The following is a 109,657-nucleotide window of genomic DNA, read 5'->3' as shown; positions in this document are numbered from 1 at the left end:
TCCGGTCTGGCTGACGGTTTCCGTCCAGCTGTTACCCGATTCACGATAAACGGTTCCCCGTGCGGACTGAAATTGCATATTTCCGCCGGAGGTTAGTGTGATATTACCATCCGATGTCAGGGTACTGCCGTTAGCCTGAATACCGCCGTTTGACGCCAGAGTGATGTACTTCACACCCTGAAGACGGGTCGGGACATTCAACTCATCCCGGTTGTTGTCATTGCCGCTGTCCGTCACACCATAGCCGTAGGCTCCCAGCCAGATAAGTCTCCCTGCCTGGAGGGTCGCCGTTTTCCCGGCCGAAATATCTGCTCCCTGCAGGCCGATATCCGCCGCTGAACTGATCAGCAGGTTACCTCCGGCTTTCAGATGGCTGCGTAACTCGGGTATCCGGTTGGCCGGGAAAAAGACGCTGTAACGGTCGCTAAAACTCCGCATATTCAGGTCCGTATTTGCGGCTGATGTAAGACTGATATTGCCCCCGGCATCAAGATTTGCGCCATTGAGGTTCAGATGCTTGCCGCTGAGCGTAATATCCCCGGAAGCACGCAGCGGCTCTCCGGGCAGCATCCGGTTAAACAGTTCCTGTTTGCGGACCTGGGTCAGGAGGACGCCTGGCTGTTCATGGCCCAGCATCGCTTCATTTTTATCCAGGGTGATATCACCATTCGCAACCAGAGAAATATTCTGACTCTGAACCGGAAGGCGCGTATTTCTCAGCAGAATATTCCCACCCGCAGAAATTGACAGATCACGACTGGCTTCAATACTCCCTAGCCAACGCACACCATCTGCATGGAAATAGTTTGGTTGTTCACTAGTATGCGAATTCACGTCGCCATTGCGGCTGACGAGAGTGATATTCTGACCCTTAAGCTCACTTTGCCAGGACTCCACCATTCCACCCGCCACTACAGAAAGATCCTTCCCGGCCGTTAATAGTGCCAGTGCGATCTTTATACCTTTTTCTGACTGAAGGGTGATATCTCCGGCGGCTTTCATCACATCGGTGGTGATAATTTGTCCTGCATGTAAGAAAATGTTTTTCGCCGTAATGGTATCCGGGCGTGACATCACTCCGGAATGCTGCACACTGGTATCATAGGGTTCATTACTTTCGATACGATCAGAAAAGTCAGCCACAAAATTTCCGCCAGCAATGACTTTACTGGCTAAATGACTTTGCGGGCTCCAGCTATATCCTTTTTCACTACTATCAAGATAGCTCATCGGAGGATATGGCCAGCCCAGCTTATCATATTGCTTATAGGCTTCAGTATCCGGAATGAATTTATTGAATCGTTCTTTGATCCCTACAGGATGGCTTCTGGAAACAAACGTTTTCCCCGTCAGGATGATGTCACCCTTGGCTTTAAGGATACTGGCATCGCTCAGTAACAAATCAGCATTAATGAAGCTGTTTTTACCTGAGTCAATAATTGCCTCAGGCGTACTCATTTTAACAAAGGTACGAGTACGTTCATCTGGTATCCATCGATCGATATTGCGGGTGACGTATGTGCATTCTTCAACCGAATCGCAAGGCAACATCCATTTTTCTCGCTTCGCATAATCCTCCTGATAAAGGTCTTGTCGGTTTTTTATATCACCATTTTTATGCGCATTAAAAAGCACGCCATAAATTCTCATGCCTTCATTATCTACTGCTTCAGACTGAGTCACTATGGTTAAAACATCGCGCACATTGCTGAGTTTATTGGTTCGTATCACCAGGTCGCCGCTATTGGTTTGGATCCTGGCAGAGCGGTTCTCCACCAGAGTCGCTTTGTTGCCCTGGGCATCCTTCTGTATCCACAGATTGTTGTTGCTGTGCAGCGCCGCCCGCTCGCCGGTGTTACGCACCGTGGAGGCAAAAACCCGCATATCCCCGTGGGCGGTGGTATTGCTGCGGTTGTCCACGGTGGTGGCCGCCAGTGTCATATCACGCTCCGCACGCACGCTGCTGCCCGCAGGTGTGACGATCTCCTGCCCGCTGACATTGAGGTCTGTTTGCGCTTTAACGTTGCTGAGGGTTATTTTTCCGGCGGTCGTCAGGGAAATATCCCGCTGAGTAGAGGTAATACTATTCAGGTTGACCCCGACACCGTTCTCAGTGGCAACCAGGCGGATTTTTCCGGCATACATCCCGCCCAACGCCTTAGTATCGACAGCAAGCTGAGGCTTTGCTCCCTCGCCAGCAATGGGTTTTACCGAGCCATCCTTGAAGCTGACTCTGTTTGCCCCCTGGGTTAGCGTAAGCATTTTAGCGTTAATTTTACCGTTCAGCTCAGTTGCCCGGCTGATAATATCAACATACTCCGCGCTGTTTCCGTCAAAGCCGTTGCTGCCGATAATCACCGAGCCTTTCTTAACGGCTAATGCATCCAGAGCCCCTTGTTTATCAAACTGCGGCTTGCCGGTGGTCAGGGTAACCGAAGGCGTATTGATAAACCCGCATCCGTTACAGATGATACCGTTCGGGTTGGCTATCATTACGCCAGCTTTATTGCCAAAAACTTCCAGTTTACCTTTTAACTCCGAACGATTACCGCTGGTTACCTCGTTGATGATAAGTTCGGCCGGTTTGCCTTTTAATCTGGCGTTACCGTTGTCAATGGTGACGCCAAGCTGGGTTTTTCCGCCCTGGGTGGCGTTATTTAATACGGCGCCTTGTGTTCCAACATTAAAATCCTGGTAGGCGTTATGCGATATACCTGCTGCGTTGGGTGTAGCAATGTTCACAACCGGTACATTTCCGGTTTTAACTACGACCTGGGTGTTACCATTAGCGGCGCTGATACCTGCCGCAACAGCAGGATGTAAAGGCTGAACGGCTGTGAGGTATATCAACAACCAGCTGGCCCCACGAGCCAGCGGATGAGTTAGTTTTTCCATATCTGAACATCCTGTATTATGGGGCAGCAAAAGCCCTGCTGTGTGCCGGCAGTTAAAGAGAAACCGTGGCCTGCCAGTAAACCACGTGTTTATCCGGACGAATGGAACCCGGCCAGGACAACGGGACACCCACCGCTAGTGACTGGGACAGCCATGCGTTTGACAATTCAAAGCCAAATGAGGCTCCAGTAAGCGTGCCACCTTCTGTTATTCCTCTCTGGCTAATGACATGTCCAATGTCTACCGCACCAGTCGCTGACAGTCTTCCTCCTGTAACAGGAAGCGTCAGCAACTGGCCGGTCAGCTCATTTCGCCAGTATCCACCCCGGTTTCCGGAGAGATACTGCTCTTTAAAACCTCTCACCGAATATTGCCCCCCGACTGACAGACGCTCACTGGCATAGAGGTTGTCCGGCGTAGTCTGTCCGTATGCCGAGGTAAGCCAGTAGGTAGAGCTGGTCAGCGGGTAAAACCAGCTTGTGCTGGCACTGAAACGCCGGAATTCACTGCGCGGCAGGTCGGGGTGAGCAGGATCATCCCGTGTTGCTCCGGCGAGAGAGAGACCTTGAGAAATGGAAGGACCGAAAGTCAGATAACCGCCGCCGATACTCCTGCTATAGCTCAGCCCGGCGGTCACGCTGCTCAGAGTCGGGCTGCTGACGTCAAGGCGTACACCGCCCAATCGGTTTTCGGTTTCCCTACGGGACAGGGCAATATCGAACACAAGACGTTGTTTGCCGTCACGCAGTAATGTACGACTGGCACCCAATCGGTGTGACTGTACGGTACCTTTATACCGCCAGCGCAGCGGAGATTCACCGAGAGAAAGTGTCTGATAAAAATCAGACCAGCCATACTGCGCGCTGAACAACCAGTATCCATAAGGAATCGAAACGCTCCCCTGCATATTACGGCTACGTCTGTCATGGTGAAACTCACTATCCCTTCCAGCTGCCAGTGTCCATTGGTCTGCCAGCCCCAGCGGATTGTCTGCCGTCAGGTGGGCATTCATCTGCCCACTACCGGTGCTTTTCTGCCCGCTGTTATCTGCGCTCACATCCAGACTGACGGGAAAACGCTGACTGGCCGGCACCAATGCAACCCGGGAAAAACCTTCACGGCTTCCCGGCAAAATATCGACGGTCAGAGCACGTGAGCTCATACGGTTCAGTTGTTCCAGCCCCTGTTCGATATCACGGAGATTCAGTACTTGCCCTTCAGCCTGAGGGAAAGCCATTTTCAGAGCCTTTTCCTGATGACCATCCAGAGTAACGGTCTCCACCCGCCCTTCCGTCACGGCAATGACCAGGCTCCCTCCGGAAATATCCTGTTCTGGCAGCCATGCTCGTGAAGTGATGAATCCCCGGGAAAGATAGTCCTGAGTGACATCCCGCACCCGCAGCTGGATATTCTTAAGGGTCATACACCCCTCTGCCGGAATTGCCGTTAGTTTTCGCTGTGCAGAGCGCGGGAGCACCGTGACATTTTCCAGTCGGATATGCCGGAGTTCAAGACACGGTCCGGTTGCTTCAGGAGAGGCGGCTTTCGGGAGTGAGGGGGCAGGTGTGGTATAGCGGAGCATGTCGCGCTGCTGTTGCGTCTGTTCCAGCAATGCCTTCTGTTTCTGCTCAACAATATTCTGGTCAGCTGGACTCAGTGGTGCTGCCGGGAGACCTGCTGATATCAGCCCCGTCAGCAGAAGCCCGTACCTGGGAGAGGGCATATACAACATCAAAAACTCCGTTTTTTGAATTGTTATGAAATCTAATGTAACGATTTGTAATTAAATATCCATTAAAATTTTATTTTTGAATAAAAATTATTATTACCGGAGTATGCTGTCAGGCGGCATAAAAGGCGGACACTGGATGAAAACAAGGCTCAGAACTCAGTCCGCCGGGACCCGGTGTAGCCGGCTACCATTTTGATAGATTCAGCCTTATCCACCCCCTCCCTGGAAAGCCATACCCGCTCAAAACGTCTCAGACGCTTCTGTACGCAGTCGGGGAATATCTCCGCGTTAGCGCCGTTCAGGCGCTTATGAGCGTGTACCCCCTGAACTCACGGCAGCACCCCTTACAGCGATGAAGAAGAGTAGTTACAACACCTATCATTGAAAGCGATGGTGTTTCCCGGCCTTCGCCCGCGGGCAGCAGAAAAGCTGCGCGGTGAGCATCAGTACTGCCGGTTCGTCTCCGCCTTTGTCAAAACCAGCCCCTTCGCGCTGAATGAACCCTATTACGGCAACAGCGCCTCGCTGAAGCTGCTGACGCCGACGCAGGATTCCCGGGATATTATCGCCGCGGCGACAAGCTGCCTGGACGGCATCTGGAAAGCGGGGCACCGCTATCAGAAGGCCGGGGTGATGCTCGGCGATTTCTACAGCCAGGGCGTCGCCCAGCTGAACCTGTTCGACGAGCTTGCCCCGCGGCAGAACAGCGCCAGGCTGATGCAGGTGCTCGACCAGCTGAATGCGAAAAACGGCAGGGGGGTGCTCTATTTTGCCGGCCAGGGGATCCAGCAGCAGTGGCAGATGAAGCGAGAGATGCTATCGCCGCGCTACACCACGCGATACGGCGACCTGCTCCGCGTCAGATAACGCGCTTTATCCCTGCACCGCGTCCGGAAAAACTGCCGCCAGCCAGTCAATAAAGACGCGGAGCCGGGGCGGGACGTGCCGGTGCCGGGCATAGACGACGTGAAAAGGATAGGGGGCCGGGCGCCAGGCGGCGAGGATCTCCACCAGTTTGCCGCTTGCCAGCGCCGGTCTTAGCGAATAGGTAAAGGTCTGCACAATGCCTAAGCCCGCCTCGACGGCGGCAATATGCGCGTTGCTCTCATTGATGCCGAGATGGGGCTCTGTCTTGAGCTCGGTACTGACGCCGTGACGCGTAAAGCGAAACGGAAACGCTCTGCCGCTGGCCGGCGACAGATAGCTGATGAGCTGGTGACCATGATGGAGTTCATCCGGCGAGGCGGGCGTGCCGCAGCGCTGAAGATAGCCCGGGGTGGCGCAGGTAACCAGCGTCGCCTCGCCGATTTTACGGGCGATCAGCGTCGAGTCTTCCATCGGCCCGCCGCGGATGGCGCAGTCAATATTGCCGCTGATGAGGTCCGCGGGTTTATCGGCCACCTGCAAATCAATACGGATATCCGGCCAGGAGGTCATAAAGTCCGCCAGCAGCGGGATCAGCACATCGCGCGCGGTCGACCCGCCGATGGCGATCCGCAGATGGCCCTTCGGCTTATTGTGGGCGGTATTGAAGGAGGCGTCGATCTCTTCCAGGTCTTCCAGCAGGCAGCGAGCTTTTTCATAGTACTCCCGTCCTTCCGGCGTTACGGTAATACGCCGGGTGGTGCGCTGCAGGAGGGAAACCCCCAGGTGCGCTTCCAGTTGCTTGATGGTTTTGCTGAGGGTGGCGTTGGGCATATCCAGCGAGTCCGCGGCGCGGGTAAAGCTGCCGGCTTCGACAACGCGGGTGAAGGCTTTGAGGGCTGAAAACCGGTCCATTATGGGCGTGATCCTGGTTATTGGACGTCATTATCCACGGAGGGGAAAAGTGTTTTTCAGATTAGGCCATTTTTCCGCCTCTGTGAGGCGATTACAGTGCTTTCCATACCCGGCGGGACGCTTTCGCGAGCCTGGCCTGTTTATACTCTAACCAAGGAAATGCACCATGAGCAAAAAACTTGCGGATAAAGTGGCGTTAGTGACCGGCGGCAGCACCGGGATTGGCCTGGCGTCGGCGAAAGCGCTGGCGGAGCAGGGCGCGAAGGTGTATATCACCGGCCGCCGACAGGAGGAGCTGGATGCGGCGGTAAGATTCATCGGGCCCGCCGCCCGCGGGATCCGCGCCGACGCCGCCGTGTTAAGCGACCTTGACGCGGTATTTGCGACCATTGCCGACGAGTCCGGCCGCCTGGATGTGCTGTTCGCCAATGCTGGCGGCGGGGATATGCTGCCGCTGAGCGCCATCACCGAAGCGCACGTCGAGCGGATTTTCGCCACCAACGTGCGCGGGGTGGTGTTCACCGTGCAGAAAGCGCTGCCGCTGCTCACCGACGGCGCCTCGGTGATTTTGACCGGCTCTACGGCGGCGGTCAAAGGGACGGCTAACTTCAGCATCTATAGCGCGAGTAAAGCTGCGGTACGCAGCCTGGCGCGCTCCTGGGCGCTGGAGGTGAACGATCGCGGGATCCGCATCAATGTCGTCAGCCCGGGTCCGGTGCGTACCCCGGGTCTGGGCGGGCTGGTGGCGGAGGCGGACCGTCAGGGCCTGTTCGATGCTCTGGCCGCCAGCGTACCGCTCGGACGGCTGGGCGAGCCGGAGGAGATTGGTCGGACGGTGGTGTTTTTAGCGTCGGATGAGTCGAGCTTTATTAACGCCGCAGAGATCTATGTCGACGGTGGAATGGCGCAAATCTAAGCACAGTCTGTCGCCAGGCGAGCCGCCCTGGCGGAGACCGGGGCGGCTCGTGGTTTTGGCGAGCGTTGACGCACCGTCCGGGAGCAGCTTATTGCGTGCCCAGCTGTTTCATCAGCGTCAGGTTATCTTCAATATGCCAGTTGGCGGCAATTTTACCGCCGCTGATCTGATAGATATCGGTGGCGATAAAATCGATATTTTGTCCTTTACCCTGCCGGGTGCCGAAGGTCCCGGTAAAGTGGCCATGAAAATGTAAGTGTGAGACCACCCGGTCACCGGCCACGATCATTTGTTCGACATCACAGCGTAAATCCGGCACCGCCTGGCGAAATGCTCTGGAGGCGAGGATCGCTCCTTCCGGCCCCTGTTGGCGCCCTTCCGGGGGCGTTTTATCGATAAAATTCCCCGCCAGCGCCGCCCTGGCCAGCGCGTCATCGCCGGTATTCCAGAACGTGGCGTATTGCCTGGCGACATATTCATTGGCGGCGCGTGTGGCAGCGGGAAGGCTGCTATCAACGATGAGCTGGGCTGGCTTCAGCAGATCCTGCGGGGCTGAAAACGCGGAGCCGGACATTCCGGCAAGCAGCAGCGCGGTGGCGCAGCGACGGCGCGTGAGGCCGCGCCTGGCCAGCGTGCGGGCAACAGCGACACCACGCCCAGCAGGTAACATTTTGTCGATCAATTTCACTCTTTATGCTCCGTATAGAAGGGATAGTCGGTATAGCCCGCCGCCGTTCCGCCAAACAGCGTGCCGGGATCGCTGACGGTCGCCAGCGGCCAGCGGTGCTGAAGCCGCTGCGGCAGGTCGGGATTGGCAATAAACGGCCGGCCGAAAGCCACCAGGTCGGCGAGACCGGCGCCAAGAATGCGCTCCGCCTTCTGCTGATCGTAATTCCCGGCCACGATCAGCGTGCCGCTGAAGGTTGCGCGCAGCGTGTCGCGGAAGTGCAGGGGAACGGCTGGGGCATCGTCCCAGTCCGCCTCCGCCAGGTGGATAAAGGCGATACCCTGCTGTTCGCACCAGGCCGCCAGGGCAAGGATGGCGTCGATCACCTGCGGGTCATTCATCCCGCGCTGGGTAATGAAGGGGGAAAGGCGGATGCCCGTCCGCTCTCGGCCGATAGCGTCGCCGATGGCGGTCAGCACCTCCTGGGCAAAACGGATCCGGTTGTTCAGGCTACCGCCGTACTCATCGGTGCGCTGGTTGGCGGTACGCCGCAGGAACTGGTCGATCAGATAGCCATTGCCGCCGTGCACCTCCACGCCGTCAAACCCCGCCGCGATCGCATTGCGCGCCGCCTGGCGGTAATCGGCGACAATACGCTGGATATCCGACCGGGAGAGCGCCCGCGGCGGTGGGCAGTCCACCATCTGCCCCCGGCCCTGCTCATCCACCACCCAGACCTGGGCGTCCGGCGCCAGCGCCGAGGGGGCCACGGGTTGACCATCCGCATGAAAACGGGCGTGCGACATGCGTCCCACGTGCCAGAGCTGAGAAAAAATAACGCCGCCGGCCTGGTGTACGGCCCGGGTCGTCAACTGCCAGCCGGCAATCTGGTCTGCGGAATGCAGGCCGGGCGTCCAGGAGTACCCCTGTCCTTCAGGAGAGATTTGCGTCGCTTCCGTGACGATCAATCCGGCGCTGGCGCGCTGGCGGTAATACTCCGCCATCAGCGCGGAGGGGATATTTCCCGGCTGCAGGGCGCGCGCCCGGGTCATGGGGGCCATGACGATGCGGTTTTTCAGCGGCAGCGTACCGATGCGATGACGATCAAAAAGTGAGAGCGTATTCATAATGATGTCCCTTGCGAGTGGAATGGAAATCACTTTACAGTCGGGATCTGATTTTGATAATTAGACGAAAAACAGATTCACTTTTCGGGAAATGCGAAAAATGGGCAAACTGGAAGATATGGCGCTGCTGGTGGCCGTCGCCGAGGCGGGGGGACTCTCCGCCGCCGGCAGACGGTTGTCGCTCTCGCCGGCCACCATGACTGCACGTCTGAAGGCGATGGAAGAGCGTTATCAGACCCGCCTGTTCCATCGTTCCACGCGGGCTATCACCCTGACCAACGCGGGGGAAGATTTTTATCATGCCGCGCGGCGCGTGCTGGAGGAGGCGCGCCACGCCGAGTCGTTGCTGACGCAAAAAGAGGGGGTCCTGAGCGGCGATATTCGCCTTTCTGCCCCCTCCGACTTTGGCCGACAATACCTTAGCCCGGCCATCGTCGACTTTACCAGCCGTCACCCGGAAGTGACCTTTTCCGTCTACTTAGGCGAGCGCGTGGAGGATCTGGTCGCCAACCGGCTGGATATGAGCATTCGCGTCGGTAACCTGCCGGACAGTAGCCTGGCCATCCGCCACATTCGTCCTAACCATCGGGTGCTGGTGGCCTCGACGGCTTACCTTGCCGCCCGTGGAACGCCTGCTTCGCCCGAGGCGCTGCATCATCATCGCTGCCTGGCGCTGGAGCGGCACGGCGTGGTGATGAACGAGTGGCGCTTTGAGGAGGCGGGAAAAGAGCAGGTCATCCGGGTGACGCCGGCGATGGTCTGCGACGATGGGGCACTGCTGCGGCAGTGGGCGCTCAGCGGGGCGGGGATCGCCGGTAAATCATGGTGGGATGTGAAGAGGGATGTCGAGGAGGGGCGGCTTCAGGTGCTGTTTGCCGACCGCTTCACCGGTTTCAGCCGGTTAGACCGCAAGGAGGTTGGGCTGCAGTTTGTCTTTCCCCAGCGAAAGCTGCAGCCCCCTCAAGTATCGGCGTTTATGGCGTTTTTTATCGACTGGCTGGAAGAGTCATCCCCCTCCAGCGCGAGGCGAAAGTGAGCAGAACATGACCTCAGCGCATCTGGCTGAGGATAATACGATCGAAAAGACGGTCACCCAGCCAGACACGCATCCGGATAAGCAATTTGGCATACTTACCGACGGCATAACGGGGGCGTGGATTTGAGGCATTCACCGCGACCAGGACCACCTCGGCGATCGTCTGCGGGTCGCTGCCGGTGCCATGGCCGTACGTTTTTTGGATCGACAGGGCGACCCCTTTTACCAACTGACCATACGGTCCTGTGGCCGAACGTTTGACAATACTTTCACTGGCCGCATCGCCGAAGCCGGTTTCAATCACTCCAGGTTCGATGATAACCACCTTGATGCCGAAGTCGGCAACTTCCAGCCGCAGGCAGTCTGACCACCCCTCAAGTGCATGTTTGGTGGCGTGGTACCATGCGCCGAGGACGCTATACATCTTCCCGCCCATGGAAGAGATATTGACAATATATCCGCGACGGCGGGCGCGCATCGCGGGAAGCAGTAGTTGCGTGAGATGTGCCGCGCCGAAGAGATTGACCTCAAACTGGTAGCGAGCCTCATCGATGCCGATCTCTTCGACCGGGCCATACAGGCCAAAACCGGCATTATTGACCAGTACATCGACCCCTCCGGTCTGAGACAGAATGGTGTTCACGACCGCCAGCCGATCGTCCTGCCGTGAGAGATCCATCTGCAGGCATTGGGCCCCTAGCGAAGCCAGATCTTCCATTTTCCCGAGCTGCCGGGCAGCAACGTAAACCTGGTAACCCTCCTGGATAAGACGACGGGCAATGGCTTTCCCCATCCCTGACGATGCGCCGGTGACCAGCGCGGTTTTATTTTCCTGAATAAACATAAGCACCTCGGCAAGTAGACTGCGCTGAGTGTGCCTGCTGTCAGGCGCGGTGTCGCTGGCACGGTGCGCCACAATACTGGCAAAGCGCGCCATGACGCGCGCTTAGTTGAGGCGCATCATGTCTCTGAGGTTTTCTGGCGTCTGGCCGGTCCACGCCATAAAAGCCCGGTAGAAGGAATTTGGATCTTCAAAACCGAGCAGAAAGGCGATTTCATAGCCGGAAAGCGTGGTATTGAGAAGATAGTGGCGAGCCAGCGCTTCGCGACAAGCGTGAACAAGGGCGCGATAATTCTCTCCCTCCTGCTCCAGCCTGCGCTGCAGGGTGCGTTTGCTCATTCCCAGACGTTGCGCCGTATTGTCGATAGAGGCGTCGTTGCCCGGCAGAAGCTCCAGCAGGACTGCATGAACACGTTCAGCCGTTGAGGCCTGATCGCTAAGCTGGCTGAGACGACGCTTCAACTCCGGCTCAAAGACCTGCCACATACCCTCGTTCACCGTCAAAAAGGGCCGCAGGGCATCAGCGGCGGCAAAGCTGATGGTCGCCCGCTTTCCACGCTGTATGGTCGTGCCGAAGAAGGCCGAAAAGTGGTGGGTCTGCTGGCGGGTGAGGGGCTGTGAGAGCGTTACTTTCACGGCCTGAACCGGTTCGCGGGTGGCCAGTCGGTTCAGACGAAGTAAAAATGCCAGCTCTGCCACTTCCAGAGAGGCAGGGATTTCTGTTGCTCCCAGCCAGCGCGGAGACACTGTCAGCGTGCCGTTCTGCACGACCGTCGTCTCCAGCACCATGGGGGCAATAAGCAGTTTATACCTGGCCAGCCGCTGGACCGCCTGCATCATGTGGGTACTACACAAGGCGGCGAACAGCGGGGGATCAAACACTTCCGCAGAGACCCTTTCTACAAAGGGCAAAGGAAAGGCCTGATCGTCGCTTTCTTTTTCCAGCACGCGCCAGAAACGCAGATACTCATCGGTAGTCAGACCGCGATTGATGTCTGAAAAGGTGTCGTCCGGCAAACCGGCCTGGCGGAGAAGATGTTCAGGCTCCATCCCTGCGTCTTTGAGCAGCGCTCGCCAACGGAGATTGAGAGAAAAAGTGCGGTTGCGTGCCATGGTGAGATTTCCAGCAGTGAACAGGGCTTTGATGTGCAACGCCCCCTGATAAGAGCATACCTTTTCCCACCCGCCAGTGACATTCCTCTTGTGCCATATTTGAAGTAAAGCACGCCAGCAATGAGAAGTGGGAACGGATGTGACCCGCGGGGTCGTTAGCCACCTATAGAGTCTTGATCTCAAATATGATTAGATAGCTTTCACTTAAAACCAGTCAGTGGCTGCCATGAATCTCAGGGAAAAAATCATTAATGAATTCGGCGGGTTGTCGCCCGAGCTGCAACGCGCCGCCGAGTTCTCACTGCAAAATGCCAGTCAGCTGGTGGTGTTATCCATGCGCGCCTTCGCGGCGGAAGCCGGGGTAAAACCGGCGACGCTGCTGCGTCTGGCGCAGCGGCTGGGTTACCGCGGCTGGAGCGAGCTGAAAAGCGATTTCATTGACGACCTGGGGCTGCGCAATGATACATACGTATCAAAAGCGGAAAAAATGATGGCCCGCGGCACGCAAACGCAGCTGTATAAAGAGGTATTTCAGGCGCATCAGGCGAACCTGACCTTTACGCAAAACGAAAATGCCCAGCAGATGGAGCAGGCTGTGACCTTGCTCGACAGCGCGGAGAATGTCTATATCTGCGGATTCCGCGCCAGCTTTCCGATCGCGTGGTCGCTGTTCTATGTCTATCGACTGTTCAACCGCCAGGTATCGTTAATCGATGGCCTGGCCAGCAATATCGAAGTCTTTACCCGCGAACTGACCAACCGGGACTGCGTCTTACTCACCAGCTTTGCGCCCTATTCACGCGAATCACTGGATGTTTTACGGGCAGCCCGGCAGGCCGGGGCGAAGATCCTCGCCATTACCGACTCGCCGGTTTCCCCCTTAGCGCAGGCGGCAGACTGCACGCTGCTGTTCTCCATCGACAGTCCGTCATTTTTCCCTTCCGTGGTCTCCGGCATGGGGCTGGCGGAGTGTCTGCTGGCGATGCTGGTGGTGCGCCACGGCCGGGAGGCGGTGAGTAAAATTGAAAGTGCCGAACGCTATCTCATTGAGTCTGGCGCCTACGTGATCCCCGGTAAGTCCTGATAAATGATTCAAATGTATCAGTTATAAGTATAATGGATGCATTTATATCTTTAATTCGTTGACGTGATCCAAATGGATCCTGCAAGATACGCTCAATTAATGTAGCGGATTCAGGAGCAGAACCCAGTATGAGTCATGTCATTCACCGCAGCCTGCATAGCACGCCGATGGTGGCCTCACGTGCGCAAGGGGCCTATATCTTTGATGCCCAGGGAAAACCGTATCTTGATGCCTGTGGCGGGGCGGCGGTTTCCTGCCTCGGACACGCGCATCCTGATGTGCTGGCGGCGATGCACCGCCAGATCGATCGGCTGGCCTATGCGCATACCAGCTTTTTCACCAGCGATGCCGTCGAGCAGCTTGCCGAACATCTCACCCGCACGGCGCCCGGCGAGCTTAACTACGCCTACTTTGTCTCGGGCGGTTCTGAGGCGGTAGAGACGGCGCTGAAGATGGCGCGGCAGTACTTTGTGGAGATCGGCCAGCCATCGCGCACCCGCTTTATCGCCCGTAAACAGAGCTATCATGGCAATACGCTGGGCGCGCTGGCGGTGGGGGGGAACGAATGGCGCCGTCGCCAGTTTGCCCCCTTATTAATGGATGTTATCCGCGTCTCCGCCTGCAATGAGTACCGCGATCGCCGGGCTGACGAGACCCAGCAACAGTATACCGAACGTCTGCTCAATGAGCTGGAGCAAGCCATCCTTGAGGCCGGCCCGGAAACGATCATCGGTTTCTGTGCGGAAACCGTGGTGGGAGCGACGACGGGAGCCACGCCGCCGACGCCGGGCTATCTGCAAGGGGTCCGCCGCCTGTGCGACAAATACGGCATCCTGTACATCGCGGATGAGGTGATGTGCGGTATGGGGCGGACCGGGACGCTGCATGCGTTTGAACAGGACGACGTGGTGCCCGATTTAGTGACCATCGCCAAGGGACTCGGCGGAGGCTATCAGCCGATTGGGGCGGTACTGGCGAGTGAGACCATCGTCTCCGCGCTGAAGGCGGGCAGCGGGTTGTTCCAGCACGGTCACACTTACATTTGTCATGCCACCGCCGCGTCGGCAGCCCTGGCGGTGCAGCAGGTGATCGCGCGCGATAATTTACTGGACGCCGTCAAACAGCAGGGCGCCTATCTGCACAAGGCGCTGCGCGAGGTGCTGGGGGAGTTACCGCATGTCGGTGATACGCGCGGACGCGGCCTGTTTGCGGGGGTCGAACTGGTGCGCGATAAAGACGACAAAACGCCATTCGATCCTGCCCTGAAGCTGCACGCCGCGATCAAAGCAAACTGTATGGCGCGCGGACTGATGGTCTATCCCATGGGCGGCACGATCGATGGCCAGTCTGGCGACCACATCCTGATTGCACCGCCGTTTATCATCACCCCGGCGCAGCTCGATTTTGTGGTCGATACCCTGAACAGCGTGATCCGCGAAGAGACGGGGAAATTATGATCAATCGTTTACCGCCCCTGGCGGAACAGGAATGGGACGATCGGCAGCGTCAGTTAGCGGAAGAGATCATCAACGGACCGCGCGGCGCCTTACTGCCGCCTTTTGAGCCGCTGTTGCGTAGTCCCGAGCTGATGGCCCATGCCCAGCGTATGGGGGAGTACCTGCGCTATCGCAGCGCGCTGGGCCAGCGTCTTTCTGAACTGGCGATTTTGCTGACCGCGCGGCACTGGTCGCAGCCGGTAGAGTGGGCGATCCATGCGCCGATAGCCCGCGAGAAAGGGATCTCTGCCGCGGCGGTGCAGGCGATTAAGGAAAGGCGCCGGCCCGCGGATCTGCGGCCCGATGAGCAGGCGATCTATGACTTCTGTCAGCAGCTGCATCAACAGCAAAAGGTCAGCGATGAGACCTGGCAACAAGCCATTGAGTTATGGGGCGAGAAGGGCGTGGTGGACCTGATTGGAATAAACGGTTATTACAGTTTTCTCTCCATGGTGATGAACAGCGCGCAAACGCCAGTACCGGATACCTCTGACTCTCTGTTTTCTGAATAAGTTATCGATTTAATTCGGGCGCATAAAACTGCGCCCGGTATATCAGCTCTTATTATTAATTCTTCCGGCGAGATATTTCGCAGGATGACGTTCGTTGTAGGCTATTTCACTGACGCTGAGGGTAATTATGAGTGGATTATTTAAGAAATTAAAGCTGACGCTGGCATTAGTTATTTGTTCAGCCAGTTTTGTGACAGCAGCAGAAGATAAAATAACGGTGGGTGTCGATACTGCCTTTGTTCCATTTGAATTTAAACAAGGCGATAAATATGTCGGCTTTGATATCGATCTGTGGGACGCGATTGCGAAGAAAATGCATATCAGCTACGAATTAAGGCCAATGGATTTCGGCGGCCTGATCCCCGGTCTGCAGTCGCGTAATCTGGATGTGGCGATGGCGGGAATAACGATTACCGATGCGCGCAAGCAGGTCGTGGACTTCAGCGAAGGATATTATAATGCCGACCTGCTCATGGCCGTGAAAAGTACCGACAACTCCATTGTTAAATTCAGCGATTTGACCGGGAAAAAAGTCGGCCTTAAGCAGGGGACAGCGGCAGCCGGCTTTATGAAAAGCAAATATAAAGCGAATTATATCGAGTTCCCGAATATCGATAACGCCTACCTTGACCTGCAGGCCGGTAATCTCGATGCCGTGGTTCATGATTCACCGAATGTCCTTTACTACGTGAAGACGGCGGGTAACGGCAAGGTCAAATCCACCGGTGAGACGGACAGCATTCTGCCACAGCAGTATGGCTTTGCGATGCAGAAAAACAGCAGCCTGACGCCAAAAGTCAACCAGGCCCTGCAGGCCCTGCGCGCCGATGGCACCTACGACAAGATTTACGTAAAGTGGTTTGCTAAACAGCCGAAATAACCCTGCCAGGTCGGAGCGATCCGACCTCATATTTTCTTTACGGGTAGAAGCATGAATTTTGACAGTCGCTATATTTGGGATGCATTGCCGCTGCTGATGCAAGGTTTGCAGCTGACGCTGATTATTTCGTTATCAGGCTTGTTAGGTGGATTAATCATTGGCTTGCTGGCCGGGACCTGCCGCGCATTAGGCGGAACAATATCCAAAACGGTATCGCTGGTGTTTGTGGAAGTCATCCGCGGGACGCCAATTATGGTACAGGTGATGTTTATCTACTTCGCCCTGCCGATGGTGTTGCCAGTACGTATTGACCCGGTTCCCGCCGCCATTATCACCATTGTGATTAACTCCGGGGCTTATATAGCGGAGATCACCCGGGGGGCGATTCTGTCGATTAATAAAGGATTTAAAGAAGCCAGCCTGGCGATGGGATTATCGCCGCGCAGCACCCTGTGGCATGTCATTATGCCGCTGGCTTTTCGGCGGATGATCCCGGCATTAGGCAATCAGTGGATTATCAGTATAAAAGATACCTCGCTGTTTATTGTCATTGGCGTGGCAGAATTAACCCGTCAGGGACAAGAGATTATTGCCGGCAATTTTCGGGCGCTGGAGGTGTGGACGGCGGTGGCGATGATTTATCTGTTTTTGACATTGTGCCTGAGCTTCCTGCTGAAACAACTTGAGAAAAGGATCCATATTTTATGAGCATGGTTGAATTTAGCGCGGTGGCGAAAAACTTCGGCGCCACTCAGGTGCTGCACGATATCAATTTAAAGATTGAAGCGGGCGAGGTAGTGGTGATCATTGGCCCTTCCGGTTCGGGAAAATCGACCCTGCTGCGCTGCATTAACAAGCTGGAGGCGATCTCTTCGGGAACGCTGCTGGTGGCGGGCATGCACATTACGGATCCGCACGCGAATGAGTGTGATATTCGCCGCGAAGCCGGTATGGTGTTTCAACAGTTTCATTTATTCCCGCATCTGACCGCCCTTGAGAATGTTATGTTCGGTCCGCTTCGCGTGCGCAAGCAGAGCAAGGCCGCAGCGCGGGAGCAGGCGCTGGCGTTGCTGGACCGCGTGGGGCTGCGTGAACGCGCCAACCACTATCCGGCAGAGCTCTCGGGCGGTCAGCAGCAGCGCGTGGCGATAGCGCGCGCCCTGGCGGTGAAACCCAAAATGATGTTATTTGATGAGCCAACATCCGCCCTCGATCCCGAACTGCGGCATGAGGTGTTAAAGGTCATGCGATCCCTGGCCGAAGAGGGCATGACGATGGTGATTGTGACCCATGAGATTGGCTTTGCCAGAGAGGTGGCTTCCCGGTTGATCTTTATTGATGGCGGCACTATCGCCGAAGATGGTTCTCCTGAGGCGCTGCTCACGGCCAGCAGCAATCCGCGACTGCAAGAGTTTTTGCAACACGTATCCTGAACATAAGTGAATGATGACAATATGAAAACAATCGCAATCCGTGGTTCCGCCTATGCGGTCGGTCAGCAGCTTGGCGCGTTTGGTCGTGAGGCCTGGCAGACTAAAATCAGGCAAACGGCGCTGTGGCAAACCGTAACCGCCCTGAAAACGGCGGAACAGACCCAGCGCATGCGCGCAGCCGTGCAGGCGCAGTTCCCGCTGATTTGGCAGGAGCTGGAGGGCATGGCGGAGGGGCTGCAGGCGCCGGTGGATGAGGTGTTCGCCTGGAACTGTCGCGGCGATCTGGTACGTTCGACGTCAGATGGCTGCACCACCCTGGCGGGGAGAAGCCCGGAGGGGGCGTTGATCATTGCGCACAATGAAGACGGCTTCCCGCAGCTGCGTGAAGAGTGCGCCATCGTCAGCGTAACCCCGGAGGTGGGCCTCGCCTTCACCAGCTTTGCCTATCCTGGCTCCCTGTGCGGGCATACCTTCGCGGTGAATGAGAAGGGGATAGTCAATACGGTCAACAATATTCGCGCCGTGCATCGTCCGGATGGAATGCCGCGCCAGATTGTGGCCCGCGCATCGCTGAACGCCGCCACCTTAGAGGAAGCCGTCACTCTGCTGAGCGCCACGCCGCGCGCGGGCGCGTTTCACCACACCCTGGGCCAGATGGGCGATAGCCGTCTGTTTAGCGTGGAAGCCACTGGCTCCGGCAGCTCGGTGCTCGAGTTGTCCGCCACCGGCGGGCATGCCAACCATCTGATCCATCCCCAGCTTGCGGTCATTGAACAGATCGTGACCGGGAGCTCCGGTTCGCGCCAGCGGCGCCTGGACGCGTGGCTGGCGACGAACCCGCCGCTGGATGGCGTGACAGCGAAAGCGATGCTCTCCGACCAGCAGGATCCGCTGTTACCGATTTACCGGCTGTCTCCCGACGATCCGGATGAGGAAAATACGCTGGCGACGGCTATTTTTACCTTGAGCGCGACCCGCATCGTGTGGCAAGTCTTCACTCTGGACCGTGAAAACGCGGTTTTACAGGGCAGCCTTTAGCGGGCCGAGGGCGCTTTCAGCAGGGCGATCAGCAGCGTACTGCCCACCATGATCCCCGCCGCCAGCCACACCATTCCCGACAGGCCAGCTGAGGCGATCAGCTGGCCGCCGACAAGCGCCCCGGTGCCGATGGCGGCATTAAAAATGGCCACGTAAATGGCTGACGCCGGCTGGGCGACCGCGCCCGCGCTGCGCAGCAGCCAGGTCTGTAAGCCGACAAACACAATCGCGATGCCGGCGCCCCACAGGGCTAACAGTAGCCCGCTAAAACAGAACGGCAGTGGCGCAAGACGGGCGGCGCCAAGGATCGCCAGCGCGCCCCCGCTCAGCAGCAGCGCAGCGAAAATCAGCCCCTTCAGATGACGATCGATAAGCTTACCGGCGATAACGTTACCCAGCAGCCCGGAAACTCCTGACAGTAGCAGCAGGCCGGAGAGGGCGGTCGCCGGGACTCCCTGCAGATTTATCAGCAGCGGTTCAATGTAGGTGAAGGCGGCAAAGTGAGCGGTAATGATGCAGGCCGTGGCGCCATACAGGCCACCGAGCAGCGGATTGCGGAAAATATCGCGATAAACACGCAGCCTGACGGAGGCAGGGGCGGCCAGCGGGGGCAGCGTTGAGCACAGCGCCGCAGCGGCGGCCAGTGACAGCAAGGCCATCGCCATAAACGCGTGTCGCCACCCCGCCAGGGTGGCGATAAAGCTCGCCAGGGGTACCCCCACTACGCTTGCCGCCGACACGCCGCCAAAAATGATCGCCGTGGCCAGCCCCAGCCGGTGCGGCGGCACCAGCTGCGCGGCGACGATGCCAATTAAGGCCCAGAAGGCGCCATGCGCCAGGGCGCCAATCATGCGGGCGCTCATCAGGGCGAACATCGAATAAGACCGGGTTGCGGCGAGGCAGGAAAGCGCCAGGATCAGCATCAGCCCGACCAGCAGCGCCTTGCGGGAAATACGCGCCGGCATCGCGCCGGAAAGCAGAGCCGCCAGGGCGCCCACCCAGCCATAGGCGGTGACGGCGAGGCCCATGCCGGATTCCGTCTGGTGAAAATCCGCCGCCAGGGCGCTGAGCATGCCCACCGGCGCCAGTTCGCTGGTGACGATCGAAAAGGCGCAGATCCCGAGCGCAACGAGGGCTATCCAGACGCGCGCCGGCGCCGGGTGGAGGGGTAAAGCAATCTCTTTCATATCAGGCGTATCCTTAGGAAAGGTGCGTTCCGCGCGGTGCGCGGACGTTCAGGTGAGGAGCGAGCAGGCGACCGGATGGCCTGGTTGTCTCCGCGAGTGGCGTGCAGTATCATCCCTGCGAAACTGATAAAAAAGAGCGGAAAACGGAGAGTCGTTTTCCGTAAATGGAAAATAGATGACCGCAGAATTTAACTGGGATGATGCGCGCATATTCCTCGCCATCGCCCGGGCGGGAACGCTGAGCGGCGCCGCCGACAAGATGAACATGGGGATTGCCACGGTCTCCCGCCGGCTGGATCGGCTGGAGCAGGCGTTGAACGTTCCGCTCTTCAGCCGCCATCAGAGCGGCTATCGCCTGACCGACGATGGCGAAGCCCTGCTCGCGCGGGCTGAGGCGCTGGAATACGCAGGCCTGGCGTTCGGCGAAGCGGCGCAACTGCAGGGGCATGTCGCCGGGGTTGTCCGCCTGGCCACCGCGGACAACCTGGCCACGCATTTTATTCTGCCCTCCCTGAAAGGGCTCCTGGACCAATATCCCGAGCTGCGGGTGGAGGTGCTGAGCGGCGTGCAGCCGGTGAACCTGCACCGTCGGGATGCCGATCTGGCGATCCGCATGGTCAAGCCTGAGGCCGGGCATCTGACGTTAAAGCGTCTGGGGACGGTGGGGTTTGGCGTCTATGGCGCCGCCGGCTATCTGGCCGGCGCGGACGGCCTGTCGCTGAGCGAGGCGGACTTTGTGGGGTGGCCGGAAACTCACCAGCACCTGCCGGCCGCCCAATGGATCACGCGCACCCTGCGCGGCCGGCCGTGTAAAGTCGAAGCCAATACGCTCGTGGCCCAGGTTTCCGCGGTATCCGCGGGCCTCGGCCTGGGCATCCTGCCGCACTTTATGGCGCGGGCCAGCGGCCTGCAGTGCCTGCAGCCGGAGATCGGCGCGGATCAGACCCTCTGGCTGGTGATGCATTCCGACCTGGCCGGGTCAAGACGCGTGCGGGTTCTCGCCGACCATCTCATCGCTCTCTTTGCGGATCATCAAGAGCGGCTGGCGATGCCCTGAAGGGACGCGGCTTGGGCGTGTATCGATAAGACCCCCCGGGGCTGACGAGCCACGATTTTTTCCGCGCCCGCTAACAGTCATACTCACCGCGCAATATTCGGCCCAATGCTGCGCCGCAGCCGAAAATACTGCAGAGTGAGGGGATATCCTCGTCCGGCAAAATAATTTTGCGTTGTTGCCAGCACCGCCTTGTTGCGCTCCCCCAAAAATGCCTGTCGATGTTAGGGTGAGAGGTTGATTACCACAGGAGAACGCAAATGATTGTCAGGACCTGGCACGGCTGTGTGCCATTGCAACATGCCGAGGGGTTTGCAAAGCACCTTGAGCTGACCGGCGTGGAACACGCCCGGGGTATCTCCGGCAACAGGGGCGCGCTGGTGCGCCGGGAAAACCAGGGCGAATGGGCGCATTTCTTTCTCGCCACCTACTGGCAGGATCTCGCGGCGGTCAAAGCCTTCGCAGGCGAAGACTATCACGTCGCGGTCACCTATCCGGACGACGAAGTATTCGAACTGCTCTCCGACCCCTACGTGTTTCAGCATGAGGTTGAGGCCGTGTCGCCGCTGTAGGCTGCGTGTCGGGCAGGCGGAAGTTAGGCCAACCACAGACGGTTGCTGGCCGCGTGAGATCGACCTCTATCTTGCATGGGCAGCCAGCCACCGTTGGGCGAACGTGGAATGACAGGAACACTTAGCGTTTGAGTGCGGCAACAATGGCGGCTTCCATTTTCTCCGGCGTCGTGAACGGCGCAAAACGCGTGAGGGGAGTGCCGTCGCGACCGATGAGGAACTTGGTGAAATTCCACTTGATCCGTTTGCCGAGCACGCCGGGCAACGCTTGTTTCAAATAACGAAACAGCGGGTGCGCGGCAGGGCCGTTGACGTCCACTTTCTCAAACATCGGGAAGCTCACGCCGTAGTTAACGTGACAGGTCTGCTCGATTTCATCCGCACCGCCGGGTTCCTGCTTGCCAAACTGGTTGCAGGGGAACCCAAGCACAACCAGCCCCTGAGCCGCGTACTTTTTGTAGAGCGCTTCAAGGCCAGCATATTGCGGCGTGAAGCCACAATGGCTGGCCGTATTCACCACCAGAACCACCTTGCCAGCATAGTCAGCCATGGAGAGGGGCTGTCCGCGCAGTCGGGTAGCCGTCAATTGATAAAAAGGGGTCATAGCAGGCTCCTGAGAGTAGAAACAGTTCAATGCTGACGATCGCGCGAATGTTTGAAGCAGATTAGGCAGTTATGATACACAGGGTTAGGGATTTGTACCTGTAGTGTTAAAAAAAACGCCAGATGTCATAGAAAAAATCGCGAACAGGAACGGCTGAAAATGGTGAAATATATCTTATCGCTGGTCGTAGTGGCGATGCTCGCAGGCTGTACCAGCGCGCCAAACTTGCCGCCTCGGGATACCATTGTGGCGATGAAACCCACAGAGTCCGGTATTGTCGCCAGCTCAGCGAAATACAGTTACCGCTTTGTCCGTGACGGTGTGCCTGAGGAATATCAGCGTTATAAGACCTTTTATGAGCGCTTTCACCAACAGGCTTCCGGCGTGCGGGTTAACTTTGTCGTGGAACAACATGAGGTGACGGCGGAATATCTGGTGGTGATGGATCAGCGCAAACTGGATGCCGGGCAGCATAGCGAGCTGGTGAATCAGTATCATGCGGTGCAGATTGATAACGATCGCCTCGGGGTGTTGTTTAAAGCGACAGGATTTTGGACGGCATCGGACGCGTCAGATCTGGCCGCCGCCTACCCGTTAGCGCACCCCGTTGTGGTATCAATCAATGATAAGACCAAAACGATTAGCTCGCTTGGCGCCGTCGCCATGGCCCCGTTGTTTCCGTTTTACATGATGTATGGCTGTGCCATCGGGCCTTGTGTCTGAGGAAAATAGCCAGCAAGTCACTCGACTCACTGGCTGAGTATTTCACTACGCTTCACTTTTAGACGATTGTTTGTGAAACAGTTCGCGGAATACCGGGTAGATATCCTCCTGGTCGCGGATATGCTGCATGGCGAAATTATCAAAGGTCGCCTGCAGGTGTTCATACTCGCGCCACAGGGTCTGATGCGCCCGGCGGGTAATTTCGATATAGCTGTAATAACGCACCACCGGCAGAATTTTCTTCGCCAGCAGTTCGTGGCACAGCGGGGAGTCGTCGGCCCAGTTGTCGCCATCCGATGCCTGGGCGGCGTAGATGTTCCACTGCGCCGGGTCATAACGCGCCTGCACCACTTCATCCATCAGCTTCAGGGCGCTGGAGACGATGGTGCCGCCGGTCTCCTGAGAGTAGAAGAACTCGTGTTCATCCACCTCTTTCGCCTGAGTATGGTGGCGGATGTAGACCACATCGACGTTTTTATAGGTCCGGCTGAGGAACAAATACAGCAGGATATAAAAGCGCTTGGCCATGTCTTTGGTGGCCTGGTCCATCGAGCCTGAGACGTCCATCAGGCAGAACATTACCGCCTGGCTGGAGGGCTCCGGCCGTTTTTCGTAATTTTTGTAGCGCAAGTCAAAGGTGTCGATAAACGGCACCCGTTCAATTTTAGCCCGCAGTTCGGCAATCTCTTTGCGCAGGCGCTCCTCCTCCAGCAGCTGCACCGGTTCGCTGCGGCTGATGGTCTCCAGATCCTCCTCCAGGGCGCGCAGTTCACGGCGCTTACCGGCGGTCATCGCCGTCCGGCGGGCCAGCGAGTTCTGCAGCGAACGCACCACGCTGATGTTGGCCGGCACCCCGTTAGAGGTAAAGCCCGCGCGATGGGTTTTAAACTCGTTCAGCTGCCGGTGCTGATTTTTCTTCAGATTCGGCAGGGCGAGATCTTCGAACAGCAGATCCAGGTACTCATCTTTCGAAATCTGGAAGACAAACTCATCCTTCCCTTCGCCATCGGCGCTGGCTTGCCCCTGACCGCCGCCCCCGCCGCCGCCGCCCCCTTGCGGGCGTTCGATGCGGTCGTTTTGCACGAAATGGTCGTTGCCCGGGTGGACGCGGTTGCGCAGCCCGCCGCGACCCTGATGAAACATCGGCTCGTTGATATCGTCCGTCGGGATCGAGACGGATTCTCCGCTCTCAATATCGGTCACCGAGCGCTTGTTGATGGCCTCGGAGATCGACTGTTTAATCTGCGCCTTATAACGGCGCAAAAAGCGCTGACGATTGACGGCGCTTTTGTTTTTCCCGTTCAGGCGTCGGTCTATGAACCAGGTCATATGCCCTCCTGTACTGCATTAGCCAACTTTACTTATCATCATTCAGCTGCAGTTGGCCCGGCGGCGCACCGCCGGGCTGGACGCATCAGGACGATTTACGAACCCGCAGGTACCACTCGCACAGCAGGCGAACCTGTTTGCGGGTGTAGCCTTTCTCCATCATGCGGTCGACAAAGTCGTCGTGTTTTTTCTGCTCATCGGTTGAGGTTTTGGCGTTAAACGAAATGACCGGCAACAGCTCTTCGGTATTGGAGAACATTTTCTTCTCAATAACCGTGCGCAGTTTCTCATAGCTGGTCCAGTTCGGATTACGTCCGCTGTTGTTGGCTCTGGCGCGCAGCACAAAGTTGACGATTTCATTACGGAAGTCTTTCGGGTTGCTGATCCCGGCCGGCTTCTCAATTTTCTCCAGCTCGGCATTCAACGATTCACGGTCAAACAGCTGCCCGGTGTCCGGATCGCGATATTCCTGATCCTGGATCCAGAAGTCAGCGTAGGTGACATAGCGATCGAAAATGTTCTGCCCGTACTCGGAGTAGGATTCCAGATAAGCGGTCTGGATCTCTTTGCCGATAAACTCGGCGTATTTCGGGATCAGATAGCCTTTGAGGAACTCCAGATAGCGCTCGGCCTGCTCCTGCGGGAACTGTTCGCGCTCAATCTGCTGCTCCAGCACATAGAACAGATGCACCGGGTTGGCCGCCACTTCAACATGGTCGAAGTTAAACACCCTTGAGAGGATCTTAAAGGCAAAGCGGGTGGAGAGCCCGTTCATCCCTTCATCCACCCCGGCATAGTCGCGATACTCCTGATAGGATTTCGCTTTCGGGTCGGTATCCTTCAGGCTCTCGCCGTCATAGACCCGCATTTTCGAGTAGATGCTCGAGTTTTCCGGCTCTTTCAGGCGCGACAGAATCGAGAAGCGCGCCAGCGTTTCCAGAGTGCCCGGGGCGCATGGCGCATGCGTCAGTTCGCTGCTGTTGAGCAGTTTTTCATAGATACGGATCTCTTCGGAGATCCGCAGGCAATAAGGCACTTTGACGATATAGACGCGGTCGAGGAAGGCCTCATTGTTTTTGTTATTACGGAAGGTCACCCATTCCGATTCGTTGGAGTGGGCAAGGATGATCCCGTTAAACGGCAGGGCGGAGATCCCTTCGGTCCCGTTATAGTTACCCTCCTGGGTCGCGGTCAGCAGCGGATGCAGCACCTTGATCGGCGCTTTAAACATCTCGACGAACTCCATGATCCCCTGGTTGGCGCGGCACAGCGCACCGGAGTAGCCGTAGGCGTCTGGGTCGTTCTGCGCATAGTGTTCCAGCTTACGGATATCCACTTTACCCACCAGCGCTGAAATATCCTGGTTGTTCTCATCGCCCGGTTCGGTTTTGGCGATGGCGACCTGCTCGAGAATCGATGGCCAGACTTTGACCACGCGGAATTTCGTGATATCGCCGCCAAACTCATGCAGGCGTTTGGCCGCCCACGGCGACATAATGGTGCCGAGATAGCGGGTAGGGACGCCATACTCTTTCTGAAGGATCTGCGCATCCTCCTGCGGATTGAACAGGCACAGCGGGTGATCGTTAACCGGGCTGCGCTCGCCGTTGGCGCTCAGCACATAGATAGGCACGCGCTGCATCAGGGCTTTCAGCCGTTCAGCCAGCGATGATTTACCACCGCCCACCGGTCCCAGCAGATAGAGGATCTGTTTCTTCTCTTCCAGCCCCTGGGCGGCATGCTTGAGGTAGGAAACGATCTGCTCAATGGCGTCTTCCATACCGTAAAACTCTTCAAACGCCGGATAGCGTGCGATGACCCGGTTTGAAAAGAGACGGGATAGCCGCGGCTCGAGAGCCGTATCAACCATGACGGGTTCACCAATGGCCATCAACAGACGTTCTGCCGCATTGGCATAGGCACTGCGATCTTGCCGGCAGATGGTAAGAAACTCCTGCAGTGTGAACTCTTCGTCCTTGGCAGCTTCATAGCGCTGGCGATAGTGATCGAATATATTCATGGCATGCCGTCCTTTCGTTTTTTAGCACAGGTTGAGAGCCGTTCATATGAATAGTGGGGGCCCCCGGAAGACATAAGCTGAACATCGCTCTCCTGGTATCCAGCAACCCTTATGCCAGGTTGCGGGTGGGGTAGCGTGAATGTGCCCTGCAATTACACCTTCTAAATTTAAGCGTAGATGCATTTAGAAATCTTGCATGCCGCAGAAAATCAATTTCAATGACATATCAATAACTCATCCTGAAAAAGACGCTTTTTGATTCGCCGGGACGTGAAGCTGTCATCGGGCTGTCACCAGATGGTAAGAGAAGGGTGGGAAAGTGAACGATTTGTGTCATATCGGGTAAAGAATTTGAGGCATGAGACCTACGACGGTAAACTGCACGGGCTGATTATTTGACAACGGGAATATGGATTGTGACTAAAATCAAACTTCTGGCACTCGGCGTGCTGATTGCGACCTCCGCCAGCGCGGCGCATGCCGATGGGAAGTTCACGCTTGGGGCTGGCGTCGGCATCGTTGAGCATCCGTACAAGCAGTATGATGCGGATGTTTATCCGGTGCCGGTCATTAGTTATGAGAGCGATAACTTCTGGTTCCACGGTCTGGGCGGGGGTTACTACCTGTGGAATGACACCAACGATAAGCTGTCGATAACGGCCTACTGGTCGCCGATGTACTTCAAGCCGGGCGACAGCGATAGCGAACAAATGCGTCGCCTGGATAAACGTAAATCGACCGTGATGGCCGGTCTTTCTTATATCCACAATACGCCCTATGGCTTCCTGCGCACGACGATTGCCGGCGATACGCTGGATAACAGCAACGGCATCAACTGGGATCTCGCCTGGCTGTACCGCTACACCAACGGGAACCTGACGCTGACGCCGGGCATTGGCGTCGAGTGGAACAGCGACAATCAGAACGAATACTACTATGGCGTCTCGCAGCATGAGTCCCGTCGCAGCGGGATGCGCAGCTACGATCCGGACAGCAGCTGGAACCCGTATCTGGAGCTGGCGGCCAACTATCGCTTCCTCGGCGACTGGAGCGTATACGGTATTGCGCGCTACACGCGTCTGTCGGATGAAATCACCGATAGCCCGATGGTGGAAAAATCCTGGAGCGGTCTGATCTCAACCGGGATCACCTACACCTTCTGATTGTGCATTATTACAGTGCGCTTTATGCATCAAAACAGGGCTTCGTGCCCTGTTTTGCTTTATGGTGGTGCAGGGCGCGAAGAAGGAGACGATGGTGAAAAAAACAATATGCTTTGGCGAGCAGGCGGCAGTTCCGGCCATCGGGCTGGGAACCTGGTATATGGGCGAGAACGCGGCGCAGCGTCAGCAGGAGGTGGCTGCACTGCGCGCGGGCATCGACCATGGCCTGACGGTAATCGATACCGCGGAGATGTATGCCGACGGCGGGGCGGAGGAGGTAGTGGGCCAGGCGATCCGCGGCCTGCGCGACCGGGTGACGCTGGTCTCTAAAGTCTATCCCTGGCACGCCGGCGGAGCGGCGATGCGCCGCGCCTGTGAAAACAGTCTGCGCCGGCTGCAGACCGACTATCTGGATATGTATCTCCTGCACTGGCGGGGCGATATCCCCCTGCAGGAGACGGTCGAGGCGATGGAAAGGCTGGTGGCCGAGGGCAAAATCCGCCGTTGGGGCGTCTCCAATCTGGACACCGACGATATGCAGGCGCTGTGGCGCACGGCGGGCGGCGAACGCTGCGCCACCAACCAGGTGCTCTATCATCTCGCGTCGCGGGGCATTGAATACGATCTTCTGCCCTGGTGTCAGCAGCACACCCTGCCGGTGATGGCCTATTGTCCGCTGGCGCAAGCGGGGCGCTTACGCGATGGACTTTTTCAGCATACCGATATCATCAATATGGCTAACGCGCGGGGCGTGACGGTGGCGCAGCTGCTGCTGGCCTGGGTGATTCGTCATCCGGGAATGCTGGCGATCCCGAAAGCGGCGACTATCGAGCATGTGGTGCAGAATGCCGCCGCGCTTGATATCGTTCTCAGCCCGCAAGAGCTTGCGCAGCTGGATCGCCTCTATCCGCCGCCGCCGCGGAAAACCCGGTTGGATATGGTTTAACCCACAGCGCATCCAGGTGGAGAAGAGAAAAAGCCCCGTGATAAACGGGGCTTTTTGCGGTTAGCGTTTTTTCACGCTGATGGTTTGCGCCAGGCGAGACGGGGTCTCTTCACTGGCTTTCTGCGGCTGGGTCACGCAGCAGGTTTCGACGCAAACGAAGGTTTTATAGCCATCGTCCGGCATGTCGCCCATGCTGACGGACAGCGCCGGGCCCGGGTTCCAGGCCACCACGTTGTGCTGATGATGATGCACCACGTCGATCGTGCGGCTGAGCGCGTCGTCGTGGATCACGCTGCAGCCTTCGGCGTCGAGATAGACGCGGTCGGTACGATCCGGGAAGGTCTGCACGCCGTTGTTCAGAACGCCTTCTTCGGCGTTCTTCACTTTATCGATATAGCGCTCGCCAAGACCGCTCACTTTCACCGCCGCGATATCGCCAACGTTGAAGTAGCTGTGCAGGGCAGAGGTGGTCTCGAATTCGCCGTGGGCTTCCAGCTCGATTTCGCAGGTCTTGCCCAGCTTGAAGCGGGCATAGAGGGTGAACTCATGCGGCCACAGCTTCATGGTTTCAGCGCTGTTCTGCAGCGCAAAGGTCAACATCACGCCGCTGTCGTCTTCATCATGCCCTTCCAGGGTCCACGGCAGGTTGCGGGCAAAGCCGTGCGACGGCAGGCCCTGCTGCGCCGATGGGCCAAACCACGGCCAGCAAATCGGCACGCCGCCGCGCAGGGCGACGCCCTGTTTAAATGGGGTGTTGTTGCTCAGCCACAGGACTTCTTCTTCACCGGCGGGTTTCCAGGAGAGCAGGTGCGCCCCCTGCAGCGCCACAGAGGCTTTCACCTGCGGATGGTCGATGACAATCAGCTCCAGGTCGTCCAGCTGGCGACGGGAGATAACGGGCGAAATGGTTTCATTCACCGGGAGAGCAAAAATTTTATTTATCATTGTGCAATCCTATCTCTGCAGACAAAAAAAAGAGCGACCGAAGTCGCTCTTACAGATTACTTTTTCATCTCAACTTATTTGGAGATGTGGGCAATCAGGTCCAGAACTTTGTTGGAGTAGCCAGTTTCGTTGTCGTACCAGGAAACCAGTTTAACGAAGTTGTCGTTCAGTGCGATACCTGCTTTAGCATCGAACACGGAAGTGCAAACTTCGCCGTTGAAGTCGGTAGAAACAACGTCGTCTTCGGTGTAACCCAGAACGCCTTTCATTGCGCCTTCAGAAGCGGCTTTGATAGCTTTCTTGATTTCTTCGTAGGACGCTGCTTTTTCCAGACGAACGGTCAGGTCAACAACGGATACGTTCGGAGTCGGAACGCGGAACGCCATACCGGTCAGTTTGCCGTTCAGTTCTGGCAGTACTTTACCTACTGCTTTAGCAGCGCCGGTAGAGGACGGGATGATGTTCTGAGCTGCGCCGCGGCCGCCGCGCCAGTCTTTGTGAGACGGGCCATCAACGGTTTTCTGAGTAGCGGTGGTTGCGTGGACGGTGGTCATCAGGCCTTCAACGATACCGAAGTTGTCGTTGATGACTTTAGCCAGCGGTGCCAGGCAGTTGGTGGTGCAGGATGCGTTGGAAACGATGTCCTGGCCAGCGTAAGTGTCGAAGTTAGCGCCGCGAACGAACATCGGGGTGTTGTCTTTGGACGGGCCAGTCAGAACGACTTTTTTCGCGCCAGCGGTGATGTGTTTACGAGCGGTTTCGTCGGTCAGGAAGATACCGGTTGCTTCAGCAACAACGTCAACACCAACTTCGTCCCACTTCAGGTTAGCCGGGTCACGTTCAGCGGTAACACGGATTTTTTTACCGTTAACGACCAGATGACCGTCTTTCACTTCAACGGTGCCGTCGAAACGACCGTGAGTGGAGTCATACTTCAGCATGTAAGCCATGTACTCTGCGTCTAACAGGTCGTTGATTGCAACGATCTCGATGTCAGAACGTTTCTGAGCAGCACGGAAAACAATGCGACCGATACGGCCAAAACCGTTGATACCTACTTTGATAGTCATATATTCCACCAGCTATTTGTTAGTGAATAAAAGGTTGCCTGTAAAATTACAAAAACCTTACGCAGCGTCAAGCGGAATCGTGTCAATCATTGCGACAAATCAATCCTGAGCACACCTTGCGCGATTGATTTGCCTCACTCTCCCTTTGAGCCCAATTCCATATGGGGGCTGCGCGCGGAATTTTAAAGGGCATTTAAGATAAAAACGTGATTTAAGTCACAATTATCTGGCTGCCTGTGGGCACCGGGTAAGTTTAGAACAAAAGTGTACGCTTCATTGTTAATGTTTTGTTAGAATTGGGGCGAAAGTTGTCCATTGCAAAGCGAGATGTAAGCCCATGGCAAATAAACCCTCCCCGGAAGAGCTGAAAAACGGCTTGAGCGAAATGCAGTTTTACGTGACCCAACATCATGGCACCGAACCGCCTTTCACCGGACGGCTGCTGCACAACAAGAAAAATGGCGTGTATCACTGCCTGGTGTGCGATGCGCCGCTGTTCAACTCCCAGACCAAATACGACTCCGGCTGCGGCTGGCCGAGCTTCTACGAGCCGGTAAGCGAAGAGGCCATTCGCTATCTGGACGACAGCTCCCACGGCATGCAGCGCATTGAGATCCGCTGCGGAAATTGTGATGCCCATCTCGGTCACGTGTTTCCGGATGGCCCGCAGCCGACCGGCGAGCGCTATTGTGTCAATTCGGCGTCGCTCAGCTTCACCGATGAGCAGAACGGCGAGCAGATCAAGGGTTGAAGAAACGATTCAGCAAATTATTCCAGGTGGAGGTGAGCGGAAGATGGATATTGAGCAAATTATCGACAGCATGACCCCGGAAGTGTATCAGCGTCTGGCGACGGCGGTAGAGCTGGGAAAATGGCCGGATGGCGTGGCGCTGACGCCGGAGCAGAAGGAAAACAGCCTGCAGCTGGTGATGCTGTGGCAGGCCCGGTATAACACCGACGCCCAGCATATGACCATCGACACCCGCGGGCAGATGGTGATGAAGAGCAAACAGCAGCTGAAGGAAGATTTCGGCATCGTGCCGAAGCCGATCGCCACCGTGAAGTTGCAATAAACCGCCGGCCGGCGGGGAGACGTTCCGGCGTCGGCTGATCCGGCGCCGGACAAGGGTAGCGTCAATGACCGCGCCCGGCGGTCAGTCGCTTCGCTTACTTTTTATTCATCATTGCTTTCAGGTCGGCAAACGGGTTGTAGGTGGCCTCGCCGACGCTCTTTTGCGCATCTTCGCCCGCTACCACCGTGGAGCCATACTGATCGGCTTCGGTGTACTTGGAATGTTCGTGATCGTGACAGTAAAGGCACAACATCTCCCAGTTGCTGCCATCTTCCGGGTTATTGGAGTGGTCGTGATCGATATGATGCACCGTCAGCTCGCGCAGATTGGAGTAGACAAACTCCCGTGAGCAGCGTCCGCATACCCAGGGAAAGAGCTTGAGCGCCTTTTCGCGGTAACCCACTTCCAGACGTGCGTAATTTTTGGGGATATAGGCCATGGCCCCCTGCCTCCTGTCAAACGGTTAAGCTGCGCCAGCCCCTGGCGCAGCGGATAACAGGCATCATAACCTATCCCGGGCGGCGCGATATACCTGCATTGCCGGCGATGCTGCCTGCGTCACGCCGCCCGGCGGCGGCGATGCGGCGGAAAAGCCGCGATTAGTGTTTGATCCCCAGCGATTCCGCCAGCTGGCGGGCCAGCTGGTTCTGGTCATCGGCGCCATACTCCCAGAACATCGCTCCGGCGAGGCCTTTCGCCTTGATGTAGTCCGCTTTAATGGCCACCGAGCGCGGGTTCTCGTAGGAGAGGGCGAACAGCGGCTTGCCCTCCGCGGACTGCACCGACAGCCACGGGACTTTCGCCTCATCGTCCCAGTGCTCGGTAAAGCGTTTCTGCGGATCGTTGAGCAATTTGCCCACGATTTCATTGTATTTCACGTAGGTGTCTTTGCTCAGGTCATAGCCCAGCGAGGCAAACAGCGCGATCTGCTGTGGACCAAAATAGGGCTGGGTGACCGGGTTATTTTGCGCATCCGCTTTACTCCAGTCAATCCCCGGCTCGACCGCCCGTTTCGGCACCCGGCCATAAAAACCAATCCCGAGGTTCATCTGGCTGGGTTTAAGCCCGGCGGCCAGGTAATTGTTGACCACAAAATCGGCGCTGTATTTATCCGCCGCGGCGACCGTCGGCCAGTGGCTGGAGTCATACAGGTTCGAGTTGAAGTACTGCGTGCCGTAGGCCATGTCGTAGGTCATCAGGTTGATGTAGTCGAGCGATGACGCAATCGCTTTGACGTCCACCCAGCTTTTCGGGCTTTCGGCGTTGGCGCCCACGGCGATAGTGACCAGTTTCCTGGTACCAAACGCTGCGCGCAGCTCTTTTAACAGCGCGGTAAAGTTATCGCGATCGGCCGGTTGACTGGCAACCAGCCCCCAGGCGCCGTTGACCGGAAACTCCCAGTCGAGGTCAATCCCATCCAGACCATATTTTTCAACAATTTCCTGCGCAGACTGAATAAACACCTTCCGGGTTTCTTTGCTTGCCGCCGCGCCGGAGAAACCGCGCGCCCCCCAGCCGCCGACCGACAGCAGGACTTTGAGGTCCGGGTTCTGTTTACGCAGGGCCGGGAGCTTTTGCAGATCCGCCTGCACCTTCGGCGACAGCCAGATCTCGTGCAAATGAGCAGGATCCTTCAGGGCTGCGTTGGTCTCGTCTTTTTCATCGTTATAGATAAGGCCAAACGAGTAGTTGAGATGGGTGATCTGCCGGACGTCCAGCTTGTCGATATCCCCGCCCGGCCCGGCAGTGACGTCGCCGCCGCCGTTGAAATAGCCGACGGACATCAGCGGTTGGGCAGAGAGCGCGGAAGCGCAAAGCAGGGGCAAGGCTGCCAGCAAGGGCAAACGTTTCATAGTGGTTCCTCTTTGACTTAAAAAAATAACCGCGCCACGGAAATGGCGTGGCGAAAAAACAGCCTTGCCAGACTACCAGCAATAACCTGTTGAAACTGCGAGAGAGTTCAATTTATGGACGATAGCGAGGCGGCAGAAGAAGCCCCGGCGCGGGCGCGCCGGGGAAGGGATCAGGCGTGGGTTTCCCGCCAGTCGTCGAGGGTATAGAGCGTGGCGCCTGCGGCGGCCATCTCCATAAACGCCTGGCTGCTGTCCTGCGGCTGAAGATTCACCCCGCGGCAGCCGTCGGTGATGACGTTGACCGCGTAGCCCAGCGCCAGGGCATCCAGCACGGTGAACTTAACGCAGTAATCGGTGGCGAGGCCGAGCACGGTCAGCTCCACGATCCCCTGACCACGCAGCCAGCCGTCCAGTTCAGTTTTCTGCCGGTGACCGTTGTCAAAAAAAGCGCTGTAGCTGTCAATGACCCGGTTTTGCCCTTTGTGGAACACGGCGGCGATGGCCTGCTGCTTGAGCAGGGGATGCAGCGCCGCGCCTTCGCTGTGCTGAACGCAGTGATCCGGCCAGAAAGTTTGCGCCAGGCCATCCAGGTCGCCCACGGTGTAGGGCTCCACCTGGTGCTGGCTGGCGAAGCTGCCGTGATCCGCCGGGTGCCAGTCCTGGCTGGCGACGATGGGCTCGCCGCGCGCCAGGCTCCAGTCGATAAGCGCATTGGCCACCTCGACGGTACTGTCGCCTTCCGGAACCGCCAGCGCGCCGCCGGCGCAGAAGTCGTTCTGCAAATCAACCAGTAACAGCGCTCGATGCGCCATACGTCCTCCTTAAGCTTCGTCAGGGGTCAGTTCGCCACGCAGATTCTGCTGCATCGCCGCGCGAATGGCGTCAACGTCCAGCTGCTGGCTCAGCAGATAGTGTAGCTTGGTCAGCGTCGCTTCCACCGTCATATCGAAACCACTGATGACTCCCGCCTGGGCGAGGGCATTGCCGGTGGCATAGCCGCCCATGTTCACTTTACCGGACATACACTGCGTCAAGTTGACCACCACAATGCCGCGCTGGCTGGCTTCCGCCAGCACCTGAATAAACTCGCCATTCTGCGGCGCGTTGCCGACGCCGTAGGAGCGAAGGATCAGCGCTTTCACCGGCTGGCGCAGGAAATTACGCACCACGTCGGCGGAGATGCCAGGGTAAATCGTCACCACGCCAATCGGCTGCGGGGTGATGGGGTGCACGATAAGCTCTCCGCAGCCCTGCGGCGCCGGCGGGGTACCGAGACGGCGGATATGGATCCCGGCCTCCAGCAGCGGCGCGAGGTTTGGCGAGGCGAAGGCGTCAAAGCCGTCGGCATGGGCTTTAGTGGTACGGTTGCCGCGGAACAGCCGATTGTTGAAGAACAGCGCCACTTCGTTAATCGGATAGTTGGCGGCGACGTACAGGGCATTGAGCAGGTTGATCTGGCCGTCGGAGCGCAGCTCGGCCAGAGGGATTTGTGACCCTGTCACAATCACCGGTTTACCGAGGTTTTCCAGCATGAACGACAGCGCAGAGGCGGTAAACGCCATGGTGTCGGTACCGTGGAGGATCACAAAGCCATCATACTCCTCGTAATGGCTGCGGATATCGTCGGCGATGTGCTGCCAGTCCTCAGGGGTCATATCGGATGAATCCATCAGCGGATGGTATTCATGGATCGTGAAGTCCGGCATCTCCGGGCGATGGAACTCAGGCATCAGCGCCAGTTGACGCTGGAGATGGCCGGAAACGGGTACATAGCCGTGTTCAGAGCGCTGCATACCGATGGTCCCACCGGTGTAGGCAACGTAAATCGATTTTTTTTGCATAGCATCGCTTAGGTTGGTCGTAGACAGGCGCAGTATAAAGAGACGGAGGAAAAAATACAGTGTTGGCCGCTCGCTTTGTGGCGGCGCTGGCAGGTGCGGAAAAAAGGCTGCCCCGGGAGACGGGGCAGCCGCTGCGTATTAACGGATGTTGGCGCAGGTCAGGCAGAAGGCATAGCGGTTCTGCGGGTCGTTAAACGCCGCCAGCTTGTCGCTTTCGGCTTTCACCGTCTCGGCTGCCGCGGCCACCGGCGCAGGCAGCCAGGCCTGAATGGCGGCCGGCAGCGAGGCGCGTACCGAACCGGTCAGGCTGTCCAGCACCATCGAGAAGAAGGTGGGCTCTTCCTGATAGTAGTTGAGGTGCCAGGTTTTCAGCTTCGCCAGCTCGGCGGCCTTGGCCACCGCGTCGTCGAAGTCGCCGAGGCTGTCGACAAGACCGTTGGCTTTGGCATCTTCCCCGGTCCAGACGTGGCCCTGGGCAATCTGGTCGATTTTCTCCGGCGTGCTCTTACGCGCGTTAGCCACCAGGGTGATAAAGCGTTGATAGCCGTTCTCAATGCTCAACTGCATCAGCTGCTGCACTTCCGGCGGCAGCGCTTTGGTGCTGGAGATATCCGCCAGCGGCGACGTGGCGACGCCGTCGGTATGGACGCCAATCGACCCGAGGGTGTTTTCCACGGTGTTGATCACCCCAAAGATGCCGATGGAGCCAGTGAGGGTGCTTGGGTTCGCGACAATGTAGTCCGCCGGCGTGGAGATCCAGTAGCCGCCGGAGGCCGCCATGCCGCCCATTGAAACGACCACCGGTTTACCCGCGGCTTTGGCTGCCGCCAGCTCTTCGCGAATGATTTCCGAGGCGGTTACGCTGCCGCCCGGGCTGTTGACGCGCAGGACGATGGCCTTAATTTTCGGGTCGAGGCGCGCATCGCGAATTTGCGCAGCGGTGGTGTCGCCGCCAACGTTGCCCGGGGTCTCCTCGCCGTCCATGATGGCGCCGTTGGCGAAGATCACCGCGATGGCGGAACCCTGGTCAGACGGTGCCTTCACGTTGTAGTCGTAATAGCTGATCGCCCGGTAATTGTTATCCGCTTTGCTCCAGCCAAACTGTTTGGTCAGCGCCTTTTCCACTTCCGTGGAGGTCGCCAGCTCATCCACCAGCTTATTGTCCAGCGCATATTTCGCCGTATCGCCGCCCACCTTACGCAGGCCATCGATAATGCCCTGGGCGCCCGGGAAGAGCTGCTGGGCGGTGATCTGCCGGTTGGCGGCGATGGTGTTGAGGTAGTTCTGCCACAGTTCGCCAATCCAGCGGCTGTCCGCTTCGCGGGCGGCAGGGGACATGTCATCGCGAATGAAAGGCTCGACGGCGGATTTATAGGTGCCGACGCGGAAGACATGGGTGGAGACTTTCAGCTTATCCAGCAGCGACTTGTAGTACAGCCCGTTGGTGGCGAAGCCGTGCAGGTCCACCTCCCCCTGCGGAGAGAGCCAGATTTTGTTGGCAAAGCTCGCCAGGTAGTACTGGCCCTGGCTGTAGCTGCTGCCGACGGCATACACCGGTTTGCCGCTGTCGCGGAATTCGCGCAGCGCTTTACCGATGTACTGCATGGAGGGCTGATCGCCGCCGACGAAGTTTTTCAGATCCAGCACAATACCGGTGATATTACGGTCATCCTTCGCCTGACGGATGGTCTGCACGATATCGAACAGAGAATTCTCCTGCAGACGGTCCGAGCTGGCGCCAAACAGCTGGCGGCCAATTACGCCGAGCTTGCTGCTGGCGGACGGTTTATCCACCACCACGCCGGTAATATCCAGCAGCAGCGCGCCGCGCGCGGCATGTTCGCTGGTGGTGCTACTGAACTGGCTCCAGATGCCGATACACACCAGCACCAGCACCAGGAAGATCGCATTGAGGGCCAGTTTGCGAATAAAGTTGAGTATCCGCCACGTCCATTTAAAAAAGCTGGCAATCAGTCGCCAAAGGGTTCGCATGTATTCTCCCTAACGTTATCTAAAAATGGGCAGGCCGCAGGGGCCGCCGCGTCTGGCTATCCTAAAGAGTGAGCCGTCGGTTGTCAGCAGGAATCACCGACCGCGCTGTAACAAAATCCTTGTGCATGTTAATTTTATGAAAAATGACATCACAGGAGTTATACAGATGGATGCTCTCGACCTACTGCTTAATCGCCGCAGCGCTTCCCGCCTGGCGGAACCGGCCCCGGCCGGCGAACAGCTGGAAAACATTCTGCGCGCCGGGCTGCGCGCCCCGGATCATGGCACCCTGCAGCCGTGGCGCTTTTTCATTATCGCCGATGACGGCCGCGAACGCTTTAGTCAGCTGCTGGAAAAGGGGGCCCGGGAGGCCGGCCAGGATGAGAAGGGCATAGAGAAAGCCCGCAATGCGCCGTTTCGCGCGCCGCTGATCATTACCGTAGTGGCGCGCTGTGAAGACCACCCGAAGGTGCCGCGCTGGGAGCAGGAGATGTCCGCTGGCTGCGCGGTGATGGCGATGCAGATGGCGGCCCTGGCCCAGGGATTCAACGGCATCTGGCGCAGCGGAGCATTGACCGAGAGCCCGGTGGTGCGGGCCGGCTTCGGGTGCCGCGAGCAGGATAAAATCGTCGGCTTCCTCTATCTGGGCACGCCGCAGCTGAAAGCCTCAACCACCATTGCCCTGCCGGATACCGCGCCGTTTGTGACGCGATTCTGAGTCAGCGCGTGTTACGCCGGGTGGCGGCTGCGCCTTACCCGGCCTACATAACCATCCTTATATCAGACGGATACCCCTTAATGTAGGCCCGCGCAAGCACAGCGCCGCCGGGCGATGGCAGAAGGCTCGGAGCCGCATCTATGCCGGGCGGCGGCGTGCGCCTTACCCGGCCTGCAGGCCCAAAGGTAGCCCGGACAAGGCGCGCCAGGCGCCGCCTCCGGGAATGCAACGGCGATGACGTTACTTCTGCGTTTTGGCGAATTCGTCTTTGGCTTTCTGCAACTGCTGCTGGAAGGCCGGGTTGGTGTGCAGCGTCGCGACCACCGCGGAGCCGACGATGCGCGCCGCATCGACATCGCTCTGCCAGTGATAGCCGCAGATCACCCGGCTCTCGCCGAGCTCATAGCCGCGCTTCAAAATTTCGTTCTGCCGCTGCGGGTTGATCTCCGCCAGCACCAGGGCGGTGGCCCAGCCGATGGAGGTATGCCCGGATGGGTAAGAGCCGTTTTTCGCCAGCTTGTCCTGCTCGGTGGTGTTGCAGGTGGAGACACCGTAGAAGGCAAACGGGCGAATGCGCATATACTTCTCTTTCGCGCCGCGGGTCGCCAGATCGCCGGCGTCTTCAATCATATTGGTCAACAGCTTATGGAGCTGCGGCGCGTCCTTTTCGGTGATCGGCGAGCCAAAGGCGCTGGAGAAGGCGTTAGCCACGCCGCCCGCGCTGAGGTTGGCATCCTCTGCCGCCAGCTTCCCGCGCTCGGTGTTGCGCAGCAGGCGCCCCTGCTCATACATCGCCTGATCGTTTAAGAACGCGATACTGCCCACCGCCGGCGGCGGCGGCAACAGCGCCAGGCTGTCGATGGCCTGGGCATTGGTCAGATAGTAGAGATCGGGCTTGGTGGTGACATCGTTACCGGGGGGAACCAGCGCGAAGGCGTTAACGGAGAAGAAACTGGCCAGGCAAAGGGCAAGAACACGCTTTTTCATTAGAATTTCCTTACGTCATAATCATTCCAGAGAAGACAGTCCTGGGTTGTCACATTTCTGTCATCTTTAAGTAAAAGTGAAAATGGTCGGGAAAAAATTGCCGCGTCTCGCAAAAACGGCTTTTTGTCTGCTTAATGAGCAACCATACGCGATTTCAGACTGTCGTACTTACCACCCTGACGTTTGGGCGCTAACATAGCGGGATTGCAATGACAGGAGATGTCCATGAGCGAGCAAGCCATTCGTTTAACGCAATACAGCCACGGAGCCGGTTGTGGTTGTAAAATTTCCCCGAAAGTGCTGGAAACCATCCTGCATAGCGAGCAGGCGAAGTTTGTCGACCCGAACCTGCTTGTCGGCAACGAAACCAGCGATGATGCCGCCGTTTACGATCTTGGTAATGGCACGTCAATCGTCAGCACCACCGACTTCTTTATGCCGATTGTCGATAATCCGTTCGACTTTGGCCGCATTGCCGCCACCAACGCCATCAGCGATATTTTCGCCATGGGCGGGAAACCGATTATGGCGATTGCCATTCTCGGCTGGCCGATCAACACCCTGGCGCCGGAAATCGCCCGCGACGTGGTGGAGGGCGGGCGCTTTGCCTGCCAGCAGGCCGGGATCGCGCTGGCGGGCGGCCACTCCATTGACGCTCCTGAGCCGATCTTTGGTCTGGCGGTCACCGGCGTGGTGCCCACCGAGCGCATCAAGAAAAACAGCACCGCGCAGGCGGGCTGCAAACTGTATCTCACCAAACCGCTGGGGATCGGCGTGCTGACCACCGCGGAGAAAAAATCGCTGCTCAAGCCAGAGCATCAGGGGCTGGCGACGGAGACCATGTGCCAGATGAACCTCGCCGGCGCCGCGTTTGCCGCTATCGACGGGGTGAAGGCGATGACCGACGTCACCGGCTTTGGCCTGCTCGGCCACCTCAGCGAGGTGTGCCGCGGGGCCGGCGTGCAGGCGCAACTGCGCTATGCCGATATCCCGAAACTGCCGGGGGTGGAGGAGTATATCGCCGCCGGCGCGGTGCCGGGCGGCACCGGGCGCAACTTCGCCAGCTACGGCCATTTGATGGGCGAGATGCCGACGGAGTGGCGCGATCTGCTGTGCGACCCACAGACTTCAGGCGGTCTGCTGCTGGCGGTGACCCCGGAGGCGGAGGCGGAAGTCCAGGCCGCCGCGGCGGAGTTCGGTATTAAGCTGGCCGCCATCGGCGAACTGGTGACCGCCCGCGGCGGGCGACCGATGATCGAGATCCGTTGATTCGATGCGGTTGTTTATTGCAGAAAAACCGAGTCTCGGTCGGGCTATCGCCGATGTGTTGCCTAAACCGCACCGCAAAGGCGATGGCTATATTGAGTGCGGCAACGGGCAGGTGGTCACCTGGTGTATCGGTCACCTGCTGGAGCAGGCGCAGCCGGACGTCTATGACAGCCGCTATGCCCGCTGGAATCTCACCGACCTGCCGATTGTGCCGGAGAAATGGCAGCTGCAGCCTAAACCTTCGGTCACCAAACAGCTGAATGTGATCAAGCGCCTGCTCGGCGACGCCGAGGAGGTTATCCACGCTGGCGACCCCGACCGTGAAGGGCAACTGCTGGTGGACGAGGTCCTCGACTACCTGCAGCTGGCGCCGGAGAAGCGCCAGCAGGTGCAGCGCTGTCTGATAAACGATCTCAACCCGCAGGCGGTGGAGCGGGCGATCAACCGCCTGCGCGCCAACAGCGAGTTTGTGCCGCTTTGCGTGTCGGCGCTGGCGCGGGCGCGCGCCGACTGGCTGTACGGCATCAATATGACCCGGGCCTATACTCTGCTGGGGCGCAACGCCGGCTATCAGGGGGTGCTCTCCGTGGGGCGGGTGCAGACCCCGGTGCTCGGCCTGGTGGTGCGCCGCGATGAAGAGATTGAAAACTTCGTCGCCAAAGATTTCTTCGACGTCAAAGCGCATATCGTCACGCCGCAGGAGGAGCGCTTTGTCGCGACCTGGGTGCCGAGCGAAGCCTGCGAACCTTACCAGGATGAAGAAGGGCGCCTGCTGCATCGTCCGCTGGCCGAGCACGTGGTTAAGCGTATCGAAGGCCAGCCGGCGCTGGTGACCGGCTATAACGATAAGCGCGATTCCGAACCCGCGCCGCTGCCGTTTTCGCTGTCGGCGCTGCAGATTGAGGCGGCCAAACGTTTCGGCTTCAGCGCGCAAAACGTGCTGGATATCTGCCAGAAGCTGTATGAAACCCACAAGCTCATCACCTATCCGCGTTCGGACAGCCGCTACCTGCCGGAAGAGCATTTCGCCGGCCGCCATGCGGTGCTGAATGCGATTGCCGTCCATGCGGCGGATCTGCTGCCGCAGCCGGTGGTGGATCCGGAGATCCGCAACCGCTGCTGGGATGATAAAAAGGTCGACGCGCACCATGCGATTATCCCGACCGCCCGCAGCAGCCAGGTCAAACTCACCGATAACGAAGCGAAGGTCTACACCCTGATCGCCCGGCAGTATCTGATGCAGTTCTGCCCTGACGCGGTGTTCCGTAAATGCCAGATTGACCTTGAGATCGCCAACGGCAAATTTGTCGCTAAAGCGCGTTTTCTGGCCGAGGCGGGCTGGCGGACGCTGCTTGGCAGCAAAGAGCGCGATGAAGAGAACGACGGCACGCCGCTGCCGGTGGTGGCCAAAGGCGATGAACTGCTGTGCGAGAGGGGCGAGGTGGTGGAGCGCCAGACGCAGCCGCCGCGCCACTTTACCGACGCCACGCTGCTGTCGGCGATGACCGGGATTGCCCGCTTCGTGCAGGATAAAGATCTGAAGAAGATCCTCCGCGCCACCGACGGCCTCGGCACCGAAGCAACCCGCGCCGGGATTATCGAACTGCTGTTTAAGCGCGGTTTCCTGAGCAAAAAGGGGCGCTATATTCACTCCTCGGAGGCCGGAAGGGCGCTGATTCATTCCCTGCCGGAGATGGCCGGGCGACCGGACATGACCGCCCACTGGGAGTCGGTATTGACGCAAATCAGCGAGAAACAGTGCCGCTATCAGGATTTTATGCAGCCGCTGGTGGGGACGCTGTATCAGCTGATCGAGCAGGCGCGCAGCACGCCGGTGCGCCAGTTCCGCGGTCTGGTGGCGCCTGGCGGGGCGAAAAAATCCTTCAGTAAGAGCAAAGGCAAAGCGAAAGGCAAAAAAGCGGCAGACGATGCCGCGCCGCCGCCGCAATAACCCGCCCGGCGGCCGCGAGGATGCGCTTCCCCGCGGCCGCCGTTTCTCCCCCCGCCAGGTCAATGGTCTACACTAAACAGCCGGGAAGGGGTTGACGACCCCCTCAGAACAGGGATGCCCATTCCCCTTCCCGATGCCGTTGCTCATTTCTCTCCCAGGCGATAAGGAGGACCCGTGAAATATATCGCTATCAGCCAACCGGGCGGCCCGGAAGTATTGCAGATCCGCGAAGGTGAGATCCCCACCGTCGGGGAGCATGAGGTGCTCATCGAAGTGAAAGCGGCGGGCGTCAACCGGCCGGATATTCTGCAGCGCCAGGGGCTGTATCCCATGCCTGAGGGCGTCACCCCCGTGCCCGGCCTCGAGGTGGCGGGCGTGGTCGTGAAGGTCGGCGCGCAGGTCACAACCTTTGCCCCCGGGGATCGCGTCTGCGCGCTGACCAACGGCGGCGGGTATGCCGAATACTGCGCCGTCCCGGCAGGCCAGACGCTGCCGATCCCGGCGGGCCTCAGCTTTAGCGAAGCGGCCGCCATTCCGGAAACCTTCTTCACCGTGTGGGCGAACGTTTTCCAGCTCGGTAAGCTGCAGTCCGGCGAGAGCATTCTGATCCACGGCGGCGCCAGCGGGATTGGCACCACCGCGGTCCTGCTGTGTCACGCGCTGGGGATGAGCGTCTATGCCACCGTCGGCCAGGACGAAAAAATTGCCGCGCTGCGACCCTACGCCACGGCGATCAACTACAAAACCGAAGATTTCGCAGAGAAAATTCACCAACTGACCAACGATGAAGGGGTGGATGTCATTCTGGATATCGTGGGCGGCCCTTACTTTAACCGCAACCTGGGGCTACTGAAAAAGGATGGACGGCTGGTGATCATCGGCTTTATGGGCGGGCGAATCGCTCATGAGGTGGATATTCAGACCCTGATGCTCAAGCGGGCCACCGTCACCGGCTCCACCATGCGCGGCCGGACGGCGGCGGAGAAACAGGAGATTGCCGAGGCGCTGCGGCGCCACGTCTGGCCGCTGCTTGAGGCAGGGAAATGCAAGCCGATGATCTATGCCAGCTACCCGATGGCGGAGATTGCCGAGGCGCATGCCTGTCTGGACAGTGGTCAACATCTGGGGAAAGTGGTGATCACGATGACGTCGTGAGACGCCTCCCGGCGGGCAGCCGCCGGGAGGGCGTCAGGGGAGGTTAAATCACGCCCTGGGCCAGCATGGCATCCGCCACCTTCACGAAACCGGCGATATTGGCGCCGCGCACGTAGTTGGTCTGCTTCGCTTCACCGCCGTACTGCACGCAGGCGTGGTGGATATCCAGCATAATGTGATGCAGGCGAGCATCCACTTTTTCCGCTTTCCAGCCCATGCGCGCGGCGTTCTGCGCCATCTCCAGACCGGACGTCGCCACGCCGCCGGCGTTGGCCGCTTTGCCCGGGGCAAACAGCACGCCAGCTTCAAGGAACAGATCGGTCGCGGCGATGGTGGTCGGCATGTTGGCGCCTTCCGCCACGGCCTTCACGCCGTTGGCAATCAGCTGGCGGGCGGCATCGACGTCCAGTTCGTTCTGAGTGGCGCAAGGCAAGGCGATATCCACCGGCACTGACCATGGCTGCTGGCCTTCGAGATAGGTGAGGCCAAACTCGCGGGCGTAGTCGGCCACCCGGCCGTGGGCACGCTCTTTGATGTCGATCAGGCGGGCCAGTTTTTCTTTGGTGAAGCCCGCCTCGTCAACGACGGTGCCGTTGGAGTCGGAGGCGGTGACCACCCGCGCGCCAAGCTCCATCGCTTTCTCAATGGCGTATTGCGCGACGTTGCCGGAGCCGGAGACCGCCACGCGAGCGCCTTCGAAGCCGAGGCCGTGACGTTTGAGCATTGCTTCGGTGAAGTAGATCAGGCCGTAACCGGTGGCTTCCGGACGGATCAGGCTGCCGCCGAAGGAGAGGCCTTTACCGGTGAAGACGCAGGCGCTGTTGTTAGAGAGTTTGCGCATCATGCCGGCCATAAAGCCGACCTCGCGGCCGCCGACGCCGATATCGCCTGCCGGTACGTCGGTATCCGGGCCAAGATGGCGATAGAGCTCGGTCATCAGCGCCTGGCAGAAGCGCATCACTTCGCCATCGCTCTTGCCTTTAGGATCGAAATCGCTGCCGCCTTTCCCGCCGCCCATCGGCAGGGTGGTCAGGGCGTTTTTGAAGGTCTGCTCGAAGCCAAGGAATTTGAGAATCGACAGATTCACCGACGGATGGAAGCGCATCCCGCCCTTATACGGGCCGATGGCCGAGTTGAACTGCACGCGCCACGCGCGGTTGACCTGGACCTGATTGCGGTCGTCCACCCACACCACGCGGAACTGGATCACGCGCTCCGGTTCCACCAGACGTTCCAGCAAAGCAAGCTGACGATAGCGCGGATTTTCCTCAAGGAAAGGCCACAGGGTGGTCATGACCTCCCGGACGGCTTGAGCAAATTCGGTTTGATGAGGATCGCGCTGTTGAACGCGGGCGAGAAAGCCTTCCAGAGTGCACGTCTGATCCATAGATATAAGTTCCCCTTATGGTTGTGGTTGCGTGTATTTATTATGATTCGGTCCTTGAAAAAACCGATTTTCCGACTATAACACCGCTAATCCTTAGGCAAGCAAGGAAAAATTAAGCCGTCAGCAAAATTTATAATTGCCCGCCCGTCATAACTAAAAACGATGACGAGGCGGCGAGCGGATCAGCGGGGAGAAAGGGACGGGCGCTGGGCGATAAAGGCGTGCAGGAGGGGGATATCGGCCGGGGCGAGATCGAGGGTTAAGGCGTCGGCAGGAAGGCACCAGCGCAGCTGGCTGTGATAGTGGGCCAGCGGCACGCCCTGAAAGTTCGGTACCCACCAGGCGTGCAGATGGATCTGGCGACCGGAGACTTCCCGCTGATGGCTGGCGATATAGCATGCCGGGTGGGCGATGATGCCCATCTCCTCCCGCAGCTCCCGGGCCAGCGCCTGCGGCTGGCTTTCACCAGGCTCCACTTTGCCGCCGGCGAATTCCCACATTCCCGGCTGGTCGGCGTGGGGCGGGCGCTGCGCCAGCAGAATTTTGCCATCCTGTTCAATAATGGCGGCGACAACTTCAATCATTTTTAGCATAAGCATCAACGTTAATAAGACCAAACTGGCCTATTATCACCGCCATAGACCTTCACTGACAACCGCCAACTCTGCTGGAGACCCCCGTGCTTGATAGCCACCTGCATCCTCGCCTCAAACCTCTGCTTAACGCTGCCGCCGGCGCGCTTGACCGCCCGGGCATTTCGCCAGACGGGCTGACGCTGCTCGGTTTTGCCATCGGCGCGCTGGCTCTGCCATTTCTGGCATTAGGGTGGTATGGCGCGGCGCTGGCGGCCATTCTTCTCAACCGCCTGCTGGACGGCCTGGACGGCGCCCTGGCGCGGCGGCGCGGGCTTAGCGACGCCGGCGGTTTTCTCGATATCTCACTGGATTTTCTCTTCTATGCCCTGGTGCCGTTCGGTTTTATCCTGGCGGATCCGCAAAATAACGCGCTGGCGGGGGGCTGGCTGCTGTTTGCCTTTATCGGCACCGGCAGCAGCTTTCTCGCCTTTGCCGCGCTGGCGGCAAAGCACCAGATCGCCAATCCCGGCTATGCCCATAAATCGCTGCACTATCTCGGGGGGCTGACGGAGGGGACGGAGACTATCCTGCTGTTTGTCCTCAGCTGCCTGTTTCCGGCGCATTTTGCCTGGCTGGCGTGGCTGTTTGGCGCGCTATGCTGGCTGACGACGGCGACGCGTATCGCCAGCGGCTACCAGACCTTAAAGCGGTTGGCGTGAGCGGAAAATCGCGCGTCGCCGGCAGGGGGCGACGCGCGCGGGTGGGACGCGTTACTGACTGCTTTCCGGGCCGCGTTCTCCGCGGGCGACCGGATTGTGCGGGTTGCTGCTCCATTCGTACCAGCCGCCGTCATAGACGGCGACGTGCGGCCAGCCCATGGCCCGGGCATACATGAAGGTTTCCGAGGCCCGCCAGCCGGTCCCGCAATAGAACGCCACCTGCTGGTCAGGCAGGATGTTCCACTGGCGCCACAGGGCGGCGATATCGTCGGCGCTGCGCATGGTGCCGTCCGGGTTATGGAAGTCTTCCATGTGCGTGGAGTCGCTTCCGGCATGGCCCCAGCGGGCGCCGGCGATGTCGCCCTTCGGTTTGATATAGCTGTAGCCGCTGGTGGTGCCGATAAACTCCGGCCACGAGCGGACGCTGACCAGCGAGGCGTCCTGGCGGTGCAGCAGACCGCGGGCCTGCCCGGTATCCAGCATCAGCTGCGGCTGGCCGGGGATCGGCGCGCCAAAATCCGGCGCCGGCTGCGGCGTCGGCGGCATGCCGCGCGCCACCGGCAGACCGGCTTCGGACCAGGTCTGCCAGCCGCCGTCCAGCAGGCGCACGTCTTTGACGCCGGCGTACAGCATGATCTGCGCCACCCTCGCCGCGGCGTAGACGTCGCGACCGTAGAGGATCACCGTGGTGTCATGGCGGATGCCGTGCTTCGCCAGCATCGCCTTCAGCTGCGCATCGGACACTTTATTCCACAGCGGTTCGCTCTCCACCTCATTGGTGTCGATATAGCCCGCGCCCGGGATATGGCTCAGCAGATAGAGCTTCGGCGCTCCCCAGGCGGCCTCAAACACTTTCCAGTCGCCGGCCGGGGCGGCAGCCACGCTTTTCCCTTGCTGCAGATCGTGCAGCCACTGCGGGTAGACCAGCTGTTCAAAGTGCGGCAGCTTTTGCAGACGGTCGCCCTGGCTCAGAGCGTCGCTCAGGACGTTGAGCCGGGTGAAGCCCGCTTGTTTCAGTCGCGCCGCGACGCTGGCGTTATCCTCAGGACTGCCGTACAGCGCGATGGGGGTATCGGGCTGGAGCTGGTGCTGTTTAGCCCAGCTGTGGAGCTGCTCGTCGCTCATGGCGCCGAGCCAGCGGGCGGAAAGGTTCAGCGCCTGCGGCTCATGCCCTTCCGGGCCGTTGACGTGCTGCGGCCAGCCGTTGTAATAAGCGCTCAGGCGGGTGTCGATGGCCACGCCGTGCTGCTGTTGCAGGTGGGAGAGGGTGAGCGCTGGCATGGTTTCAGCGGCGCAGGTGGTGGTAGCAGCAAGCCCCATGAGCAGGGCGAGTGCGGTCAATTGAGAAACACGTTTCATCGAAATGCCCGACGGTAAAAAGTGGAGGGCGTATTCTCCGCTTGCCAGGCGTTGATTTCTTTGCGGTAACGCAGGTTTGCACGCTATTGCGCTTCATTGCCAGCGCTCCATCGCCAGGCACCGCCCCGTCGGCGGACAGTCCTCGCGATCGTGGGTCACCAGGATCGCCGGAATGGCCTGGCGGGCCAGTTCCTCAAATACCCAGCGGCGGAACGCGGCGCGCAGGGTAGCATCCAGGCGGCTGAAGGGCTCATCCAGCAGCAGCGCCTCGGGGCGCGCCAGCAGGGCGCGCAGCAGACTCACCCGCGCCCGCTGTCCGCCGGAGAGCGTGGCCGGGTCGCGCGCGGCGAATCCATGCAGCCCGGCGCGACTGAGCGCCTGCTCCACCGCGGCTTTACGCGCCTCGCCGCGCACGCTTTCCGGTAGCGCCAGCTGTAAATTTTGCCCGACGCTGAAATGGTCGAACAGCAACGGGTCCTGAAACAGGATGCCGATGCGCCGGCGCTCCGTCGGCAGCGTATCGCAGCGCCGATCGTTGAGCCACAGCTCGCCCTCGGCGCGGAAGTCGCCGGCCAGAGCGCCAATCATCCATGCAAACAGCGTCGATTTTCCGCTGCCGGAAGGGCCCATCAGCGTCAGCACTTCACCCGGGGCCACCGAGAAAGCGACCTCCCGCAGCAGCGGCTGACGTTTCACGCTCAGGGTCAGATGGTTTACGGTTAGCACTAGCGAAGTCCTCGTCGATAGCGGCCCGCCAGCCAGGCCAGCAGGGACGTCAGGGTAAAGCATACCGCCGGCAGCAGTAATTGCCACAGCGCCTGGGCGGCGAGCGTCTGCGCCTCGCCGCCGCTGCTGAGCGCCACCGCCTGGCTGGTAAGCGTCGGGATACGGCCTGCCCCCAGCCATAGCGTTGGCAGATACTGCGCAATGCTCACCGAGAAACCCACCGCCAGGGCGGTCAGCAGCGGGCGGGTCAGCGAGGGCAGGGTCAGCAGCCAGAAAATACGCGTGGGATCCCAGCCGAGCGTGCGGGCGATCACCGCCATCCGCGGATCGCGCTGGCGCCAGGCCGGGCGCAAAATAAACAGCATCCACGGCACCACCCACAGCAGATGGCCCCACAGGACGGTCCACCATTCGCCGTCTAGCCAGGCGTACAGCGCCAGCCGGTACTGGCCGTCGGCCAGCGGCAGGGCCGGCAGCACCAGCGGCAGCCAGACCCAGCCATCTCCCCGCGCCGGGCCGCAGGCCAGCCACAGCAGGCAGACGGCCGCGCCGAGGGCGCAGGCCGCCAGCGCCAGACCAAGGCTGTTAATCAATGCCTCGGTCTGCGGCGGCGCCGAGCGCGCCAGCCCCGCCAGCAATAGCGCGCACAGCAGGCCGCTCAGCGGCAGGGCACTCGCCAGCAGGCGGCCGGGCAGGGCGTGGGGATGGGGATGCCGAACGCCGCGCAGATCGGGCAGGCGTCGACGCTGTAGCCGCCATCCGCCCCAGGCGACCAGCGCCAGCCCGCCGAGGATCGCCAGCAGCAGCAGGCTGGCCAGCGCCCCTTTCGCCTGCTGCAGGTCATCGCCCTGGCTTAACCACTGCCACGCCAGCACGGCGAGGGTGGGCGGATTGCCGGGCCCCAGCACCAGGGCGACGTCTACCGTCGACAGGCTCCAGGCCGCGGCGGCCAGCAGCACCATGCCGAGGGCGGGCAGCAGCCCAGGCAGCACCAGCCAGCGCAGGCACTGCCAGCGGCCGTAGCCGAGGCTCTTTAGCGCTGTCGCCTGGTCGGCGAGGCGCGCCTCCCCCAACAGGCCGTAGATCACCCACAGCACAAAGGCGCTCTCTTTCAGGGCCATCGTCAGGCCAAGCCCGATGCCGTACCGGTCGACCGGCGGCGTCAAAAACGGCAGCCGCTGCCAGATCCAGCCGCCTTCGGCGAACAGCAGCAGCGCCGCCGTCGCCAGGGCAAGATGGGGCACCGCCAGCAGCAAGGGCAGGCGGGAAGCCAGTCGCCGCCAGCGGGCCGAAGGCCAGAGGGCGGCGACGATGGTCAGGGCGATCAGTAACGCGCCGCCGACGGACAGCAGCGTGGAAACAAGGGTGGCGGCCAGCGCCTGGCCCAGCTGCGGGTCGGCGAACAGCGCCCGCCAGTGGACCGGGAAGAGCGCCGGCCACACCAGCCCTGCGGCGGCGGGGAATAAGGGCAGATAGATTGCCGCCATCGTCCCCCAGGCCAGCAGAATCAGTGGGTACCGTAGCGGCGCAGCCATTCCTGCTCCAGTGCGTCAACCCACGCCGCGTGCGGCTCGGCAAGCACCGGCGGCAGATCCTGCGGCAGGGTGGCCGCCAGCGCCTGGCGCTGCTTGTCAGGTAGACGCTGCGGGTCCAGGACGCTTGGATCGCCCCAGACGGCGGCATCCGCCTTGCGCAATTGCGCCTCAGGGGAGAGCAGGAAATTGGCCACCACTTTGGCGGCGGCGACGGCGCGCGCGTTGGCCGGAATAGTCACGAAATGGACGTTGCCGAGGGTCCCTCCGGTAAAGCCGAAGCTGTAGCTGTCCGCCGGTAACTCCCCGCTGGCGGCCTTCTGCCGGGCATGGAGCGGATTAAACGTCAGCGACAGGCGGAGGGTGCCCTGGTTGAGCATGGCGTCCATCCGCGCCGGCGACGCCGGGAAATCCTTGCCCGCCCGCCACAGCGCCGGGTGCAGCGTATCGAGATAGCGCCACAGCGGGGCGGTGACCGCCGCGAAAGTCGCCGTCTGAGGCGGCTGGCGCAGGGCGGCAGGCTGGTCGGTGAGGGCGATCAGCAGTTGCTCCAGCAGGGCGGTACCGGTGAAGTCCGGTGGCCGCGGGTAGGTTACGCTGCCCGGATGGGCTCTGGCGAAGGCCAGCAGCGCCTGCGGGCTGGTGGGAGGCTGCGGGGTTTGTTCGCGGCGGGCGATAAACGTCAGCTGGGCGCTGCCCCACGGCGACTCGGCGCCCTCGGTGGCGACAGAAAAATCTTCCTGAACCGGCTTTTGCCGATCGACATAGCGCCAGTTGGGCAGCGATTCGGCCCAGCCGGTGAGCAGCAGGTTGGCCTGTTTTAGGGTGTGAAAGTTTTCGCCGTTGATCCACAGTAAATCCACCGAACCGCCGCGGCGACGGCCAGCCTGCGCCTCAGTCTGGATGCGTTTCACCGCGTCGGCGGCGTCGGCGATGGGGACAATACGCAGGTCGATCGCGTAGTGGCGTTTGACCTCCTCGCTGACCCACGCCAGATAGCGGTTAACGGCCGGGTCGCCGCCCCAGGCGTTAAACCAGACGGTCTGGCCACGGGCTTCCGTCTGGGTCTGCCGCCAGCTGTCGTCGGCATTCACCACCAGCGGCCAGAGCAGCAGCAGGTACAGACAGAGGCTGAAATCACGCAAACGGCGCATCGTTACTCCTTATTATGCGGGGAAGAGGGGGGTATCTTGCACAGCCCCTGGGCCGGGATCGCCATCGCGGCGTTGAACCGCGCTGATAAATTTTGCAGGCCAATCAGGGCGGTCAGCTCGGTGAGCGCCCGGGCGTCAAAATGCGCCGTCATCGCGCTGCGCAGGGCATCATCCACCTCCGGCGGCGTCTGACTGGCGGCTTCGGCATAGGTCAGCGCCAGACGCTCTTGCTCGCTAAACAGCGTACTGTTGCGCCAGTCGGCGACCGCCAGCAGTTTGTCGCGACCTCCGCTCCGCGCCGCGAGGGTCATGCTGGTGATATCGATGCAGAATTCGCAGTGGCACAGCTGGGCGATGCGGGCGCTGACCAGCGAGCGCAGCACCGGATCCAGCGGCGAGCGGCGGCGTTCAATATAGCCCACGAACAGCGAGACCAGGTAAAACAGCCACGGGATCCGTCCCCACCAGCGAATGGGGCTCAGCACCTGGCCGTAATGACGACGGTGCAGCCAGGCCTGCGGACGAAGGATCAGGGGGACAGTATCCAGCGGGGGTAAGCTCATGGCGACGATCTCTTATGACGTTCACGGTAAATATTTTTGGCGATGGAGATGACCACCGCCAGGGCAAAAAGCAGCGAAAGGCCAGTGGCCAGCCAGAAGGCGCCTCCGGTCAGCAGACTCCCGGCCCAGGAATAGACGATGGTCGCCGGCAGCTGTCCCACGCCGGTGGCCAGCATAAAGGGCCAGAAGCGCAGCGAAGTCAGTCCGGCGGCATAGCTGACCGGATCAAAAGGGACAAACGGCAGCAGGCGACAGACCAGGATCGTCTGCGGGCCAAAGCGGGCGAAATAGCCGTCGACGCTGCGCAGCACCGTGCGGCCGGTGAGTTTCTCCACCACCTCGCGCCCCAGCGCTCTGGCGATGCAGAAGCAGAGCCCGGCGCCGACCATGGCGCTGAACCACGACAGCGCGCCGCCCCAGAAGGCGCCGAACAGCGCGGCGTTCGCCAGGGTGATCAGGAAGGCCGGCAGCGGGGCGACGATCGCCTGGAGGATCATCAGCGCAAAAGAGACCAGCGCCGCCTGCGCCCCCCAGGCGGCGATAAAGTCTTTAACATGCTGGGGATCCAGCGACGCTAGCGCCGTCAGGCTGTGCTGCAGAAAGGCTCGCCCGCCGGGGAACCACAGCCAGGCGGCCAGAGCGGCAACGACCACCACGGCGAGGGCCAGCCGGGCGCGGCGCAGGTGACGGCGATCAGGTCGGGTCATGGCGCACCTCCTCGCCGGGCGTTGCCACACGGCGGGCGCGGGCAAACCGTTTGCCCATCTGCACCAGGGCAAACAGCAGCCCGCCGGCGAGGCTCAGCTTGAGCGCGAAGGCGAAGGTCGCCCCTTCGCGAGCCAGTTCGCTGGCCATCACCGAATAGATCACCAGGCCCGGCAGGGTGGTCACGGCGGAGATCAGGGTAAAAGGCCAGAAGGGGATCGCCGTCAGGCCGTAGGCGTAATTCTGAATGTTGTAGGGAAAGAGCGGCACCAGGCGGGTGAGGATCAGAAAATCGCTGCCGCTGCGGGCGATACCGCGCTCAATGGCCTGGAAGACCGCGGTATGGCCCACATAGCGCTGCAGCAGATCGCGCCCAAGCCAGCGGGCGATCAAAAACGATAGCGAAGAGGCGACAGTGGCGGCGGCAAACGAGAGCAGAGAGCCGGTCAGCGGGCCGAAGAGTATTCCGCCGGCGATCACCAGCAGGCTGCCGGGGATCAGGCACAGGGTGGCAATGATAAACAGCGCTGCATAGACCAGATAGCCCCAGGCGCCCTGATGGCGCAGGGTCTCCTGCAGCAGATGCAGGTGAGTCAGCAGATCGTGGAGACCGACGCGGTGGCTGATAACGGCCAGCGTGGCCGCCAGCGCGATGAGTCCCAGCCCTTTACCAATGGCCGGATGATGGCTTCTTTTTCATGAAGGGGTCTCCTGTACAGCCTGGACGCGGTGGACATTAAAAAGTGCGCGCGACAGTATCCTGTTCAGACGACGGCCACAATGGTTTACCGTCGCTTTGTTGATTTTGCTCAGGAAATTCTGCCCCCCGCGCGGCGGGAGGCAGGTCAGGACGTGGCTTACGGCCGGAAGGTGGCCCACACCGGCGCGTGGTCGGACGGTTTTTCCATCCCGCGGATCTCATAATCGATTCCGGTCTCCACGCAGCGCTGGGCCAGAGGCTGGCTGGCCAGCAGCAGGTCGATGCGCAGCCCGCGGTTATCGTCGAAGCCTTTGGAGCGGTAATCAAACCACGAGAAGTGCTCCTGATTGTCCGGGTTAGCCTGACGCCAGGTATCCACCAGGCCCCAGCCCAGCAGACGGTCCATCCATTCCCGCTCTTCCGGCAGGAAGGAACATTTGCCGGTGCGCAGCCAGCGTTTGCGGTTCTCTTCACCGATACCGATGTCGAGATCGGTAGGGCTGATGTTCATATCGCCCATGATCAGCACCGGATTCTCTTTATTGAGTTCGGTCTCCAGGTAGTTCTGCAGATTCTGATAGAACGCCGCTTTGGCCGGGAATTTGGTCTCATGATCGCGGCTTTCACCTTGCGGGAAATAACCATTAATCACCGTAACGTTACCGAACGGCGACGGGATCTCGGCCATGATGATGCGGCGCTGAGCCTCTTCGCCATCATCCGGGAAACCGCGGCGGACGGCAATCGGCGTCTCTTTGGTCAGCAGAGCGACGCCATAATGGCCTTTCTGGCCGTGATAAAAGACGTTATAGCCGAGTCTGGCGACCTCTTCGAGAGGGAACATATCGTCGTGAACTTTGGTTTCCTGCAGGCCAATCACGTCCGGCTGGTGCTTTTCGACGATGGCGGCCAGTTGGTGTGGGCGGGCGCGCAGGCCGTTGATATTAAAAGAGACGAATTTCATAGTCGCTGCCACTGTGCAAGGTGAATAGTGCAGGGATGGTAGCAGAAATTCGCCAGGCTGGCTGCCATCCGATGCGTCATTCTGCCAATCGCTGCGCATGAGCGTGCCGTGGGTGCCCCTTTTGCGGGCACGCCGCGCCAAAAAAGGGCAAATAGCTACGATAAATTTCGCAGAAGATCACAATTACAGAATTATATCTTACCTTTGCATAACTTATCTTCTTTAATCACTGTTCATCCCCCTTTATCGGATACTTATTCACTAAGCATGCATTTTATGTGAATAGCGACAGGTTGTAACTCATTGATATTGCGTTATCTCATCCGGTTTATGCATTTTTATCGCTGGCTGGCACGAACCGTGCAATCTACATTTACAGCGTAATAACTCATATTTATTAACATTATTGCTACTTTTAATTTACCGGAAGAGGTCGATATGTCTCAGTCAATTACGCGTAACCACTTTGATGAATGGATGATGCCGGTCTACGCGCCAGCGGCTTTTATTCCGGTGCGGGGCGCCGGGTCGCGGCTGTGGGATCAGCAGGGCAAAGAGTATATCGATTTTGCCGGAGGCATCGCCGTGAACGCGCTGGGGCATGCGCATCCGCGGCTGGTGCAGGCCCTCACCGATCAGGCTGGCAAGTTCTGGCATACCGGCAATGGCTATACCAATGAGCCGATCCTGCGTCTGGCCAAAATGCTTATCGATGCCACCTTCGCCGACCGGGTCTTCTTCTGTAACTCCGGGGCCGAGGCCAATGAGGCGGCGCTCAAGCTGGCGCGTAAATATGCCCACGATCGCTTTGGCAGCGAGAAAAGCGGCATTGTCGCCTTCCAGAACGCCTTCCACGGGCGGACGCTGTTCACCGTTTCGGCAGGCGGTCAGCCGGCCTACTCCCGGGATTTTGCCCCGCTGCCGCCGCAGATCCAGCATGCGGTGTTTAACGATCTCGCGTCGGCAAAGGCCTTAATCAATGACCAAACCTGCGCGGTGATCGTCGAGCCGGTGCAGGGCGAAGGCGGCGTGGTGCCGGCCAGCGTCGAGTTTTTACGCGGCCTGCGCCAGCTTTGCGACCAGCACAACGCCCTGCTGATTTTCGATGAAGTGCAGACCGGGGTCGGGCGCACCGGCGAACTGTATGCCTATATGCACTACGGCGTGACCCCCGATGTGCTGACCACCGCCAAAGCGCTGGGCGGCGGCTTCCCCATCGGCGCGCTGCTGGCGACAGAGGCCTGCGCCAGCGTGATGACCGTCGGCACCCACGGCACCACCTACGGCGGTAACCCGCTGGCGGGGGCGGTGGCCGGCGAGCTGCTGTCGATCGTCAATACCCCGGAAGTGCTCTCCGGCGTCAGACAGCGCCATCAGTGGTTTTGCGAACGCCTGCAGGCGATCAACGCCCGCTATGGTCTGTTCAAGGAGATCCGCGGCCTGGGGCTGCTGATCGGCTGCGTGCTGAACGACGCCTGGGCCGGGAAGGCGAAAACCCTCAGCAACCTGGCGGCGGAAGAGGGCGTGATGATCCTGATCGCCGGCGCCAACGTGGTGCGTTTCGCGCCGGCGCTGAACGTCAGTGAAGAAGAGGTGAACAGCGGGCTGGATCGCGTCGAGCGGGCCTGCGCGCGATTCCTGGCGGGAGTTTCATCATGATGGTTATTCGACCGGTGGAGCCGGGCGATCTGCCCGGGCTGCTGAAGCTGGCGGCGGAGACCGGCGGCGGGCTGACCTCGCTGCCGGTGGATGAAGCCACCCTCGCAGCGCGGATCGCCCGCTCACAGCAAACCTGGCGCGGCGAGCTGCCGAAAAGCGAGCAGGGCTATGTCTTTGTGCTGGAAGAGAGCGAGAGCGGCGCAGTGGTGGGCATCTGCGCGATAGAGGTGGCGGTGGGGCTCAACGATCCCTGGTACAACTACCGGGTCGGCACCCAGGTCCATGCCTCGAAGGAGCTGAACGTCTATCAGGCGCTGCCGACGCTGTTTCTCAGTAACGACCACACCGGCAGCAGCGAGCTGTGTACCCTGTTCCTCGACCCGCAGTGGCGCAAAGAGGGCAATGGCTATCTGCTGTCGAAATCGCGCTTCTTATTTATGGCCGCCTTTCGCGAGCGCTTTAATGAGAAGGTGGTTGCCGAGATGCGCGGGGTGATTGACGAGCACGGCTATTCCCCGTTCTGGGAGAGCCTGGGCAAACGCTTTTTCGCCATGGAGTTTTCCCGCGCCGACTACCTGTGCGGCACCGGACAGAAGGCTTTCATTGCCGCCCTGATGCCCAAGCACCCGCTGTATATCGATTTCCTCACCCCCGAGGCGCAGGCGGTGATCGGCAAGGTCCACCCGCAGACCGCCCCGGCCCGGACGGTGCTGGAGAAAGAGGGGTTCCGCTACCTGAACTACATCGATATTTTCGACGGCGGCCCGACCCTGGAGTGCGATATCGACCGGGTGCGGGCGATCCGCAAAAGCCGTCTGGTGACCACCGAGGCCGGCGAAACGCCGCCCGGCGACGGACCGCTGTGCCTGGTGGCGAACGAACAGTACCACCAGTTCCGCGCCCTGCTGGTGCATGCCGACCCGGATGGCGACACCCTGACCCTCAGCGCCCGCGAGCTGGATATGCTGAAGTGTCATGCCGGCGACCAGGTGCGCATGGTGCGCCTGATCCCTGAGGAGAAAACCGCATGAGTCTGTGGATTAACGGCGAGTGGCGGCCCGGCGATGGGCCGCGCTTCAGCAAACAGGATCCGGTCAACCTGAAGGTTGTCTGGCAGGGAGAGGCGGCGGACGCCGGGCAGGTCGCCGAGGCGGTGGCGGCAGCCCGCCAGGCGTTCCCGGCCTGGGCGCGGCTGCCGTTTGCCGACCGCCAGGTCATCGTCGAAAAGTTTGCCGCGCTGCTGGAGGCCAGCAAGGCGGAGCTGACGGCGATTATCGGCGCCGAGACCGGAAAGCCGCGCTGGGAGGCGGCCGGGGAAGTGACGGCGATGATCAACAAGGTGGCGATCTCGGTGAAGGCGTACCACACCCGCACCGGCGAACAGCACAGCGATCTGCCCGATGGCGCCGCGACGCTGCGTCACCGGCCGCATGGCGTACTGGCGGTCTTTGGCCCCTATAACTTTCCCGGCCATCTGCCGAACGGGCATATCGTGCCAGCGCTGCTGGCGGGCAATACCGTGGTGTTTAAACCCAGCGAACTCACCCCGCACAGTGGCGAAGCGGTGGTAAAGCTGTGGGAGCAGGCCGGCCTGCCCGCTGGGGTGCTCAACCTGCTGCAGGGCGGTCGGGAAACCGGCGAGGCGCTCAGCGGCCAGGCGGATATCGACGGGCTGCTGTTTACCGGCAGCTCGACCACCGGTTTTCATCTGCATCGCCAGCTGGCCGGACAGCCGCAGAAGATCCTCGCGCTGGAGATGGGCGGCAATAACCCGCTGATCGTCGACGATCCGCGGGACGTCGATGCCGCGGTGCATCTGACCATCCAGTCCGCCTTTATTACCGCCGGCCAGCGCTGCACCTGCGCCCGGCGTCTGCTGGTCCGGCGCGGAGAGGCGGGAGATGCTTTCCTCTCCAGGCTGGTGACGGTGAGCCAACGGCTGATCCCCGCGGCGTGGGACGCCGAGCCGCAGCCGTTTCTCGGCGGGCTTATCTCTGAACAGGCCGCGCAGAAAGTGCATCAGGCCTGGCTGCAGCGGATCGCCGCTGGCGCAGTCACCCTACTGGAGCCGCGCTTATTGCAGGCCGGGACGTCGCTGCTGACGCCGGGGATTGTCGACATGAGCGACGTGGCCCAGGTCGAGGATGAAGAGGTGTTCGGCCCGCTGCTTGGCGTCTGGCGCTACGACACTTTCGAGGAGGCGATTGCCCTGGCCAATGCCACCCGCTTCGGGCTCTCCTGCGGGTTAATTTCCCCGGAACGGGAGAAGTTCGATCGGCTGCTGCTCGAGGCGCGGGCCGGGATAGTCAACTGGAACAAACCGCTGACCGGGGCGGCGAGTACCGCGCCGTTCGGCGGCACCGGGGCCTCTGGCAATCATCGCCCCGGGGCCTGGTATGCCGCCGATTATTGCGCCTGGCCGATGGCCAGTCTCGAATCGCCGACCCTGACGCTGCCCGCCAGTCTCAATCCGGGGCTCGACTTTCGGGCCGGGGAGGCGTCATGACCGCCCGCGAAGTCAACTTTGACGGTCTGCCCGGACTGACCCATCACTACGCCGGGCTCTCCTTTGGCAATGAGGCCTCCACCCGGCACCGCTTTCGGGTGTCGAACCCGCAGCTGGCGGCAAAGCAGGGGCTAAAAAAAATGAAAGCCCTCGCCGACGCCGGCTATCCGCAGGCGGTGATCCCCCCTCAGGAGCGGCCCAACGTGCCGCTCCTGCGTCAGCTGGGCTTTAGCGGCAGCGATGAACAGGTGGTGGCTCGCGCGGCTCAGCAGGATCCGGATCTGCTGTCGGCGGTGAGTTCGGCCTCGGCGATGTGGGTGGCCAACGCCGCGACGGTCTGTCCCTCCGCCGATTCGCTGGATGGCCTGGTACACCTGACGGTGGCGAATCTGCAGGATAAATTCCACCGCGCCAGCGAAGCCCCCACCACCGGGGCGTTGCTGCAGGCGATCTTCCCGGACCGCACGCGATTTGCCATCCATCCGGCGCTGCCTGCCTCGGCATGGTTTGGCGACGAAGGGGCGGCGAACCATAACCGTCTCGGCGGGGAATATGGCGCCCCCGGCGTTCAGCTCTTTGTCTATGGCCGCCGCCGGGGAAGCGAAGAGGCGCCGCGTCGCTATCCGGCGCGGCAAACTCTTGAGGCCAGCCAGGCGGTGGCGCGCCTTAATCAGGTCAATCCCCGCCAGCTGATCTTCGCCCGCCAGCATCCGGCGGCGATCGACATGGGGGTTTTTCATAACGATGTCATCGCGGTGAGCAATCGTCAGGTCCTGTTCTGCCATGAGCAGGCCTTTGCCGACCAGAACGCGGTTTTGCAGCAGCTGGCGCAGCAGTTGCCGGGCTTCACCCCGCTGGTGGTTCCCGCCAGCCGGGTCACGGTGGAAGAGGCGGTTGCCACCTATCTGTTCAACAGCCAGCTGTTGAGCCGGGCGGACGGCAGCATGGCGCTGATCCTGCCCCAGGAAGCCCAGGCGCATCCGGGCGTGTGGAACTATCTCAATGAGCTGCTGGCCGGGGATAACCCCATCGCCGCGCTGCAGGTTTTTGATCTGCGCGAGAGTATGGCCAACGGCGGCGGTCCGGCGTGCCTGCGCCTGCGGGTAGTGTTGACGGCCGAGGAGTATCAGGCGGTCAATCCGCACGTCCTGATGAACGATACGCTGTTTGCCACCCTCAATGATTGGGTGGATCGCTACTATCGCGATCGTCTCACCCAGGCCGACCTCGCCGACCCCCAGCTGCTGCGGGAAGGGCGCGACGCGCTGGATCGGTTGACCCAGATCCTGCAGCTCGGTTCGGTTTATCCATTTCAGCAATAAGGGGGCGCGGTGGAACACTTTCTGGCATTAACCCTGGCGGGGCGTTTGCCCCATCACTTTCACGGCGAGACGGCCCATTTCCGCTGGCACTGGCTTGGGGAGGGGATCCTTGAGCTGACGCCGCATGCGCGCTGCGAGCGCGGGCTGGTGCTCTCCTGCGCCATCCATGGCAACGAAACGGCGCCGGTGGAGATTGTCGACCGGCTGGTGCAGCGGCTGGTTCGGGAGGAACTCCCCCTGCGCTGGCGGCTGCTGGTGATCGTCGGTAACCCGCCGGCGCTGCGGGCGAATAAACGCTATCTGCACAGCGATATGAACCGGATGTTTGGCGAGCGCTGGCGGCAATTCCCGGCCAGCGAGGAGACGCAGCGGGCGCAGCGGCTGGAGCAGGCGGTGGGCCGCTTCTATCGCGACCACGATGGTCCGCGCTGGCACCTCGATCTGCATACCGCGATCCGCGGGTCGCTGCATCCGCGCTTCGGGGTGCTCCCGGCCCGCGATACGCCCTGGGAGGAGGATTTTCTTCACTGGCTGGGCGGCGCCGGGCTGGAGGCGTTGGTGTTTCATCGCCAGCCAGGCGGGACCTTCACCCACTTCAGCTGCGAGCGGTTCGCGGCGCTGGCCTGTACCCTTGAGCTGGGCAAAGCGCTGCCGTTGGGGGAAAACGATCTGACGCAGTTTGCCGCCGCCGAGGGGGCTATCTCCCGGCTGCTGGTGGGGGATCTGGCCATTGCCGACGCCCCGGCGCCGTTGCGCTACCGGGTGGTGCAGCAGATCACCCGCCATAGCGATGATTTCCGTCTGCATATGGCGGATCGGACGCTGAACTTCACCCCCTTCGCCCCAGGCACGCTGCTGGCGGAGGAGGGGGAGATGCGGTATGTGGTGGGGGCAGAGCCGGAGTATGTTCTGTTTCCCAATCCGGCGGTGGCCAGGGGGCTGCGCGCTGGCCTGATGCTGGAAAAATTACCCTGAGGGCAAGCCGTCCGCCGGGCGGCCTGCTTAATTTCGCGCGTCGTTTTACATCTTCTTATTTTTTCGTGCGCCAGCGTAAATTTGCAGATTATTCCTGGTAAAATGCTTTGTTTTTAATCTCTCCTCCTTTATACTCTCCATAATTTCTCTGCAAAACAGTAGGTTATTTATTTTTTATTGCAATTCCTCGTTCAAATTCCTTATTTTCTCCATAATTGGTGAGAAACTGTTTTTTACACTTTCATTGTTTTACTCTTGCTCTGACTAATTGACGATTAACGTCGTAAAGTTAATCTCGTCAACACGGCAACGCGCCGTAAGAATAACGTAAAGTAAGGATTGAATGATGAAGAAACTCACTGCACTGTTTGTTGCCTCTACTCTGGCTCTGGGCGCGGCTAACCTGGCTCACGCCGCCGATACCACCACCGCGCCGAGCGACAGCAAGCCGATGATGATGCATCATAAAGGCGGCCCGGGTCAGCATGACATGATGTTTAAAGGCCTCAACCTGACCGATGCGCAGAAGCAGCAGATCCGCGACATCATGAAGAGCCAGCGCGAAAATATGAAGCGTCCGTCCCTTGACGAACGCCGCGCGATGCACGAGCTGATCGCCAGCGATACCTTCGACAAGGCGAAAGCGGAAGCGCAGATCGATAAGATGGAGGCGCAGCATAAAGCGATGGCGCTGTCCCGCCTGGAAACGCAGAACAAGATCTACAACATTCTGACCCCAGAGCAGAAAAAACAGTTCAATGCCAATTTTGAGAAGCATCTGACAGAACGCAACGCGCCGGCAGGTAAAATGCCTGCACCCGCTGAATAATGTAGCGTACTGAATCAAGACCGCCGGTCTTGCCCAATAATGCCATCAGGCGTTGGGCAGGGCCGGCGGTTTTTTCTTTCTGGCTTCTCAGCTAAGCGGGTGCAGCGGGTAGTTGCCGCTGAGCAGAGGTTTACAGAGAATTTTGTAACCATCCTGGTCGAATCCGGCGGGCAGGCGGGTGAGCTCAGCGGCCTGGTCGAGCGAGTCGACGGCCCCCAGCCACAGCCAGTTATGAATGACATGATACTGCGTCATATCAGGGCCGCGCTCCTCCAGCGCCACCGGTCCTGCCCAAGGCCAGCACACCAGCTGTAGCTTGCTCATCTGCGCCAGCAGACGCTGGCGGTGCGCCTCCACGCTCTCCTTTCCACAGCAGGCGCCGGCGCAGCGGCCCAGCGCGGATCGAAAGCAGGCGCGACCGCGGCTGAGCGGCTCCAGACCGAGCAGGCCATAACAGAGGCGCTGTTCGTCAGCGAGGCTCTGCAGCATCTGCAGCGCCGCCCGCCGGTTGGCGAACAGACCATAGAGATGCTGCTGATGAGAGAAATCAACCTCGCGGGCATAGACAATCTGCGGCCGGTCGTCCGCAAGCAGCCAGGCGCAGAGTTGCTTGTTACGCCGTAGCCGCTTGTTAAACAGCGGCTGCTGTTCTTTAATTAACCGCGCCTCCAGCAGCAGGGCCCCCAGCTCGCCAGCGGTGCGCTGCCAGGTAATACGCCGGGACTGACGCAGCATCGCGGCCTCTTCAGGCGTGCGCAGGTGGGAGAGCACCCGGCTGCGCAGGTTAACGCTCTTGCCGATATAGAGCGGCATCGTGTCGCTGTCGCCGTGAAATTGATAGACGCCCGGCAGCTTCGGCAGCGCCTCCAGCCACGGGCGAAGGTGTTCGGGATATTCATAGATCGCCGCCGCCTCAAACTCCAGACGCGGGGCAGATTGCTTTCTGGCCACAATAACTCCTGATACTGTCTATCTATCCAGTATAGCAGGCGGTTTTTGCGGCGAAAAGCGCAAAAAATAACCCCGGCGCGGGCCGGGGCGGGGGAGGGACTATTTTTTCCAGAAATCGTCAAAGACGGTGATGGGCGGCCGACGCTTGTGTTCGGTTTTCAGATACCAGCCTTCGATTGTTTTGGCGATGCTGGGGTCCAGCGTTTTGCCTTCAAGATAGTCGTCGATATTCTCATAGGTGACCCCCAGCGCCACTTCATCCGGCAGGGAGGGGCGATCGTCTTCCAGATCGGCGGTCGGCAGCTTCTTATACAGATGTTCCGGGCAGCCGAGATGGGCCAGCAGCTGTTTGCCCTGACGTTTGTTCAGGCGGAAGATCGGGTTGATGTCGGTGCCGCCGTCGCCATATTTAGTGAAGAAGCCGGTAATCGCTTCCGCCGCATGGTCGGTGCCGACCACCACCCCTTTGGTCATCCCGGCGATGCTGTACTGGGCTTTCATGCGCTCACGGGCTTTTTCGTTGCCGCGAACGAAGTCGCTCAGTTCGATCCCCGCTTCGCGCAGGGCCTGTTCGCTTGCCAGTACCGAGGCTTTGATATTCACCGTCAACACGCGGTCAGGCTGAATAAAGGCGATGGCATCCTGGCAGTCCTGCTCATCCGCCTGCACGCCGTAGGGTAAACGGACGGCGATAAACTGCAGGCTGCTGTCGCCAGTTTCGGCGCGCAGTTCATTGATCGCCATCTGGCACAGTTTCCCCGTGAGAGTCGAGTCCTGGCCGCCGCTGATACCCAGCACCAGCGATTTAATAAAAGGGTAAGTCTGCAGATAGGATTTCAGGAAATCGACGCTGCGGCGGATCTCGCCTGCGGCATCAATCTGCGGCTTCGCGCCCAGCGCCTGAATAATCTCTTGTTGTAGCGTCATCGCGCCCTCCGAAAGTGAATCTGTTTGGCAACCTGTTGGCTTAAAGCTACCTCTTTGCCGCTGAAACGACAAGGACCGGGGTTTTGACTGCCGGAAAAGAAGGCAATCAATGACATAGGATTTCATTATAGATGCCCGCGCGCAGGAGAAAGCGCCGGTCGTCGGCGGAGCGTCAATCCTGTTTACGCAATAACACAATCAGACATGATTTCGCTGTTCGGCTTGAAAAATAACACTATTTATTCCAAGCTTATCGTTACACAGTGGAAGAGAGGAACCAAAATGAACAAAAGCTTAGCAGGAATACTGGGCGTCACCGTCGCGTTAACCTTACTCGCGGGCTGTACCGCTTACGATCGTACCAAAGACCAGTTTACCCAGCCGGTGGTGAAAGATGTGAAGAAAGGAATGTCGCGTGAGCAGGTGATGCAGATCGCTGGCAAACCTTCAACGGAAGTGACGATGGTCCATGCCCGCGGCACCTGCCAGACCTATATCCTCGGTCAACGAGATGGTAAAGTGGAGACCTACTTTGTGGCCCTCGACGAAACGGGGCACGTGATGAACTCCGGCTACCAGACCTGCGCTGAGTATGATACGGATCCGCGCAACGCTAAGTAAGCGCCCTACTGTTGACTGAGTTGTACGTAAGCCCGACCACTGGTCGGGCTTTTTTGTGAGTCCTGATGCTTATTTAATTGCGCGAATTATTTGGATGAAAATGTGAGGGTAGTCAAAACCGGAGGTCAATGAGAGACAATTCTGTTCAACAGGGAATTATCACGACGGCTCAGGTTGCCGTATACTCAACCCATAAACAGAATTAACCGGATGTTACCAGTCTTACCGGCTCTCAGCGGTTACTGAAGGCCCTGGTCTCACACATTGAGGAAGCGTTCATGGAAAAGAAACACATTTATCTGTTCTGCTCGGCAGGCATGTCCACGTCACTGCTGGTCTCCAAAATGCGGGCGCAGGCGGAAAAATACGAAGTCCCGGTCATTATTGAAGCCTATCCTGAGACTCTCGCGGGTGAAAAGGGACCGGAAGCCGACGTTGTATTATTAGGGCCACAAATTGCGTATATGTTACCGGAAATTCAGCGCCTGCTGCCGAATAAACCGGTAGAAGTCATCGATTCTCTTCTGTATGGCAAGGTGGATGGTTTAGGGGTATTGAAAGCCGCCGTCGCGGCCATTAAGAAAGCTGCAGCACAATAATTTTAAATTTTAAAACTCGATATATTTTGACGCCTGGCGGCATCCCGTTGCCGGACGTCAAAGAATAAAGAGTTTATTTTCCCGTCAAAGAGTAATTTCATACATCATCGCCGTAATAGTTTATTGCGGCTTTTAAGGGTATTGACTATGAGTAAAGTGATCGACTCGCTTGAAAAGGTACTCCTTCCTTTTGCAGTGAAAATAGGAAAGCAGCCGCATATTAATGCGATTAAAAATGGATTCATTAAATTAATGCCGTTGACCCTCGCCGGGGCCATGTTTGTATTAATTAACAACGTTTTTCTGAGCTTCGGCGAAGGCTCTTTCTTTTATTCCATGGGCATTCGCCTGGATGCCTCCACCATTGAAACCTTAAACGGTTTTAAGGCTATCGGCGGTAACGTCTATAACGGCACCCTCGGCATTATGTCGCTGATGGCGCCATTCTTTATTGGCTCCGCGCTGGCGGAAGAGCGCAAAGTCGACCCGATGGCCGCAGGCCTGTTGGCGGTCGCGGCCTTCATGACCGTGACCCCGTATAGCGTGGGCGAAGCCTATGCCGTCGGCGCCAACTGGCTGGGCGGGCAGAACATCATCTCCGGCATGATTATCGGTCTGGTCGTCGCGGAGCTGTTCACCTTCGTGATCCGTCGCAACTGGGTGATCAGACTGCCGGACAGCGTGCCGGGGTCGGTATCGCGCTCTTTCTCCGCGCTGATCCCTGGCTTCTTGATCCTCTCCATCTTCGGCATTATCTCGTGGGCCCTGTCGAGCTACGGCAGCAACTTCCACCAGATCATCATGGACTCCATCTCTACGCCGCTGGCGGCGATGGGCAGCGTGGTCGGCTGGGCATACGTCATCTTTAACTCCCTGCTGTGGTTCTTCGGGGTGCACGGTTCGCTGGCGCTGACCGCGCTGGATAACGGCATCATGACGCCATGGGCGCTGGAAAACATCGCGCTGTACAACCAGTACGGATCGGTTGATGCGGCGATCGAAGCGGGTAAACAGTTCCACTTCTGGGCCAAGCCGATGCTCGACTCCTACATCCTGCTGGGGGGTTCCGGGGCGACGCTGGGTCTGATCATCGCCATCTTTATCGCTTCCCGTCGCGCTGACCATCGTCAGGTTGCGAAGCTGGCGCTGCCGTCAGGCATCTTCCAGATTAACGAACCGATTCTGTTTGGCCTGCCGATCATCATGAACCCGGTCATGTTCATCCCGTTCGTGCTGGTCCAGCCGATTCTGGCGGCCATTACTCTCGCGGCCTACAGCCTGGGGATTATCCCACCGGTGACCAACCTGGCGCCGTGGACCATGCCAACTGGCCTGGGGGCGTTCTTCAACAGTAACGGCAGCGTCGCCGCTCTGCTGGTCGCCCTGTTCAACCTTGGCGTCTCCACCCTGGTCTACCTGCCGTTTGTGGTGCTGTCGAATAAAGCGCAGACCGTCATCGAGCAGGAAGAGAGCGAAGAAGACATCGCCAACGCACTGAAATTCTGATACCGCGCGGTACGGGCAGCGTCCCGTACCGCCTGAGAAATGAGGGAAATATTATGTTTGATCTGGACAACATCGACGCGGTAGAGACCCCGGAAAACGACCTCGAAGAGGTGGTGATGGGGCTGATTATCAACTCCGGACAAGCCCGTAGCCTGGCCTATGCCGCGCTAAAACAGGCCAAGCAGGGAGATTTTGCCGCGGCGAAATCGATGATGGAGCAGTCGCGTCAGGCGCTGAGCGAGGCGCATCGCGTGCAGACCCAGCTTATCGAAAGCGACGAGGGCGAAGGGAAAATGAAGGTCAGCCTGGTGCTGGTGCATGCTCAGGATCACCTGATGACCTCCATGCTGGCCCGCGAGCTGGTTGCGGAATTGATTGAGCTGCACGAGAAGGTACAATAGGCCATCACGACGATGAGGCAGCCCAGGATGATGACCACCGAGATCAGTACCGCCAGAGAACAGCAGTTGTTCAACGGGAAGAACTTTCATGTGGTCATCTATAACAAAACGGAAAGCGTGAGCGGGCTCCACCAGCATGATTACTACGAATTTACCGTCGTATTAACCGGGCGCTATTACCAGGAGATCAATGGCAAACGGGTGCTGCTGGAGCGCGGGGATTTTGTCTTTATCCCGATGGGCTCGCACCACCAGAGCTTCTACGAATTTGGTGCGACGCGCATCCTTAACGTCGGCATCAGCAGGCGCTTCTTTGAGAAACACTATCTGCCGCTGCTGCCGTTTGGCCTGGTGGCGTCGCAGGTCTATGCCGTGCAGAGCGCTTTTCTCGGCTATATTGAGTCGGTCATCGCCTCACTCAATTTTCGCGAAACGGAATTTGACGAATTTATCGAGCTGGTCTCCTTTTATGTCATTAACCGTTTACGTCACTATCGCGAAGAGCCGGTTGCAGACGTCGTCCCACAATGGTTAAAAAATACCGTTGAGGCCATGCACGATAAACTGGAGTTTGGCGAGAGCGCCCTCGAGAATATGGTTCGGCTATCGGGCAAAACGCAGGAATATTTAACCCGGGCGACCCAGCGCTATTATGGTAAAACGCCGATGCAGATAATTAACGATATCCGTATCAACTTTGCCAAAAAGCAGCTGGAAATTACCAACTATTCGGTGACGGATATTGCCTATGAATCAGGGTACAGCAGCCCGAGCCTGTTTATTAAAACCTTTAAAAAGCTGACCTCGTTTACGCCGAGCAGTTATCGCAAACATTTGACCAGTATTAATTAAACCCGCGCGGTATTAGCCGCCCGGCTTACACCGTAACTAATTTAAGTTAACTGTCCGCATTTATGCGGAGAGCGGCCTGCGCCCAGGCGCAGCGCCTAAGGGAGAAAAAAATGAGCCAGAAATTAAAAGTCGTCACCATTGGCGGCGGTAGCAGCTATACCCCGGAATTACTGGAAGGTTTCCTGAAACGTTATCATGAACTGCCGGTGACAGAGCTGTGGCTGGTGGATGTGGAAGAGGGCCAGGAGAAGCTCGATATTATCCATGCGCTGTGCGAGCGGATGGTGGAAAAAGCCGGCGTGCCGATGAAGGTTTATAAAACGCTGAACCGCCGCGAGGCGCTGCAGGGCGCGGATTTCGTTACCACCCAGCTGCGGGTGGGCCAGCTGAAGGCGCGTGAAAAAGATGAGCGCATCCCGCTGAGCCACGGCTATCTTGGCCAAGAGACCAACGGGGCGGGCGGGCTGTTTAAAGGGCTGCGTACCATCCCGGTGATTTTCGACATCGTGAAAGATGTGCAGGAGATCTGCCCGGACGCATGGATCATTAACTTCACCAACCCGGCGGGCATGGTCACCGAGGCGGTCTATCGCCACACCAGTTTCAAACGCTTTATCGGCGTGTGCAACATTCCCATCGGCATGAAGATGTTCATCACCGACGTGCTGCAGCTCAGCCCGAGCGATGAGCTGAACATTGACCTGTTCGGTCTGAACCACCTGGTGTTCGTCCGCGACGTGCTGGTTAACGGCGTCTCGCGCTTCGATGAACTGCTGGACGGCGTTGCCTCCGGCCGCTTGACCGCGAACTCGGTAAAAAATATCTTCGACCTGCCGTTTAGCGAGGGGCTGATCCGCTCCCTGCGCCTGATCCCATGCTCCTATCTGCTCTATTACTTTAAGCCAAAAGAGATGCTGGCGATTGAGATGGGCGAGTACTATAAGGGCGGCGCGCGCGCCCAGGTGGTGCAGAAGGTGGAGAAGCAGCTGTTCGAGCTGTATAAAAATCCGGATCTCAAGGTCAAGCCGAAGGAGCTGGAGCAGCGCGGCGGCGCCTATTACTCCGATGCCGCTTGCGAAGTGATCAACGCTATCTATAACGACAAGCAGACTGAGCACTATGTGAATATCCCGCATCATGGCCATATCGATAATATCCCGGCGGACTGGGCGGTCGAGATGAGCTGCACCTTAGGTCGCGATGGCGCGAAGCCGACGCCGCGCATCACCCATTTCGACGAGAAGGTGCTGGGGCTTATCTACACCATCAAAGGGTTTGAAGTGGCGGCCAGCCAGGCGGCGATCAGCGGCGAGCTGAACGACGTGCTGCTGGCGCTGAACTTAAGCCCGCTGATCCATTCCGATCGTGACGCCGAGCAGCTGGCGCGGGAGATGATTCTGGCTCATGAAAAATGGCTGCCGAACTTTGCGGCGACGATCGAAAAACTGAAAGCGTAACGGGAGCGGCAAATGGAACGCGTATTGATCGTCAACGCCGACGACTTCGGCCTCAGTAAAGGGCAGAACTACGGCATTATCGAAGCCTGCCGCAACGGCGTGGTGACATCGACTACGGCGCTGGTCAACGGCGCGGCTATTGACCACGCCGCCCAGCTGAGCCGCAGTACGCCGGAGCTGGCGGTCGGGATGCACTTTGTGCTGACGCTGGGCGAACCGCTGTCGGCCATGCCGGGGTTAACCCGCGACGGCCGGCTGGGCAAATGGATCTGGCAGCAGGCGGAAGAAGATACCCTGCCGCTGGAGGAGATTGCCCATGAGCTGGCGTGTCAGTACCGTCGTTTTATCGATCTCTTCGGCCATGAGCCGACGCATCTCGACAGCCATCACCATGTGCATATGATCGCCGCGATCTATCCCATCGTCGCCGCTTTTGCCCGCGATAAAGGCATCGCGTTGCGCATCGATCGCCAGGTGGCGGCGCAGAGCGGTCTCGATCAGCAGGCGGCGCGCAGCAGCGCAGGCTTCAGCAGCGAGTTTTACGGGGAAGCCGTCTCTGAGGCGCTGTTCCTGCAGACGCTGGACGCCTCAATCGCCCGCGAGGAGCGCTCCCTGGAGGTGATGTGTCATCCGGCCTTTGTCGACCAGACCATCATGGGCAGCGCCTACTGCTACCCGCGGCTGGGCGAGCTTGATGTGCTGACCTCTGCCTCGCTGAAAGCGGCGGTGGCCGACCGGGGTTATCGCCTGGGAACCTACCGCGACGTGTAAGCCCGACGGGGGAAAGGAAAGTGAGTCAAGCCCGGCACACCGTGCCGGGCTTTTTGCTACGCCGGAATAGCGGCGATTTTTGGGCTTCTCGACCACACCCGGTGGGCCGTCATCAGGGCGAGCAGTTTATCTGCCGCCGGGGTGTCGAGAGCATCGGTAACGATGACGCCCTCTTCGCCCTGGGCCGGGACCTGGAGAACCGACGTTAACTGCCGCGCATCGCCTGCCAGCAGGATCGGCTTCAGGTGCTTATAGGCCTCCAGCAGGTAGTAGCGCGCATCGCCGCTCTGGCTCAGGGCGCTGAGGTCGCCGCCGGGCACCACCACGGCATCCACCGTCAGCGATGGGGAACCGGCGAAGGTGCCGGCGATCGGCACGGGAGAACCATCGTCGGCGATGACCTCGCCCATCCGCGAATAGAGCAGTTTACTGTGCACGCCCTGGGCCTGTAGCGCCTGCAGGAGATGGACCAGGTCCTGCGCCGAGGTACGCTCATTGAGCAGCACCGCCACCACGCGACCTTTCACATCCCCTTCGGCGTCCGCATAGAGGCTGAGGGTGGGATCTTTCTCCACGCCGTTGACCGGGGAGGGCAGAGTGAGGCTGCGCTGCTCATCGCTCAGTTCAATACCTAAATTCGCCCCGACCGCTTCCGCCAGCCGGGTATCAATATGGGCCAGGTGATCGACCACCCGCTCGCGGATCCAGGTGCGGACCACTTTGCTGAGCTCGAAGCTGAAGCCATCGATAATATGCTGCTGCTCAATCGGCGTCTGGCTCAGCCAGAACAGACGCGGCTGGGCGTAATATTCGCCGAATGAAGGGCTGCGCTGGCGGATCTTCTCACCGTCGACGCGCTCGGCAAGGGACTCGAAACCGCCGCGTTTGGCGGCTGGCGGCGTCTCGCGCGGCCAGTTGTCGTTGATCGAGTTGGGTTCGTAGTTGGCCGGGTTGGTGTCAATCTCCATCCGGTGCATACCGTCGCGCTGGAAGTTGTGATACGGGCAGGTTGGCCGGTTGATCGGGATTTCATGGAAATTCGGTCCGCCGAGGCGGCTAATCTGCGTATCGGTGTAGGAGAAGAGACGTCCCTGCAGCAGCGGATCGTTGCTGAAATCGATGCCCGGTACGATATGCCCGGGATGGAAGGCCGCCTGTTCGTTCTCGGCAAAGAAGTTGTCCGGGTTGCGGTTGAGGACCATTTTGCCGACCCGTTGCACCGGCACCAGCGCCTCAGGGATCAGCTTGGTGGGATCTAACAGGTCGAAGTCAAAATCAAATTCGTTCTCCTCGGGGATCAGCTGCAGCCCGAGCTCAAATTCCGGGTAGTCCCCGGCTTCAATGGCCTCCCACAGGTCGCGGCGATGAAAATCGGGGTCACGGCCGGTCAGCTTCTGCGCTTCATCCCACACCAGCGACGCCTTGCCGGCGACCGGTTTCCAGTGGAAGCGAACAAAGGTGGCTTTGCCCTCGGCATTGATCAGGCGGAAGGTGTGGATCCCGAAGCCTTCCATGGTGCGATAGCTGCGCGGGATGCCGCGATCGGACATCGCCCACATCACGTTGTGCAGCGTTTCCGGCTGCAGGGAAACGTAGTCCCAGAAGGTGTCGTGAGCGCTTTGTCCCTGGGGTATGGCCCAGTGGGGCTCAGGCTTCACGGCGTGGACAAAGTCGGGAAACTTCAGCGCGTCCTGAATGAAGAAGACCGGGGTGTTGTTGCCGACGAGGTCAAAAATCCCCTCGTCGGTGTAAAACTTGGTGGCGAAGCCGCGAATATCGCGAACGGTGTCCGCCGACCCCGCGCCGCCCTGCACGGTGGAGAAGCGCACAAAGACCGGGGTGATTTTATCGGCTGCCGAGAGAAAATCGGCTTTGGTCAACGCTGTCAGACTTTTGTAGGGCTGGAAGTAACCGTGGGCCGCTGAGCCGCGGGCATGTACGATACGCTCCGGAATTCGCTCATGGTCGAAGTGGGTGATCTTCTCCCGCAGAATGAAATCTTCCAGCAGCGTTGGGCCGCGGGCACCGGCGCGCAGCGAGTTCTGATCGTCGGCAATGCGCACGCCCTGGTTGGTGGTCAGCGGATAGTCTTCTCCGCCTTTGCGCTGCGGCTCCAGGGCGTCAAGTTTGCTGCTGTGGGTATCAGGCGCTTTCAGGCTGCCAGGGGCGGTCGGTTCAGCGCCAGGGGCGGTGGGTTTCGGCGTGGGGCGCCACTCCCGATCATCCGGCGCCAGCGAGTCGAGACCCGGCTGCGCTTCCTCGCTGCCGTGAACCGGTGCCTGCTGGTGGTGCGGGTTTGGGTGCTTATCAGACATTGCTCGTCTCCTGCTTTCATTGCTAAAAGTGGTCGTTGATAAACCAAAACCCTTCTAACTATAGAACATTACGCTGGCTGCGCCCGGCGAGGGGGCAGGGAGTTATCCTAAAATGCGCATCGGCGGCAGGGGGGCGACGAACGGGGGCACGATCGGCTATGATAGAGGTTTCTGTTTCCCGCTTTGCTTAGTGAATCCATTTGTTATGAAACCATTGCGCCAACAAAATCGCCCTGTCATTAGCTACGTGCCGCGCGTGGAGCCTGCGCCCCCGGAACATGCCGTGAAAATGGACCATTTTCGCGATGTCTGGATTTTGCGCGGGAAGTATGTCGCCTTTCTGCTGATGGGGGAGCATTTCCGCCGTTCACCGGCGTTCAGCGTGCCGGAGTCGGCGCAGCGCTGGGCTAACCAGGTGCGTCAGGAAGGTGAGATTGAAGCCTGAATCTGCTGCAGAAATAAAAAAACCGCTGATTATCAGCGGTTTTTTTGTGCTTACCGTTTAGCGATGCGCCAGTTCGGCCTCTTCTTCGCTATCGAAAATCGACTTGTCGGTCTGGCGCAGCCACTGGCTGGTCAGCGTCCCGGCGGTCATGGAGCCGTTAACGTTCAGCGCGGTACGCCCCATATCGATCAGGGGTTCGACGGAGATCAGCAGCGCCACGAGGGTCACCGGCAGGCCCATCGCCGGCAGGACGATCAGCGCGGCGAAGGTGGCCCCGCCGCCCACCCCGGCGACGCCCGCCGAGCTGACGGTGACGATGCCCACAAGGGTGGCAATCCACATCGGATCCAGCGGGTTGATGCCTACGGTCGGTGCGACCATCACCGCCAACATGGCTGGGTAGATACCGGCGCAGCCGTTCTGACCAATGGTGGCGCCAAAGGAGGCGGAGAAGCTGGCAATCGACTCCGGTACGCCGAGACGACGGGTCTGCGCTTCCACGTTCAGCGGAATGGAGGCGGCGCTGGAGCGGCTGGTGAAGGCGAAGGTGATCACCGGCCAGACTTTACGGAAGTACTTCAGCGGGCTGATGCCGTTAATCGCCAGCAGCAGGCCGTGAACGACAAACATGATGCCCAGCGCGATGTACGAGGCCACCACGAAGCCGCCAAGCTTGATGATATCCTGTAGATTCGACCCGGCAACCACTTTGGTCATCAGCGCCAGCACGCCGTAAGGGGTCAGCTGCATCACCAGACGAACCAGCTTCATCACCCAGCCCTGCAGGGTATCGATGGCGGTCAGTACGCGCTGGCCTTTTTCCACATCCTCTTTCAGCAGCTTCAGGGCTGCGACGCCGAGGAAGGCCGAGAAAATGACGATGCTGATGATCGAGGTCGGGTTAGCCCCGGTGAGGTCAGCAAACGGGTTCTTCGGCACGAAGGAGAGGATCAGCTGCGGAACGCTGAGATCGGCCACTTTACCCACATAGTTGCTCTGAATGGCGTTCAGACGGGCGGTCTCCGCGCTGCCCTGGACCAGCCCCTCGGCGGTGAGGCCGAATATGTTGGTCACCAGCACGCCAACCAGGGCGGCGATCAGGGTGGTGAACAGCAGAGTACCGATGCTCAGGAAACTGATTTTCCCCAGCTGCGAGGCATTGTGCAGGCGGGCCACGGCGCTAAGGATTGACGCGAAGACCAGCGGCATAACGATCATTTGCAGCAGCTGGACATAACCGTTGCCGACGATATTGAACCACTGGATGGAGTCTTTCAGCACCTGGCTGTCAGACCCATAGATCAGCTGTAGCGCCAGACCGAAGATCACGCCAATCGCCAGGCCGACCAGGACCTTCCTGGCCAGGCTCCACTGTTTATGGCGAGTTTGCCCCAGCGCAAACAGCAATACGGCGAACACGACTACGTTCGCTATTAATGGAAAGTTCATCCCCGTTCTCCTGATATTTTTATAACCTGGGCTGGTGGATAACCAGCTCTTATGACCGCAAGGTTAGCAGAAGGCGTTATCAAGGACTTATATTCAAATGGAATGGGTTATAACCAAATGGCGTTTTCTGCCGGTTTATCGCCCACTCTGGTGACTTATGAAGCGATTGAAGGTGATCTGCAGGGAATTAATCACCCCGGAAGACCAGCGTATCGCGCTGTTGTCCGCCAGCGTCTGCGGCATCCAGACGGCATAGACGAACAGCGCCATGCATAAGGCGCGCTCCAGCTGGTTGCCTTTGCGCGGCGCAAGGATCGGCAGCCGGAAGCGCCAGCGACACGGCCATAGCAGCGGCACTCCGGCGGGGGTGAGCATATCGGCGAGAATGTGGCTGAGATAGCCCAGCACCAGGCCCTGGAGGGCGTCCGCCGGGACAATCCAGCTGTCAGGCACCTTGAGGTAGAATAGCGTCAGCGCGCCAAACACCGCCAGCAGGCTGTGGGTGAAGCCGCGGTGGCCAAAGGCCCGCGCCACGGGCCTGGAGATCCAGCTCAGCCGCTGGCCAAGAAACGACTTTGGGTGGTCGATGTCAGGCAGCAGGCAGGTCAAGACCGCGGAGGGCACAATATGCCACCAGTCGCCCTGCGCCAGCACCGGCGTTAACTCTGCGTTTTTGGCAAATACTGCGCAGGCGATTGAAAAGAAGAGATGGCCTTCCGCCGTCATGATAACACACCCTAAACTGTCGATTCATACAGTATAGGGTTTTTATACAGTGCACGGAAGAGGTGACGGTGTAACTCTTTGTCACAAATTCTCAGCGCGCCAGCCATCCGCCGTCGACGGCCAGGGTATAGCCATGAATATAGTCGGCGGCGGACGAGGCGAGAAACACCGCCGGCCCCTGCAGGTCACCCGGCACCCCCCAGCGACCGGCGGGGATACGCTCAAGGATTGCCTGGTTACGCTCTTCATCTTCGCGCAGCGCCTGGGTGTTATTAGTGGCCATATACCCGGGCGCAATGGCGTTGACGTTGATACCCTGACCAGCCCATTCGTTGGCCAGCAGGCGGGTCAGGCCCAGCACGCCGCTTTTCGAGGCGGTATAAGAGGGGACGCGGATCCCGCCCTGAAACGAGAGCATCGAGGCGATGTTAATAATTTTCCCGCCTTCACCCTGGCGAATGAACTGCCTGGCGACCGCCTGGCAGAGGAAGAAAACCGCTTTCAAATTCAGATCGATGACCGCGTCCCAGTCGCTTTCCGTGAAGGTCAGGGCGTCATGGCGGCGGATAATCCCGGCGTTGTTAACCAGAATATCGACCCGGCCCATCGCTGCTACCGCCTGGTCGACCAGAACGGTCATATCATCCTGATGGCTGAGATCCGCCTGAATGGCATGAAAGCGGCGGCCCAGCGCCTCAACCTGCGCGGCCGTGTCGTGGGGAATTTTGCGGTTGATGCCGACGATATCGCATCCGGCCTGCGCCAGGCCCAGCGTCATTCCCTGTCCCAGGCCGGTATCGCAACCGGTCACGATGGCGACCTTACCCGTCAGGTCGAAGGCGTTCAGTACCATATTCACCTCTGCGTGCTGATCTTCAGGCGTACGATGACGCCACCTGTGCCCAGCATAGAGGCAGGAAAACAAAATTACAATTAAAATGAAACGCTGTTTTGATTTTATTGCCGGCGGCGTGACGGCGATCGCGTCAGCCGCCAGCGGCCTTACCCGAGCAGCGCCTCGACGGTCAGGGCCTGCAGTGACGGCAGCTTGACGTCCGCCAGCACAAAGCGCGGGTCGCGGCTGTTCTCCACTTCCGGCACCACGATAGCGCGCATGCGTGCAGCTTTGCTGGCGATCATGCCGTTGACCGAGTCCTCCAGCGCGACGCAGCGCTGTGGGTCGACCCCGAGGGCGGCGGCGCAGTTGAGATACACCTGCGGGTGCGGTTTGCTCCAGGGCAGATGCTCCGCCGAGGCGAGGGCATCAAACTGATCGCGCAGCTCGAACATATTGAGCACTTTCTCCAGCATCACCAGCGGCGAGGCTGAGGCCAGCCCAACCTTCAACCCCTGGGCTTTACACAGGGCCACCGCCTCGCGCACCCCCGGCAGCAGCGGACGTGAGGCTTCCACCAGTTCGATGGCGCGACGGATAATGCGCGCGGTGGCTTCCGCGCGGTCCACGCCGCGCCACGGCTGCTGGGCGTACCACAGATCCACCACCAGGTCGATTCGCAGACCCAGCAGGTCGGGCAGTTCATCGCGGCGGCGGGTATCCACCCCCAGGCTCTCCATGACCTCGACCTCCGCCTGATCCCAAAGCGGCTCAGAGTCAATCAGCAACCCGTCCATATCAAAAATCGCAGCCTCAATGCGGCGCTTCGCTGACATATGTCCTTCTCCTGTTGCGTAATCAGATAAACGAATCGGCATTCATGGTATATCATACCGCGCATTATTGGGCGAAATTCGCCGTGGAAGATAGACTTATACCCGACACATTCGGGTAAGCGAGGAGCGCCTGCGCCACGCAACGGGCGGCAGGCGAACCACTAACGCGTCTTTAACAAGGGGAACTCATGACGTACCAACAAGCTGGACGCATTGCGGTCATCAAACGTATTTTGGGATGGGTCATCTTTATTCCCGCCGTGCTGTCGACGCTGATTTCTGTCCTCAAATTTATGTATGAGCACAGTGAAAAGAAACCCGGCATTGATGCGGTAATGATGGATTTTGCGCACGTCATGATTGAGATGATGCGCTTTAACACGCCGTTCCTGAACTTTTTCTGGTACAACTCACCGCTGCCGGATTTCCACCACAGCCTGAACATCGGCTTCTGGATTATCTTCATTCTGGTGTTCGTCGGTATGGCGCTGCAGGCCTCCGGCGCGCGGATGGCGCGGCAGGCGAAATTTCTCCGCGAGGGGATTGAGGATCAGCTGATCCTCGAGCAGGCGAAAGGCGCGGAAGGGTTAACTCGCGAGCAGCTCGCCGAACGCATTGTGGTGCCGCGACATACGATCCTGGTGCAGTATTTCCCGCTGTACGTGCTGCCGGTGATCGTGATTGTCATCGGCTACTTCTTCTTCTCGCTGCTGGGCTTTCTCTAAGCCAGGTGCCCGGTTAGCCGGGCGCCATCTTATTCCGCCGGCAGAGGGCGTGATTTACCCTGATTATCGACGGCAACGTAGATAAACAGCGCTTCCGTCGCCTTGTAGCGCTGGCCAATCGGTTCTGAAGAGACTTTTTTCACCCACACTTCGATGTTGATGGTCACCGAGGTATTGCCGCGCTTCACGCAGCGGGCATAGCAGCACACCACGTCGCCGACGGCCACCGGGCGTAAAAAGGTCATCCCATCCACGCGCACGGTCACCACGCGACCCTGGGCGATCTCTTTGGCCATAATGGCGCCGCCGATATCCATCTGCGACATCAGCCAGCCGCCAAAAATATCCCCGTTGGCATTAGTATCCGCCGGCATTGCCAGGGTGCGTAAAACCATTTCGCCCTTCGGGGCGAGATCTGTTGTTGTCATGCTCTACTCTGTTGTGGTCAAAGACGATCAGCGGGATGCTACTATGAAAACGGCGGAGAGAGAATAGGGGATAGCGCCCGCGGAGGCGGGCGCAGGCTGCCGGGGAATTAGTGGTGGTCGTCCTGCGGCATATGGCGGTAGATGTAGATCCCGCTCAGCAAGGTAAAGACCAGCGTGAGAGCGGTTAAACCGAAGACCTTAAAGTTAACCCAGATATTCTGCGGCAACCAGAAGGCGATATAGATATTAGCCAGCCCACAGAGGATAAAAAACGCCGCCCACGCCAGGTTTAGACGCGACCAGACCTGCTGCGGCAGGGTCAGCTCTTTACCCAGCATGCGCTGGATAAGCGGCTTTTTCATTACCCACTGGCTGAACAGCAGCGCGCCGGCGAACAGCGCATAGATCACCGTCACCTTCCATTTAATAAACTCATCATTGTGGAAGAAGAGCGTTAATCCGCCGAAGACGGCCACCAGCACGAAGGTGATCAGCGCCATTTTTTCGATTTTACGGTAGCGCACCCAGCTGTAGATCAGCACGATGGCGGTCGCCACAATCAGCGCCGTGGTAGCGGCGTAGATATCGTAAAGCTTGTAGAAGGCGAAGAAGACCACCAGCGGTAAAAAATCCAGAAACTGCTTCATACATCGATCCCGTCTGTCAGGACGGACCGGGAAATTCCCCGGTCCAGGTTAAAATTAGCTACGGATAAGCATATACACGCGGAATAAATAGATCAGCAACAGGGCGGAAATCAGGTTGCTGATGGTGTTGATGACCACCGCGCCGACGTTCGGCGTCAGCACGGCAAAGCTGGAAGCGAACAGCAGCAGCAGGGTTTTCGCCACCAGCCAGCCGATAATGGCCGGCGCCACCAGCCGCAAATTGGCCCAGGCCAGACGCATGCTGCTGCGCATGGCGCTGAGGATGCCCATTTTGTCCTGCACCAGCATGATCGGCGCAAAGGCCAGCACAATGGCCAACAGGACGCCGGGCACCAGCACTAACATCATCCCCATCTGCACCAGGAAGGTGGTGAAGAGGATCAACAGCAGCAGCTTCGGCAGCACCGGCGCCGAGGCGCCGATAGCGCGCAGAGCGCTGACGCGATGACCGGCAGAGACCAGCTGGATGAGCAGCAGGACGCCGCCGGCGAGGATCGCATTGCCCACCAGACCCGAGAAGGTCGATGCCGCCGAGGCGCGCAGCAGAACCTGCTGCTGCTCCGGCGTCATATTCTGCACCAGTTCGAACAGGCCTGCGCTACCGGCGAGGTTGTCGCCTTCGCTGAGTATCGACAGCTGCTCGTCGCTGGGTGAAAAGGCATGGCCAAGTACTACCGTAATGAACGCGCACAACAGCGCAATCAGCAAAATGGTAATGAACTGATTACGAAAAAAATTCCCGGTGTCACGGTAGACGGACTTCGCCGTGATAGACATGCATTCTCCTTGAGTGTCGCAGGTGTTAACTAGCCGGCGATTGTACCGCAAATCGTTCCGTCGTAGCACTCTCTGCGCCGGTCAGGGCAGGTATATCTTTGTAAAGAGGCCGCAATGGCGGCAGGCCATAGCGCGCTCGCGCCCGGTTGCAGGCGTCGTTTTCCTCGCCATCTTCCCCGGACATGGCGAATTCGCGACATGGCGAGGGACGGTTTTCATAGATAGTGCAGTGGACGGCGTCGCCGATTTCGCCCGATAGCGCCGCGCAGCGGCCCTGGCGTTGGTTGGTGCCGCTCATGCAGCGCAGGAAAGGGGTTAGCGGCTCGGTCAGCGCGGAGGGCACCAGGCCGCCCGCATCGTCGGCTTCCGCCCAGTAGAAAGAGACACGAAAATACGCACAACAGGCACCGCACGTCATGCACGGGTTGATTTCACTCATAATTACACCTGAAAAAAACGCATCAACACAGATTGTCGGCAGTTAACTTATCCAGCCGCCTCAGCGGCGGCAAGAGGGGCAGAAATAATTTTTTTCGCGAAAAGTGAAAATTGATGTGTGAAGGATTCAGCGTATTGCGATCGGTATCAAAAATTAATCTGGATCAATAAATGTTAAATCTAAGGTTTTAGTGTGATCTAAAACAGATCAAACGTAACTCGTTATAGGTATATTTGGCCGCGCTGAAAAACCATAATGAGGAAGTGGACATGAAGAAGTTAGCAGCGGCGGCATTAATTCTAAGCACTCTTTCCACCGGCAGCGTCTGGGCGCATGAAGCGGGTGAATTTTTCATTCGCGCCGGGACCGCCACCGTCCGACCGACGGAGGGCTCTGACAATGTGTTAGGCAGCCTGGGCGGTTTCAACGTCAGTAACAACACTCAGTTGGGTTTAACCTTTACCTATATGGCGACCGATAACATCGGCGTGGAACTGCTGGCGGCAACGCCGTTCCGCCATAAGGTTGGTACCGGGCCCACCGGCACCATCGCCACCGTCCATCAGTTGCCACCCACCCTGATGGCGCAGTGGTACTTTGGCGATGCGCAAAGCAAGGTGCGCCCTTACGTGGGGGCGGGGATTAACTACACCACCTTCTTTAATGAAGACTTTAACGATAACGGCAAGGCGGCCGGGCTTTCCGATCTGAGCCTGAAGGACTCCTGGGGCGCGGCAGGGCAGGTCGGCCTCGATTACCTGATTAACCGTGACTGGCTGCTGAATATGTCGGTGTGGTACATGGATATCGATACCGATGTGAAATTCAAAGCCAACGGCGTGGACCAGAAAGTCAGCACCCGTCTGGATCCGTGGGTGTTTATGTTCTCCGCAGGCTATCGGTTCTAAATTCTTCTGCAAAACTCCTGCAAAATCCCTCTGCAAAACTGGTCATTATATGACCAGTTTTTTCCATTCTTTCCCGCGTGAATCATTGTATCGATCAGTCATTGTTTTACTGGTGTGTCCTAGCAAAATTTGAGTATCAATGCCTTGTTCACGATAAAGCCGTTCAGATAAAGATCTTTGTTCGTGAAAGCTCGGAGGCGTACCATTTTTTGACCAATCGTAATCTGCCTCATCTCTTGCCTTACTGAATGCCACTGTGAGTGTACCGGGTTTTACTTTGCCTCCTCTTTTTGCAGTCCCTTTTGCATGATGGTGATGCAACAAATACGGACTCAAAACTCTATCCCTACACAAAGAGATAACCTCTCCAAGACTCATACCTAACTGGTAGCATTTCAAATGTAGTGGAAGTGCTATCTTTGCCCCTGTTTTGCTTTGTTCGATAAGAAGATAGTTATCCTCAACATCCGAAAATTTCATATTGCATATGTCTGCAAGGCGCTGACCGGTTATGATGGCAAGAAGCATTCCACGCTGAAGAAAATAATTTTCCTTTTCTGCCGATGCATATATGATCTTCCACTCATCAAAGGTCAGACGCTGCCTGGAAATCTTCACATGAGGTTTTTTTGCTGCTTCTGCTGGATTAAAACCAACTGGTACGTCCCCGAGTTGCTGTGCCTCTTTAAAAACGTCTATGACAACTTTTCTGAATATTTGCCCCATTCTGTTATGCCCTTTTTCTTTGTACTCATCTAATATGTTGACAATGTCTTTAACGGTTATCTGATCAAGTGAACGTAATCCAAGATGTTCATCCAATACTTTAAGTGGTGAATTTTTTTGTTTTAATGTGTTGAGTTTAATTTCTCCGCGGCTATATCTTTCTTCTTGAATCTTTTTGTACCGAGTGATAAATGTTGTTACCGACGATGATCCCCCCATCCGCTCATGTACTTCGTTTTTTATTTTGAGGATATTTCTCATTTGTTGTTCTGCGAGTCGAGTGTTTGCTTCTATTGCAATCTCGGTAGCGATCTTTTCATCTGTACCTAATCCATGAAACTTACCTGTAACAGGGTGTTTATAACGCCAATATACTTTGTTCGTCCTTGAATCAAAGTACGGAGATAGCCCGGGAATATTGACGTTATGTTTGCGTGGTCTGCCCATCTTCAAGAATTCTCCTAAGTAACGGGTGATCTTGTTTTTTCATCACTGGTTTCGTTGCCATCCCGACAAAGCGGGCTGTAATTTCTACCCGCCAACTTTTCCCGACTTTTTGAGGTGGAGGGGAAATCATTCCATTCTTAGCATATTTATTTAAGGTTGATGGGCCCGGAATAGGATCCCCAAACTCATGTTCAGCCCATACAGACAGAAGAACTAATCGCGACATATTTCCTCCTAATAATGGCCCAATACAGGGCCATTTGCTGAATTTGTAAAATCAGTTTTGAGTTAGTTTCTGCAGCACTTGATTTCCTTCGATGAGGCGCTGCCAGATTGCAGAAACATACCGGGCCTGGTGAATAGCATCGGCAAGTGCGTTGTGTCGTTCGCCCTCAAACGGGATTGCTTTTTGGGGTTCGTAGTTTATGGCATGGCCGAGTTCTACCATTGTTCGAACGTCCCGATCGTTCCAGTATTCCCACGGATAATCTTCAGCAATGCAATCGTAAGAAGAACGCAGAATAGAGTTGTCGAATGACGCACCGTTACCCCATACCTGCGCCTTTTTGCTCCCACCAGCGACATTATCAGAAACAAATTCTCTGAACTGGAGTAATGCATCCAGCAACGGGATAGCATCATCATTTACGATCGCAGAGCGTGCTTCGGAGGACTGCTTAAGCCACCAGATAACAGTAGAGGGATCGATTACGGCGCCCCAGTTCACAGAGGATTCAAGGCATACGACTTTATAGAAACTTTCTCCAATAGAGCCGGTTGCCGGGTCAAAAACAACCGCACCAATAGCGACGATAGGGGCGTTATGTTTTTTACCCATGGTTTCCAGATCAACCATAACGTGAACATAATCAATTGGCTGGTCTTCCTCGTTATTATGATGACCGGATTCAATATCTACAGCATCCATTTGATGAACAACTTCATCTGTTTTTTCTTTTTGGTTAACCTTGCCCGTAACGTCAACAAGACCGTCAATGGAAAATACTCCGTCCCCAATTTTTGAAACTTCAGGTTGCCTGGTCTTGGTAAGGTCTTCGGTTACCCACTTCGGATCCGTAGGGTCGCTAATCCCTTCAACATATTCGCCGCGCTCGGAGGCCAGAACCTGATTAGCGTCTGGACGTTGCTTTTGAGCCTCTTTTACCAGTTCGGTACCAACTGCTTTAAAGTCGGAGGAGAGTGTTTCCAGTTTTGCGCTGCTATCCTCTCCGGCGATTGCTTGGTTTATTGCATCCAGAGTGACTGCTGCAGATGGAATATGCCCCGCCTTGGCAAGCGTTTCAGCGCTCGGGGTATCATGCTTATGTTCAGTCAGATTCGCGTTGATGTAGCCACGCAACCGATCTGGAAAAGGAGTTATTCCACTGGATGCTTCCCTGATTAGTGCAAAAATCGCTGCACGGGAATAATCAAGGATGCCTGGTGTGCTCCGTAATGCTGCAGACCATTCTTTAAATGGACTTTCTTTCTTCTGTACTATTTCCTTCGCGCGGCGGTGGACTGATGCCGGAAAATTATAGATATCAAAATCCATAGGCATCGTCGCAAGGGCGATCTCTATATCCAGAGTATCCAGCGAATGCTGATAATCCGGATTGCGGTCAGTTTTGTTACCGCCGCCAGCATTGGCGCCGGCATCGGTTTTGTTTATTGAGGTGATATAGTTTCCAGCAGCCCATTCCTTTGTAAGGATCCCGCGGTCAATGTGCGACGTTTCAAGCCACAATTTGGCGAACTGAATTTGCTTGCCGAGCTCATGGCGTTTCCCCACAGGAAATACGCTCTTAAATGCACTGGTAAATTTCCACAGGCCAGGCATATCATATTTTTTAAGCTCCGGAATGTTTTCTGCCGTCAGCAGCAGATTCTGCACACCGTGATTATCCGTATCCATTTCCATCGCTGAAAGGCGGTTACGATGAGGAATGCTAATGTGATACACGTGACGCTCGTCGGCCATATACTGGGCAAGCAGCTGCGTGCGGAATGACATTTCCGCCAGGTTGAAGAGTGCTTCTTCATTGTTCGAATAGTCCTCTTCATCGCTATTTGCAGGAGAGATATCGTTTTCTGGTTTACTGGAGGGCTGTGGTTCAGCAGCCGCCGGCGCAACGATTTTTTGCCATGTCAGCCCGTCTTCACCACCAAGCTCGTAGCGATCGCACCAGGTGTCATCCAGTACACCTTCTTCCGGTAAGTCATCAACGATGAGCCAATTGGTGCGGATCGGCAGCTGATGGCTGGCGCCGCGGCCAACGTTAATTTCAGCGTCTTCCAGGATGTCCAGGATTTTGCGCTCGGCGCGAGAATCGGATTTAGCAGAGAACCAGCAGAAGAGACTTTTCGCTTCGTTTGCTTTTGCCTTCGCTTTAATGAGATACGGGTAGTTGTTCATTGCGTTTGGGCTCCTTTGGATTGTAAGATACCCGGCAGCTGATGGCAGCCGCCCTGGTGGTGGTCATTGGTCAAAACTCGATTCCGGAAAGCTTTGGTCGGCTGACCGGGTACTTAACCCGCCTTGCGCGGGTTTTGTGCTTTATGGGGCTGGCGAATCGCCCCGCAGCAGCTGTGATACGCGAACGTCGTCAAGCGCTCGCAGGATAGGCTCAAAAGTTTTATGGGCTGGCAGTTTAGATACCGCAGTGATCACTTCTGTAACGGTGATGTCATCGCCACGGGGGCTATAACCACCACCTGGGCCACGCTGTGAAATTACCAGGTTACCCGCCCGCAGCTTTTTGAAGATCTGCTCAAGGTATGAAGTAGACAGCTTTGACTCTTTACTGATGGCCGTCAGTGAAACGGGCGAGCCGTCATAGAGCTTATTCAAAGTGGCGGCGGCCTGGACAGATGCCAGAACGCGTTTCATTCCAAATTCCATAATCACTTCTCCGGCCGTAACGGCCATTGGTCAAAACTCGATTCAAAAACTCACTGCAGGCTGTTGGTCGACAGCCATTTTTTGTGCATTTCGGTAGGGGAGGCACTGGCCCAGTACTTTTTGTTCATCGGCGTTGCTGTTGCAACTGGCCTCTGATGGATAAACACCGATCAGAACATCAGAGCATTCACCAGTGAGAGCACATACGCTGATGACAAGGGCAAACAGGGTATTCATGCCTCAGCCTCAGGGTTTCCTTTCTGCGCCAGTAAGTAACACAGCTGGCGTAGTCTCACCTCGAACCAGTTCAGGCGGGTCGCCTGGTTCCCGGTAGGTACTCGGGCAAAATCCTTCATAGTTATCTCCAGTTAACTCATTATTGGGATGTGGTTTTGCAATGCGGCGCCGGGTGCCTCCCGGTGACGGCAGCCAGTTAACAACTACCGCCGACAACTTTTTCCCCACAACGTGTGAATAACCGCCATGTTTACTTTTTTAACTGTGTCGCGTGCGCATAGCCGCATTCACCGCATTGCAAACCCTGGTTTTTTATTTTCACTACTTCGACGCGCTTCGTCGGTGGTGTCGTGACGCTGATCTTCACGATTGAGCTTTTTCACCCTGCAATTCACCACCACGAAGCGCGCAGGATTTCCATTACATTTCAGAAGAGGCGCAGTCTGCCGGCTTACCTGAAAGTGCCGCGGTAAACTCGCTGAAACTCAGTGCCTCTTCACCTTCAGAGAGGTTTTCAAAATAGTCTTCGTATGCTTTATCCATACTTATTTCCTTCCCTTAAGGCCGGGCAGCCGAACATTGAACCTGCTGCGATTGATATTGCTGTCATCTCATCCGGTGTTTCGTATGCCGCCGGCAGCTACTTCGTGGGCTTCCTGCCTCGATGACGTCATAGGACGGAGATAGTATTATCGATATAAACTACAGCTGTCAATTAAAACTGATGATTTAAATTTCAGAATTGGATGTGAGGTGGGGAGCAGGCACAAAAAAACCGCCCGAAGGCGGCGCTTATGAAGGGGGGGAAGGCTGTTCTAGTCTTTCTTTCGTTTCATTAAGTATTCGTTCATGAAAGCATCGAGTTCTTCCAGCCTTAACTGCATTAACCCGACGAATCGTTCTTGCTCCACCTGAGGAAGCTGATCGTAAATTTCTATGAGCTTTTTGGTCTCCGGGGTAAGGACATAGATATCTTCCGATCTTGGCGGCTGCAGCGTCTCTTCGTCTTCATCTGTCATGAAAAACCAATACAAAGGTTTTCCTGTTATATCAGGAAGTTGCTCAAGCATTTCTTTTCTGGGAAGGATTCCAGCCTGACACCAGCCATTCACTGATTGGGATGTCGCACCGATCCTCCGCCCCAGTTCTGATTGAGACATTCCTATCTCATCTAAGACTCGTTGCAGTCGAACACCAAAGTTCATCTTCATCCACCCAAACAAACACATGAGAAAGATTATACAGATTTTTTCTTCAGGCCTCATATCGAATGATTTGACACTATCGAAATAAACTGATTAAACTGTAATTCAAATTTACAGTTCTTAGTGGAGCAGCGCATGAAGCCATCACTTCAAAAAAAATTACTTGCCGTGTGTAGCCAATCGGAAATCGGACGGCGGCTTAATCGGCGAGCACAAACAGTAAATGGTTGGTTCAAACATAAAGTTCCTGGCGAGTTGGTTCTGAAAGTCAGTAAGGCATTGGAGTGGAAAGTTACTCCGCATGAACTCAGACCAGATCTCTACCCAAACCCAACGGATGGATTACCGAAGGAGTAAGCATGCAAACCATCTCTTTTAAAAATCATAACCCGGTAATGGGCCTGCAACTGAACTCAGAAAATCAGTTTTCCGGTCTACGCCGGGCTCGGATGAAGAGTAGAGCAATTTTTGCTGCCGTTCAGGAATGGGAGTCGACTTTACCTGGACGTGCACAGGACCACATCGCGCAGCTGGTGGATGATCAATGGAGAAAACAAAACGGTCGCGGAATAAACGTCAATAAACAGAATCTGTACCGCTACCTGAAAAACGAATCCGGATCAGAGAAGTACACCAGCTACGTCATACAGCTTTCAGGAGCGATCGCTGATGCGATGCCCATTGAGATTGCGCGCAAACACGGATTGAAACGTGGATTGACTGAAAGCGAGCTGGTGGCTCAAGCAATCAAAGAGTGTAGCGAAGCGCACCAGGCAAAATTGCTTGGTGCTCCGTTGCAGAAGTTAGAGCGTGAAATTCGGGAGGCAGCAATTGCACTTTTTAACATGCTTCCTGCAGATGCGGCGGGACCACTTCTGGCGAGCATCAGCGCCGTAGCGCCGCAGTTCTTCTAATCGAGTTTTGACAATGACCACCAGCACCAGCTGGCTAATAAGAGGTTTCAGATGGCCCGCATCAGAACAGTTAAACCTGAATTCTGGACAGATGAGAAGGTGGTGGAATGTTCAATTCCAGCGCGTCTCCTGTTTATCGGGTTGTTCAACTTCGCCAACGACATGGGATGCCTTGAGCGTTCGCCAAAACGGTTGAAGATGCAGATCTTCCCTGCGGATGCGCTCGATTGCGAACCACTAATACAGGAACTGATTACTCATGGATTACTCATTGAGTATTCAGTGAATGATGTCTGCTATTTACAGATTAAAGGTTTCCTTAAGCATCAAAAAATAAACAGGCCTTCAGCTTCAAAAATACCTCTTCCGCCAGAACTCACTGAGGATAAGGCAGGAGAGGAAGAAAAGAGAGTGACTAATCAAGGAGGGCTCAATGAGGACTCAGTGAATCATCAAGGAGGGCTCACTGACGGAAAAGGAAGGGAAGGGAAGGGAAAAGGATCAAACCCCACTCTCTATGCGCAGGAGAGAAATTTTCCCCAGCAACCTCAGTATCTGCCTGGAGTGGATATTCCGATAGGGAAATTCACCATGCACGACCTTTGGCTGCCGTCACAGGACTGGCCGCGGTTGGCTGCTACCTGGGGTATAGCGCTTCCCGAACCGGCATACCTGCCGACAGAGCTGGCAGAGTTCATCGCGTACTGGAAATCCGAGGGGAAAGTGTTCACTCAGATTCAATGGGAGCAGAAATTTGCCCGCAGCGTGATAAGTGCCAGAGCCAAATCTAAACCACAACCAGCAACCGGAGGTAAAGACCATGCAGGAATTCAACCAGTTAACACCGCATCCCGGGCAGTTCAGGAAATTCAGGCAGCCAGAGAACGCTGGGAAAAGCAAAACGGACTTGCTGGCGGCGGATACGGCATGGCGGCTATGGACAGTCATGGGGGAAATTTTTTCGAACCGGTGGACCCAGAAGAACGGGGCGGCGCCCTCGGATATGTGGATTGCCCAGATTGGATCGATGAGTGAAGCCCAGATTACTCAGGTCTGCAGTCAGTGCATGGAGCGCTGCGCCGCGGGTAACACATGGCCACCGGATCTGGCTGAATTCGTTGCGCTGGTTTCGGCGAGTGGAGCCAACCCATTCAACCTGACATCCGAAGCTGTGATGGCTGAATACAAGCGCTGGCGCAATGAGTCTTATCGCTTTTCGGGCAGCGACAGATATCCCTGGAAACAGGACGTGCTGTATCACATTTGCGTTGAGATGCTCAGAACGGGAGTTGAGCGAAACCTCACAGAGGGGGAACTAAAAAAACTGGCAGAAAAATTACTCACGAAGTGGACGAAGCACCTGGCTAATGGATTCTCGATCCCGCCGATTCGCCGTCAGCTTGAAGCGCCGCGACATCCGGCTGGGCCCACACCAGCACAGCTTCTGATGGAAGAGTACAAACGCCGCAAGGCGGCAGGTTTAACCAAGTAAACGAGTTTTGACCATGACCAAACAACTAAAAACCAAAGTAACTAAAGCACAGATGGTGCTTGCCATCGTTAGCAGGACGCCAGAATGCGTCCTGCAGGATGTCTGCGATGCGCTGGACTTGCAAGCCAGTACAGCAGGTAACTTGCTGCGGCAGCTCCATGCCGCGGGAAAACTCCATCGTACCCATAACGGCTGCCAGTATGTCTATCGAGTGGTTGCAGGCGTTGAGGTTCCCGATGTTGCCCTGCCGCAGGCTGCAACACCTTTATCTGAAGAGGATGTGAAAAAAGTCCAAAACGCACTGTCCCTGGCGAAGACGCTGGAAGACAAAAAGCTGTGGCGCCGGGCTGCGACTGTTTACACATCGATGCTTGGAATGACGACAACAGCAAACGAGCTCTGGTTGCTTGCCAGAATGCGCAACCGCTGCCTGCGCAACGCGGCGAGGTGCTGATTATGACTAAAAGAACCCAACTGCAGAAGGTGCGGGATGTTCGGAGGATTATTGATTTTGTCAAAGCACATGGGCGCATCACCACCGAACAGGTAGCTGAAAGTACTGGGCTTTCCATAAAAACCGCTCGGCTGGATATGCAGGTTGCGCAGAGAACCGGGGAGATCATCCGCCATGGTCGTCAGGGATTATTCCGTGACCTACGTGCAACAATCGATTTTGACCTTGCCAATTACGATAGCAGGAAAAATGCTGGGGGATCCCAATGAGCCAAACTGGCGGTGAGCTCGAAGCATCATTACTAAATTATGCCTGCAAACGGATCTTGGAATTGGAGAGCCATCTGCTGGTGGACGTGCCTGAAACTGTATGGCCGGCCGAAGTGACTATGGTCTTCTCTCAAATTAAAAACGCCGGACAACTTCCGGCGCATCACCAACGCCGACTGCAACACCATATCAACCGCATGTGGCTGGAAAAAATGCCTGTACCGTCAATTATCGTCGCGGCTGGGTCGCTGGCCTGCGCCATGGAGAAATATGCGTGAAAGATAGCGAAATCATCGTTGATAACTTTGCTGGTGGCGGTGGTGCCTCAACAGGCATCGAGCTGGCGATTGGGCGCAGTGTGGATATTGCGATTAACCATGACCCGAACGCAGTAGCGATGCATACAACTAATCACCCCGATACGCTGCATTACTGCGAGTCGGTTTATTCAGTACGCCCGAAAGTTGCGACCGCCGGTCGCAGGGTTGGTTTGGCTTGGTTCTCGCCGGACTGCCGCCACTTTTCAAAAGCGAAAGGGGCTAAGCCAGTAGAAAAGGCTATTCGCGGGCTGGCTTGGATTGTTCTGCGCTGGGGGCTGGATGTTGACCCTCGAGTGATGATGCTGGAGAACGTCGAAGAGTTTAAAACATGGGGGCCGCTGCTTGCGGCAGAAATGCGCCCGGATCCAGATCGCGTCGGCGAAACATTCCTGGCATTTGTCGGCATGCTGACAACAGGGATCCCCGCGAACCATCCTGCGCTGACCGAATGCTGCGAATTTCTGAATATTTCGCTGGATAGCGAGGATGCAGCACGGTTGGTAAAAGGTCTTGGATACATCGTTGAGTATCGCGAACTGCGCGCGTGCGATTATGGCGCGCCGACGATTAGAAAACGGTTCTTCATGGTCATGCGCCGGGACGGTAAGCCAATAGCCTGGCCGGAAGCCACCCACGGGGATCCGAAGTCTGCCGCCGTTCTGGCGTGCAAGTTGCGGCCGTGGCGTACAGCTGCGGAATGTATAGACTGGACAATCCCCGCGCCGAGTATCTTCGATCGCAAAAAGCCGCTGGCGGTCAATACACTGAAACGTATTGCCCGCGGCATTCAGCGCTTTGTTATCGAAAGCGCTTCGCCGTTCATCGTGAAGTGCAATCACACAACGACACGCGGGAAATATGACTGTTTCCGGGGACAGGCTCTGGGCGATCCGCTGCAGACGATTACGCAAACCCACGGCTACGCAATCGCGGTACCTCATCTTACAAAATTCCGCACCGGCGCCACCGGGCAGCCAGTTACCGATCCGGTACCGACAGTGACCGCCGGCACGTCCAGGCGCCCGGGCGGAAATGGTCATGCGCTGGGGATTGTTGAGGCGGGCCTTGTCCCGTTCCTCGCTGGCAACGGCGGCAGCGAATACCAGGCTAAACCGCGCCCGCTTGATAAACCTGCTCACACCATCCTGAAAGAGCCACATGCTTGTGTGGTCGCTCCAGTAATCGCCAGGCAGTTCGGCGCCAGTGTCGGCCATCGGGCTGATGAGCCAAGCTCTACGATTACCGCTGGAGGGGGAGGTAAATCTCAGCTTGTGGCGCCCACGCTGATTCAAGTCGGTTACGGGGAAAGACCCGGGCAGGCGCCCCGAGTACCTGGGTTGGAAAAACCATTAGGTACGGTAGTCGCCAGCGGCGGGAAACATGCTGTAATTGGTGCATTTCTGGCAAAACACTACGGAGGGAATTATACCGGCCCGGGTGTTTCTCTGGGCGAGCCAGCGCACTCAGTGACTACCGTCGATCATCACGCTCTTGTGACGTCGCACCTGGTAAAACTTCGCGGAACCTGCCGCGATGGCCAGCGCACTAATGAACCGATGCCGACAATCACTGCTGGAGGTCAGCATGTTGGAGAAGTTAGCGCGTTACTGGCGGCTAATGATTACGACGAGCGCCGGGCGGATCAGGTTAAAGAGTTCCTGAATTCATATGGCGTCAGCGAACTGGTAACGATTAAGGGCATTGTTTATCGCATCGTTGATATCGGGATGCGAATGCTGCAACCGCATGAGCTTTACCGCGCGCAGGGTTTCCCGAAGTGGTACATCATCGACCAGGATTACCGCGGGGTGAAATACGCCAAAGATAAGCAAGTCGCCCGCTGCGGCAACGCGGTGCCGCCGCAGTTTGCCGAGGCGCTGGTAAGAGCAAATTTGCCAGAGATGTGCCAGAAGTTCAAGGCTGCATAGTTGACTAAATCGCTCTCCGATAATACTGTATATAAATACAGCATTATCGCGTGAGGGTACTATTATGGGCTTTCCGTCACCAGCAAAAGATCATGCAGAACAAAGAATTATGGTAACTGACTTGTGCCATTTCGATGCAAACTGTAGGGTCATTGAAACGAGTACTGGCTATGCCGTAATTGACGTGTCACGTCGTGCAAGCCAGGGGGATCATGTACTTATAGCTTTCTCGGGGAATCTTCAGTTCGCCGCTGTTCGTGGGCGTTCGCTTATCACCTCCGATGGGGAAGCTTTAGAAGGTGAGGCTTTGGACGATGTACTGGTTGAAGGGGTGGTAACTTTCCTGATCAACCGCGCTTATCACCACGACGACGACCAAATCCCTGTAATTTAAACCTCAACCCGCCACGGCGGGTTTTGTCTTTTAAGGAGAAAAAATCAATCTAAACATGAGCATGTGTTAGCGAAAAGTGGCATTAAGAACTTGAACATTTTACCTAACAGGTATACTGTTTATTTATACAGTATTTGCGTGAGGAGCTAGTTATGAAAGTGGAAATCACAATTGATCGCCTAAAAAAATTGCCGGATGGCGCTGTGCCTGCTCTGGAGAAGGAGCTACTGCGGCGATTGGATCAAAACTTTAATAACTGCAGACTTGTGATTCGCCGGGCCAGCTCTGATGGATTAACCGTGCTTGGTGGAATGGACGGAGATAAAAAACGTATCGAAGAAATCCTTCAGGATACCTGGGAAAGCGCTGATGACTGGTTCTGTTAAGTTGAGGCCCAGTGGCTTACCTGGTTTATTTTGAGGATTTTGCTGTGGGTAAAAAACAAGAAATGCCGAACACCGGCTATGCAATTATCAGATGCGACGATGGTGTGATCGTTGCCCGTCTGACATCCTTTCCTGTATGTGAGCGCGCTTTGATGTACCGGCGCGGCGATACTGTTTCGTTTATGCCTCTGCAGCCGGATGAGATCGTGGGGACGCTCTCTCTTTTTTCACAAATGATTGAAAAGGCTAGGTCTGGAGTTGGTTACCAGGTTCCGCCTGGTTCTGTTACACTCCCGTCATAGGCCTGAACAACCTATACCTGCTGCGTCGCGGAGAGAAACCATGACGCAAACCCCCGAAGTATCAAAATCCCATCAGACTGGTGCTCCTTCATCGAGCGCCGGTTTGCTTTCGTCTTCAAAACTAACTTTTCGACAGCAGGAAGTTTTCGATCTGCTGGTGGCCTACATCAATCAGCATGGCTACCCACCAACGCTATCTGAGCTGGCCGATATGCTCGGCGTTAGCTCGTCTAATGCTGTCCTGTTGCATCTGCGTGCGTTAGAGAGAAAAAATTTTATAAAACTCTCTCGCCGTGTCTCCAGAGGAATTTCCATCGTCGGGCGAAAGGAGCCTATGCTCGCCGTGCAGCTGCTGCAGGAAATGATCGCTGAAGAACCCGGAGCGCGGGAAAGAGCGATTGAGTTTTTGCGACTGTTCGGTGATCAGCCATGAAGAAAAGTTGGTTTTTACACGAGCAGCTTTCAGAGGCTGAGGCTACAGAGCTGGTGGAGCGATACAGTAAAAATAACTGTGTGGTTGAGAAGAGCTTATCCAGAGACTTTGCATCGTGGGAGATCCGCGTGTTGTTGCCGGAATCGAAGAAGCCGCCACGGATTGACAGGACCTACATACAGAAGATGTGGAGGGACTGATGCGAGCTTTGCTTAACGTGGATATTGCACGCCATCTTGGAATTGTGCTGCTTAAGCCGGGTAGTGAATTAATGCCGTTATTCGGTGCCGGCCGAGTTCTTGTTGAAATGCCGCCGGCAAGCATGAAAAAGATACCCAGTGGACGTCTTCCTGATGCCCGGCAGCCGATGCGGGATGATATGGGGATCAGACCTTTTTTCATGAAGAAGGCAGTTATCACTGCAGCTGGTGGGGTTAGTGCCCTCGAGTCATGGTTGCGTAGGCAGGTTAAAAACTGTCAGTGGGCACATTCCGATTACCATCACCATGAGCTCGTCCCGTTTCGCCATTCGACGGGTGTAATAATCGCATGCTGGCACTGTGATAATGAGCTGAAAAACCAGACAGAACAAACCCTCGATCAACTGGTAGGTGTTAATAACGCTGACTGGGTAATCGACACTGTCCGCATCGCGCTTGGTCTGGACGCTCAGCGAGCATTGTCACTGGCGGAGTTATGCTGGTGGGCGGTAGGCGCCGGGATTGGCGATGAAATTACAGAAGAAATGGCGCGCCGATCCCTGCGTATTAAAGACGATGGCATTAAATCTGTTTACAGGGAGAGTGAGATCGTTCCGTCGGTACCGGCCACCAGCATTCTTTCTCCCCGTATCGAGAAAACAATCAGACCAACGGCAATAACAACGCCGGGCAAACCCCTGGTTCCTGTGAACGTAGATCCTGTTGCACCTGCGACACTATTCGCAAGACCTAAGCGGAGCCGATGGTTATCAGCTGACTTTATCTCATGGGTTAAAAAACAGCCTTGTATGTGCTGCGGGCAGCCTGCAGATGATGCACACCATCTTATTGGCTGGGGGCAGGGCGGCGTAGGCACCAAGGCCCACGATATTTTTACGATCCCATTATGCCGCAAGCACCACCGCGCTTTGCACCATGACCCTGTCGCTTTTGAGAGCGAACACGGCACCCAGCCGGTATTGATTATTAAATTGCTGGACCGGGCATACGCGCTCGGCGTTCTATCCTGAGGAGCTTTAAAAATGAAAGATATGTACGAAATCATGGACCGTTGGGGGGCTTGGGCGGCATCCGACAATAGTGGTGTTGACTGGCAATCAATTGCTGCTGGTTTTAAAGGTTTGTTGCCTCATGGAAAGAAGACTCGTCTTCAATGTGATGATGATGAAGGAATAATGATCGATGGATGTGTAGCAAGATTGCGGAAATATAAACAGGAAGAGTATGAGTTAATTATATCTCATTTTGTTATCGGTATCTCATTGCGAGGCATCGCTAAGAAGCGCAAATGTTCGGATGGGACTATAAGAAAGAATATGGAAACAGCGTTAGGGTTTATTGCTGGAGTACTAGCTATATTGAATGATTAAAAACCATTGGAGGTTACCCCTCCAATGGTTAGTTGTCATAACGCGCAACATCTTCATGGAATCTACAGAAATGAATCGAAAGCTTGAAAAGTAGGATATAAAAACCAACTTGGCTTAATGTCAGAATCTTATTCGAACTCTCGAGAGATTGACGTAATTCTTCTGTTGATACTTGATACACATCATCTAAAAATATAATGCTTTCAGGAATGGTGTCACAACTTGGTAAATAAACAATGTTTGTTACAAGTTGTTTTTTCATAGCATCTAATTTGGTGTCAATTTTGTCTTGTGGAATGCCTGCTTTTTGAAGTCTCTCAACTAGGGTGGCTAAATTAACTAAGGGCGCAAAAACTGCGCGCATAGGGAAATCACGCTTGTTATTAGTGTCAATATCACAACTGTTACTTAAAATTATCCCTTTTGCTTCTTTGCTTCCTCTAGGGCCATAAATAGTTAATCCTTTAAAAACATCGCCTTGCAAAGCTGCTGCTTTTAAATCAACAGGATAATTTGACAAATAGTAGTTTATACCCTCCGGAAAGTCTGCTAATGCTTTAACAAGACCTTCTTTTTGTGGTTGGGTCAAATAATAGGGTATCTGATCTTTGAATTTATCAACATCATTAAAAAAATTCGTGCTCATCGATTAGTCCACATAAATATCCCATAAGGAACCGGCAATCACTGATTCAATTTCATTGCCTAATGTGATTTGGTTGGAGAGCATGGTGCCATAGAAATTTGAAACGACTGAGGCGAATTTAGCATCATTAAAGGTGCTTTCATCACTTTTATACAGTGAGATCGTTGGCGTAGTTGAGGGCATGAGTTGCTTATATGAAGACAAGTTTTGTGAGCCAGATATTGACGTACGCTGAATTGGACCAGAAAGAAGATTATCTTTAGCTTCGCTGGGGATCGAAGCAATGTAAATCCCACACATAAGATAACTTAAAAATTGAGCGTGAGATTTATAACTAGTCGTATTACTGTAAATATTAGACATAATTTACTCCTAGTATACTGGTTCTAATTCTTCTAATGTACTTTCTCTAATGCAACTGAAAAATGTTATTTTATTGCATTCGTGAATCTGATCAAGAGCACTTTGTCGATCGCTATTAAAAGATATTAGCTCGGATTCATCTTGTATTCTCTTGATTGTATCGATATCCAATATTAAACCATTGCGATTATATGTCTCATTGTTTGCTAATACCAATGCATGACTTACAACTTGTATAATAATATCAAAACTCTGATGAGGTTTATCTAAACGAAGAGTTAATGGATAAGATGACATTGATTCCCCAGCCATAACTACATCAATGTTGAGCTTTGGAAATAGATTGTCATTATCTTTCGCTTCAAAGAAATCGACATATTTGATGGAGTATCTACTAATGTTGTTATTAAGGTGTAGCTTATCAAGCTCCACTAAAACCTTTAGAATCATTGACTTAAAATGTGTCCAGCCCTTGTAAGCACCAGAGGTTGATATAACGATGCCATGATCACTGAGACCAATGAAATAATCTTCAACTTCTAAGCGTGAAACAAGTGCATAATGTAACTGCTCATCATCTTCCCTTACGTTTTTTGGGATTTGGCTAGGTGGCAAACTAATTACTGGTTTCTTGCAACCTAATGCGTGAAAAAGAAAGCCCGGAACTATTTCAGAAACTTGGGTATCTTTTGGGTAACGTAACTCGAAAGCAGCCTCGATCACAGGTTGCTTCTTCAACGATGTCGGAATGCGCATTTAGAATCCATTGGTTAAATTTTGAGCTGAAAATTTGCTTTGGGCATAGCTACCGCACGAGTCTTGGAGTAAGACTCTAGAAGGAGGAATTAGCGAGCACATCATTTCACGCTAATTTACGATGCCGATAAGTATAAGGTTAACACTTTACCCCTTCCAACTTAATTTACTCACGCGTACGCAAAAACTATCGTAATCTGTTAAGAGTGATTACTTTGACACATAGCTTAACCATAAGAACCTCGCCAGACGGCGGGGTTTTTGCTTTTTAGGCCTAGGTAAATCCTTCAGGTCACGCTTCTCGGTTGAGCCTGAGGCCTGTTTTTTTATCATTTTTAGCACCCCGTTAACCCGGAGGTGGAGTATGTATCGCATGGACAAACTAACAACCGGCATTGCCTATGGCGCATCAGCTGGAAACGCCGGGTTCTGGATGCTTCAGGTGCTAGATAAAGTCAGTCCATCACAATGGGCAGCCATTGGCGTGCTTGGCAGCCTTCTTTTTGGTCTGCTTACGTACCTGACGAATCTGTATTTCAAAATTAAAGATGACCGGCGCAAAGCGGCACGGAGTGGTGATGGGAAACAGAGCGAAACTTAGTGCCGCAATGCTGGCCCTCATGGCTGCTGGTGCATCAGCTCCAACATTGATGGATCAGTTCTTGGATGAGAAAGAAGGAAACAGCCTTACAGCGTATCGCGATGGCAGTCAGGGGATCTGGACAATTTGCCGCGGGGCCACGCGTATAGATGGTAAACCCGTCACTCAGGGTATGAAACTGACCCAGGCCAAATGCGATCAGGTAAACGCGATAGAGCGCGACAAAGCGCTGGCATGGGTGGATCGGAATATCCATGTCCCTTTGACCCCGCCACAAAAAGTAGGCATTGCCTCGTTCTGTCCATACAACATCGGGCCCGGAAAATGCTTCCCGTCTACGTTCTATCAGCGGATTAACGCCGGTGATCGTAAAGGCGCATGTGAAGCGATTCGCTGGTGGATAAAAGACGGAGGGAAGGATTGCCGGGTGCGCTCCAATAACTGCTATGGGCAGGTAACACGCCGTGATCAGGAAAGCGCGCTGACTTGCTGGGGGATTGACCAGTGAGTGCAGCCTACTTAAAGCCAGCTATCGCCGTAATGGTTATTGCTGGTGCCTTTGTTGCTGGTTTAGCCTGGAGCGATCGGGCATGGGAAAAGCGGTGGGCAGAACGTGATAGCGCCGAATCGTCCCAGATAGTTAACGCGCAAACCGCCGCCCGGATGATTGAACAAGGGCGTTTAATCGCCCGCGATAAGGCCGTAAAAAATGCTCAAGCGCAAACAGCAGCAGCGCGTACTGCTGCCGCTAATCTCTCTGATACTGTTAGCCAGCTGCGTCAGCAGGCAAAAAACCTTGCCACCCGCCTGGACGCCGCAAGCCACACCGCAAGTCTTGCCGCTACCGTCAGAAGCAAAACAACCGGCGCCACCGCCGGAGTGCTCGCCGACATGCTTGGAAACCTTGCAGAAGAAGCTCGACGGTATGCTGCAATCGCTGACGAACGCTACACAGCGGGAATGACCTGTGAGCGGATTTACGAATCAGTAAGAACGTCTATCCCCAGTAAGGGATAAGATGATGTTTATCCCTTTGTAGGGATATCAACTGAATGGCCTCGCATCTGCGGGGCTTTTTTATTCGCAAAAGGTAACGCGATGAAGAACTTAAAAATTGCATACGTAGACGAGAAGCTGGTGGCGATTGAGTGTGACGGATTGTCATGCTCATCGCTGCCATTTTCAGAGTTTCCCATCGACAGTACCGCTTTAACTCTCCCTCAACTCATGCTCGAGGATGCTTATGCCGCCACGAGCTAAACGACCTTGCCGGCACAGAGGATGCGCGACTGTGACCAATGATGTCGGTGGATACTGTGAGATGCATCGGCAGCAACACGCTGGTGATGGCTGGCGTAACTACCTGCCCGGAAAAACTCGGCAGGAACGTGGTTATGGTCGACCGTGGGAAATTAAACGGGCCCGTATCATGAAGAGGGATAAATACCTTTGTCAGAACTGCAGGCGAGACGGTATTGCCACGAAAGCCTCAAGTGTCGACCACATCATTCCTAAAGCTCATGGCGGTACCGATGATGACTTTAATCTGGAGTCATTGTGCTGGACCTGCCACAGCAAGAAAACAGCAACAGAGAGAACCCGATGAAGAGTTTCAAAATTGAATACGTTGATGGCGTTTTGACCGTTCTGGAGACGGATGGTCAGTCACGAATGAATGAAGCCGTGCATGGCATCCATTTTGAGCATGTCCAGGGCGGCCGCCCACTGCTGAAACTGACGATTGCGCATGATATTGCACCGGCACCGGCTGCTGAGTCGGCTCAGGAACCTTTAGTGGGTGAGCTGGTACAGGATCAACAATCTCCGCTTCCCGGCGGTCGTCGTTCCCGCCATCGTAGGGGAGGTAAGCAATGATGTATAAACGCACGGATCTGACGCTCTCCATGTTCTATGCATCCAGCGCTGATGCAGACGGGAACAAAGTGGCTACGTTGACGATGCAGGTAATTGCAGCAGAGGTTGGAGCCGTCCAGACTAGCCAGCTGCGATGTATAACCGATAGCGCGAAGAAAAAAACGTATAGCGTAGGTGAACAATCTGTCAGTAATGGTTCCGATCCGTTGCTGATCGCGATTGAGAATTACTGGCGTCAGAGTACGGATGTCGTCGTTAAAGGATTGATCGCCGAGGTGACCGACTTCATCGCAGGGAACATCAACTCAGTCAGCACCTGGATCGGTCAGTTTGGGATGAAGGTTTTCGAGAACCAGCCATTAGATGAACGGCTTCCAGAAAGCGTACTGCAGGCCGATGGAGGATCTGCTACAGCGACAGTATCCTGACCGCCGGTATAACAACTGGTGTTCATTGAACGTCTGAGATATGCCGGCCCACGCAGTGCGAACCGTATTCGCCGCCGGCGCAGCCGGAATGACGACCTCCACCTCGACTGAGGCAGCTGCAGCCAGGGGGGAGGGGGGAGCAAATCCCTGACCCCTTTCGCGCTTCGGGACTGCCCGTTGAAGTCTATTTTTACACGCCAGAAATAAGAAATTTTTTTCCGGAAGGTTTCATCTATCAAAGGAACGTTTATGGCCGGAGGAATTCGATCGTCCGGTGGTGGCCGAAAACCTACTTTACCCACCGGGCAAAAAAGCAAATTAACACGTATTGCGCCCCCCGCTGAGTTAATGGGGGAGGCGGCAATAAGAATGTGGAAGACGCAAAGCAAAATACTCATCGACCGAGGGGTGTTTGAGCTGGAGGATGCACCTTTGTTGCTGGCTTACTGCAATGCTTTTCATCTGATGCTCGAAGCCGAAAAAATGCTGGCCAGCGGACTGACCTCAGAAAGTGAAATGGGGGGCCTGAAAAAACACCCTGCAGTTAATGTCCGGAATGACTCGGTTTCCCAGCTTGCCCGCCTCGGCTCTCTGTTGGGGTTAGATCCGCTCAGTCGTCTTCGCATGACCAGCGGACAAAAGGATCCGGACGATGACGGGAATGAATTCGATGAGTTTGACTGATGGCTACGTATCCGAACGTCAATGCGGCGAACCAGTATGCGCGGGATATCGTTGGCGGGAAGATTCTGGCGTGTCAGTTAACGGTACTTGCCTGTCAGCGACATCTGGACGACCTCGAACGAGCAAAGGATCCCCACTGGCCCTACCGCTTCGATAAAAACAAAGCAGAACGATTTCTTCGTTTTGCCCAGAAAATGCCTCATACCTCAGGGGAATGGGCCCGGCGTAAACTCCGGATTGAATTTGAAGCCTGGCAGAAGTTCGCTCTTGGCGTACCGTTTGGATGGGTACACAAGAAGACAGGCCTGCGTCGTTTCTCTGAAATCTATATCGAGGTGCCCAGGAAGAACGGGAAATCCGCTATTGCCGCTGCTGTAGGAAATTATATGTTTTGTGCAGATGGCGAGCATGGTGCAGAAGTCTATTGCGGCGCCACGACTGAAAAACAGGCATGGAAGGTATTTTCTCCGGCGCTGCAAATGGTGAAAAAGCTGCCGGCATTGCGGCAAAAATTCTCGATAAAACCCTGGGCAAAAAAAATGACGCGCCCTGACGGTTCGGTTTTTGCGCCTGTGATCGGTGACCCGGGGGATGGTGATTCGCCATCATGCGCCATCATTGATGAATATCACGAACATACTACTGATGCGCTTTACACCACGATGACCACCGGTATGGGGGCTCGTGAACAACCGATGACACTGATCATCACCACCGCCGGCTATGACATTACATCCCCTTGCTATGAAAAGCGTACTCAGGTTGTCGAGATCCTGCGGAGAACCCGTAATGGCGAGGAAAATGAAACCATATTTGGGCTGATTTATGGCCTTGATGACGATGATGACTGGACGACTCCTGAGGCATTAATCAAGGCAAACCCCAACTATGGCATTTCGGTAAAAGCAGATTTTCTCCGGGCTAAACAATTATTGGGTATGTCGACGCCCGGGCAGACAAACAAGATTCTGACCAAGCATTTCAATCGCTGGGTAAGCGCAAAATCAGCTTATTACGACCTGAGAAAATGGATGGATGCAGCCGATAAAAACCTTAAGTTGTCAGATTTTGAAGGGGAAGAATGCTGGCTGGGTATCGATCTGGCCTCGAAAGTTGACCTCAATGCCGTGGTTCCAGTTTTTCGTCGTGAAATAGACGGAATAACACATTTTTACTGTGTTTCTCCTCTGTTCTGGGCACCCGAAGAAACCATTTACTCGCAGGAGACCGCGCTGAAAAGTACCGCAGAACGTTATCAGTCCTTTGTCCGGCAGGGTAAGTTGATCCCGACCGATGGTGGCGAAGTTGATTACAGGCTGATATTTGAAACGATCCTGAAGCTGCGGAATACCGTAAAAATTGCCCAATGCCCCATTGATCCTTATGGCGCGACTTCATTACGTCACATGCTTGAGGAAGAGGGGCTTGAGCCTGTCGAGATAAGACAAAATTTTACCCATATGAGTGATCCTATGAGAGAGATTGAGGCTGCGCTCATCTCGGGGAGATTCCATCATGACGGACACCCCGTCATGAACTGGTGTATTTCCAATATCGTCGGCCAGTACCTTCCCGGAAGTGACGATATTGTGCGTCCCGGGAAAGAAGGGCGGCAGAACAAGATAGATGGTGCGGTTGGTTTAATGATGGGGCTGGGGCGCGCCATGCTTAACAGTTCAGTGATGACATCCGTATACGATGAGGAAGATATAGCATGCTAATTTCAGTTCTGAGTTTTATTGTCGGCCTCACTGGTGCTGGATTGTTATCCGCGGGTGCCTGGCTTATTTCTCCATCAGTGGGATTGATAACAGGAGGGATTATTTGTCTGGGCTGGTCATATATGACAACCCGGGCCTTTTCCTCCGGCGTCAGCAATGGCGGAGGTGAATAATGTTCCTTCCCCAGATGTTCAGGGGCCGACAATATTCGGGTAATAGCTTCTGGGAATCCATGCTGGGCGGGGTTCGTTCAAGCCAGAGCAAAACTGGCATCATAATCACGCCGGAAACCGCTCTTGGGCTTTCAGCGGTCCGGGCCTGTGTCACCCTCCTGGCGGAGTCCGTCGCGCAGCTGCCGTGCGAACTTTACCGGCGGGATAAAAATGGCGGGCGCCAGCGTGCGACGGATCACCCGGTTTATGACCTGATTCACTCCCAGCCTAACAGAAAAGACACCTCATTCGAGTATTTCGAGCAGCAGCAGGGGTTGCTGGGGCTGGAGGGAAATTGCTACTCGATCATCGAACGGGACGGAAAAGGCTACCCGAAAGAGCTGATCCCCATTAACCCGAAAAAGGTCATTGTGCTGAAAGGGCCGGACGGTATGCCGTATTACCAACTCCCGGAAGTCGGTGAAATTCTGCCGATGCGCATGATGCACCATGTGAAGGTCTTTTCTCTGGATGGCTATATCGGCAGTTCCCCCATTCAGACGAACGCAGATGTTCTGGGGCTGAATCTGGCGGTTGAGGAGCATGCGGCCGCGACATTCCGGCGCGGGACAACGATGAGCGGGGTGATAGAGCGTCCGAAAGAGGCTGCGACCATTAAAAGCCAGGATGCTATTGATCGCCTGCTGGCGAAATGGACCGAGCGCCATTCCGGTATTCACAATATGTTCTCTGTGGCATTGCTGCAGGAGGGCATGAGCTACAAACAACTATCGCAGGATAACGAAAAGGCGCAGCTGCTACAGTCGCGGCAGTGGGGCGTGGAAGAGGTCTGCCGGCTCTATAAAATCCCGCCACATATGGTGCAGATGCTGGCGAAAGCGACCAACAACAACATCGAGCACCAGGGCCTGCAGTTCGTGATGTATACGCTGCTGGCCTGGCTGAAACGCCATGAGGGTGCGCTGCAGCGCGATCTGCTTCTGCCCAGCGAACGCCGCGATTTGTACATCGAGTTCAACGTTTCCGGGCTGCTGCGAGGCGACCAGAAGTCACGCTATGAATCGTATGCGCTGGGCCGCCAGTGGGGATGGCTATCCACTAACGATATCCGGCGTATGGAGAATCTGCCGCCAATTGCTGGCGGGGACAAATACCTGACGCCGCTCAATATGGTCGACAGCGCGAAGATCCTTCCTGGCGATAAGTCGCCGACAGCAAAACAGCTGGCCGAAATCGAAACCCTTCTGGCCAGAGCCTGATTATTTCCCGCCGCGCGGGATGACCTGGAAGACAACATGACAACGAAATTAATTAACCTGCCGCACCTGGCAGATATGGTCTTTGGCGTGCCGCATTACGTGACGCGGCAAACAATGGACTCCGTGAAAGCGGTGCTCATCCCCCGTATTCAGGGGATCACCGAAGATGCCGTCATTCAGATGGCGCTGAATCCGGGTAAATCACCTGCTGCTGAGCAGGTCCAGCCCACCGGCGGGGTGGCGGTGATCCCCGTTCACGGCATTCTTGTTCCACGCCGGGGGCAGATTACGGCGATGTGCTCCGAGCTGACCAGCTACGAGCGGATCCGCGGGCAGCTGCAGGCGGCGTTAAACGACCCCTCAATCAGCGAAATCGTTCTGGATATTAACTCCGGCGGCGGCGCAGCGGTGGGGTGCAAGGAGCTGGCCGATTACATTTATCAGTCTCGCGACACGAAACCCATCACGGCGATTGTGAACTACAGCGCGTATTCCGCCGCGTATTTCATCGCGTCGGCCTGCAGCAAAATCATCGTCAGCCAGACCAGTGGCGTGGGGTCGATTGGTGTGATCATGGAGCACCTCGATACGTCGAAGATGGAAGAAAAAATGGGGCTGACGTTCACCACCATTTACCGGGGAGATAACAAAAATAACGGCACCCAACATGAACCACTGAGTGAAGAGTCGCTGGGTATGTTCCAGGGCATGATCGACGAAATGTACGAGACGTTTACGGGGTCGGTGGCCGAATATCGCGGCCTGAAGCAGCAGGCCGTCATTGATACGCAGGCGGGGCTGTATTTTGGCCCTGGCGCTGTGTCAGCCGGCCTGGCGGATGAAGTCTCTGACCCCCAGGCGGCGATCAATGCTATCGCGGCAAAGTATCAGCAACCCCGTCAAAAAACCTCCATTCAGATGCAGGCAGCCGCGATGGATCTGCAAACCAAAATGTAACCCGGCGCAAACACAAACCGCGTCACCTTAAGCAGCCAGCAGGCTGCTTTTTTTATGTCTAAAAAGAGAGAAATAATATGCCACATATTGAAGAATTGCGTCGTCAGCGTGCGGGTATCAACGAACAGGTTCAGGCCCTGGCAACCATTGACGCCAGCGGCAGCACGCTGACTGCGGAGCAGCTGACGGAGTTTGCGAACCTGCAGCAGCAGTTCACTGATATCAGCGCCAAAATTGAACGCCTGGAAGCCGCCGAACGTGCTGCGGCGCTGGTCGCAAAGCCCGTGAAAGCGACTCAGCAGGCCCCCGGCATTATTGTTAAGCAGGAGCCGAAACAGTACACGGGTGCCGGCATGACCCGACTGGTTATGTCTGTCGCTGCAGGCGCAGGTAATCTGCAGGACGCGGCAAAATTCGCTTCAGAAGAGCTGAATGACCAGTCCGTATCGATGGCCATTTCCACCGCAGCGGCGTCCGGTGGTGTGCTTATTCCGCAGAACCTCCACAGTGAGGTGATCGAGCTACTGAGCGACCGAACCATCGTCCGCAAGCTGGGTGCCCGTCCCGTTCCGCTGCCTAACGGTAATATGACGCTACCACGCGTGGCCGGTGGAGCAACGGCAAGCTACACAGGAGAAAACAAAGACGCCAAGACATCAGAAACACGCTTTGATGATGTAAAACTTACGGCGAAAACTCTGATTGCGATGGTGCCTATTTCCAATGCACTGATTGGCCGCGCCGGATTCAACGTCGAGCAGCTGGTCCTGCAGGATATTCTGACCGCCATCTCAGTGCGTGAGGATAAAGCCTTTATGCGCGATGACGGTACCGGCGATACACCGATTGGTATGAAGGCGCGCGCGACGCAGTGGAACCGCCTGCTGCCGTGGGAAGCTGATGCAGCGATCAACCTGAACACAGTTGACGAGTACCTGGACAAGATCATTTTGATGGCGATGGACGGCAACAGCAATATGATCAGCAGCGGCTGGGGCATGTCGAACCGTACCTATATGAAGTTGTTTGGGCTGCGTGACGGCAACGGCAACAAAGTCTATCCGGAAATGGCTCAGGGATTACTTAAAGGATATCCGGTTCAGCGTACCAGCGCGATCCCTGCGAATCTGGGGACCGGGGGTAAGGAGACTGAGATTTACTTTGCTGACTTCAATGATGTGGTTATCGCTGAAGACGGCAATATGAAAGTCGACTTCTCGAAGGAAGCCTCTTACATCGATGCCGATGGCACCCTGGTATCTGCGTTTTCCCGTAACCAGTCGCTAATCCGCGTTGTTACTGAGCATGATATTGGCTTCCGTCATCCGGAAGGCCTGGTGCTGGGTACCGGCGTCCTGTTCTAACCCATCCCTCAGTAAATACGGCCCGCATATGCGGGCTATTCCCTTTCAGGAGAATGTTATGGCTGCGAAAAATAAAGCAGTGGAGCCGGAAGAAACAGGCACACAGGACAATCATGCGACCGTGGTCGCACAGGCAGAGCGTAAATCCGTTGTGTTCCTTGGGCCGCACCACCGTTATTCCCGTGGAGATATCGCGTGCTTTGAAGGATCGCGCGCCGAAGAACTGGTTAAGCGGCGTATTGCGGTATGGCCGGAGGATGCCGAACGTGCGCTGAAACCGAAGCCGGGAGACAGCGATTTTGATACTGACATTGGATGATGTGAAAACCCAGCTACGCCTGGAACTGGATTTCACGGAGCATGACGCCATGCTCACGCAAATGGTGAACGCCGCGCAGAGGAGCATCGAGCGTGATTATTACTGCAAGCTGGTCACCAGTGATGAAGAGCTGCAGGCTCTCCCGGAGACCGTCCGTGGATTTATCGCGGATGAAGATATCCGGCTGGCCATTCAGTTTCTGGTCAGCGATGCGTATCTGAATGGCCATACCGGACAGTGGCTGGAAACCGCTGCGGTGAGGCATCTTCTTTTCCCCCTGCAGGAGCATACGCTATGAGCCTGAAACCGGGTGATATGAACTGTCGCATTGCGATTAGCTACGTTCAGTCCGGTCGGGGACCGATGGGCGAACCGCTACCGGAAAAGCAGGTTGAATCGGGAAAAGCGTGGGCAAAACGGGAGCTGGTATCGGGGCGGAAAGTCCGCACGCTGGATCAGCAGCAGGTGGTGGAAACCTGCCTGTTTACGGTCTATCCGGGTGTGCTGGTTGATATTGACTGGAAAATCACGACGAAAAATCTGGTTTATACCGTCCGGAATATCGACCGCAAAACGGACCGGATCATTATCACGGGGGAGGCTGACGGGCGGCATGATAGAGCTGGCGATTAAGGGTGCGCTGGAGCGCATCACCGGCATGAATGCGTATCCGCTTTTACTGCCGGACACGATCCAGGAAGGTGCGACCTTTCAGCGTATCTCTGACCCGGAAATGGTCTCGGGAATGTTGCGAACGGGGATTGTCTCTGCCCGTATCCAGGTGAATCTGTACCGTCTCGATGATTACACTTCACTGCTGCAGCTGGATAAAAAAATCTGGACGGAACTGAAGTCCGTCGTTCATGGCCAGCTGGAGGGTATCCCGGTTCAGTATGTGGAGCGAGGCGGTATCCATCAGGATAAAAACCAGCTGACGAATCGTCGCATTCAGTATCGCCTGACCCGCGATTTCATCATTCACTACGTGGAGGACTCCTCGTGATCCGAATGGAAGTTAAAGGGCTGGATGAGCTGGAGCGGCAGTTAATGGCCCTGGGCGAAAAAGTGGCGACGAAGGTATTGCGGGATGCCGGGCGCGAAGCGCTAAAGGTCGTCGAGGAAGATATGAAGCAGCATGCCGGCTTTGACGAAACGTCTGCAGGGCCGCACATGCGGGACTCAATCAAAATCCGCTCTTCCACCCGGAAGGGTAAAGGGAACGCGGTTGTAACGCTCCGTGTCGGCCCCAGCAAGCAGCACCATATGAAGGCGCTGGCGCAGGAGTTCGGTACGGTTAAACAAGTTGCAGACCCCTTTATCCGACCCGCCCTGGATTACAACCTCCAGACCGTTTTGCGCGTGTTAACCGTGGAAATCCGAAACGGCATTGAAAACAGGTAGCATCCGCTGCCGTATAAAAAGAGAGAGAAACATGGCTGATAAAACTTCGCCTGAATATGCGATGTTGCCGGCGGGCACCATTGTGAAATACGGGGAGCCTGGCGCTGCCACGTCAGCGCTGAAACCGCTGATTAACTGTAAAGCGTTGGGTGCAATGGGACAGACGGGGGGCTTTGTCGACTGCACCACGTTACTGGATAAGCAGAAACAGTCTATCAGCGATCTGCCTGACGGGCCTGAAAAGTCGCTGGGCTTCATTGATGATCCGGGCAATACCGATTTTGCCGCGCTGCTGAACGCAGCAGAGGCCCGCAAGACCATCCAGCTATACGTCGAATTACCCAACAAGCGAACCGCGACGATGCTACTGGCGCTGTCCGGCTGGCAGATGAATGAAATCGCCGCTCCGGCGAATGAGGTCATCCAGATCACTGTTCAGGGTAAGCAGAACAAGATCGCCTGGGGAACCGTCGCTGTCTCCGGCGGCGCCTGATTAACTTAACCTGTAAACAGCCACCTTCGGGTGGCTTATTATTTTTAAGGACCACCTGTGAAAGATAAAGATTACCTGTCCACGCTGAAATCCGCGTTGCTTAAATCGGAGCCAACCGTCATTAAAACCGAGTTATTTGGCGCCACCGTATTCATCCGCCGCCTGACCGGGGATTACCTCATCAGCTACGAAGAGAAAATGGCTGAAACCGCAAAAGCTGGCGCAGCGCGCGAGGCATCGGAGCAAGTCATCCAGATCGTCATCGATGCACTGGTTCAGCCAGATGGAACGGCCATTCCGGATGAGTTTAAACCCACGGCAGCCGAACTGCTGAAGGCCCATGAAAACCCCGAACTGCTGGCCGCAGTGGAAAAAGTGAAGCAACACGCAATCGGCAAGCTGGAGGAAGCGGAAAAAAACTGAGTGACTCGCCCTGGCTGGAGCTGATCTTCTGGCTGGCCGACCGCTGGGGCGAGCCTGACCCATCCAAAATTGCCGCATTGCCGGCAAACACTCTGTACCACTGGCGAGCCTACTTCCTGAAACAGGGCACTTTCCGCCGTCCTGGCGATGAAAACGCGCCACCTACCGAAACCACACCTGCGCCATCCCGGGTCGATGATGAATGCGCGGCAGTCATGAGGGCATTAATGTAATGGCAGACGTCGCATCTTTAGCGGTCGGGCTGCACCTGAACGCAGCCAGTTTTAAATCCCAGCTGCTGGGAGCGTATGGCGATGCGGAGAACCAGTCACGACGGTTTAACCGTAATGCCCAGGCGAACGCGAAAAAGACGGAGGACGCCTATAAGAAGGTCGGTCTGTCGATATCCGGGATGGCCAGCCGGCTGGCGGGGCTTGCAGGAGCCGGCCTTTCCATCGGCACGATCGTCACCACGTCCAGACAATATGGACAGGCATTATCAGACCTGCAGGCCATCACCGGTGCGACTGCAGCTGAAATGAAAGCGCTGGATCTGGCTGCGCAGGAAATGGGGCGCACGACAGAGTACAGCGCCAGCCAGGCCGCCGAAGCGTTAAAGCTGATGGCGTCGGCTAAACCGGAGCTTTTAAAAACGTCCGATGGACTGCAGAAGGCTACGAACAGCGCGCTTATCCTGGCGCAGGCCGCCGGCACAACGCTGCCCGATGCGACCAGAACGCTGGCGCTCTCCTTAAACCAGTACGGGGCGAGCGCGCAGGAAGCGGATCGTTATATCAACGTGCTGGCTGCCGGCGCGAAGTACGGATCGTCGGAGATTGTGGATACAGCGGCCGCCATTAAAAATGGTGGCGTCGCAGCCGCACAGGCCGGCGTTGGTTTTGAGCAGCTGAATGCCGCGATTCAGGTGCTGGCAGAGCGTGAAATTAAAGGCGGGGAAGCCGGCACGGCGCTGCGTAACGTCATCCTGAACCTGGAAAAGGGCACAGACAAGAGCCTCAAGCCGTCCGTGGTTGGTCTCAGCCAGGCGCTGACCACTCTTTCCGGGAAAAATCTCTCCACGGCCCAGGCCGTAAAACTGTTTGGCGTGGAGAACCTGAATGCGGCGTCTATCCTGGTCCAGAACCGTTCAAAGCTTGATGAGCTGACCGCTTCCCTGACCGGTACCAAAACGGCGCATGAGCAGGCATCCATCAGGGTTAACAACCTGAACGGCGATTTGCTGGGGCTGAGCAGTGCGTTTGAGGGGATGGTCATTAAGATCGGCCAGAGCAGTAACGGGCCACTCCGCAGCGGGATACAGGTTGCCACGGAGGCGCTGAACAGCCTGGCAGACAATTTCAACACCGTCTCCAGCGTGGCGCTTTACAGCCTGATCCCCGTGCTATCCACGAAACTGACTGCAGGGCTGCGGGAGAATATCGCGGCCTGGCGGGAAAGCCAGGCGGCGGTAAAAGCGAGGGCGCAGGCTGATGCGGATATTGCCCGCAAAACGCTGGATTCGACAGCTGCCATCCTGAAACAGAACGACGCTGAGTTTGGCCATTACCGGCAGATGGAGCGGACGGCTAAACAGTACGGGATGAATATCAGTTACCAGGATGAGTTTACCCGGCTTATCCGGCAGGAAACTGAGCAAACGAACCTGGCCAGCCAGGCGAAACTGAAACTGGCGGCGGCAAACCGGCAATTGTCGATATCAGCCCGCGCGGCCTCCGTTGCGGTGGGGCTGGCAAGAGGCGCATTAAATTTAATCGGTGGTCCGTTCGGCGCCGCGATGCTGGCCGGTTCGGGCCTCCTTTACTTTCATGAGAAAGCAAAGGAGGCCAGGCAGTCAGCCATTGATTTAAAAGATGCCGTAGTCGAAACCAGTGAAGCGCTGATGCGCCTCTCGCTTAACCAGTTAAATGTGAAGCAGTTCGACCTGGAGGATCAGTACGAAAACCAGGTCGTGCAGCGTAACCAGCTGATGAAAGAGATTCAGGATGCCGACAGTCGTATCGACAGCCTGAAAGGGTTTGACCCCTTCGGCCAGCTGGAAGGGGTAACAAAAGGCCAGGCGCGTGCACGGGCGGATCTCGATAGCGTTAACGAGGGACTCCGCAAAACCGAGGAAAACATTAAGCGTGTCAGTGATGCAAAAACACTGGCTCAGCTGGGTTTATCGGGAAAAATAACCTCCCTTACGGACGATCTGAAAGGGGCGTTGAGCACGCCCCCCAAAGAGACCGGAGAGGGAAATCCCTGGGGCGGAGATGGCGGTACCGGCACGGGGAAAGGCAGTAAGTCCAAGGTCGACCAGTTCAAAACGCTGCGGCAGCAAATTGAAGAAGCCCATGCGTCCAGCCTGGCCAGAATTAACCTGCAGGAAAAGGACAGTAACAGGGAGCTGCAGGAAGCGGCGAAGAAAAATGGCGCCAGTGATGCTGACCTGCAGCGCGCGCTGTTAATGAACGCAGAGAACTACCAGAAACAGCGACTGGATCTGGCCGCGCAGTATTCCCCCGCCCGGGAAACTCTGCGAAAAGAGCAGGAAGCCAGCCGGGACCTGGCTGAGCTTTTCAAAGCCCGCCTTCTTGATGAAAAAGAGTACCAGGCCGCACGAATAACGCTGGCCAGAGATACCGCGAAAGAGCTGCTGCAGGCGCATGCCGATGAAATCGCTGCGCCGGCACTGGATATCGCCGGCGAAGTTGATCCACTGGTCTCGCTGCGCAATCAGCTTGCGCAGCGGCAGGCATTGCTGCAGGCGTACTACCAGGGCAGCGCGATCAGCAAAGAACAGTACGAAATGCTGATGCAGAAGGCGACGAAAGAATCCGCCGATGCGCAGTATCAGACGTCGCTGGAGTTATACCGATCAC

Annotated in this window: 126 protein-coding genes and 1 pseudogene (2 of these 127 cut by a window edge); 76 read left to right on the top strand and 51 right to left on the bottom strand. The window is 57.0% G+C overall.

Going from position 1 to position 109,657, the window contains the following annotated elements:
- Together ABLV04_RS23755 and ABLV04_RS23750 are read right to left on the bottom strand one after the other, a co-directional pair.
- Positions 1-2,895: the 5' portion of a DUF637 domain-containing protein gene (locus ABLV04_RS23755; RefSeq protein WP_180265722.1), read on the bottom strand. The gene continues 2,448 nt to the left of window position 1, outside the view; only the first 2,895 of its 5,343 coding nucleotides appear in the window; it begins with the start codon at positions 2,893-2,895; its stop codon lies off the left edge, out of view.
- A gap of 52 nt (positions 2,896-2,947) precedes the next feature.
- The gene (locus ABLV04_RS23750) at positions 2,948-4,627 is read right to left on the bottom strand and encodes a ShlB/FhaC/HecB family hemolysin secretion/activation protein (protein ID WP_147733753.1); all 1,680 of its coding nucleotides are present in this window, start codon (positions 4,625-4,627) and stop codon (positions 2,948-2,950) included.
- A 414-nt stretch (positions 4,628-5,041) separates the two neighbouring features.
- On the opposite strand from ABLV04_RS23750, the pseudogene ABLV04_RS23745 reads away from it, so the two are divergent.
- A pseudogene (locus ABLV04_RS23745) lies at positions 5,042-5,494 on the top strand (DUF4113 domain-containing protein); the annotation flags it as partial.
- Positions 5,495-5,500: 6 nt separating this feature from the next.
- Here the strand turns inward: ABLV04_RS23745 and ABLV04_RS23740 are convergent.
- On the bottom strand, positions 5,501-6,406 hold the full coding sequence (locus ABLV04_RS23740; RefSeq protein WP_048297297.1) for a LysR family transcriptional regulator: 906 nt from the start codon (positions 6,404-6,406) through the stop codon (positions 5,501-5,503).
- 166 nt (positions 6,407-6,572) lie between these two features.
- Here ABLV04_RS23740 and ABLV04_RS23735 point away from each other — a divergent pair, with 166 nt between their 5' ends.
- On the top strand, positions 6,573-7,322 hold the full coding sequence (locus ABLV04_RS23735) for an SDR family oxidoreductase (RefSeq protein ID WP_012542112.1): 750 nt from the start codon (positions 6,573-6,575) through the stop codon (positions 7,320-7,322).
- Positions 7,323-7,410: 88 nt separating this feature from the next.
- On the opposite strand, the gene ABLV04_RS23730 is transcribed toward ABLV04_RS23735, so the two are convergent.
- Together ABLV04_RS23730 and ABLV04_RS23725 are read right to left on the bottom strand one after the other, a co-directional pair.
- Complete coding sequence (locus ABLV04_RS23730) at positions 7,411-8,010, bottom strand: ester cyclase (RefSeq protein ID WP_180265721.1); 600 nt, start codon at positions 8,008-8,010, stop codon at positions 7,411-7,413.
- The gene (locus ABLV04_RS23725) at positions 8,007-9,116 is read right to left on the bottom strand and encodes an alkene reductase (RefSeq protein WP_104466982.1); all 1,110 of its coding nucleotides are present in this window, start codon (positions 9,114-9,116) and stop codon (positions 8,007-8,009) included. The genes ABLV04_RS23730 and ABLV04_RS23725 overlap by 4 nt, the downstream gene beginning before the upstream one ends.
- A gap of 100 nt (positions 9,117-9,216) precedes the next feature.
- Here ABLV04_RS23725 and ABLV04_RS23720 point away from each other — a divergent pair, with 100 nt between their 5' ends.
- Positions 9,217-10,152 (top strand): LysR family transcriptional regulator, encoded by a 936-nt coding sequence (locus tag ABLV04_RS23720; protein ID WP_348816252.1) that lies wholly within the window; start codon positions 9,217-9,219, stop codon positions 10,150-10,152.
- A 13-nt stretch (positions 10,153-10,165) separates the two neighbouring features.
- On the opposite strand, the gene ABLV04_RS23715 is transcribed toward ABLV04_RS23720, so the two are convergent.
- Both ABLV04_RS23715 and ABLV04_RS23710 read right to left on the bottom strand, forming a co-directional pair.
- Complete coding sequence (locus ABLV04_RS23715) at positions 10,166-10,996, bottom strand: oxidoreductase (RefSeq protein WP_044522348.1); 831 nt, start codon at positions 10,994-10,996, stop codon at positions 10,166-10,168.
- A 102-nt stretch (positions 10,997-11,098) separates the two neighbouring features.
- Positions 11,099-12,106 (bottom strand): AraC family transcriptional regulator, encoded by a 1,008-nt coding sequence (locus tag ABLV04_RS23710; protein ID WP_087827931.1) that lies wholly within the window; start codon positions 12,104-12,106, stop codon positions 11,099-11,101.
- Positions 12,107-12,332: 226 nt separating this feature from the next.
- On the opposite strand from ABLV04_RS23710, the gene ABLV04_RS23705 reads away from it, so the two are divergent.
- From ABLV04_RS23705 to ABLV04_RS23675, 7 genes are all read left to right on the top strand, one after another.
- Positions 12,333-13,190 (top strand): MurR/RpiR family transcriptional regulator, encoded by an 858-nt coding sequence (locus tag ABLV04_RS23705; protein WP_032454898.1) that lies wholly within the window; start codon positions 12,333-12,335, stop codon positions 13,188-13,190.
- A 128-nt stretch (positions 13,191-13,318) separates the two neighbouring features.
- Positions 13,319-14,647, top strand: coding sequence for an aspartate aminotransferase family protein (locus ABLV04_RS23700; protein ID WP_072422043.1), 1,329 nt, complete (start codon positions 13,319-13,321; stop codon positions 14,645-14,647).
- Positions 14,644-15,198 carry a 4-carboxymuconolactone decarboxylase gene (locus tag ABLV04_RS23695; RefSeq protein WP_023289262.1) on the top strand — a complete coding sequence of 185 codons (555 nt, stop codon included), beginning with the start codon at positions 14,644-14,646 and terminating at the stop codon, positions 15,196-15,198. Before ABLV04_RS23700 ends, ABLV04_RS23695 begins: the two co-directional genes overlap by 4 nt.
- 127 nt (positions 15,199-15,325) lie before the next feature.
- A complete protein-coding gene (gene glnH, locus ABLV04_RS23690; RefSeq protein ID WP_180265719.1) occupies positions 15,326-16,078 on the top strand; it encodes a glutamine ABC transporter substrate-binding protein GlnH in 753 nt (250 codons plus the stop codon).
- 51 nt (positions 16,079-16,129) lie between these two features.
- Positions 16,130-16,786, top strand: coding sequence for a glutamine ABC transporter permease GlnP (glnP, locus tag ABLV04_RS23685; protein WP_023289264.1), 657 nt, complete (start codon positions 16,130-16,132; stop codon positions 16,784-16,786).
- A gap of 2 nt (positions 16,787-16,788) precedes the next feature.
- Complete coding sequence (glnQ, locus tag ABLV04_RS23680) at positions 16,789-17,511, top strand: glutamine ABC transporter ATP-binding protein GlnQ (protein WP_032429131.1); 723 nt, start codon at positions 16,789-16,791, stop codon at positions 17,509-17,511.
- Positions 17,512-17,532: 21 nt separating this feature from the next.
- Positions 17,533-18,549: a C45 family peptidase gene (locus ABLV04_RS23675; protein WP_147733756.1), complete on the top strand. Its 1,017-nt coding sequence runs from the start codon at positions 17,533-17,535 to the stop codon at positions 18,547-18,549.
- On the opposite strand, the gene ABLV04_RS23670 is transcribed toward ABLV04_RS23675, so the two are convergent.
- Positions 18,546-19,736 (bottom strand): MFS transporter, encoded by a 1,191-nt coding sequence (locus ABLV04_RS23670; RefSeq protein WP_147733757.1) that lies wholly within the window; start codon positions 19,734-19,736, stop codon positions 18,546-18,548. The two genes, ABLV04_RS23675 and ABLV04_RS23670, sit on opposite strands and share 4 nt — an antisense overlap.
- Positions 19,737-19,911: 175 nt before the next feature.
- Here ABLV04_RS23670 and ABLV04_RS23665 point away from each other — a divergent pair, with 175 nt between their 5' ends.
- Positions 19,912-20,793, top strand: a complete 882-nt coding sequence (locus ABLV04_RS23665; RefSeq protein WP_147733758.1) for a LysR family transcriptional regulator — start codon at positions 19,912-19,914, stop codon at positions 20,791-20,793.
- Positions 20,794-20,863: 70 nt separating this feature from the next.
- Here ABLV04_RS23665 and ABLV04_RS23660 read toward each other — a convergent pair whose 3' ends face one another.
- Entirely contained in the window at positions 20,864-20,959 is a 96-nt protein-coding gene (locus ABLV04_RS23660) for a hypothetical protein (protein ID WP_223822589.1), read from the bottom strand.
- 91 nt (positions 20,960-21,050) lie between these two features.
- Between ABLV04_RS23660 and ABLV04_RS23655 the strand changes: the two genes are divergently transcribed.
- A complete protein-coding gene (locus ABLV04_RS23655; RefSeq protein ID WP_102002501.1) occupies positions 21,051-21,362 on the top strand; it encodes a hypothetical protein in 312 nt (103 codons plus the stop codon).
- Positions 21,363-21,483: 121 nt separating this feature from the next.
- Here the strand turns inward: ABLV04_RS23655 and ABLV04_RS23650 are convergent, their stop codons facing one another.
- The gene (locus ABLV04_RS23650; RefSeq protein ID WP_048297307.1) at positions 21,484-21,966 is read right to left on the bottom strand and encodes a glutathione peroxidase; all 483 of its coding nucleotides are present in this window, start codon (positions 21,964-21,966) and stop codon (positions 21,484-21,486) included.
- A 159-nt stretch (positions 21,967-22,125) separates the two neighbouring features.
- Between ABLV04_RS23650 and ABLV04_RS23645 the strand changes: the two genes are divergently transcribed.
- Positions 22,126-22,689, top strand: a complete 564-nt coding sequence (locus tag ABLV04_RS23645; RefSeq protein WP_101977866.1) for a hypothetical protein — start codon at positions 22,126-22,128, stop codon at positions 22,687-22,689.
- Positions 22,690-22,734: 45 nt separating this feature from the next.
- Here ABLV04_RS23645 and ABLV04_RS23640 read toward each other — a convergent pair whose 3' ends face one another.
- Entirely contained in the window at positions 22,735-24,018 is a 1,284-nt protein-coding gene (locus ABLV04_RS23640; RefSeq protein WP_012968476.1) for a YeaH/YhbH family protein, read from the bottom strand.
- Between the two features lie 85 nt (positions 24,019-24,103).
- Entirely contained in the window at positions 24,104-26,038 is a 1,935-nt protein-coding gene (gene yeaG, locus ABLV04_RS23635; protein ID WP_004203779.1) for a protein kinase YeaG, read from the bottom strand.
- A gap of 416 nt (positions 26,039-26,454) precedes the next feature.
- Between yeaG and ABLV04_RS23630 the strand changes: the two genes are divergently transcribed.
- Entirely contained in the window at positions 26,455-27,201 is a 747-nt protein-coding gene (locus ABLV04_RS23630) for a MipA/OmpV family protein (protein ID WP_147733759.1), read from the top strand.
- A gap of 91 nt (positions 27,202-27,292) precedes the next feature.
- A complete protein-coding gene (locus ABLV04_RS23625; RefSeq protein ID WP_147733760.1) occupies positions 27,293-28,147 on the top strand; it encodes an aldo/keto reductase in 855 nt (284 codons plus the stop codon).
- A gap of 60 nt (positions 28,148-28,207) precedes the next feature.
- On the opposite strand, the gene ABLV04_RS23620 is transcribed toward ABLV04_RS23625, so the two are convergent.
- Together ABLV04_RS23620 and gapA are read right to left on the bottom strand one after the other, a co-directional pair.
- Positions 28,208-29,092 carry a D-hexose-6-phosphate mutarotase gene (locus tag ABLV04_RS23620; RefSeq protein ID WP_023289274.1) on the bottom strand — a complete coding sequence of 295 codons (885 nt, stop codon included), beginning with the start codon at positions 29,090-29,092 and terminating at the stop codon, positions 28,208-28,210.
- Positions 29,093-29,166: 74 nt separating this feature from the next.
- Entirely contained in the window at positions 29,167-30,162 is a 996-nt protein-coding gene (gapA, locus tag ABLV04_RS23615; protein WP_004203784.1) for a glyceraldehyde-3-phosphate dehydrogenase, read from the bottom strand.
- A gap of 337 nt (positions 30,163-30,499) precedes the next feature.
- Here gapA and msrB point away from each other — a divergent pair, with 337 nt between their 5' ends.
- A complete protein-coding gene (gene msrB / locus ABLV04_RS23610; protein WP_004203786.1) occupies positions 30,500-30,913 on the top strand; it encodes a peptide-methionine (R)-S-oxide reductase MsrB in 414 nt (137 codons plus the stop codon).
- 43 nt (positions 30,914-30,956) lie between these two features.
- On the top strand, positions 30,957-31,235 hold the full coding sequence (locus ABLV04_RS23605; RefSeq protein ID WP_004203787.1) for a YeaC family protein: 279 nt from the start codon (positions 30,957-30,959) through the stop codon (positions 31,233-31,235).
- Positions 31,236-31,329: 94 nt separating this feature from the next.
- Here the strand turns inward: ABLV04_RS23605 and yajD are convergent, their stop codons facing one another.
- The 5 genes from yajD to sppA all read right to left on the bottom strand — a co-directional run bounded on the left by yajD (position 31,330) and on the right by sppA (position 36,921).
- Positions 31,330-31,674, bottom strand: a complete 345-nt coding sequence (gene yajD / locus ABLV04_RS23600) for an HNH nuclease YajD (protein WP_002901254.1) — start codon at positions 31,672-31,674, stop codon at positions 31,330-31,332.
- 160 nt (positions 31,675-31,834) lie between these two features.
- A complete protein-coding gene (locus tag ABLV04_RS23595) occupies positions 31,835-33,088 on the bottom strand; it encodes a glycoside hydrolase family 18 protein (protein ID WP_348816251.1) in 1,254 nt (417 codons plus the stop codon).
- A gap of 170 nt (positions 33,089-33,258) precedes the next feature.
- Positions 33,259-33,900 (bottom strand): bifunctional nicotinamidase/pyrazinamidase, encoded by a 642-nt coding sequence (pncA, locus tag ABLV04_RS23590; RefSeq protein ID WP_004203790.1) that lies wholly within the window; start codon positions 33,898-33,900, stop codon positions 33,259-33,261.
- Positions 33,901-33,909: 9 nt separating this feature from the next.
- Complete coding sequence (ansA, locus tag ABLV04_RS23585) at positions 33,910-34,929, bottom strand: asparaginase (RefSeq protein WP_032452508.1); 1,020 nt, start codon at positions 34,927-34,929, stop codon at positions 33,910-33,912.
- Positions 34,930-35,067: 138 nt separating this feature from the next.
- Positions 35,068-36,921, bottom strand: coding sequence for a signal peptide peptidase SppA (gene sppA, locus ABLV04_RS23580; RefSeq protein ID WP_348816250.1), 1,854 nt, complete (start codon positions 36,919-36,921; stop codon positions 35,068-35,070).
- A 166-nt stretch (positions 36,922-37,087) separates the two neighbouring features.
- Here sppA and ABLV04_RS23575 point away from each other — a divergent pair, with 166 nt between their 5' ends.
- Positions 37,088-37,639, top strand: coding sequence for an NAD(P)H nitroreductase (locus tag ABLV04_RS23575; RefSeq protein WP_032452510.1), 552 nt, complete (start codon positions 37,088-37,090; stop codon positions 37,637-37,639).
- A gap of 240 nt (positions 37,640-37,879) precedes the next feature.
- On the opposite strand, the gene phoC is transcribed toward ABLV04_RS23575, so the two are convergent.
- Complete coding sequence (phoC, locus tag ABLV04_RS23570; protein WP_004203793.1) at positions 37,880-38,626, bottom strand: acid phosphatase PhoC; 747 nt, start codon at positions 38,624-38,626, stop codon at positions 37,880-37,882.
- A gap of 225 nt (positions 38,627-38,851) precedes the next feature.
- Between phoC and selD the strand changes: the two genes are divergently transcribed.
- From selD to ABLV04_RS23555, 3 genes are all read left to right on the top strand, one after another.
- Positions 38,852-39,895 (top strand): selenide, water dikinase SelD, encoded by a 1,044-nt coding sequence (gene selD, locus ABLV04_RS23565; protein WP_048297312.1) that lies wholly within the window; start codon positions 38,852-38,854, stop codon positions 39,893-39,895.
- A 4-nt stretch (positions 39,896-39,899) separates the two neighbouring features.
- A complete protein-coding gene (locus ABLV04_RS23560) occupies positions 39,900-41,846 on the top strand; it encodes a DNA topoisomerase III (protein WP_032452512.1) in 1,947 nt (648 codons plus the stop codon).
- A gap of 174 nt (positions 41,847-42,020) precedes the next feature.
- Positions 42,021-43,001 (top strand): NAD(P)H-quinone oxidoreductase, encoded by a 981-nt coding sequence (locus tag ABLV04_RS23555; RefSeq protein ID WP_032452513.1) that lies wholly within the window; start codon positions 42,021-42,023, stop codon positions 42,999-43,001.
- 43 nt (positions 43,002-43,044) lie between these two features.
- Here ABLV04_RS23555 and gdhA read toward each other — a convergent pair whose 3' ends face one another.
- Both gdhA and ABLV04_RS23545 read right to left on the bottom strand, forming a co-directional pair.
- Positions 43,045-44,388, bottom strand: coding sequence for an NADP-specific glutamate dehydrogenase (gene gdhA / locus ABLV04_RS23550; RefSeq protein WP_101989497.1), 1,344 nt, complete (start codon positions 44,386-44,388; stop codon positions 43,045-43,047).
- 182 nt (positions 44,389-44,570) lie between these two features.
- Positions 44,571-44,981, bottom strand: coding sequence for a pyrimidine (deoxy)nucleoside triphosphate diphosphatase (locus ABLV04_RS23545; protein WP_044523153.1), 411 nt, complete (start codon positions 44,979-44,981; stop codon positions 44,571-44,573).
- Positions 44,982-45,067: 86 nt separating this feature from the next.
- Between ABLV04_RS23545 and ABLV04_RS23540 the strand changes: the two genes are divergently transcribed.
- Positions 45,068-45,682, top strand: coding sequence for a CDP-alcohol phosphatidyltransferase family protein (locus ABLV04_RS23540; protein ID WP_101989496.1), 615 nt, complete (start codon positions 45,068-45,070; stop codon positions 45,680-45,682).
- A gap of 51 nt (positions 45,683-45,733) precedes the next feature.
- On the opposite strand, the gene ABLV04_RS23535 is transcribed toward ABLV04_RS23540, so the two are convergent.
- The 7 genes from ABLV04_RS23535 to ABLV04_RS23505 all read right to left on the bottom strand — a co-directional run bounded on the left by ABLV04_RS23535 (position 45,734) and on the right by ABLV04_RS23505 (position 52,348).
- Positions 45,734-47,041: a sulfurtransferase gene (locus tag ABLV04_RS23535; RefSeq protein WP_180265716.1), complete on the bottom strand. Its 1,308-nt coding sequence runs from the start codon at positions 47,039-47,041 to the stop codon at positions 45,734-45,736.
- A 93-nt stretch (positions 47,042-47,134) separates the two neighbouring features.
- Positions 47,135-47,767 (bottom strand): ATP-binding cassette domain-containing protein, encoded by a 633-nt coding sequence (locus ABLV04_RS23530; protein ID WP_048334784.1) that lies wholly within the window; start codon positions 47,765-47,767, stop codon positions 47,135-47,137.
- Entirely contained in the window at positions 47,767-49,302 is a 1,536-nt protein-coding gene (locus tag ABLV04_RS23525) for an ABC transporter permease subunit (protein WP_147733764.1), read from the bottom strand. The genes ABLV04_RS23530 and ABLV04_RS23525 overlap by 1 nt, the downstream gene beginning before the upstream one ends.
- The gene (locus ABLV04_RS23520; RefSeq protein ID WP_023289288.1) at positions 49,275-50,453 is read right to left on the bottom strand and encodes an ABC transporter substrate-binding protein; all 1,179 of its coding nucleotides are present in this window, start codon (positions 50,451-50,453) and stop codon (positions 49,275-49,277) included. The genes ABLV04_RS23525 and ABLV04_RS23520 overlap by 28 nt, the downstream gene beginning before the upstream one ends.
- A 2-nt stretch (positions 50,454-50,455) precedes the next feature.
- On the bottom strand, positions 50,456-51,016 hold the full coding sequence (locus tag ABLV04_RS23515) for a carboxymuconolactone decarboxylase family protein (protein WP_023289289.1): 561 nt from the start codon (positions 51,014-51,016) through the stop codon (positions 50,456-50,458).
- Positions 51,013-51,723: a TVP38/TMEM64 family protein gene (locus ABLV04_RS23510; RefSeq protein WP_147733765.1), complete on the bottom strand. Its 711-nt coding sequence runs from the start codon at positions 51,721-51,723 to the stop codon at positions 51,013-51,015. The genes ABLV04_RS23515 and ABLV04_RS23510 overlap by 4 nt, the downstream gene beginning before the upstream one ends.
- Positions 51,710-52,348, bottom strand: a complete 639-nt coding sequence (locus tag ABLV04_RS23505) for a TVP38/TMEM64 family protein (protein WP_223822588.1) — start codon at positions 52,346-52,348, stop codon at positions 51,710-51,712. Before ABLV04_RS23505 ends, ABLV04_RS23510 begins: the two co-directional genes overlap by 14 nt.
- Between ABLV04_RS23505 and ABLV04_RS23500 the strand changes: the two genes are divergently transcribed.
- Positions 52,280-52,423 (top strand): hypothetical protein, encoded by a 144-nt coding sequence (locus ABLV04_RS23500; protein WP_023289292.1) that lies wholly within the window; start codon positions 52,280-52,282, stop codon positions 52,421-52,423. The genes ABLV04_RS23505 and ABLV04_RS23500 overlap by 69 nt on opposite strands.
- 155 nt (positions 52,424-52,578) lie before the next feature.
- On the opposite strand, the gene xthA is transcribed toward ABLV04_RS23500, so the two are convergent.
- Positions 52,579-53,385, bottom strand: a complete 807-nt coding sequence (gene xthA, locus ABLV04_RS23495; protein ID WP_023289293.1) for an exodeoxyribonuclease III — start codon at positions 53,383-53,385, stop codon at positions 52,579-52,581.
- Positions 53,386-53,823: 438 nt separating this feature from the next.
- Here xthA and ABLV04_RS23490 point away from each other — a divergent pair, with 438 nt between their 5' ends.
- The 6 genes from ABLV04_RS23490 (at position 53,824) to spy (ending at position 60,676) form a co-directional block, all read left to right on the top strand.
- A complete protein-coding gene (locus ABLV04_RS23490) occupies positions 53,824-55,044 on the top strand; it encodes an aspartate aminotransferase family protein (protein ID WP_023289294.1) in 1,221 nt (406 codons plus the stop codon).
- Positions 55,041-56,075, top strand: a complete 1,035-nt coding sequence (astA, locus tag ABLV04_RS23485; RefSeq protein WP_023289295.1) for an arginine N-succinyltransferase — start codon at positions 55,041-55,043, stop codon at positions 56,073-56,075. Before ABLV04_RS23490 ends, astA begins: the two co-directional genes overlap by 4 nt.
- Complete coding sequence (gene astD / locus ABLV04_RS23480) at positions 56,072-57,550, top strand: succinylglutamate-semialdehyde dehydrogenase (RefSeq protein WP_180265715.1); 1,479 nt, start codon at positions 56,072-56,074, stop codon at positions 57,548-57,550. Before astA ends, astD begins: the two co-directional genes overlap by 4 nt.
- A complete protein-coding gene (astB, locus tag ABLV04_RS23475) occupies positions 57,547-58,872 on the top strand; it encodes an N-succinylarginine dihydrolase (RefSeq protein WP_180265714.1) in 1,326 nt (441 codons plus the stop codon). Before astD ends, astB begins: the two co-directional genes overlap by 4 nt.
- Positions 58,873-58,881: 9 nt before the next feature.
- Entirely contained in the window at positions 58,882-59,847 is a 966-nt protein-coding gene (gene astE / locus ABLV04_RS23470; protein ID WP_023289298.1) for a succinylglutamate desuccinylase, read from the top strand.
- Positions 59,848-60,190: 343 nt separating this feature from the next.
- Entirely contained in the window at positions 60,191-60,676 is a 486-nt protein-coding gene (spy, locus tag ABLV04_RS23465) for an ATP-independent periplasmic protein-refolding chaperone Spy (RefSeq protein ID WP_072096650.1), read from the top strand.
- Between the two features lie 87 nt (positions 60,677-60,763).
- Here spy and cho read toward each other — a convergent pair whose 3' ends face one another.
- Both cho and nadE read right to left on the bottom strand, forming a co-directional pair.
- On the bottom strand, positions 60,764-61,627 hold the full coding sequence (gene cho / locus ABLV04_RS23460) for an excinuclease Cho (protein ID WP_023289300.1): 864 nt from the start codon (positions 61,625-61,627) through the stop codon (positions 60,764-60,766).
- A gap of 99 nt (positions 61,628-61,726) precedes the next feature.
- Positions 61,727-62,554, bottom strand: a complete 828-nt coding sequence (gene nadE / locus ABLV04_RS23455; protein WP_023289301.1) for an ammonia-dependent NAD(+) synthetase — start codon at positions 62,552-62,554, stop codon at positions 61,727-61,729.
- Between the two features lie 282 nt (positions 62,555-62,836).
- On the opposite strand from nadE, the gene osmE reads away from it, so the two are divergent.
- From osmE to chbG, 8 genes are all read left to right on the top strand, one after another.
- Positions 62,837-63,175 (top strand): osmotically-inducible lipoprotein OsmE, encoded by a 339-nt coding sequence (osmE, locus tag ABLV04_RS23450; protein WP_023289302.1) that lies wholly within the window; start codon positions 62,837-62,839, stop codon positions 63,173-63,175.
- 278 nt (positions 63,176-63,453) lie between these two features.
- On the top strand, positions 63,454-63,774 hold the full coding sequence (gene chbB / locus ABLV04_RS23445) for a PTS N,N'-diacetylchitobiose transporter subunit IIB (protein ID WP_002901547.1): 321 nt from the start codon (positions 63,454-63,456) through the stop codon (positions 63,772-63,774).
- A 19-nt stretch (positions 63,775-63,793) separates the two neighbouring features.
- Positions 63,794-63,910 carry a hypothetical protein gene (locus tag ABLV04_RS23440; RefSeq protein ID WP_032429133.1) on the top strand — a complete coding sequence of 39 codons (117 nt, stop codon included), beginning with the start codon at positions 63,794-63,796 and terminating at the stop codon, positions 63,908-63,910.
- An 11-nt stretch (positions 63,911-63,921) separates the two neighbouring features.
- Positions 63,922-65,280 carry a PTS N,N'-diacetylchitobiose transporter subunit IIC gene (gene chbC / locus ABLV04_RS23435; RefSeq protein ID WP_004203823.1) on the top strand — a complete coding sequence of 453 codons (1,359 nt, stop codon included), beginning with the start codon at positions 63,922-63,924 and terminating at the stop codon, positions 65,278-65,280.
- Positions 65,281-65,333: 53 nt separating this feature from the next.
- Positions 65,334-65,681 (top strand): PTS N,N'-diacetylchitobiose transporter subunit IIA, encoded by a 348-nt coding sequence (gene chbA, locus ABLV04_RS23430; protein ID WP_023289303.1) that lies wholly within the window; start codon positions 65,334-65,336, stop codon positions 65,679-65,681.
- 27 nt (positions 65,682-65,708) lie between these two features.
- Positions 65,709-66,533, top strand: a complete 825-nt coding sequence (gene chbR / locus ABLV04_RS23425; RefSeq protein ID WP_004203825.1) for a transcriptional regulator ChbR — start codon at positions 65,709-65,711, stop codon at positions 66,531-66,533.
- 110 nt (positions 66,534-66,643) lie between these two features.
- Positions 66,644-67,990, top strand: a complete 1,347-nt coding sequence (locus tag ABLV04_RS23420) for a 6-phospho-beta-glucosidase (protein ID WP_044522424.1) — start codon at positions 66,644-66,646, stop codon at positions 67,988-67,990.
- Positions 67,991-68,002: 12 nt separating this feature from the next.
- Positions 68,003-68,761: a chitin disaccharide deacetylase gene (chbG, locus tag ABLV04_RS23415; protein WP_023289305.1), complete on the top strand. Its 759-nt coding sequence runs from the start codon at positions 68,003-68,005 to the stop codon at positions 68,759-68,761.
- A gap of 56 nt (positions 68,762-68,817) precedes the next feature.
- Here chbG and katE read toward each other — a convergent pair whose 3' ends face one another.
- Positions 68,818-71,076, bottom strand: coding sequence for a catalase HPII (gene katE, locus ABLV04_RS23410; protein ID WP_023289306.1), 2,259 nt, complete (start codon positions 71,074-71,076; stop codon positions 68,818-68,820).
- A 190-nt stretch (positions 71,077-71,266) separates the two neighbouring features.
- Between katE and cedA the strand changes: the two genes are divergently transcribed.
- Positions 71,267-71,521: a cell division activator CedA gene (gene cedA, locus ABLV04_RS23405; protein WP_008807754.1), complete on the top strand. Its 255-nt coding sequence runs from the start codon at positions 71,267-71,269 to the stop codon at positions 71,519-71,521.
- Between the two features lie 57 nt (positions 71,522-71,578).
- Here the strand turns inward: cedA and ABLV04_RS23400 are convergent, their stop codons facing one another.
- From ABLV04_RS23400 to hxpB, 4 genes are all read right to left on the bottom strand, one after another.
- A complete protein-coding gene (locus ABLV04_RS23400) occupies positions 71,579-72,970 on the bottom strand; it encodes an L-cystine transporter (protein WP_147733771.1) in 1,392 nt (463 codons plus the stop codon).
- A gap of 135 nt (positions 72,971-73,105) precedes the next feature.
- Positions 73,106-73,696, bottom strand: a complete 591-nt coding sequence (locus ABLV04_RS23395; RefSeq protein ID WP_023289309.1) for a metal-dependent hydrolase — start codon at positions 73,694-73,696, stop codon at positions 73,106-73,108.
- 91 nt (positions 73,697-73,787) lie between these two features.
- On the bottom strand, positions 73,788-74,549 hold the full coding sequence (gene kduD / locus ABLV04_RS23390; RefSeq protein WP_032452531.1) for a 2-dehydro-3-deoxy-D-gluconate 5-dehydrogenase KduD: 762 nt from the start codon (positions 74,547-74,549) through the stop codon (positions 73,788-73,790).
- Between the two features lie 149 nt (positions 74,550-74,698).
- Positions 74,699-75,367, bottom strand: coding sequence for a hexitol phosphatase HxpB (gene hxpB / locus ABLV04_RS23385; RefSeq protein ID WP_147733772.1), 669 nt, complete (start codon positions 75,365-75,367; stop codon positions 74,699-74,701).
- A gap of 188 nt (positions 75,368-75,555) precedes the next feature.
- Between hxpB and ABLV04_RS23380 the strand changes: the two genes are divergently transcribed.
- The gene (locus ABLV04_RS23380) at positions 75,556-76,092 is read left to right on the top strand and encodes a YniB family protein (protein ID WP_023283571.1); all 537 of its coding nucleotides are present in this window, start codon (positions 75,556-75,558) and stop codon (positions 76,090-76,092) included.
- Positions 76,093-76,121: 29 nt separating this feature from the next.
- On the opposite strand, the gene yciA is transcribed toward ABLV04_RS23380, so the two are convergent.
- From yciA to ABLV04_RS23360, 4 genes are all read right to left on the bottom strand, one after another.
- Positions 76,122-76,520, bottom strand: coding sequence for an acyl-CoA thioester hydrolase YciA (gene yciA, locus ABLV04_RS23375; protein WP_110237531.1), 399 nt, complete (start codon positions 76,518-76,520; stop codon positions 76,122-76,124).
- 107 nt (positions 76,521-76,627) lie between these two features.
- Positions 76,628-77,167 carry a septation protein A gene (locus tag ABLV04_RS23370; protein WP_004203842.1) on the bottom strand — a complete coding sequence of 180 codons (540 nt, stop codon included), beginning with the start codon at positions 77,165-77,167 and terminating at the stop codon, positions 76,628-76,630.
- 54 nt (positions 77,168-77,221) lie between these two features.
- Positions 77,222-77,965 (bottom strand): YciC family protein, encoded by a 744-nt coding sequence (locus ABLV04_RS23365; protein WP_023289311.1) that lies wholly within the window; start codon positions 77,963-77,965, stop codon positions 77,222-77,224.
- 25 nt (positions 77,966-77,990) lie between these two features.
- Complete coding sequence (locus ABLV04_RS23360; RefSeq protein ID WP_023289312.1) at positions 77,991-78,404, bottom strand: YkgJ family cysteine cluster protein; 414 nt, start codon at positions 78,402-78,404, stop codon at positions 77,991-77,993.
- A gap of 269 nt (positions 78,405-78,673) precedes the next feature.
- Here ABLV04_RS23360 and ompW point away from each other — a divergent pair, with 269 nt between their 5' ends.
- Positions 78,674-79,312 (top strand): outer membrane protein OmpW, encoded by a 639-nt coding sequence (gene ompW / locus ABLV04_RS23355; RefSeq protein ID WP_048334791.1) that lies wholly within the window; start codon positions 78,674-78,676, stop codon positions 79,310-79,312.
- Between the two features lie 45 nt (positions 79,313-79,357).
- On the opposite strand, the gene ABLV04_RS23350 is transcribed toward ompW, so the two are convergent.
- From ABLV04_RS23350 to ABLV04_RS23320, 7 genes are all read right to left on the bottom strand, one after another.
- Positions 79,358-80,485: a phage integrase Arm DNA-binding domain-containing protein gene (locus tag ABLV04_RS23350; RefSeq protein ID WP_020315090.1), complete on the bottom strand. Its 1,128-nt coding sequence runs from the start codon at positions 80,483-80,485 to the stop codon at positions 79,358-79,360.
- Positions 80,463-80,711 carry an excisionase gene (locus ABLV04_RS23345; protein WP_071599122.1) on the bottom strand — a complete coding sequence of 83 codons (249 nt, stop codon included), beginning with the start codon at positions 80,709-80,711 and terminating at the stop codon, positions 80,463-80,465. The genes ABLV04_RS23350 and ABLV04_RS23345 overlap by 23 nt, the downstream gene beginning before the upstream one ends.
- Before the next feature lie 51 nt (positions 80,712-80,762).
- On the bottom strand, positions 80,763-82,901 hold the full coding sequence (locus ABLV04_RS23340; protein WP_348816249.1) for a 3'-5' exoribonuclease: 2,139 nt from the start codon (positions 82,899-82,901) through the stop codon (positions 80,763-80,765).
- 141 nt (positions 82,902-83,042) lie between these two features.
- A complete protein-coding gene (locus ABLV04_RS23335; protein WP_014228879.1) occupies positions 83,043-83,387 on the bottom strand; it encodes an Rrf2 family transcriptional regulator in 345 nt (114 codons plus the stop codon).
- 42 nt (positions 83,388-83,429) lie between these two features.
- Positions 83,430-83,624 (bottom strand): DUF1482 family protein, encoded by a 195-nt coding sequence (locus ABLV04_RS23330; RefSeq protein ID WP_023328115.1) that lies wholly within the window; start codon positions 83,622-83,624, stop codon positions 83,430-83,432.
- A 420-nt stretch (positions 83,625-84,044) separates the two neighbouring features.
- Positions 84,045-84,167 (bottom strand): hypothetical protein, encoded by a 123-nt coding sequence (locus tag ABLV04_RS23325; RefSeq protein WP_016529975.1) that lies wholly within the window; start codon positions 84,165-84,167, stop codon positions 84,045-84,047.
- A 272-nt stretch (positions 84,168-84,439) separates the two neighbouring features.
- Positions 84,440-84,784 (bottom strand): transcriptional regulator, encoded by a 345-nt coding sequence (locus ABLV04_RS23320; RefSeq protein ID WP_223168509.1) that lies wholly within the window; start codon positions 84,782-84,784, stop codon positions 84,440-84,442.
- A gap of 180 nt (positions 84,785-84,964) precedes the next feature.
- Between ABLV04_RS23320 and ABLV04_RS23315 the strand changes: the two genes are divergently transcribed.
- The 15 genes from ABLV04_RS23315 (at position 84,965) to ABLV04_RS23245 (ending at position 93,312) form a co-directional block, all read left to right on the top strand.
- Entirely contained in the window at positions 84,965-85,186 is a 222-nt protein-coding gene (locus ABLV04_RS23315) for a YdaS family helix-turn-helix protein (protein WP_004147982.1), read from the top strand.
- Between the two features lie 2 nt (positions 85,187-85,188).
- Entirely contained in the window at positions 85,189-85,743 is a 555-nt protein-coding gene (locus tag ABLV04_RS23310; RefSeq protein WP_348816248.1) for a toxin YdaT family protein, read from the top strand.
- A 51-nt stretch (positions 85,744-85,794) separates the two neighbouring features.
- Positions 85,795-86,778: a DnaT-like ssDNA-binding domain-containing protein gene (locus tag ABLV04_RS23305; protein WP_348816247.1), complete on the top strand. Its 984-nt coding sequence runs from the start codon at positions 85,795-85,797 to the stop codon at positions 86,776-86,778.
- Positions 86,690-87,235 carry a replication protein P gene (locus ABLV04_RS23300; protein ID WP_348816246.1) on the top strand — a complete coding sequence of 182 codons (546 nt, stop codon included), beginning with the start codon at positions 86,690-86,692 and terminating at the stop codon, positions 87,233-87,235. The genes ABLV04_RS23305 and ABLV04_RS23300 overlap by 89 nt, the downstream gene beginning before the upstream one ends.
- A 13-nt stretch (positions 87,236-87,248) precedes the next feature.
- A complete protein-coding gene (locus tag ABLV04_RS23295; protein ID WP_348816245.1) occupies positions 87,249-87,689 on the top strand; it encodes a hypothetical protein in 441 nt (146 codons plus the stop codon).
- A gap of 2 nt (positions 87,690-87,691) precedes the next feature.
- Positions 87,692-87,958: a DUF977 family protein gene (locus ABLV04_RS23290; RefSeq protein ID WP_348816244.1), complete on the top strand. Its 267-nt coding sequence runs from the start codon at positions 87,692-87,694 to the stop codon at positions 87,956-87,958.
- Positions 87,955-88,236: a hypothetical protein gene (locus ABLV04_RS23285; protein WP_348816243.1), complete on the top strand. Its 282-nt coding sequence runs from the start codon at positions 87,955-87,957 to the stop codon at positions 88,234-88,236. The genes ABLV04_RS23290 and ABLV04_RS23285 overlap by 4 nt, the downstream gene beginning before the upstream one ends.
- Positions 88,233-90,206 (top strand): DNA cytosine methyltransferase, encoded by a 1,974-nt coding sequence (locus tag ABLV04_RS23280; RefSeq protein ID WP_348816242.1) that lies wholly within the window; start codon positions 88,233-88,235, stop codon positions 90,204-90,206. The genes ABLV04_RS23285 and ABLV04_RS23280 overlap by 4 nt, the downstream gene beginning before the upstream one ends.
- A 64-nt stretch (positions 90,207-90,270) precedes the next feature.
- Complete coding sequence (locus ABLV04_RS23275; RefSeq protein WP_348816241.1) at positions 90,271-90,600, top strand: hypothetical protein; 330 nt, start codon at positions 90,271-90,273, stop codon at positions 90,598-90,600.
- A gap of 152 nt (positions 90,601-90,752) precedes the next feature.
- Entirely contained in the window at positions 90,753-90,986 is a 234-nt protein-coding gene (locus ABLV04_RS23270) for a DinI family protein (protein WP_348816240.1), read from the top strand.
- 11 nt (positions 90,987-90,997) lie between these two features.
- Complete coding sequence (locus ABLV04_RS23265; protein WP_077257741.1) at positions 90,998-91,288, top strand: hypothetical protein; 291 nt, start codon at positions 90,998-91,000, stop codon at positions 91,286-91,288.
- 40 nt (positions 91,289-91,328) lie between these two features.
- Positions 91,329-91,721 (top strand): hypothetical protein, encoded by a 393-nt coding sequence (locus tag ABLV04_RS23260; protein WP_016160645.1) that lies wholly within the window; start codon positions 91,329-91,331, stop codon positions 91,719-91,721.
- Entirely contained in the window at positions 91,718-91,921 is a 204-nt protein-coding gene (locus tag ABLV04_RS23255; protein ID WP_012542183.1) for a hypothetical protein, read from the top strand. The genes ABLV04_RS23260 and ABLV04_RS23255 overlap by 4 nt, the downstream gene beginning before the upstream one ends.
- Positions 91,921-92,952, top strand: coding sequence for a DUF968 domain-containing protein (locus ABLV04_RS23250; protein ID WP_348816239.1), 1,032 nt, complete (start codon positions 91,921-91,923; stop codon positions 92,950-92,952). The genes ABLV04_RS23255 and ABLV04_RS23250 overlap by 1 nt, the downstream gene beginning before the upstream one ends.
- A 12-nt stretch (positions 92,953-92,964) precedes the next feature.
- The gene (locus tag ABLV04_RS23245) at positions 92,965-93,312 is read left to right on the top strand and encodes an antiterminator Q family protein (protein ID WP_020315059.1); all 348 of its coding nucleotides are present in this window, start codon (positions 92,965-92,967) and stop codon (positions 93,310-93,312) included.
- A 28-nt stretch (positions 93,313-93,340) separates the two neighbouring features.
- Here ABLV04_RS23245 and ABLV04_RS23240 read toward each other — a convergent pair whose 3' ends face one another.
- The 3 genes from ABLV04_RS23240 to ABLV04_RS23230 are packed head-to-tail and all read right to left on the bottom strand — an operon-like array spanning position 93,341 to position 95,077.
- Positions 93,341-93,958 carry a hypothetical protein gene (locus tag ABLV04_RS23240; protein ID WP_020315056.1) on the bottom strand — a complete coding sequence of 206 codons (618 nt, stop codon included), beginning with the start codon at positions 93,956-93,958 and terminating at the stop codon, positions 93,341-93,343.
- A gap of 3 nt (positions 93,959-93,961) precedes the next feature.
- Positions 93,962-94,321, bottom strand: coding sequence for a hypothetical protein (locus ABLV04_RS23235; RefSeq protein ID WP_223366906.1), 360 nt, complete (start codon positions 94,319-94,321; stop codon positions 93,962-93,964).
- Between the two features lie 9 nt (positions 94,322-94,330).
- Entirely contained in the window at positions 94,331-95,077 is a 747-nt protein-coding gene (locus tag ABLV04_RS23230) for a TIGR04255 family protein (protein ID WP_071599135.1), read from the bottom strand.
- Between the two features lie 364 nt (positions 95,078-95,441).
- Between ABLV04_RS23230 and ABLV04_RS23225 the strand changes: the two genes are divergently transcribed.
- The 21 genes from ABLV04_RS23225 to ABLV04_RS23125 all read left to right on the top strand — a co-directional run.
- The gene (locus ABLV04_RS23225) at positions 95,442-95,678 is read left to right on the top strand and encodes a class II holin family protein (protein WP_004111739.1); all 237 of its coding nucleotides are present in this window, start codon (positions 95,442-95,444) and stop codon (positions 95,676-95,678) included.
- The gene (locus ABLV04_RS23220) at positions 95,656-96,186 is read left to right on the top strand and encodes a lysozyme (RefSeq protein ID WP_023328100.1); all 531 of its coding nucleotides are present in this window, start codon (positions 95,656-95,658) and stop codon (positions 96,184-96,186) included. The genes ABLV04_RS23225 and ABLV04_RS23220 overlap by 23 nt, the downstream gene beginning before the upstream one ends.
- Positions 96,187-96,218: 32 nt before the next feature.
- Complete coding sequence (locus tag ABLV04_RS23215) at positions 96,219-96,695, top strand: DUF2514 domain-containing protein (protein ID WP_348816255.1); 477 nt, start codon at positions 96,219-96,221, stop codon at positions 96,693-96,695.
- Positions 96,696-96,776: 81 nt separating this feature from the next.
- Positions 96,777-96,938, top strand: coding sequence for a hypothetical protein (locus ABLV04_RS23210; protein WP_023317951.1), 162 nt, complete (start codon positions 96,777-96,779; stop codon positions 96,936-96,938).
- A complete protein-coding gene (locus tag ABLV04_RS23205; RefSeq protein ID WP_348816238.1) occupies positions 96,922-97,284 on the top strand; it encodes an HNH endonuclease in 363 nt (120 codons plus the stop codon). The genes ABLV04_RS23210 and ABLV04_RS23205 overlap by 17 nt, the downstream gene beginning before the upstream one ends.
- Positions 97,236-97,553: a hypothetical protein gene (locus tag ABLV04_RS23200; RefSeq protein ID WP_348816237.1), complete on the top strand. Its 318-nt coding sequence runs from the start codon at positions 97,236-97,238 to the stop codon at positions 97,551-97,553. The genes ABLV04_RS23205 and ABLV04_RS23200 overlap by 49 nt, the downstream gene beginning before the upstream one ends.
- Entirely contained in the window at positions 97,550-97,981 is a 432-nt protein-coding gene (locus tag ABLV04_RS23195; RefSeq protein WP_348816236.1) for a hypothetical protein, read from the top strand. Before ABLV04_RS23200 ends, ABLV04_RS23195 begins: the two co-directional genes overlap by 4 nt.
- Positions 97,982-98,230: 249 nt before the next feature.
- Positions 98,231-98,665, top strand: coding sequence for a phage terminase small subunit P27 family (locus ABLV04_RS23190; RefSeq protein ID WP_012542168.1), 435 nt, complete (start codon positions 98,231-98,233; stop codon positions 98,663-98,665).
- The gene (locus ABLV04_RS23185; RefSeq protein WP_012542167.1) at positions 98,665-100,386 is read left to right on the top strand and encodes a terminase TerL endonuclease subunit; all 1,722 of its coding nucleotides are present in this window, start codon (positions 98,665-98,667) and stop codon (positions 100,384-100,386) included. Before ABLV04_RS23190 ends, ABLV04_RS23185 begins: the two co-directional genes overlap by 1 nt.
- Positions 100,380-100,559 (top strand): hypothetical protein, encoded by a 180-nt coding sequence (locus ABLV04_RS23180; RefSeq protein ID WP_020318187.1) that lies wholly within the window; start codon positions 100,380-100,382, stop codon positions 100,557-100,559. Before ABLV04_RS23185 ends, ABLV04_RS23180 begins: the two co-directional genes overlap by 7 nt.
- Positions 100,559-101,818: a phage portal protein gene (locus ABLV04_RS23175; RefSeq protein WP_348816235.1), complete on the top strand. Its 1,260-nt coding sequence runs from the start codon at positions 100,559-100,561 to the stop codon at positions 101,816-101,818. Before ABLV04_RS23180 ends, ABLV04_RS23175 begins: the two co-directional genes overlap by 1 nt.
- Before the next feature lie 36 nt (positions 101,819-101,854).
- Entirely contained in the window at positions 101,855-102,775 is a 921-nt protein-coding gene (locus ABLV04_RS23170) for a S49 family peptidase (RefSeq protein ID WP_048276846.1), read from the top strand.
- A 77-nt stretch (positions 102,776-102,852) separates the two neighbouring features.
- The gene (locus tag ABLV04_RS23165) at positions 102,853-104,139 is read left to right on the top strand and encodes a phage major capsid protein (RefSeq protein ID WP_014228907.1); all 1,287 of its coding nucleotides are present in this window, start codon (positions 102,853-102,855) and stop codon (positions 104,137-104,139) included.
- A gap of 58 nt (positions 104,140-104,197) precedes the next feature.
- Complete coding sequence (locus tag ABLV04_RS23160; protein ID WP_014907814.1) at positions 104,198-104,458, top strand: hypothetical protein; 261 nt, start codon at positions 104,198-104,200, stop codon at positions 104,456-104,458.
- Complete coding sequence (locus ABLV04_RS23155) at positions 104,439-104,756, top strand: head-tail connector protein (RefSeq protein ID WP_020317538.1); 318 nt, start codon at positions 104,439-104,441, stop codon at positions 104,754-104,756. The genes ABLV04_RS23160 and ABLV04_RS23155 overlap by 20 nt, the downstream gene beginning before the upstream one ends.
- Positions 104,753-105,091, top strand: a complete 339-nt coding sequence (locus ABLV04_RS23150) for a head-tail adaptor protein (RefSeq protein WP_064277432.1) — start codon at positions 104,753-104,755, stop codon at positions 105,089-105,091. The genes ABLV04_RS23155 and ABLV04_RS23150 overlap by 4 nt, the downstream gene beginning before the upstream one ends.
- Positions 105,072-105,461 (top strand): hypothetical protein, encoded by a 390-nt coding sequence (locus ABLV04_RS23145; RefSeq protein WP_048337007.1) that lies wholly within the window; start codon positions 105,072-105,074, stop codon positions 105,459-105,461. Before ABLV04_RS23150 ends, ABLV04_RS23145 begins: the two co-directional genes overlap by 20 nt.
- Positions 105,458-105,859, top strand: coding sequence for an HK97-gp10 family putative phage morphogenesis protein (locus ABLV04_RS23140; RefSeq protein WP_017898997.1), 402 nt, complete (start codon positions 105,458-105,460; stop codon positions 105,857-105,859). Before ABLV04_RS23145 ends, ABLV04_RS23140 begins: the two co-directional genes overlap by 4 nt.
- Before the next feature lie 31 nt (positions 105,860-105,890).
- Positions 105,891-106,352 (top strand): hypothetical protein, encoded by a 462-nt coding sequence (locus ABLV04_RS23135; RefSeq protein ID WP_023328090.1) that lies wholly within the window; start codon positions 105,891-105,893, stop codon positions 106,350-106,352.
- A gap of 57 nt (positions 106,353-106,409) precedes the next feature.
- On the top strand, positions 106,410-106,775 hold the full coding sequence (locus tag ABLV04_RS23130; RefSeq protein WP_014228914.1) for a phage tail protein: 366 nt from the start codon (positions 106,410-106,412) through the stop codon (positions 106,773-106,775).
- Between the two features lie 232 nt (positions 106,776-107,007).
- On the top strand, positions 107,008-109,657 hold the 5' portion of the coding sequence (locus tag ABLV04_RS23125; protein WP_348816234.1) for a phage tail tape measure protein. It continues 695 nt past the right edge of the window; only the first 2,650 of its 3,345 coding nucleotides appear in the window; the start codon lies at positions 107,008-107,010; the stop codon falls past the right edge of the window.

The organism is Klebsiella sp. JN_Kp127 (genome assembly GCF_040062505.1).
Classification (GTDB): domain Bacteria; phylum Pseudomonadota; class Gammaproteobacteria; order Enterobacterales; family Enterobacteriaceae; genus Klebsiella; species Klebsiella quasipneumoniae.
This window is presented reverse-complemented; position numbering and strand designations above follow the sequence as displayed.

Coding starts and splice junctions, on each gene's coding strand:
- ABLV04_RS23750 (WP_147733753.1), bottom strand. CDS start 4,627: ATGTTGTATATGCCCTCTCCCAGGTACGGGCTTCTGCTGACGGGGCTG.
- ABLV04_RS23740 (WP_048297297.1), bottom strand. CDS start 6,406: ATGGACCGGTTTTCAGCCCTCAAAGCCTTCACCCGCGTTGTCGAAGCC.
- ABLV04_RS23735 (WP_012542112.1), top strand. CDS start 6,573: ATGAGCAAAAAACTTGCGGATAAAGTGGCGTTAGTGACCGGCGGCAGC.
- ABLV04_RS23725 (WP_104466982.1), bottom strand. CDS start 9,116: ATGAATACGCTCTCACTTTTTGATCGTCATCGCATCGGTACGCTGCCG.
- ABLV04_RS23720 (WP_348816252.1), top strand. CDS start 9,217: ATGGGCAAACTGGAAGATATGGCGCTGCTGGTGGCCGTCGCCGAGGCG.
- ABLV04_RS23715 (WP_044522348.1), bottom strand. CDS start 10,996: ATGTTTATTCAGGAAAATAAAACCGCGCTGGTCACCGGCGCATCGTCA.
- ABLV04_RS23710 (WP_087827931.1), bottom strand. CDS start 12,106: ATGGCACGCAACCGCACTTTTTCTCTCAATCTCCGTTGGCGAGCGCTG.
- ABLV04_RS23705 (WP_032454898.1), top strand. CDS start 12,333: ATGAATCTCAGGGAAAAAATCATTAATGAATTCGGCGGGTTGTCGCCC.
- ABLV04_RS23700 (WP_072422043.1), top strand. CDS start 13,319: ATGAGTCATGTCATTCACCGCAGCCTGCATAGCACGCCGATGGTGGCC.
- ABLV04_RS23695 (WP_023289262.1), top strand. CDS start 14,644: ATGATCAATCGTTTACCGCCCCTGGCGGAACAGGAATGGGACGATCGG.
- glnH (WP_180265719.1), top strand. CDS start 15,326: ATGAGTGGATTATTTAAGAAATTAAAGCTGACGCTGGCATTAGTTATT.
- glnP (WP_023289264.1), top strand. CDS start 16,130: ATGAATTTTGACAGTCGCTATATTTGGGATGCATTGCCGCTGCTGATG.
- glnQ (WP_032429131.1), top strand. CDS start 16,789: ATGGTTGAATTTAGCGCGGTGGCGAAAAACTTCGGCGCCACTCAGGTG.
- ABLV04_RS23675 (WP_147733756.1), top strand. CDS start 17,533: ATGAAAACAATCGCAATCCGTGGTTCCGCCTATGCGGTCGGTCAGCAG.
- ABLV04_RS23670 (WP_147733757.1), bottom strand. CDS start 19,736: ATGAAAGAGATTGCTTTACCCCTCCACCCGGCGCCGGCGCGCGTCTGG.
- ABLV04_RS23665 (WP_147733758.1), top strand. CDS start 19,912: ATGACCGCAGAATTTAACTGGGATGATGCGCGCATATTCCTCGCCATC.
- ABLV04_RS23655 (WP_102002501.1), top strand. CDS start 21,051: ATGATTGTCAGGACCTGGCACGGCTGTGTGCCATTGCAACATGCCGAG.
- ABLV04_RS23650 (WP_048297307.1), bottom strand. CDS start 21,966: ATGACCCCTTTTTATCAATTGACGGCTACCCGACTGCGCGGACAGCCC.
- ABLV04_RS23645 (WP_101977866.1), top strand. CDS start 22,126: ATGGTGAAATATATCTTATCGCTGGTCGTAGTGGCGATGCTCGCAGGC.
- ABLV04_RS23640 (WP_012968476.1), bottom strand. CDS start 24,018: ATGACCTGGTTCATAGACCGACGCCTGAACGGGAAAAACAAAAGCGCC.
- yeaG (WP_004203779.1), bottom strand. CDS start 26,038: ATGAATATATTCGATCACTATCGCCAGCGCTATGAAGCTGCCAAGGAC.
- ABLV04_RS23625 (WP_147733760.1), top strand. CDS start 27,293: ATGGTGAAAAAAACAATATGCTTTGGCGAGCAGGCGGCAGTTCCGGCC.
- ABLV04_RS23620 (WP_023289274.1), bottom strand. CDS start 29,092: ATGATAAATAAAATTTTTGCTCTCCCGGTGAATGAAACCATTTCGCCC.
- gapA (WP_004203784.1), bottom strand. CDS start 30,162: ATGACTATCAAAGTAGGTATCAACGGTTTTGGCCGTATCGGTCGCATT.
- msrB (WP_004203786.1), top strand. CDS start 30,500: ATGGCAAATAAACCCTCCCCGGAAGAGCTGAAAAACGGCTTGAGCGAA.
- ABLV04_RS23605 (WP_004203787.1), top strand. CDS start 30,957: ATGGATATTGAGCAAATTATCGACAGCATGACCCCGGAAGTGTATCAG.
- yajD (WP_002901254.1), bottom strand. CDS start 31,674: ATGGCCTATATCCCCAAAAATTACGCACGTCTGGAAGTGGGTTACCGC.
- ABLV04_RS23595 (WP_348816251.1), bottom strand. CDS start 33,088: ATGAAACGTTTGCCCTTGCTGGCAGCCTTGCCCCTGCTTTGCGCTTCC.
- pncA (WP_004203790.1), bottom strand. CDS start 33,900: ATGGCGCATCGAGCGCTGTTACTGGTTGATTTGCAGAACGACTTCTGC.
- ansA (WP_032452508.1), bottom strand. CDS start 34,929: ATGCAAAAAAAATCGATTTACGTTGCCTACACCGGTGGGACCATCGGT.
- sppA (WP_348816250.1), bottom strand. CDS start 36,921: ATGCGAACCCTTTGGCGACTGATTGCCAGCTTTTTTAAATGGACGTGG.
- ABLV04_RS23575 (WP_032452510.1), top strand. CDS start 37,088: ATGGATGCTCTCGACCTACTGCTTAATCGCCGCAGCGCTTCCCGCCTG.
- phoC (WP_004203793.1), bottom strand. CDS start 38,626: ATGAAAAAGCGTGTTCTTGCCCTTTGCCTGGCCAGTTTCTTCTCCGTT.
- selD (WP_048297312.1), top strand. CDS start 38,852: ATGAGCGAGCAAGCCATTCGTTTAACGCAATACAGCCACGGAGCCGGT.
- ABLV04_RS23560 (WP_032452512.1), top strand. CDS start 39,900: ATGCGGTTGTTTATTGCAGAAAAACCGAGTCTCGGTCGGGCTATCGCC.
- gdhA (WP_101989497.1), bottom strand. CDS start 44,388: ATGGATCAGACGTGCACTCTGGAAGGCTTTCTCGCCCGCGTTCAACAG.
- ABLV04_RS23545 (WP_044523153.1), bottom strand. CDS start 44,981: ATGCTAAAAATGATTGAAGTTGTCGCCGCCATTATTGAACAGGATGGC.
- ABLV04_RS23535 (WP_180265716.1), bottom strand. CDS start 47,041: ATGAAACGTGTTTCTCAATTGACCGCACTCGCCCTGCTCATGGGGCTT.
- ABLV04_RS23525 (WP_147733764.1), bottom strand. CDS start 49,302: ATGGCTGCGCCGCTACGGTACCCACTGATTCTGCTGGCCTGGGGGACG.
- ABLV04_RS23520 (WP_023289288.1), bottom strand. CDS start 50,453: ATGCGCCGTTTGCGTGATTTCAGCCTCTGTCTGTACCTGCTGCTGCTC.
- ABLV04_RS23515 (WP_023289289.1), bottom strand. CDS start 51,016: ATGAGCTTACCCCCGCTGGATACTGTCCCCCTGATCCTTCGTCCGCAG.
- ABLV04_RS23510 (WP_147733765.1), bottom strand. CDS start 51,723: ATGACCCGACCTGATCGCCGTCACCTGCGCCGCGCCCGGCTGGCCCTC.
- ABLV04_RS23500 (WP_023289292.1), top strand. CDS start 52,280: ATGGCGCAGGGTCTCCTGCAGCAGATGCAGGTGAGTCAGCAGATCGTG.
- xthA (WP_023289293.1), bottom strand. CDS start 53,385: ATGAAATTCGTCTCTTTTAATATCAACGGCCTGCGCGCCCGCCCACAC.
- ABLV04_RS23490 (WP_023289294.1), top strand. CDS start 53,824: ATGTCTCAGTCAATTACGCGTAACCACTTTGATGAATGGATGATGCCG.
- astA (WP_023289295.1), top strand. CDS start 55,041: ATGATGGTTATTCGACCGGTGGAGCCGGGCGATCTGCCCGGGCTGCTG.
- astD (WP_180265715.1), top strand. CDS start 56,072: ATGAGTCTGTGGATTAACGGCGAGTGGCGGCCCGGCGATGGGCCGCGC.
- astB (WP_180265714.1), top strand. CDS start 57,547: ATGACCGCCCGCGAAGTCAACTTTGACGGTCTGCCCGGACTGACCCAT.
- spy (WP_072096650.1), top strand. CDS start 60,191: ATGATGAAGAAACTCACTGCACTGTTTGTTGCCTCTACTCTGGCTCTG.
- nadE (WP_023289301.1), bottom strand. CDS start 62,554: ATGACGCTACAACAAGAGATTATTCAGGCGCTGGGCGCGAAGCCGCAG.
- osmE (WP_023289302.1), top strand. CDS start 62,837: ATGAACAAAAGCTTAGCAGGAATACTGGGCGTCACCGTCGCGTTAACC.
- chbB (WP_002901547.1), top strand. CDS start 63,454: ATGGAAAAGAAACACATTTATCTGTTCTGCTCGGCAGGCATGTCCACG.
- chbC (WP_004203823.1), top strand. CDS start 63,922: ATGAGTAAAGTGATCGACTCGCTTGAAAAGGTACTCCTTCCTTTTGCA.
- chbA (WP_023289303.1), top strand. CDS start 65,334: ATGTTTGATCTGGACAACATCGACGCGGTAGAGACCCCGGAAAACGAC.
- chbR (WP_004203825.1), top strand. CDS start 65,709: ATGATGACCACCGAGATCAGTACCGCCAGAGAACAGCAGTTGTTCAAC.
- ABLV04_RS23420 (WP_044522424.1), top strand. CDS start 66,644: ATGAGCCAGAAATTAAAAGTCGTCACCATTGGCGGCGGTAGCAGCTAT.
- chbG (WP_023289305.1), top strand. CDS start 68,003: ATGGAACGCGTATTGATCGTCAACGCCGACGACTTCGGCCTCAGTAAA.
- katE (WP_023289306.1), bottom strand. CDS start 71,076: ATGTCTGATAAGCACCCAAACCCGCACCACCAGCAGGCACCGGTTCAC.
- ABLV04_RS23400 (WP_147733771.1), bottom strand. CDS start 72,970: ATGAACTTTCCATTAATAGCGAACGTAGTCGTGTTCGCCGTATTGCTG.
- ABLV04_RS23395 (WP_023289309.1), bottom strand. CDS start 73,696: ATGACGGCGGAAGGCCATCTCTTCTTTTCAATCGCCTGCGCAGTATTT.
- kduD (WP_032452531.1), bottom strand. CDS start 74,549: ATGGTACTGAACGCCTTCGACCTGACGGGTAAGGTCGCCATCGTGACC.
- hxpB (WP_147733772.1), bottom strand. CDS start 75,367: ATGTCAGCGAAGCGCCGCATTGAGGCTGCGATTTTTGATATGGACGGG.
- ABLV04_RS23380 (WP_023283571.1), top strand. CDS start 75,556: ATGACGTACCAACAAGCTGGACGCATTGCGGTCATCAAACGTATTTTG.
- yciA (WP_110237531.1), bottom strand. CDS start 76,520: ATGACAACAACAGATCTCGCCCCGAAGGGCGAAATGGTTTTACGCACC.
- ABLV04_RS23370 (WP_004203842.1), bottom strand. CDS start 77,167: ATGAAGCAGTTTCTGGATTTTTTACCGCTGGTGGTCTTCTTCGCCTTC.
- ABLV04_RS23365 (WP_023289311.1), bottom strand. CDS start 77,965: ATGTCTATCACGGCGAAGTCCGTCTACCGTGACACCGGGAATTTTTTT.
- ABLV04_RS23360 (WP_023289312.1), bottom strand. CDS start 78,404: ATGAGTGAAATCAACCCGTGCATGACGTGCGGTGCCTGTTGTGCGTAT.
- ompW (WP_048334791.1), top strand. CDS start 78,674: ATGAAGAAGTTAGCAGCGGCGGCATTAATTCTAAGCACTCTTTCCACC.
- ABLV04_RS23350 (WP_020315090.1), bottom strand. CDS start 80,485: ATGGGCAGACCACGCAAACATAACGTCAATATTCCCGGGCTATCTCCG.
- ABLV04_RS23345 (WP_071599122.1), bottom strand. CDS start 80,711: ATGTCGCGATTAGTTCTTCTGTCTGTATGGGCTGAACATGAGTTTGGG.
- ABLV04_RS23340 (WP_348816249.1), bottom strand. CDS start 82,901: ATGAACAACTACCCGTATCTCATTAAAGCGAAGGCAAAAGCAAACGAA.
- ABLV04_RS23335 (WP_014228879.1), bottom strand. CDS start 83,387: ATGGAATTTGGAATGAAACGCGTTCTGGCATCTGTCCAGGCCGCCGCC.
- ABLV04_RS23330 (WP_023328115.1), bottom strand. CDS start 83,624: ATGAATACCCTGTTTGCCCTTGTCATCAGCGTATGTGCTCTCACTGGT.
- ABLV04_RS23325 (WP_016529975.1), bottom strand. CDS start 84,167: ATGGATAAAGCATACGAAGACTATTTTGAAAACCTCTCTGAAGGTGAA.
- ABLV04_RS23320 (WP_223168509.1), bottom strand. CDS start 84,784: ATGTCTCAATCAGAACTGGGGCGGAGGATCGGTGCGACATCCCAATCA.
- ABLV04_RS23315 (WP_004147982.1), top strand. CDS start 84,965: ATGAAGCCATCACTTCAAAAAAAATTACTTGCCGTGTGTAGCCAATCG.
- ABLV04_RS23310 (WP_348816248.1), top strand. CDS start 85,189: ATGCAAACCATCTCTTTTAAAAATCATAACCCGGTAATGGGCCTGCAA.
- ABLV04_RS23305 (WP_348816247.1), top strand. CDS start 85,795: ATGGCCCGCATCAGAACAGTTAAACCTGAATTCTGGACAGATGAGAAG.
- ABLV04_RS23300 (WP_348816246.1), top strand. CDS start 86,690: ATGGGGGAAATTTTTTCGAACCGGTGGACCCAGAAGAACGGGGCGGCG.
- ABLV04_RS23295 (WP_348816245.1), top strand. CDS start 87,249: ATGACCAAACAACTAAAAACCAAAGTAACTAAAGCACAGATGGTGCTT.
- ABLV04_RS23290 (WP_348816244.1), top strand. CDS start 87,692: ATGACTAAAAGAACCCAACTGCAGAAGGTGCGGGATGTTCGGAGGATT.
- ABLV04_RS23285 (WP_348816243.1), top strand. CDS start 87,955: ATGAGCCAAACTGGCGGTGAGCTCGAAGCATCATTACTAAATTATGCC.
- ABLV04_RS23275 (WP_348816241.1), top strand. CDS start 90,271: ATGGGCTTTCCGTCACCAGCAAAAGATCATGCAGAACAAAGAATTATG.
- ABLV04_RS23270 (WP_348816240.1), top strand. CDS start 90,753: ATGAAAGTGGAAATCACAATTGATCGCCTAAAAAAATTGCCGGATGGC.
- ABLV04_RS23260 (WP_016160645.1), top strand. CDS start 91,329: ATGACGCAAACCCCCGAAGTATCAAAATCCCATCAGACTGGTGCTCCT.
- ABLV04_RS23255 (WP_012542183.1), top strand. CDS start 91,718: ATGAAGAAAAGTTGGTTTTTACACGAGCAGCTTTCAGAGGCTGAGGCT.
- ABLV04_RS23250 (WP_348816239.1), top strand. CDS start 91,921: ATGCGAGCTTTGCTTAACGTGGATATTGCACGCCATCTTGGAATTGTG.
- ABLV04_RS23245 (WP_020315059.1), top strand. CDS start 92,965: ATGAAAGATATGTACGAAATCATGGACCGTTGGGGGGCTTGGGCGGCA.
- ABLV04_RS23240 (WP_020315056.1), bottom strand. CDS start 93,958: ATGAGCACGAATTTTTTTAATGATGTTGATAAATTCAAAGATCAGATA.
- ABLV04_RS23235 (WP_223366906.1), bottom strand. CDS start 94,321: ATGTCTAATATTTACAGTAATACGACTAGTTATAAATCTCACGCTCAA.
- ABLV04_RS23230 (WP_071599135.1), bottom strand. CDS start 95,077: ATGCGCATTCCGACATCGTTGAAGAAGCAACCTGTGATCGAGGCTGCT.
- ABLV04_RS23225 (WP_004111739.1), top strand. CDS start 95,442: ATGTATCGCATGGACAAACTAACAACCGGCATTGCCTATGGCGCATCA.
- ABLV04_RS23220 (WP_023328100.1), top strand. CDS start 95,656: ATGGGAAACAGAGCGAAACTTAGTGCCGCAATGCTGGCCCTCATGGCT.
- ABLV04_RS23215 (WP_348816255.1), top strand. CDS start 96,219: ATGGTTATTGCTGGTGCCTTTGTTGCTGGTTTAGCCTGGAGCGATCGG.
- ABLV04_RS23210 (WP_023317951.1), top strand. CDS start 96,777: ATGAAGAACTTAAAAATTGCATACGTAGACGAGAAGCTGGTGGCGATT.
- ABLV04_RS23205 (WP_348816238.1), top strand. CDS start 96,922: ATGCCGCCACGAGCTAAACGACCTTGCCGGCACAGAGGATGCGCGACT.
- ABLV04_RS23195 (WP_348816236.1), top strand. CDS start 97,550: ATGATGTATAAACGCACGGATCTGACGCTCTCCATGTTCTATGCATCC.
- ABLV04_RS23190 (WP_012542168.1), top strand. CDS start 98,231: ATGGCCGGAGGAATTCGATCGTCCGGTGGTGGCCGAAAACCTACTTTA.
- ABLV04_RS23185 (WP_012542167.1), top strand. CDS start 98,665: ATGGCTACGTATCCGAACGTCAATGCGGCGAACCAGTATGCGCGGGAT.
- ABLV04_RS23180 (WP_020318187.1), top strand. CDS start 100,380: ATGCTAATTTCAGTTCTGAGTTTTATTGTCGGCCTCACTGGTGCTGGA.
- ABLV04_RS23175 (WP_348816235.1), top strand. CDS start 100,559: ATGTTCCTTCCCCAGATGTTCAGGGGCCGACAATATTCGGGTAATAGC.
- ABLV04_RS23170 (WP_048276846.1), top strand. CDS start 101,855: ATGACAACGAAATTAATTAACCTGCCGCACCTGGCAGATATGGTCTTT.
- ABLV04_RS23165 (WP_014228907.1), top strand. CDS start 102,853: ATGCCACATATTGAAGAATTGCGTCGTCAGCGTGCGGGTATCAACGAA.
- ABLV04_RS23160 (WP_014907814.1), top strand. CDS start 104,198: ATGGCTGCGAAAAATAAAGCAGTGGAGCCGGAAGAAACAGGCACACAG.
- ABLV04_RS23150 (WP_064277432.1), top strand. CDS start 104,753: ATGAGCCTGAAACCGGGTGATATGAACTGTCGCATTGCGATTAGCTAC.
- ABLV04_RS23145 (WP_048337007.1), top strand. CDS start 105,072: ATGATAGAGCTGGCGATTAAGGGTGCGCTGGAGCGCATCACCGGCATG.
- ABLV04_RS23135 (WP_023328090.1), top strand. CDS start 105,891: ATGGCTGATAAAACTTCGCCTGAATATGCGATGTTGCCGGCGGGCACC.